The 115,343-nt window shown below is 46.2% G+C and carries 85 protein-coding genes (1 of these 85 running past the window's edge); 53 read left to right on the forward strand and 32 right to left on the reverse strand.

Going from position 1 to position 115,343, the window contains the following annotated elements; all coding sequences use genetic code 11:
* Positions 1-5: 5 nt before the first annotated feature.
* From HPS56_RS06420 to clpB, 4 genes are all read right to left on the reverse strand, one after another.
* Positions 6-989 (reverse strand): ISAon1 family transposase, encoded by a 984-nt coding sequence (locus HPS56_RS06420; protein WP_172275346.1) that lies wholly within the window; start codon positions 987-989, stop codon positions 6-8.
* Complete coding sequence (locus HPS56_RS06425) at positions 955-1,335, reverse strand: ISAon1 family transposase N-terminal region protein (protein WP_172275347.1); 381 nt, start codon at positions 1,333-1,335, stop codon at positions 955-957. Before HPS56_RS06425 ends, HPS56_RS06420 begins: the two co-directional genes overlap by 35 nt.
* Before the next feature lie 213 nt (positions 1,336-1,548).
* A complete protein-coding gene (locus tag HPS56_RS06430) occupies positions 1,549-1,716 on the reverse strand; it encodes a hypothetical protein (protein WP_172275348.1) in 168 nt (55 codons plus the stop codon).
* A gap of 142 nt (positions 1,717-1,858) precedes the next feature.
* Complete coding sequence (gene clpB / locus HPS56_RS06435) at positions 1,859-4,450, reverse strand: ATP-dependent chaperone ClpB (protein WP_172275349.1); 2,592 nt, start codon at positions 4,448-4,450, stop codon at positions 1,859-1,861.
* A 274-nt stretch (positions 4,451-4,724) separates the two neighbouring features.
* On the opposite strand from clpB, the gene HPS56_RS06440 reads away from it, so the two are divergent.
* From HPS56_RS06440 to HPS56_RS06500, 13 genes are all read left to right on the forward strand, one after another.
* On the forward strand, positions 4,725-9,299 hold the full coding sequence (locus HPS56_RS06440) for a rhamnogalacturonan lyase family protein (RefSeq protein WP_172275350.1): 4,575 nt from the start codon (positions 4,725-4,727) through the stop codon (positions 9,297-9,299).
* 152 nt (positions 9,300-9,451) lie between these two features.
* A complete protein-coding gene (locus HPS56_RS06445) occupies positions 9,452-12,928 on the forward strand; it encodes a hypothetical protein (RefSeq protein WP_172275351.1) in 3,477 nt (1,158 codons plus the stop codon).
* 448 nt (positions 12,929-13,376) lie between these two features.
* Positions 13,377-16,283 (forward strand): fasciclin domain-containing protein, encoded by a 2,907-nt coding sequence (locus HPS56_RS06450; protein ID WP_172275352.1) that lies wholly within the window; start codon positions 13,377-13,379, stop codon positions 16,281-16,283.
* A gap of 26 nt (positions 16,284-16,309) precedes the next feature.
* Positions 16,310-19,690, forward strand: coding sequence for a SusC/RagA family TonB-linked outer membrane protein (locus tag HPS56_RS06455; protein WP_172275353.1), 3,381 nt, complete (start codon positions 16,310-16,312; stop codon positions 19,688-19,690).
* 29 nt (positions 19,691-19,719) lie between these two features.
* Positions 19,720-21,516, forward strand: coding sequence for a RagB/SusD family nutrient uptake outer membrane protein (locus HPS56_RS06460; RefSeq protein WP_172275354.1), 1,797 nt, complete (start codon positions 19,720-19,722; stop codon positions 21,514-21,516).
* Positions 21,517-21,529: 13 nt separating this feature from the next.
* Positions 21,530-23,668: a fasciclin domain-containing protein gene (locus tag HPS56_RS06465; protein WP_172275355.1), complete on the forward strand. Its 2,139-nt coding sequence runs from the start codon at positions 21,530-21,532 to the stop codon at positions 23,666-23,668.
* 32 nt (positions 23,669-23,700) lie between these two features.
* On the forward strand, positions 23,701-25,470 hold the full coding sequence (locus tag HPS56_RS06470; RefSeq protein ID WP_172275356.1) for a fasciclin domain-containing protein: 1,770 nt from the start codon (positions 23,701-23,703) through the stop codon (positions 25,468-25,470).
* A gap of 2 nt (positions 25,471-25,472) precedes the next feature.
* Positions 25,473-28,757 (forward strand): SusC/RagA family TonB-linked outer membrane protein, encoded by a 3,285-nt coding sequence (locus tag HPS56_RS06475; protein WP_172275357.1) that lies wholly within the window; start codon positions 25,473-25,475, stop codon positions 28,755-28,757.
* Between the two features lie 15 nt (positions 28,758-28,772).
* Positions 28,773-30,665: a RagB/SusD family nutrient uptake outer membrane protein gene (locus HPS56_RS06480; protein WP_172275358.1), complete on the forward strand. Its 1,893-nt coding sequence runs from the start codon at positions 28,773-28,775 to the stop codon at positions 30,663-30,665.
* 133 nt (positions 30,666-30,798) lie between these two features.
* A complete protein-coding gene (gene axeA1 / locus HPS56_RS06485) occupies positions 30,799-32,208 on the forward strand; it encodes an acetylxylan esterase AxeA1 (protein ID WP_253952406.1) in 1,410 nt (469 codons plus the stop codon).
* A gap of 694 nt (positions 32,209-32,902) precedes the next feature.
* A complete protein-coding gene (locus HPS56_RS06490; protein WP_172275360.1) occupies positions 32,903-37,546 on the forward strand; it encodes a rhamnogalacturonan lyase family protein in 4,644 nt (1,547 codons plus the stop codon).
* Between the two features lie 11 nt (positions 37,547-37,557).
* Complete coding sequence (locus tag HPS56_RS06495; protein ID WP_172275361.1) at positions 37,558-39,558, forward strand: sialate O-acetylesterase; 2,001 nt, start codon at positions 37,558-37,560, stop codon at positions 39,556-39,558.
* Between the two features lie 9 nt (positions 39,559-39,567).
* Complete coding sequence (locus tag HPS56_RS06500; protein ID WP_172275362.1) at positions 39,568-40,467, forward strand: sialate O-acetylesterase; 900 nt, start codon at positions 39,568-39,570, stop codon at positions 40,465-40,467.
* Between the two features lie 499 nt (positions 40,468-40,966).
* Here the strand turns inward: HPS56_RS06500 and kduI are convergent, their stop codons facing one another.
* The 7 genes from kduI to HPS56_RS06535 all read right to left on the reverse strand — a co-directional run bounded on the left by kduI (position 40,967) and on the right by HPS56_RS06535 (position 49,507).
* Positions 40,967-41,923, reverse strand: coding sequence for a 5-dehydro-4-deoxy-D-glucuronate isomerase (gene kduI / locus HPS56_RS06505; protein WP_172275363.1), 957 nt, complete (start codon positions 41,921-41,923; stop codon positions 40,967-40,969).
* Positions 41,924-41,962: 39 nt separating this feature from the next.
* The gene (locus HPS56_RS06510) at positions 41,963-43,348 is read right to left on the reverse strand and encodes a PTS galactitol transporter subunit IIC (protein ID WP_172275364.1); all 1,386 of its coding nucleotides are present in this window, start codon (positions 43,346-43,348) and stop codon (positions 41,963-41,965) included.
* Positions 43,349-43,503: 155 nt separating this feature from the next.
* Positions 43,504-46,347: a hypothetical protein gene (locus tag HPS56_RS06515; RefSeq protein WP_172275365.1), complete on the reverse strand. Its 2,844-nt coding sequence runs from the start codon at positions 46,345-46,347 to the stop codon at positions 43,504-43,506.
* A gap of 574 nt (positions 46,348-46,921) precedes the next feature.
* On the reverse strand, positions 46,922-47,317 hold the full coding sequence (locus HPS56_RS06520) for a DUF5024 domain-containing protein (protein WP_172275366.1): 396 nt from the start codon (positions 47,315-47,317) through the stop codon (positions 46,922-46,924).
* A gap of 19 nt (positions 47,318-47,336) precedes the next feature.
* Entirely contained in the window at positions 47,337-47,873 is a 537-nt protein-coding gene (locus tag HPS56_RS06525; RefSeq protein WP_172275367.1) for a PG0215 family putative anti-sigma factor, read from the reverse strand.
* A complete protein-coding gene (locus tag HPS56_RS06530) occupies positions 47,870-48,349 on the reverse strand; it encodes a GFO_1088 family ECF-type sigma factor (protein ID WP_501981704.1) in 480 nt (159 codons plus the stop codon). Before HPS56_RS06530 ends, HPS56_RS06525 begins: the two co-directional genes overlap by 4 nt.
* Positions 48,350-48,379: 30 nt before the next feature.
* Positions 48,380-49,507 (reverse strand): GIN domain-containing protein, encoded by a 1,128-nt coding sequence (locus HPS56_RS06535; protein ID WP_172275369.1) that lies wholly within the window; start codon positions 49,505-49,507, stop codon positions 48,380-48,382.
* A 243-nt stretch (positions 49,508-49,750) separates the two neighbouring features.
* Here HPS56_RS06535 and HPS56_RS06540 point away from each other — a divergent pair, with 243 nt between their 5' ends.
* Complete coding sequence (locus tag HPS56_RS06540) at positions 49,751-50,257, forward strand: Lrp/AsnC family transcriptional regulator (protein WP_172275370.1); 507 nt, start codon at positions 49,751-49,753, stop codon at positions 50,255-50,257.
* Between the two features lie 221 nt (positions 50,258-50,478).
* On the opposite strand, the gene HPS56_RS06545 is transcribed toward HPS56_RS06540, so the two are convergent.
* The 5 genes from HPS56_RS06545 to ligA are packed head-to-tail and all read right to left on the reverse strand — an operon-like array spanning position 50,479 to position 55,965.
* A complete protein-coding gene (locus HPS56_RS06545) occupies positions 50,479-50,958 on the reverse strand; it encodes a dihydrofolate reductase (RefSeq protein WP_172275371.1) in 480 nt (159 codons plus the stop codon).
* A 38-nt stretch (positions 50,959-50,996) separates the two neighbouring features.
* The gene (locus HPS56_RS06550; protein ID WP_172275372.1) at positions 50,997-51,791 is read right to left on the reverse strand and encodes a thymidylate synthase; all 795 of its coding nucleotides are present in this window, start codon (positions 51,789-51,791) and stop codon (positions 50,997-50,999) included.
* A gap of 24 nt (positions 51,792-51,815) precedes the next feature.
* The gene (locus HPS56_RS06555; protein ID WP_172275373.1) at positions 51,816-53,228 is read right to left on the reverse strand and encodes a methyltransferase RsmF C-terminal domain-like protein; all 1,413 of its coding nucleotides are present in this window, start codon (positions 53,226-53,228) and stop codon (positions 51,816-51,818) included.
* Between the two features lie 28 nt (positions 53,229-53,256).
* Complete coding sequence (locus HPS56_RS06560) at positions 53,257-53,922, reverse strand: B3/B4 domain-containing protein (RefSeq protein WP_172275374.1); 666 nt, start codon at positions 53,920-53,922, stop codon at positions 53,257-53,259.
* A gap of 39 nt (positions 53,923-53,961) precedes the next feature.
* The gene (gene ligA / locus HPS56_RS06565; protein WP_172275375.1) at positions 53,962-55,965 is read right to left on the reverse strand and encodes an NAD-dependent DNA ligase LigA; all 2,004 of its coding nucleotides are present in this window, start codon (positions 55,963-55,965) and stop codon (positions 53,962-53,964) included.
* Positions 55,966-56,095: 130 nt separating this feature from the next.
* Between ligA and HPS56_RS06570 the strand changes: the two genes are divergently transcribed.
* The 3 genes from HPS56_RS06570 to HPS56_RS06580 all read left to right on the forward strand — a co-directional run bounded on the left by HPS56_RS06570 (position 56,096) and on the right by HPS56_RS06580 (position 64,005).
* Positions 56,096-56,326, forward strand: coding sequence for a hypothetical protein (locus tag HPS56_RS06570; RefSeq protein ID WP_172275376.1), 231 nt, complete (start codon positions 56,096-56,098; stop codon positions 56,324-56,326).
* A 345-nt stretch (positions 56,327-56,671) separates the two neighbouring features.
* Complete coding sequence (locus HPS56_RS06575) at positions 56,672-57,658, forward strand: hypothetical protein (protein WP_172275377.1); 987 nt, start codon at positions 56,672-56,674, stop codon at positions 57,656-57,658.
* Positions 57,655-64,005: a chitobiase/beta-hexosaminidase C-terminal domain-containing protein gene (locus HPS56_RS06580; RefSeq protein WP_172275378.1), complete on the forward strand. Its 6,351-nt coding sequence runs from the start codon at positions 57,655-57,657 to the stop codon at positions 64,003-64,005. The genes HPS56_RS06575 and HPS56_RS06580 overlap by 4 nt, the downstream gene beginning before the upstream one ends.
* Before the next feature lie 296 nt (positions 64,006-64,301).
* Here HPS56_RS06580 and HPS56_RS06585 read toward each other — a convergent pair whose 3' ends face one another.
* From HPS56_RS06585 to HPS56_RS06595, 3 genes are all read right to left on the reverse strand, one after another.
* A complete protein-coding gene (locus HPS56_RS06585; protein ID WP_172275379.1) occupies positions 64,302-64,823 on the reverse strand; it encodes an HAD family hydrolase in 522 nt (173 codons plus the stop codon).
* A gap of 175 nt (positions 64,824-64,998) precedes the next feature.
* Positions 64,999-66,060 carry an NADase-type glycan-binding domain-containing protein gene (locus HPS56_RS06590; protein ID WP_172275380.1) on the reverse strand — a complete coding sequence of 354 codons (1,062 nt, stop codon included), beginning with the start codon at positions 66,058-66,060 and terminating at the stop codon, positions 64,999-65,001.
* A 67-nt stretch (positions 66,061-66,127) separates the two neighbouring features.
* Positions 66,128-67,579: a hypothetical protein gene (locus HPS56_RS06595; RefSeq protein WP_172275381.1), complete on the reverse strand. Its 1,452-nt coding sequence runs from the start codon at positions 67,577-67,579 to the stop codon at positions 66,128-66,130.
* 460 nt (positions 67,580-68,039) lie between these two features.
* Between HPS56_RS06595 and HPS56_RS06600 the strand changes: the two genes are divergently transcribed.
* From HPS56_RS06600 to HPS56_RS06750, 31 genes are all read left to right on the forward strand, one after another.
* Positions 68,040-69,173 (forward strand): site-specific integrase, encoded by a 1,134-nt coding sequence (locus HPS56_RS06600; protein WP_172275525.1) that lies wholly within the window; start codon positions 68,040-68,042, stop codon positions 69,171-69,173.
* 288 nt (positions 69,174-69,461) lie between these two features.
* Entirely contained in the window at positions 69,462-69,788 is a 327-nt protein-coding gene (locus HPS56_RS06605; RefSeq protein WP_172275382.1) for an ArsR/SmtB family transcription factor, read from the forward strand.
* 81 nt (positions 69,789-69,869) lie between these two features.
* Positions 69,870-70,304, forward strand: coding sequence for a nitrophenyl compound nitroreductase subunit ArsF family protein (locus tag HPS56_RS06610; RefSeq protein WP_172275383.1), 435 nt, complete (start codon positions 69,870-69,872; stop codon positions 70,302-70,304).
* A gap of 6 nt (positions 70,305-70,310) precedes the next feature.
* The gene (locus HPS56_RS06615) at positions 70,311-71,018 is read left to right on the forward strand and encodes an aromatic aminobenezylarsenical efflux permease ArsG family transporter (protein ID WP_172275384.1); all 708 of its coding nucleotides are present in this window, start codon (positions 70,311-70,313) and stop codon (positions 71,016-71,018) included.
* A gap of 170 nt (positions 71,019-71,188) precedes the next feature.
* On the forward strand, positions 71,189-71,425 hold the full coding sequence (locus HPS56_RS13320; RefSeq protein WP_285822031.1) for a thioredoxin family protein: 237 nt from the start codon (positions 71,189-71,191) through the stop codon (positions 71,423-71,425).
* Between the two features lie 9 nt (positions 71,426-71,434).
* A complete protein-coding gene (locus HPS56_RS06625; protein WP_172275386.1) occupies positions 71,435-72,775 on the forward strand; it encodes a permease in 1,341 nt (446 codons plus the stop codon).
* 11 nt (positions 72,776-72,786) lie between these two features.
* On the forward strand, positions 72,787-73,221 hold the full coding sequence (locus HPS56_RS06630; RefSeq protein WP_172275387.1) for an arsenate reductase ArsC: 435 nt from the start codon (positions 72,787-72,789) through the stop codon (positions 73,219-73,221).
* Positions 73,208-73,663 carry a thioredoxin family protein gene (locus tag HPS56_RS06635; protein WP_172275388.1) on the forward strand — a complete coding sequence of 152 codons (456 nt, stop codon included), beginning with the start codon at positions 73,208-73,210 and terminating at the stop codon, positions 73,661-73,663. The genes HPS56_RS06630 and HPS56_RS06635 overlap by 14 nt, the downstream gene beginning before the upstream one ends.
* Before the next feature lie 2 nt (positions 73,664-73,665).
* On the forward strand, positions 73,666-74,568 hold the full coding sequence (locus tag HPS56_RS06640) for a permease (protein ID WP_172275389.1): 903 nt from the start codon (positions 73,666-73,668) through the stop codon (positions 74,566-74,568).
* 44 nt (positions 74,569-74,612) lie between these two features.
* Entirely contained in the window at positions 74,613-75,401 is a 789-nt protein-coding gene (locus HPS56_RS06645; RefSeq protein WP_369800284.1) for a hypothetical protein, read from the forward strand.
* 171 nt (positions 75,402-75,572) lie between these two features.
* Positions 75,573-75,947: a helix-turn-helix domain-containing protein gene (locus HPS56_RS06650; RefSeq protein ID WP_501981705.1), complete on the forward strand. Its 375-nt coding sequence runs from the start codon at positions 75,573-75,575 to the stop codon at positions 75,945-75,947.
* Positions 75,925-77,025, forward strand: a complete 1,101-nt coding sequence (locus tag HPS56_RS06655; protein WP_172275391.1) for an AAA family ATPase — start codon at positions 75,925-75,927, stop codon at positions 77,023-77,025. Before HPS56_RS06650 ends, HPS56_RS06655 begins: the two co-directional genes overlap by 23 nt.
* A gap of 44 nt (positions 77,026-77,069) precedes the next feature.
* Positions 77,070-77,957 (forward strand): DUF8464 domain-containing protein, encoded by an 888-nt coding sequence (locus HPS56_RS06660; protein ID WP_172275392.1) that lies wholly within the window; start codon positions 77,070-77,072, stop codon positions 77,955-77,957.
* Positions 77,958-78,201: 244 nt separating this feature from the next.
* Complete coding sequence (locus HPS56_RS06665; RefSeq protein ID WP_172275393.1) at positions 78,202-78,648, forward strand: hypothetical protein; 447 nt, start codon at positions 78,202-78,204, stop codon at positions 78,646-78,648.
* Position 78,649: 1 nt separating this feature from the next.
* Positions 78,650-78,976, forward strand: a complete 327-nt coding sequence (locus HPS56_RS06670; protein ID WP_172275394.1) for a DUF4134 domain-containing protein — start codon at positions 78,650-78,652, stop codon at positions 78,974-78,976.
* A gap of 57 nt (positions 78,977-79,033) precedes the next feature.
* The gene (locus HPS56_RS06675) at positions 79,034-79,411 is read left to right on the forward strand and encodes a DUF4134 domain-containing protein (RefSeq protein WP_172275395.1); all 378 of its coding nucleotides are present in this window, start codon (positions 79,034-79,036) and stop codon (positions 79,409-79,411) included.
* Positions 79,412-79,422: 11 nt separating this feature from the next.
* Positions 79,423-79,719 carry a DUF4133 domain-containing protein gene (locus tag HPS56_RS06680; RefSeq protein WP_172275396.1) on the forward strand — a complete coding sequence of 99 codons (297 nt, stop codon included), beginning with the start codon at positions 79,423-79,425 and terminating at the stop codon, positions 79,717-79,719.
* A 113-nt stretch (positions 79,720-79,832) separates the two neighbouring features.
* On the forward strand, positions 79,833-82,547 hold the full coding sequence (locus tag HPS56_RS06685; RefSeq protein WP_172275397.1) for a TraG/VirB4 family ATPase: 2,715 nt from the start codon (positions 79,833-79,835) through the stop codon (positions 82,545-82,547).
* A gap of 11 nt (positions 82,548-82,558) precedes the next feature.
* Positions 82,559-85,096, forward strand: coding sequence for a hypothetical protein (locus tag HPS56_RS06690; protein ID WP_172275398.1), 2,538 nt, complete (start codon positions 82,559-82,561; stop codon positions 85,094-85,096).
* Entirely contained in the window at positions 85,093-85,818 is a 726-nt protein-coding gene (locus HPS56_RS06695) for a hypothetical protein (protein ID WP_172275399.1), read from the forward strand. The genes HPS56_RS06690 and HPS56_RS06695 overlap by 4 nt, the downstream gene beginning before the upstream one ends.
* A gap of 19 nt (positions 85,819-85,837) precedes the next feature.
* Positions 85,838-86,614 (forward strand): DUF5045 domain-containing protein, encoded by a 777-nt coding sequence (locus HPS56_RS06700; protein ID WP_172275400.1) that lies wholly within the window; start codon positions 85,838-85,840, stop codon positions 86,612-86,614.
* Between the two features lie 11 nt (positions 86,615-86,625).
* On the forward strand, positions 86,626-87,759 hold the full coding sequence (locus HPS56_RS06705) for a hypothetical protein (protein ID WP_172275401.1): 1,134 nt from the start codon (positions 86,626-86,628) through the stop codon (positions 87,757-87,759).
* A gap of 29 nt (positions 87,760-87,788) precedes the next feature.
* Positions 87,789-88,403 carry a conjugative transposon protein TraK gene (traK, locus tag HPS56_RS06710; RefSeq protein WP_172275402.1) on the forward strand — a complete coding sequence of 205 codons (615 nt, stop codon included), beginning with the start codon at positions 87,789-87,791 and terminating at the stop codon, positions 88,401-88,403.
* A 12-nt stretch (positions 88,404-88,415) separates the two neighbouring features.
* Positions 88,416-88,784, forward strand: a complete 369-nt coding sequence (locus tag HPS56_RS06715) for a hypothetical protein (protein ID WP_172275403.1) — start codon at positions 88,416-88,418, stop codon at positions 88,782-88,784.
* A 10-nt stretch (positions 88,785-88,794) separates the two neighbouring features.
* On the forward strand, positions 88,795-89,277 hold the full coding sequence (locus tag HPS56_RS06720) for a DNA N-6-adenine-methyltransferase (protein ID WP_172275528.1): 483 nt from the start codon (positions 88,795-88,797) through the stop codon (positions 89,275-89,277).
* A gap of 6 nt (positions 89,278-89,283) precedes the next feature.
* The gene (traM, locus tag HPS56_RS06725) at positions 89,284-90,435 is read left to right on the forward strand and encodes a conjugative transposon protein TraM (RefSeq protein ID WP_253952407.1); all 1,152 of its coding nucleotides are present in this window, start codon (positions 89,284-89,286) and stop codon (positions 90,433-90,435) included.
* A 12-nt stretch (positions 90,436-90,447) separates the two neighbouring features.
* Positions 90,448-91,260 carry a DNA-methyltransferase gene (locus tag HPS56_RS06730; protein ID WP_172275404.1) on the forward strand — a complete coding sequence of 271 codons (813 nt, stop codon included), beginning with the start codon at positions 90,448-90,450 and terminating at the stop codon, positions 91,258-91,260.
* A gap of 25 nt (positions 91,261-91,285) precedes the next feature.
* Positions 91,286-92,143 (forward strand): conjugative transposon protein TraN, encoded by an 858-nt coding sequence (gene traN, locus HPS56_RS06735; RefSeq protein WP_172275529.1) that lies wholly within the window; start codon positions 91,286-91,288, stop codon positions 92,141-92,143.
* Entirely contained in the window at positions 92,140-92,652 is a 513-nt protein-coding gene (locus HPS56_RS06740; RefSeq protein ID WP_172275405.1) for a hypothetical protein, read from the forward strand. The genes traN and HPS56_RS06740 overlap by 4 nt, the downstream gene beginning before the upstream one ends.
* A gap of 20 nt (positions 92,653-92,672) precedes the next feature.
* Positions 92,673-93,332, forward strand: coding sequence for an Lcl C-terminal domain-containing protein (locus HPS56_RS06745; protein ID WP_172275530.1), 660 nt, complete (start codon positions 92,673-92,675; stop codon positions 93,330-93,332).
* A 27-nt stretch (positions 93,333-93,359) separates the two neighbouring features.
* Complete coding sequence (locus HPS56_RS06750; RefSeq protein ID WP_172275406.1) at positions 93,360-95,546, forward strand: type IV secretory system conjugative DNA transfer family protein; 2,187 nt, start codon at positions 93,360-93,362, stop codon at positions 95,544-95,546.
* A gap of 196 nt (positions 95,547-95,742) precedes the next feature.
* On the opposite strand, the gene HPS56_RS06755 is transcribed toward HPS56_RS06750, so the two are convergent.
* The 11 genes from HPS56_RS06755 to HPS56_RS06805 all read right to left on the reverse strand — a co-directional run bounded on the left by HPS56_RS06755 (position 95,743) and on the right by HPS56_RS06805 (position 109,536).
* Positions 95,743-95,952 (reverse strand): hypothetical protein, encoded by a 210-nt coding sequence (locus HPS56_RS06755; RefSeq protein ID WP_253952408.1) that lies wholly within the window; start codon positions 95,950-95,952, stop codon positions 95,743-95,745.
* A 24-nt stretch (positions 95,953-95,976) separates the two neighbouring features.
* On the reverse strand, positions 95,977-97,131 hold the full coding sequence (locus tag HPS56_RS06760; RefSeq protein ID WP_172275407.1) for a PDDEXK nuclease domain-containing protein: 1,155 nt from the start codon (positions 97,129-97,131) through the stop codon (positions 95,977-95,979).
* A 303-nt stretch (positions 97,132-97,434) separates the two neighbouring features.
* A complete protein-coding gene (locus HPS56_RS06765) occupies positions 97,435-97,809 on the reverse strand; it encodes a hypothetical protein (RefSeq protein ID WP_172275408.1) in 375 nt (124 codons plus the stop codon).
* A gap of 34 nt (positions 97,810-97,843) precedes the next feature.
* Positions 97,844-98,116, reverse strand: a complete 273-nt coding sequence (locus HPS56_RS06770) for a hypothetical protein (protein WP_172275409.1) — start codon at positions 98,114-98,116, stop codon at positions 97,844-97,846.
* Positions 98,117-98,122: 6 nt separating this feature from the next.
* Positions 98,123-98,398, reverse strand: coding sequence for a hypothetical protein (locus tag HPS56_RS06775; protein ID WP_172275410.1), 276 nt, complete (start codon positions 98,396-98,398; stop codon positions 98,123-98,125).
* A gap of 432 nt (positions 98,399-98,830) precedes the next feature.
* Complete coding sequence (locus tag HPS56_RS06780; protein ID WP_172275411.1) at positions 98,831-100,570, reverse strand: ParB/RepB/Spo0J family partition protein; 1,740 nt, start codon at positions 100,568-100,570, stop codon at positions 98,831-98,833.
* 552 nt (positions 100,571-101,122) lie between these two features.
* The gene (locus HPS56_RS06785) at positions 101,123-101,374 is read right to left on the reverse strand and encodes an RH3 domain-containing protein (protein ID WP_172275412.1); all 252 of its coding nucleotides are present in this window, start codon (positions 101,372-101,374) and stop codon (positions 101,123-101,125) included.
* Between the two features lie 6 nt (positions 101,375-101,380).
* Positions 101,381-102,136, reverse strand: coding sequence for a ParA family protein (locus HPS56_RS06790; RefSeq protein ID WP_117703407.1), 756 nt, complete (start codon positions 102,134-102,136; stop codon positions 101,381-101,383).
* A gap of 248 nt (positions 102,137-102,384) precedes the next feature.
* Positions 102,385-102,804, reverse strand: coding sequence for a single-stranded DNA-binding protein (locus tag HPS56_RS06795; RefSeq protein WP_172275413.1), 420 nt, complete (start codon positions 102,802-102,804; stop codon positions 102,385-102,387).
* 493 nt (positions 102,805-103,297) lie between these two features.
* Complete coding sequence (locus tag HPS56_RS06800; RefSeq protein WP_172275414.1) at positions 103,298-108,289, reverse strand: helicase-like domain-containing protein; 4,992 nt, start codon at positions 108,287-108,289, stop codon at positions 103,298-103,300.
* Positions 108,290-108,909: 620 nt separating this feature from the next.
* Entirely contained in the window at positions 108,910-109,536 is a 627-nt protein-coding gene (locus tag HPS56_RS06805; protein WP_172275415.1) for a hypothetical protein, read from the reverse strand.
* Positions 109,537-109,748: 212 nt separating this feature from the next.
* Between HPS56_RS06805 and HPS56_RS06810 the strand changes: the two genes are divergently transcribed.
* Positions 109,749-110,714, forward strand: coding sequence for a transposase (locus tag HPS56_RS06810; protein ID WP_172275416.1), 966 nt, complete (start codon positions 109,749-109,751; stop codon positions 110,712-110,714).
* Positions 110,715-110,873: 159 nt separating this feature from the next.
* Here HPS56_RS06810 and HPS56_RS06815 read toward each other — a convergent pair whose 3' ends face one another.
* Positions 110,874-111,098, reverse strand: coding sequence for a DUF7688 family protein (locus tag HPS56_RS06815; RefSeq protein WP_172275417.1), 225 nt, complete (start codon positions 111,096-111,098; stop codon positions 110,874-110,876).
* Positions 111,099-111,510: 412 nt separating this feature from the next.
* Here HPS56_RS06815 and HPS56_RS06820 point away from each other — a divergent pair, with 412 nt between their 5' ends.
* On the forward strand, positions 111,511-112,767 hold the full coding sequence (locus HPS56_RS06820; RefSeq protein ID WP_172275418.1) for an ATP-binding protein: 1,257 nt from the start codon (positions 111,511-111,513) through the stop codon (positions 112,765-112,767).
* 90 nt (positions 112,768-112,857) lie between these two features.
* On the opposite strand, the gene HPS56_RS06825 is transcribed toward HPS56_RS06820, so the two are convergent.
* A complete protein-coding gene (locus tag HPS56_RS06825; protein WP_172275419.1) occupies positions 112,858-113,526 on the reverse strand; it encodes a M23 family metallopeptidase in 669 nt (222 codons plus the stop codon).
* A gap of 220 nt (positions 113,527-113,746) precedes the next feature.
* Between HPS56_RS06825 and HPS56_RS06830 the strand changes: the two genes are divergently transcribed.
* The 3 genes in view from HPS56_RS06830 to HPS56_RS06840 are tightly spaced (at most 30 nt apart) and all read left to right on the forward strand, a layout consistent with a single transcriptional unit that may run on beyond the window.
* On the forward strand, positions 113,747-114,505 hold the full coding sequence (locus HPS56_RS06830) for a DUF4099 domain-containing protein (RefSeq protein ID WP_172275420.1): 759 nt from the start codon (positions 113,747-113,749) through the stop codon (positions 114,503-114,505).
* Between the two features lie 19 nt (positions 114,506-114,524).
* A complete protein-coding gene (locus HPS56_RS06835) occupies positions 114,525-114,749 on the forward strand; it encodes a hypothetical protein (protein ID WP_172275421.1) in 225 nt (74 codons plus the stop codon).
* Between the two features lie 30 nt (positions 114,750-114,779).
* A protein-coding gene (locus tag HPS56_RS06840; protein ID WP_172275422.1) for a hypothetical protein crosses the window boundary here: on the forward strand, positions 114,780-115,343 show its 5' portion. 1,008 nt of this gene lie beyond the right edge of the window; only the first 564 of its 1,572 coding nucleotides appear in the window; it begins with the start codon at positions 114,780-114,782; the stop codon falls past the right edge of the window.

Genomic DNA, 115,343 nt, shown 5'->3' on the forward strand with positions numbered 1-115,343 from the left:
GGGGATTAAGCATATAGCCTTGTAAGTCTGAAAAGAAAGAACTTAATGTCTGTCACCCCTCTTAAAGCAGCCCTGAAAGCCTTGATTTTTGCATTGAATGATTCCGCAAATGCGTTGGTAGCCCTGTTGATAAAGAAGTTCAGAACCTCATCATAATGCTCGAAAAGTGTTGCTGCAATGACATTGAAGCTTTTGAATCCGGAATCGTCCACCTTGTTGTACCAACGCGCAAGCGACAGTCTTGCCGCGTCTTTGATGGTGTTCCTGGAGAAAATCATCCTCAGTGAGTGTGTGAGTGAATAAGCCTCTTTTATGTCCGGGTATGTCTCAAAGAGTATCCCGGCTCTTAGTCTCTGACTTTCCGTCCATTTGTCGGCTGACTTGAAAAGCAGGTATCTGCTGCGTGCAAGCAACTGCTTGTGCGTATCTCCGTTTGCAAGTACGGTTGGAGTGTATGTCTCTCCCGTGCATCGGGCTTCCTCCCTTGCATCGTTGTCTGCCTGAATGGCGTCCCATCTGTGTGCGATACGCATCTCCTGCAAGGCATCACAGGCGAGCTTTTGAATGTGAAAGCGGTCTATCGTCCGTATGGCATTGGGAAAACAGCGTCTGGCTATGAGTCGCATGGAATTGGACATATCCATCGTTATTTCCCTGACCGTAAGCCTCTTGTTTTCGTCAATGCGCATAAGACACTCCGTGACGGCATCGGCGGCTACGCCCTTAACAATGGCTATGATTGTCCCTTTCCCGCCACGTGAGGCACGGTTGGTCACTACCGTGTACAGCTCACCGTTGCTCGGGGCACTCTCGTCAATGCAGATGCTTTCCCCGACGTTATCGGGGAAAACGAGCCAATCCTCCGCATGAGACAGCTCGCTCCATTCGCGATAGCCGCTGAGTATATCTTTATATTGCTTCTCGAACGTATCTCCGTTTATGTGGTAATAGCGGTCAAGCGAACGGGAGGTCGTAGGAATCGTCTCCATACACTCCTTTTAAAAAAGCCGCAAACTCCTTCGAGTAGCGGGTCCCATCGGCCTTGAGGGCATAGGTGTCGGAGAAATACCGGTTGGCCGGTATGTCATGCCATCTGCGCCTTCTGACAATCAGGTCCACGCCCTTGTCACGAATCGGGAAATCACGGATGGTCACGGCGTCAGTGAAACCCTTGGATTCAATAGCGGGATTAGCCTTGTATTCAGCCTTGACAGCCTCGTCAAGGTAAATACGAATAAGGGATGATTCCTCTTCCACACGTACAACTTCAAAATTCGAAAGTATTTCAGATGGCAGAATTAATTGTGCCAATGCCAATAGTCCTTGAGTGTTCATGATGCAAAGGTAGCACTTTTCGGATAAATAAAAGAAACTCCCCCCGGTTTGTCGGGTGAGCCGTGCCCTTCGGCAGTGCCGTTTTTTTTGCTCAGTAGCAAATCAGTGGGGATATGATATAGTGGCGGGTATCGTGTGGGAATATCCGTATTGTCGGATGGATACATCCCCATGTAGGAACATCGCTTCGCGATGTGTCCGGTGTGATGTATGTTACAAATATAGCTTGCTCATTAAAGGATATTGCCGTCTGACACGTGCCAAAGGCACGTCCCTACTTGTTGTCTCATGTGGGGATTCCTCCGCCCCTTCAATGAATGATGACACATATTCTACAAACCATGGTACATTTATACCCATTGCAGATTCGGAATGTTCCACATACCCATCCTTTCTCTCCCCGAAAGGGAGTCGGAGGGGCGTCCTTTGTAATAGGAATTATTACAAATAAAAGAGTGAATAATAAACAGCATGTCTACTGTCTATTATTCACTCTTTATTTTGTTCCTAACCCCTAAAAACGCTATGCGTTTCTGAATGTCAGTTCTGTATCGTCATAATCAATTGTTATTGGTTTGTCGTTATCGACCTCTTCTGCAAGTATCTGCCTGGAGAGATTATTCAATATAAGCCGTTGTATTGCGCGTTTTACCGGCCGTGCTCCGAATTCCGGATCAAAGCCCTCGTCTGCAAGATAGCTTACAGCATCGTCTGTTACAATGAGATGTATGCCTTGATGTTCAAGCATTTTTTTCACTGCATTTATTTGCAGGCTTACGACATCCTTTATTTCATCCTTGCTGAGAGGAGTAAACATTATTGTCTCGTCAATGCGGTTGAGGAATTCCGGGCGTATGGTCTTTTTCAGAAGTTCCATTACCTTTTCCTTTGTCTCGCTGATTACCGCATCATGGTTTTGTGGCGTGAGCCTCTCAAACTGTTGTTGTATGAATTGGCTTCCGAGGTTTGATGTCATTATTATTATTGTATTCTTAAAGTTGACGGTGCGTCCTTTGTTGTCTGTCAGCCGTCCGTCGTCAAGGACTTGAAGGAGGATGTTGAAAACATCCGGATGTGCCTTTTCTATTTCATCGAACAATACAACGGAATAGGGTTTGCGCCTTACCGCTTCCGTTAGTTGTCCGCCCTCGTCGTATCCTACATATCCCGGAGGCGCACCAATGAGTCGTGACACGCTGAATTTCTCCTGATATTCACTCATATCTATACGTGTCATCATGCTGTCGTCATTGAACAGATATTCGGCCAGGGCCTTTGCCAGTTCAGTCTTTCCCACACCCGTTGTTCCAAGAAAGATAAATGATGCTATAGGTCGTTTGGGATCCTGAAGTCCGGCACGGCTACGTCTTACGGCATCGCTTACAGCGTTTATTGCCTCGTTTTGGCCTATGACCCTTAGATGGAGCTCACCTTCAAGATTAAGCAGCTTCTCGCGTTCGCTTTGCATCATTTTCGTAACAGGAATACCAGTCCATCTGCTCACCACCTCGGCAATGTCGTCGGCTGTAACTTCTTCGCGTACCATCGCCTCGCTGCCCTGAGTGTTTTTCAGTTGCAGTCGGATGTTTTTTATGTCGTGCTCGAGTTCTTTCAACTTGCCATAGCGTATTTCCGCCACACGCTCATAATTTCCCTCGCGTTCGGCACGTTCTGCCTCAATCTTGAGATTCTCCATCTGTTGCTTGTCATCCTGGATTTTGTTGACAAGACTTTTCTCGCCTTCCCATTTGGCCCTGAATTGTTTCTCCTGGTCGCGAAGTTCCGCTATTTCTTTTTCCAGCTGTTCTATTTTGGGTTTGTTGTCTTCGCGTTTTATTGCTTCGCGCTCAATCTCGAGCTGTTTCAGCCTGCGTGTTATCTCATCCAGTTCTTCAGGCACAGAGTCGCGTTCCATCCTCAGTTTTGCCGCTGCCTCATCCATAAGGTCGATGGCTTTGTCAGGCAAGAAACGGTCGCTTATATATCTTTCAGACAATGTAACGGCTGCAATACATGCGTCGTCCTGTATCCTTACTTTATGGTGGTTCTCATATCTTTCTTTCAGTCCGCGCAGAATGCTGATCGCACTCAGTTCATCCGGTTCGTCCACCATTACGGTCTGGAATCTGCGCTCAAGGGCCTTGTCCTTCTCGAAATACTTCTGATATTCATTTAATGTTGTGGCACCTATGGAACGGAGTTCTCCACGTGCAAGCGCAGGTTTCAGAATGTTGGCTGCATCCATGGCTCCCTCACCGCCTCCTGCTCCCACAAGGGTATGTATCTCATCTATGAACAGAAGTATCTTTCCCTCGCTTTTTGTCACTTCATTGATCACGCTTTTCAGTCGTTCCTCAAACTCACCTTTATACTTTGCTCCGGCTACGAGCGCTCCCATGTCGAGAGAATAAAGCATTTTGTCTTTCAGGTTCTCCGGCACATCTCCGCGTACGATACGTTCGGCCAGCCCCTCAACGATGGCTGTCTTTCCTGTTCCCGGCTCACCGATCAGTATGGGATTGTTTTTTGTGCGTCTTGAAAGAATCTGCAATACTCTGCGTATCTCCTCATCGCGGCCTATCACAGGGTCGAGTTTTCCGGCTCTTGCCTCTTCCACCAGATTCTTTGCATACTTATCCAAACTCTGGAAATTCTCGTCTCCGGATTGCGACTGCACCTTTTGTCCCCGACGCAGTTCGTTGATGGCCGCCTGCATATCCTTTACTGTGCATCCTGCGTCCTTCATTATCCGGCTTGCTGTAGAGTCTACAGTAAGCAAGGCAAGCAATACAGGCTCTATGCTGATGAACTCATCACCCATTTTCTGTGAGAAGTCAATGGATTGCTGCAATACTTTGTTTGTGTTATTGCTCAAATAAGGCTCGCCTCCCTGTACTTTGGGCAAATGTTGTATTTCCCTGGTGGTCAGTGTTTCTATATTTGTAATGCTTACACCGAGTTTTTGGAAAATAAAGTTTGCTATATCCTTTGCCTTTATTGTTATACTGTACAACAAGTGAACAGGCTCTATGCTCTGTTGCCCGTTGCGTCGGGCAGTGTTAACTGCCTCTTGCACAACTTCTTGTGCCTTAATGGTAAATTTGTCGAATGTCATTTTTTGTCTCCTTTCTTTTTATCGTATTTTCTGAGATTATTAAGTCAAATTACATGCCTGTGCCCTATTGCTGTCATATTGGCGCGACAATGCAGGTAACAATGTTAAAAAAACGACGTTATGTCAGATTTTAATGTTTTTGATGTTAAATTTATGATAGTTTCTCGTTGATTCTCCGTATATTTGCACATTATTATAATTAGTTTATATACTCAGTGAAAAAATTAGATAGAGTATAATATAGATAAGAATAAAACTAACAAACTTACAATAAATGAAAAGAAAACTTTTACTACTATCATTGGCCGGACTGATGTCTTTAGGCTCGTTTTCCCAAAGACGTACAGACGTAATAGACCGTGGATTAGTGGCAGTGAAAACATCCTCTGGTGTTTATTGCTCATGGCGTATTTTCGGAGAGGAGTATTACGACACCAAGTATAATATCTACCGTGATGGAACAAAGCTTAACAGCAAGCCGCTTGATGTTTCAAACTTTACAGACAAAGGCGGCTCGACAGGAAGCACCTATACTGTAGAAGCTGTTGTACGCGGTGTGGCGCAGGCTAAGAGCAAGGCTGTTACTCCCTGGCAAAAGAATTACAAGGAAATAAAGATGAATCATGGCAACCTTACCAGTGTTTATATTCCGAACGATGCCTGTGCGGCAGATGTCGATGGTGACGGTGAGGTTGAGATTCTGCTGAAGTTTGACAACCTTAGCGAGATTGAAAGCGGATACAAGCCAAACGGATATAATGGCGAGTATGCTATTGTAGAGGTATATAAGCTTGACGGCACAAAACTGTGGTGGCTTGATTTCGGTCCGAACATGTCAGACTTTCAAAATAATGAGAATAACATTGTCGCCTATGACTGGGACGGTGACGGCAAGGCCGAGGCTGTGATGCGTGCGGCTGACGGTACGGTTATCCATACGGCTGATGGAAAAGAAATTGTCATTGGTGACAAGTCGAAGAACTACCGTAATCCTAATGGAGGAGGCGGTGCAAACTACTTTATGCACGATGGTGACGAGTTCCTGCTTTACCTTAACGGTGCCACGGGCGATGTCTATCATCAGATGAAGTATCCGCTTAAGCGCCTTGAAGATGGAGAGACGAATCTTGATGCGGCATGGGGTGACGGTTACGGCCACCGCTCAACAAAGCATTTCTTCGGAGCACCGTATCTTGACGGCAAGAAACCCAGCATATTCCTTGCCCGAGGTATTTATACCCGCCATAAGATGGTGGCATTCGATGTGGATCCCTCTACCCATAAGCTTATCGAACGGTGGCGCTGGGTGAACAATGAAAAAGGCTCGCCATGGTATGGACAGGGATATCACAATTATGGCATTGCTGATGTCGACTGGGACGGACGCGATGAGATTGTTTTCGGTTCGATGGTCATTGATGATAACGGAAAAGGACTGTCTACGACAGGGCTTGGTCACGGAGATGCGCAACACTGCAGCGATTTCGACCCGTATAAGCACGGTCAGGAGATATTTGCATGTAATGAAGACCGCCCAGGAAACAATTTCCGTGATGCCACAACATCAAAGATATACTACCGTTATGTTGCAGGAAGCGATGACGGCCGCGCTATAATGGGCAATTTCATAAATGAATTCCCTGGTGCGCAGGGTGTTTCGTCAAGAGATCCGAATCTTGTGAGTTCTGTAACCGCAGCAGCCATCCCGTCTCCGGGAACAAGGCATATAGCACAGAATTTCCGTATATATTGGGACGGTGACCTTTGTGAGGAAACTTTCAATTACGATAACGGGAAGAATACCGAGGGCGCCATATTGAAAGCGCGTCAGGGAAGAATAGCATTGCTTGAAGGAAGCATGACCAACAATGACACAAAGGGAACGCCATGTCTGCAAGGCGATATACTCGGTGACTGGCGCGAGGAGGTGATAATGCGTACGGCAGACAACAATATCCGTATCTATACAACGGATATGGAGACACCATGGCGCAACTACACATTGTGGCATGACCATCAGTACCGTAATGCGATGGTATGGCAGATGTGCGGATATAACCAACCTCCCCATACAAGTTATTTCCTTGGTGAATTGGAAGGCATAACGATAGCTCCGCCTCCTTTGACAACTACCGGACGTACTGAGATATCAAATGGTGCGACAATCGGTTCGTCGACAGATGGCAAGCATATAATGATGAGTGACAACGGCGATATGACCGTAGCGGTGGCTGATGGTGCGAAGCCATATATATTTACCGATAATGCCCCGACATGGGTTCAGGGAAATGACGACAACGACAATATCGTCACAGAGGTATATACGCATACACTGACAGGCGGGGCTTTTACGGGTGACATGCGTCTTGTTAAACAGGGCGACGGAATACTTCAGCTTCCAAATGTAATAGAGACCTACACCGGTCCGACAGACGTTTGGGCAGGAACTTTGAAGTTTGACGGTACGATGCAGAACAGCCGTGTATGGCTCAACCGTCATTCTGTTCTTTCTTCTGCCGGAGGCAAGTTTATGAAAGGTATACAGGCTGACTATAATGCCACTGTCGAGATTGGTACTGAGGGCGCTGCCTCAGTGGTCGAGACAGACTCGCTGATAATGAATTTCGGTTCGGTGCTTGCCCTTGACCTGTACGGTAAGAACCTTACTGCCGATATGGTTAAAGCAAACGTATTGAAGATTGAGAAGAAAGGCTGGCAGAACGGTCCTAAATATTCCACTCCCGTTATCCGTGTAGTGTCAAATGTAGCTGATGGTGAGAATACGCTTGCTGCAGGAAAATATCTTGTGGGTGAGTTTGCAAAGGTTGACGGCAATGTCGGTGACATTGTTGTTGAAGGGCTTTCCGGTGTGAAATCCGAACTTTTGTATGAAGCCGGAAAACTTTATATAAATGTGATCGGGCTTCGTGAAGCAACAGAAACAACATGGACAGGTGAGAACGGTTCGTTATGGGATGTCGGTATGACAGAGAACTTTAAGATTGACGGTGTTGCAGCTGCGGATATCTTTGTAGACGGTGATGTGGTCGTATTTAATGACAACGCGGCTGTTACAGACGTAAATATAGTAAATACAGTTTCACCGAAGTCTGTAGTCTTTGAGAATAATGAGAAGAAATATAGCCTCAATGGCGGAAGTATTGCAGGTTCAGGGAATCTTGTTAAGAATGGAACCGGTACCACGGTAATCAATAATTCCAACAGTTACTCGGGAGGTACTATAATCAACGGCGGAACACTTACCGTCAGCTCACTTGCCAATAATGAAGGTGTGGATTTCGGTTCCATAGGTGGTGTCGATGCTCTGATAACAATAAATAATGCAGCGGTTCTCAATGTGACATCAACATCGAAAACCTCTCAGCGGATTACTGTCGGTGAGGGAGGCGGAACAATCAACACAAGTAATAATGCCACACTCACAATCGAGAAACCGATAACGTCTGCGGTTAAAGCCCCTATATATAAGAAAGGTACGGGTACATTAATACTACCAATGAACAATAGGTTCGGTAAGATGTATATAAACAGCGGAACTGTGCAGGTTGAGCCGGATCTCGGCAACGACAAACCGTTTGCGGATTCCGTGATATTCACAGGCAACTCAACGCTGAGACATGTCAATTCATATAACAGCTATAATAACGACAACTCCATATTGCACGTGAACAAGGGTGTTACGGCAAACCTTTATCTTGACGGTCGCTGCAATTACCGCACAAGACTCTCTGGAGAAGGCACTTTGAATATCTATCCTCAGGATAATATCTCACGTGCACATCTCGGAGGCGATTGGAAAAACTTCCGGGGAAAGGTGAGCCTGCAGGTAAACGGCGGATATAATTACCTTGATTTTATGGACGGTGCCGACCTCAGTAACTGCACATTGGAGATAGGCAACGGATTTACCATGTCCAACGAATTCAGGAATAATTCAACTTCATCGGCAACGAAAGTGAATGTAAGAATAGGCTCGATTTCCGGCAACGGAACTCTCACCGGTGGCGGGACATATTACATCGGTGCGGATAATTCAGACATCAACTTCTCTGGAACAATCTCTTCTGCCGTACAGAAAATAGGTAAAGGTATGTGGACAATATCAAAGGCACAGCCTGCGATAGGCAGAATAACGCTAAGTCAGGGTTCCATTAATCTTGGAAACACTTTGAGCATTTCCGATTTGCTTGGCGTTTCTTCGTCTATTACAGTTTTGAACGGTGCCAAACTTCTTGGCCAGGGTGCCGTGCCTACAATAACACTCCGTAGCGGTGCGATACTTCAGCCCGGACGCAATGTAGAGGATTTTACAGGAGAGATAAAGGTAAACAAGAATGCCGTGATTCCTGCGGGAGCTATTGTCAATATGAATATAAGGAATGCGAAAAATACACTTACATCACGTTCTCATCTTAATGTTGTCGGTAATCTTAGCATGAATGGAACGGTTAACGTGACTTTAAGTCCGAGTTACGTTCCGGCTGCTGGTGACGAGATTGTGCTTTGGACGGCAGGCACATTTTCCGGGACTCCGGAGATAAATCTTCCGCAGCTGCCTCCGTCGTTGGCATGGAATACAGATAATCTGTTTACAGCCAACGGTACTCTCCGTGTGGTAGACAGTGGTGACGGTATCTTTGCCGGATCCGCAAACGAGACTGTCCGTTGTCGTGTGTTTACCACAAGCGGTATGCTTTTGGCTGAATATGAATCTGCTTTGGGAGATGCCGTAAAGACTGCTCATGATAAAGGACTGGCATCCGGTACATACGTGTTGCAGCTGCAGACGTCTAAATACAGCAGGGCGGTAAAAGTCGTGATTAAGTAAAAAAAGACACTTTTAAGTCAAAATACGCACGGAAAAAGTACAAAAAGCCAGATTTTCGTACAGAAAAGTCTGGGCTTTTTGGAAATTTGTGCGTATCTTTGTCGCAAGATAATGAAAAATATCTTTTTATTAATATTAAAACAAAACAACAAATGAAAAAGCAATTACTTTCGCTTTCACTTGCTTTGCTTGGCGCAGTAGGGGCTAACGCTGCTTTTACAAGTGGCAGCTATTGCTACACCGAGTTGAACAGGTGGCAAGTTTCCGGTGAGAATCTTATCACAGGAAATCTGAATGACGGATTGGCGGCATTGGGCTTTAAGCACAATGATGTTGCTGATCTTGGTGCAGGTATCATCGATACCTTTGAAGTTGTAACTCCCGGTGACCTCGGAATGGCGGCCATTCAGGTAAACTCCACCGGCGGAGTCGGTACGGGGGGGGAATTATTCCTCAGCAAATATATAACCTCTCCGGGTTATTATTATGTTACTTATAAAGTAAAGAGCGGCAGCGACGGCCGTCTGACAACAGGTGACGCAGCAGCGGCAAACTATCAGAGACTGTTCCTCAACAATGACGGAACGACAGTTTGTGACGCCACGGAAGAAACCGGTAACGACGGTGTAGAGGTTTCTCCTTATACAGGTCTTCGCTATGATGCGGAATGGAAAGAGATGAAATATCTTGTTACAGTCAGTGATCCATGCTATCTCAATTTCCATTTTGCAAGCCTTGTTGCCGGTGACATGCTGGCCGATTTCGGTGTATATCAGGTGCGTGAAGTTGGTGATGACCGCGTGATTGACGAATATATATCAATAATCAATGCCTATAAGGCTGACGAGAAGAACTTCCCCAACGAACGTGAGACTCTTGACCTCTTGCTGGAGTTCTTTGAAAGCACAAAAGCCGAGCTTGACAATCCTCTCGATCCGTCAGTGCTTCAGGAAGCAGACAATATGATCAGTGAATTCCTTGATGCCAACACAGTTGATGTATCCAAGTACTTCAAAAACTGGGATTTCTCAGGCGGTAATAACGGTGAGGCTAAAGGCATAAAGGAATGGAAGACTTCTGACGGTCATACAGGACGTTGGGGAGTCGTTTCCCAACTTGCGCGCAATGTAAACTATGGTGAGGGCAAATATATTGCAACTCAGTCTTATCCTCAGGGAATGGGTGACGGTTCGGAGAAAGCTCATCTTTATCAGACAGTTTCTCTTCCTCCGGGTAACTATATGTTTACATGTAAGGCATCCGGTAACTATGCTTATCGTGTAAGCAGTTCAAACAAGAATGGTGTTCTCCTGCGTGACTCTGTGACAGGCATGGGTATGTTTGTCAATAACGATACTCTGTGGTTTGACAATGTTTCAACCGTAAGTCCTACAAAGGCAAAGAGATATTCGATGGTAGGTACAGTCGCTGAAGGTGAGGATATTACAGTTGGTTACCGTACCCCCGGCTTTAGAGCTAAAGAAGGCGGTTTCTTTGCTTTCTGCCCTGTTGAAATCCGTCTTCTCGGTGGTGCTACACAGGAAGATGTTGATGCTTTCTTCTTTAAGAAGACTGTTGAGACTGCTGCCGCTGCTTTGCAGACAAGCATAGATAATGCCAAGGCTAAGCATGCTGATGCCAAGTATCTCTATGGCAAGGAAGAACTTGCTGCTGCTGCAAGCAAGGGACAGGGAATACATGATGAGTTCGTTACTGTTTATTCAAAGGCGTCTGAGGACACGATAAACAAAGGCAAGAAGATTGTAGACGATGCTGTTAAGGTGTATGATAGAGACAACGAAGTATATGTAAGACTTGGGAGTTCTATTAATACGGCTGAGACTGCATACGCTGACGAGACACGTACAGAGGGCAAGCCTGCATTGCTGACAGCAATCAATGATGCCAAGGGCGTTTACACTACACGTGTTGCCGCTTCTGTTCCTACAGCAGAAGATTCTACAGCAATGTTCACACAGATTGATGCTCTTGCCGCTGCTCTTGATGTTTATTATTCTGCAAATGCAAGTTATAATAATCCTGGTACTGTTACAATTGTTAACCCGGACTTTGCAGAGAAGGGTAATGGTTGGAATGTTACCAATGACAGTGAGGGTAAGCAGGCTTGGAAATATGGTAGCAAGGATGGTTTTGTAAACAATACTTGTATCTTTGCAAACCGTGGTAATACAACAGGACCGAAGAACGCTGTTCTTCAGACTGTAAACCTTAAGAACAATGGTCTGTATGAATTAGAATTCCAGGCTTATTCTTGGGGACAGGGCCGTCATGACGGTATCGTTACAGAACCTAACGGTGTTTGGTTTGTAACAAAGATGGGTGATACGGTTGACTCTTTGATGATTCATACTGCATCAGGAACTCCTGAAACATACAAGGTTCGTTTGAACATTACAAATGCACCGGTGGATGTTACATTCGGTATCGATGCTCTCAATAATGCTGATCCATGGGCTAACGGTGGTGAGGACCGTAGTGTTGTATGTGCTACAGACTATGGTTATAGCAGCAACACTCTTACATTCTACGGTGCATACGACAAGTATCTCCAGGATTCTATCGCTGCTGTAATCAAGCCTACACGCGATTCTCTGCAGGCTGCCGTTAATGAGGCGAAGGCATTGAACAGCGAGGCACGCAATCCTAATGGTGTAGACACTACTCCGTTCGTAAATGCAATCAACGAGGCTCAGGGTGTTGTTGATAATCAGAATGCCACACTTGATGAAATTCTCGCTCAGTTCCCGAAACTGTTCGCTGCTTCAAATGCGTTTAAGGTGAGCGGTGTTTATCCTGCAATAGGCAAATATTTCGACCTGACCACAGTTATCAAGAATCCTAAGTTCAATGAGGGTGATGACAACTTCGAGGGTTGGACATACGGTGAGTTTACTATCGGTGAGACAACAATCGCTTCCGATACTCTCTTCAACAATTCCGGTACCGGTATGCTATTCAGATATTTCGGCGGCGATATCCATGATCTTGCAAATACTAAGGCTCACTCCAAGCTTACACAGGTTCTTGCAGATATGCCGGCTGGTAACTATCACTATTTTGCAAACGCTACTTATCGTAACGTGACAAAGGGATCTTCTTATACTATCGAATCTTCAATCGTTGACGATTACACATCAGAGGTGTTCTGGCTCACAATGAACGATGAGAAGGTTGCTGTCAAGGGTCTGCTTCAGGCTGAAGGCGGTAAGGTAGAAGGTACAGGCGATAACTCCAAGTATGTGCTGCCTGGAGGCGAGTCATTCACAAACTATGACTATACACATACAGTAGATGTTGCTCCTCTGTTTGCAAAGGGCTACTATCGTCCAAGCATGGAATTCTCTCTTGCTGCAAAAGGCAACATGGAGCTTGGCTTCCTTATTGACGGTCTCAGAATGGTAGGCCAGGGCTTCTTCATGAATCCGCAGCTCCGCTACTTTGGTGACCAAAATGTTGTTGACGGTATTAATGATGTGACAACATGTGTTGAGAACGGCAATGTTTCCGGTTCTGTTTATTCAATCAGCGGAACAAAGGTCGGCAACAGCCTCAAAGGTCTTGCCAAGGGTGTATACATCATGAACGGTAAGAAGTATGTTGTGAACTAACAGTTCTTCATATATCATGAAATTAAAAAGGATGCTCCAATGGGGCATCCTTTTTTTTGTGGTAAGTTTTTGGTTGGAAATGATTAGCGGTGATTTGTCTTGTCATAATACGGCTGTTCATTCTCAGGTGTGACATCACCGCATTATTTATGGGGATTAGTATTATGATGATAAAGTTGGTTGTTTACCGTTGATTTTAATTATTCATTCAAATAAGTTTGACTTTTGTCTTAGCTACATCAAAAAATGATAAAAGCCATGATAATGTGTAACATACACTAAATTTATTTTGTTAAAATTATAAATATAGATATCTTTTTATTTGTCATTAAATTATTTTATGTTAACTTTGTAGCTGAAATTGAAATAAACAGAGGGATTATTGGGTCCTTTTGGATGCTACTTACGACAAATAACTAAAAACAAATAATAACTTAATCGGAAATTTATGAAGAAACTCATCTTTTGTTTTTCGCTTGTCTGTGCAGGCCTTATGCCGTCATGTATAGACAAGAATGAACTCGTGGATGAAGATTCCAGGCCGGATTGGCTTGGAGCCAGTATCTACGATGAATTGCAAAGTAAGAGCTCTCGTCTCCTCCAGGGTGATTTTACCACCTATCTCAAGTTGATCGATGACCTCGGTTACACGGAGACAATGAAGCGTACGGGTAGTAAGACTGTCTTTCCTGCCAACGACGAGGCTTTTGCTAAGTTCTTTGAGAGTGAGCCATGGCCCGGTGTGCACAGCTACAACGACTTGTCTATGGCACAGAAAAAAATTCTCCTTTATTCATCAATGCTTGACAACGCGTTGTTGGTGAACATGCTCTCGAATGCAAGTTCAACATCAAGCGTAGAGCCCGGTATGGCGGTAAAGCATCTTTCCGCACTTAATGCCATTGATTCCGTTACGTATTACAACATGCCGGGTATCAATGAATTCAAGGGTAATCCTTATTGGAGCCGTTTTGATAAGACCGGTGTGAATGTGGTATCTGATGCTACAACTCAGATGATTGTACATTTTACCCGTGACTATATGCTTAATAACAGCATTACCACAGCAGGTGATAAAAGTGACTTCTCGCTGCTTACCGGTGGCGAGTATACTGGTTCTGACGCATATATTTTCGACAAGAGAATCATTGTTCCTGACATTACTTGTCAAAACGGTTATATTCATCAGGTAGACAACGTGGTGGTTTCTCCCGGCAATATGGCGCAGATGCTGAAGAAAATGGACCGTTGCAGCATATTCAGCCACATGCTTGACCGCTTTGCTGTTCCTGTATATAATGGTGCGGTGACAAATAAGTTCCATGACTGGTATCATGAGCAGGAAGCTGCCGGTAATAATATGGCCGGTATAATAAATCCCGACTCTATATTTGAGGTACGCTATCTCAGTGCCCTTTCGCAAGGTGCCCTGGCATTCAATTCGGATCCGAACGGCAGGCCGGTTGCCTCAAACACTCTCCTTACTTTCGACCCGGGATGGAACGAGTATTACAGAGCTGCGGCCTCTAACACCACAGTGGAGACTGTCCTCAATGAAATAGGTGCAATGTTTGTTCCTACAGATGAGGCCATGAAAGATTATTTTGTACGTGGCGGAGGCAAGCCTATTCTTGACCGTTACAAGTTTAAGGAAAACACCGATGAGAACGTTATAGAAAATGTGGACTCTATCCCCATGCATGTTACTGCCGCATTGCTGTCTAATCTTATGAAGGTGTCGTTTGCCGATAATGTGCCAAGTAAGTTCCCGAGTATGATTGACGATGCTGCCGACCACATGGATATGGAACTGAGCTATATCAGCAAAAAGGCAGACGGCAAGTATGATATCAATATTGCCAACAATGGTGTTGTATATGTGCTGGATAAGGTTGTCGGTCCGAAGAAATATGTAGCTGTATCTGCTCCGACGATGTTCAGTACCGACCTGAAGGTCGTTGACTGGATTATTTCAAACCAGTCGGTTACTAAAGACAACAAAGATAATCCTTATTCGCTTGACCTCGACTTCTATGCCTATCTTTTGGCTATGTCGGCAAATTATGCCCTCTTTATGCCTAATGACGCTGCTTTCGACTTGTATTATGTGGATCCGGCTTCTTTGGCATACGATGAAGATGAAAATGGTAATAAGACATATTTGAATGTTCCAAAGGTGATGCACTATTATCCTTTGGAGAAAGATCCGTTTATCGGTGCGTCAATGTTCAGATATAATCCTGAGACACATGAAATTGGTGACTCTATAGGAGCGTTGGATCTTACTAAAAACATGGCTGTCGTAAAAGCTCAGCTGTCGGATATCATCAATTACCATACAGTCGTGCTTAACAGCGGAGAGCGTCTTGGCTCAAACACATTCTATAAGACAAAACATGGCGGTGAGATTATGGTTTCCGGCGGAAGCATGGATAATGACCAGCTCGGCGCAAAGGTTATGAGTGGATCTCAGATAGATAACGGTGTCGCACCGGCTGTGGTAAAGACTCCGTATGACATGGAAAACGGACATACATATATTGTAGATCATCTGATTCAGGGTCCCAGAAACAGTGTCTATTCATTCCTGAGGCACACTCCCGAATTTAAGGAATTCTATGAGCTTTGCAACGGATTTGTTCCGGAAATCCTTGAGTGGGCCGGAATTTCTTCAAATCCTGATCCTGAAACACAGATACGTCCTATCGACCGGTTTAAAGTGTTCTACCGTCCGGGTGAATATGAGGATACAGAGTCAAAGAAAGACCGCTGTATAGATAATAATATAAAGATGTTCAACTCATACAACTACACTGTATACGTTCCTAACAATGAGGCTATGGCCGAGGCTTATGGAAAAGGTCTTCCTACTTGGGATGAGATAAACAGGCTTTATGAGATTGACGAGGAAAATACCGGTCAGGGTATGCCTTCTGATGAAAAGGCAAAGGAAAAGGCATACAATATGATTGACGCAATACGCCGTTTCATCCGCTATCATTTCCAGAACAACTCCGTTTATGCTGACAATACCGTTGAAAGAGGAAACTTCTCTACATTCCTTACTGACAGCAAAGACCGCAACATGACAATAAATGTTGACGGTGGCAACGGAAAGCTTCTTGTTACTGACGCTTCCGGTATGACGCATACAATCAATGCCGGTGGCAGCAATGTGAACAAGATGGCCCGTGAGTTTGATTTTGATAAGAATGCATCTGAGGCAACATACATGAAATCGTCTTCTTTTGCAGCCGTACATGAAATCAGCCAGCCTCTTTATTATAATGTAGAAAAGAGCTTCGGTGTTAATGCCACGGCTAATGCCAAGCAGAACAAAGGCTTCCGCAAATAATATAAACTATAAAGAATTAAGATACTATGCCAAAATTTAAAATAATGCTTTCAGCCTTGCTTCTGCTTGCCGTGCAGGCAGTGATGGCGCAAGGGCAGCGCATTTCGGGAACAATTACCGACCAGTTCGGTCCCGTAATGATGGCTAATGTCGTTGAGCTTGACGCTAACAACCGTATCGTCACCGCAGCCGTTACTGATATGAACGGTAACTTCTCAATGGCAGTGAAAAATGCAAAGAACAAACTGAGAGTGTCGTATGTGGGCTATAAGACAGTAACGATGCCTATAGGCAACCGCACAAAGTTCAACGTGCCCATGACTTCGCAGACTACGGTGAAGGAGGTTACCGTCACCTCACGCCGCCGCACAAATTCCGGTGGTCTGTCTATTCCGAAACGTGAGGTTTCCGTTGCCCAACAGACAATGGATATGTCTGAGGTGGAAGGTCTTGCCTTTACCAGTGCCGATGAAGCGCTGCAAGGTAAGATTGCCGGTCTTGATATTGTTGCCGGTTCGGGTAACCTTGGTGCCGGTACACAGATGCGTCTGCGTGGTGTGACATCCATTTCCGGTAACAAAAACCCACTTATCGTTGTCGATGACCAGATTTTTGATGCTCCGGACTTTGATGCGGAGAATGCAACGGAAGAGGATTATGCTTCTCTGCTTTCTGTGAATGTTGACGATATTGCCAACATCAGTGTGCTTAAGGACGCCGCCTCTACGGCTATGTGGGGTTCACGCGGTGCGAACGGTGTTATCGAAATCAAGACAAAGCGTGGTGCACGCGGTAAAACAAAAGTCGCTTTCTCTTATAAATTCTCCGGTTATTTCCAGCCGAAGGGATATAAACTTCTGAACGGTGACGACTATACAATGCTTCTTAAAGAGGAACTTTATAATCCCCGTCAGCAGTCTGGTGCCACAACAAACATTAATGAGATTAATTATAATAAGAGTTGGGCTGACTATGAGAATTGGAACAATAATACCGATTGGGTAGATGCTGTGTCACAGTTCGGACAAGGCCATGACTTTGCTTTCAATATAAGTGGTGGTGGTCAGAAGGCCCGTTTCCGTATTTCAACATCATACCTTCACCAAAAGGGCACCATCATCAAGCAGACTCTTAACCGTTTCACTTCGCGTCTGGCTCTCGACTATGATGTGAGCGACCGTATACGTTTCATAACAACGTTTGCCTTCACTTACACCAATAACAACAAGAACTATTCCGACCTTCTCGGTATTGCCCAGCAGCTTGCGCCTAATATGAGTATCTATCGTCAGGATGCAAACGGAAAAGATACGGATGAGTTTTACATCATGAACCCGTCAGAAGGTGTGCGTAATCCTTCTTCAAAGGAGCTTAATGACGTTTATAAACTTGGCAACCCTGTGGCTATCGCGAACCTGGCATGGAGTAAGGAGAACGTTTATCGCGTAAATCCGGACTTTGCCGTACAGTATGAGCTTCTCGGTATAGAAGAAGGCAAGAGCCGTCTTACATATAAAGGTGATGTTTATTTTGATATCTATGCCAACAGTAAGCCTTCATACAGTCCTGCTGAAATATTGAAAGCTGACTGGAACAACGGAAACTATAACCGTGCATACGGTCTTGAGAGCAACTCTATGGGTTTCACTTTCAAGAATGACCTTACTTTCACTCCTTATTTTAAGAATGAAGACTGGACCTCTACCATGCGTTTCCGTTATGAGATGTATACAGGTACAAGCAGCCAGCAGTATATGACCGATCGCCGCGTTCCTACAGGACTTGATATTCCGACTCTCGGTACAGATATGGATCCGGATGGTAAGTATACATCAAGTTCTACAGGTGAGAGCCGTTCACAGAGTTGGAGTTACACAGGACACTTCTCTTATAAGAGCCGTTATGTTCTCGGTGTGGGTATTCGTGCCGATGGTAACTCAAAGTTCGGTCCGAAGAATAAATGGGCGTATTTCCCCAATTTCTCCGCACGTTGGAATATTATAGACGAACCATTTATGAAACCTCTTACTAAAGTGGTGTCAATGCTTGCTTTCCGTCCCAGCTGGGGTGTAACAGGTAACGCACCAAGTTCAGAGTCTTTGTTCTATGAGGCATATAGGACTGGTGGAAACTATGGTTCAGGTTCCGGTGTTCAGACAGCTTATCTTGAAAGATTGAAACTTGACGACCTTAAGTGGGAAACCACAACCAGCTACAACCTTGGTTTCAACCTCGGTTTGTTTGACGATAAGATTGAGGCTGAGTTCGAGTACTACTATAAGACTACAGAGGATTTGCTCATGCAGAATATTTCCATACCTTCAACATCCGGTTATGCGACACTTGCATATTCGAATGTCGGTAAGATGACTAACCAGGGATGGGAGTTGAATGTAAACTTCAACAATATCGTTAAAATAGGCAAGTTCTCGGCAAGTGCCAACTTCAATGTGTCACAGAACTATAACGAGATAGCAGAGATGGACGAGTCTGTGTTGAACTCTCTTAATAACAGCAGTGACAATATGTGGAAGGCAGACAACGGCTTGTTTATGAGTCGTATACAGGTTGGTAACCCGCTTGCTTCTATATATGGTTACCGATATAAAGGGGTATACCAATATTCTTATGATTATCTGTTGAATGTGCAGAAAGAGCAACAGGCTATTAATCCTGATTTCAATCTTGAGGACTGGATCAATAACTCTTTCTTCGCAGAAAACAAGACAGCTCCTGTCGTACGTGATGCAAATGGCAAGGTTGTAATGAATGCTGATGGAACTCCCAAGCGCATTGTCTTCGATAATGCCGGACGTAATTATCAGTTCCGTGGCGGTGATGCCATCTATGAGGATATCAACAATGACGGTGAGATAAACCAGCTTGATGTCGTATATCTCGGCAACTCTTTGCCAAAGGTTAACGGAGGTTTCGGCTTCACATTCAAATATGACCGTTTTACTTTGCGTACAAGCTTCAACTACCGTTTCGGATGTAAAGTTGTAAATACAGCACGTATGAATCTTGAGAGCATGCACACTACAAAGAATCAGACAGCTTCCGTTAACTATCGTTGGCGTAAGGATGGTGACGTGACTCCAATTCCTCGTGCGCTTTATGGTGGAACGGCTGCATTCAACTGGCTCGGTTCCGACCGCTATGTAGAGAACGGTTCTTTTGTTCGTTTCCAGTATGTAAACCTTACATACGACTTGCCGAATAAGATTGCAAAGAAATTCGGTCTTACAAGTCTTAAGATTAATGCTTCAGGAAATAACCTGTTCTGCTGGACAAAGTATAGCGGTGTGGATCCTGAGGTGTCAACAAAGGGCTGGAGCTTTGCAAATGACAAGTCTAAGACTCCGCGAAGCAAATATTTTACTGTGGGTCTTAACCTGGCATTCTAATATTGTAATATCTAAGAAAGAAACGAAATATGAAAAAATATTTGTTATTCATAATGTCCGGTATGCTCATGACATCTTGTCTTGACACCATCGTACTGCCTAAAGATATCATCATAGATGAGGATTATTGGCAGAACAGAGAGCAGGCACAGGCGATGGTAAATGGAGCATACAAGCAGATGGTTACTGATGCGGTTGTCAAAAGGATGATTGTCTGGGGTGATTACCGTTCCGATGAAATGAATTATGAAACTGTACAGGATCTTTCCGGTAACAGTGTATGGGCTGATCTGCAGAAAATAAGCCTTGGAAATATCGACAGTGACAATCAGTTCTCTGTATGGAGCGATGTATATAGTGTGATAAACAAATGCAACATCGTATTGGAAAAGGCTCCGGGCGTTGTAAGCATCGACCCGGCATATACAATGGAGACGTTCAACACAGACAAGTCTCAGATGCTTGCATTGCGCTCATTGTGTTATTTCTATCTTGTACGCGCTTATCGTGACGTGCCTTTTACCACTGTTGCATATCTTAACAGTTCTCAGGACAGAAATGTTGCACAGTCGGCTCCTGCGGATGTGCTTGACAGATGTATTTCCGATTTGGAGGAGGCGTTGAAGTCTCCTATTTCTTCTTCCGGTTATAATGACTGGCGTCGTGTAGGCATTATCACAGAGGATGGTATCAAGGCTATCCTTGCCGATATACATTTATGGAAGGCGTCTGTAATGCACAGCGAGGATGATTATCGTAAGTGTATTCAGTATTGTGATGATATCATAGCCTCAAAGAAGGCTGCGTCTTTGGCAGGAGACGGTGGCTTCGGTCCGGGGGCTTCTACCACTTCCGAATATCCTTTGATAGGAACAACTTTTGCCCGTCGTGAGTTGTTTGTCATAGGAAACTCTTCCGAAAGTATCTTTGAATTGCAGATGACCGGAACTAACGATGTCAGCACTGCAATAAAGGATATGTATTTTGTTATAGACAAAAAGAATTTCGGTGCAGTCATGGCTACCAAGATTTTCGGAACCATAGGAAGTGAAAGCGGTGATAATGCCACTGTCTATACAACAAATATGGACAACCGTTATCTTGAAAACTGTTATGGAGTGGGAGATGCCGATGCATCGGCATTTGATATAAGAAAAATGGTGGATGCAAATCCTAATGAATTTGCACCTTCAGATACAAAGCGTGATCCTTACAAGCTCAGTGCGCATAATGCTTCTGCGGTCAACAGGCCTACTTTGGACAGATATGGTCAGAACTGGATTGTATACCGTTTGGCAGATATCATGCTGATGAAGGCCGAGGCACTTGTACAGCTTGCCGCCGACGGTGCGCTTACTGCGGATGATGATAACCTGACAGAGGCTTTCAATCTTGTTGATGCGGTGAACAGACGTTCTCTTGCAAAACTGGATGACGCCAATGTATTGAAGATTTCCTCATACACCGATAAGGAGAGCATGGAACAACTTGTTCTTTGTGAGCGTCAGCGTGAGCTGTGTTTTGAAGGAAAACGCTGGTTTGACCTTATGCGTTACAATTACAGGCATATCACTCCCGTTGACTATACCAAGACTATGTTTGATATTTCAGGTGATACGTATAATGAGGATCTTTTCCCGTCAAACTATTCCGGTTTCACAAATCTTGTAAGACGCAAATATCTTGAAAACGGTGTGGCCATTATGGCAAAGATGGGTAGGGAGCCGTTCCTTTACTTCCCTGTGCCTAATTCTGATATGAAAGTTAATCCTCTTCTCCATCAGAATCCCGCATATTCAGAAGGTGACAAGTATGTAAAGAATTAAATATTAAAAGAATATGAACAACAATATATTGAAATCAATATTCAAGGCTGCCGGCATGATTGCGGTACCGGCTTGTCTCACCCTTTCGGCTTGTACGGCTGAACCGGATGATTCGAACCTTTATACGTTTACCGGCCAGACCATTGAGGATTATATCGTTGCCAATGAGGCAGACTACAGCAGCTTCAACTATATTCTGCAGCGTTCAGGATATGACAGACTGTTGCGTACATACGGTACATATACCTGCTTCCTGCCCGATAATAAGGCAGTGCAGAATTATATAGACAGTCTGTACGATGATGAGAAGAATATAAGAATACCTCACAACGGTATGACGGAAAAATCGCTGGAGGGTCTTACCGACAGTTTGTGTGCAGACATCGCAAAGTTCCATCTTGCAGGTTCTGTTTACAAGACTATAGAGCTTGAGACTTCCGGACGCTCTGTTCTTACACTTCTTGGACGTACCATTATAACGGCACTTAGTGAGAAGGGTATTTCGCTTAATGACGGTTCTTTGATTCTAAATGGAAAGGCAAACAGAGACATCGAGGTAGAGAACGGTGTTATACATCTTATAAACAGTGTTATTCCACGTTCCAACAGTCTCGTATCAAGTGAGATAAAAGACAATGAGATGTTTTCCATCTTCAGTCAGGCTCTCGACCTTACAGGTCTTGCCGACTCGCTTGAGGCGGAGAAGAAGGACATAAAACTCCAGATGCCTACCCGTAAGGCCACTTATTATACTCCCACAGAGTGTAAGCTTGGTTTCACTGTGTTTGCAGAGCCGGATTCAATATTGAAAAAGTATGGGATAGAAGATATTAACGGACTGATTGCCAGGGCTAATGACTGGTATGCCAAATGTGCTACTGGCACTTCCGCATCCGCAGATCAGGGATGGTATGATTACTATAGAAACAACAATATTGAGGTAAGTACCGGTGATGACTATACAAGTCCGTATAACGCATTGAACATGTTTGTGCGTTATCACATACTGAAGAGTGCTGTTAACCAGTTCAACCTCACCACCGACTTCAATGTTTACAGGCAAGCAGGTTATAACGGTGATACATACGAGTATTATGAGACGATGCTTCCCAAGACATTGATAAAGATATGGAGAGTGGATAGCGAAAAGGAAACCTATATAAACCGCTATCGTGCGAATAATACCCTTACTGACGGTCTTGAGACGATGGGTTCTGCCAGTATGCATGAGTTAATCCGTAAGGGTGTGAAGATTCAGGTGAATAAAGTAATGCAGCCTCTCAACGGTTTCATTTATCCGATTGACGATATCCTTCTTTATGAGAGTTATGTTCCTCAGGGTGTATTGCACGAGCGTATGCGTTTCGATGCATTGGCTCTTCTGCCTGAAACCATGAACAACGGTCTGAGAGGTCTTTCATACGCTGAGCTTCAGTCTTTGAGCGGCAATAGTGAAGATACGCGTGTACGATTCCCTGTAAACTATTTCGACAATGTGAGAGTTTACAATGGCGACCTTACAAAGATAGACATGAATTTTATTCAGAATAAGGGAACCGGTAACAACTTCCTCTTATACAAAGGAGACTCTTTCCAGGGAATGGGTGCATACGACCTGGCAATAAAGTTGCCGCCCGTGCCGGACGGTGAATATGAGATTCGTCTTGACGTGACAACGTTTGGTATACGTGGAAGTATGCTTCAATATTATCTTGGAACAAGCAGCGAGCTGAGCGATCTTCAGGCTGTTGATATTCCTATCGATATGCGTATGAACAGTACGCAATATGGAACCACAAAAGAGGAACAGGACCCACGTCTTACTGCAATCGGCTATACAAGTTTGAAGGCAGAAGACTCTGAAGAGGATTATGCGGATAAAGGTCTTACTTCAGACCGTGAGATGCGTATTCACGGATATATGCGTGGACCGTTGTCAGTGACAAAGGAAGGACAGGACATGAGCCAGCGTTTCGCATGCTACTCATTACGACGTATTCTCGTGAAGAAAAATCTTACGCAGCGTGATTACTGGATACGCCTGAAGACAGTGCTTCCTGAAGTGACGGAGGGTAAGTATCAGCTTGACTATATCGAGATAGTTCCTCTGGATGTTGTCCAGCATCCGCGTTATCTTGAGGATATGTATTAAGATTTTTCTCATATAATGAAATTTTATAGTATATGAATAATAAGAAATATATATATGGCATGATGGCGGCAGCGACACTGCTTGCCGCATCATGCTCAGACTTTGACGACTACAACAAGGCTTATACGGAAGCTTCTGTAGGAAGCCAGCGCACACTGTGGGAGAACATAAAGGAAAATAAAGACTTGTCACAGTTTGCCGAGCTTGTGGTAAAGGCCGGGTTTGCAAATAATTTGAACAGTTCACGTTCTTATACGGTATGGGCTCCGTTAAATGATTCGTTTGATTACAGTAAATATCTGTCTATGGACAGTGCTGCATTGAGAAAGACGTTTGTTGAGAATCATATAGCAAACTTCAACCATGCCATGACGGGAGAGACTGTTGACAAGCGTGTACACACCTTGAATAACAAATCCTATCAGTTGGTATCGGATGGAGACGGATATCTCTTTGACGGAAAGAATATGACCAGTGGGACAGGTATTCCCAGTGTTAACGGTACATTGCATACAATAAGCGGAGTAGCGGATTTTCTACCAAACATTTATGAGTCTTTGGAGAATTACAAGGAAACAGAAACAGACTCTATCTATAGCTATTTTATGAAGTTCAAGACTTCTGTGCTTGATGTGAATAACAGTATCGAGGGACCTATTGTAAACGGTAAGCAGACCTATATAGATTCCGTGATGATAGAGAGTAACGACCTTTTTGGAAGATATATGCTGGATGCCGATATCTCAAACGAAGACAGTAGTTATACGTTGATATTGCCGACCAACAAGGCATATATAGAAACTTATAAAAAGATAAAGGAGTGTTACAAACTTCCCAAGACAATATTCTGGAAAGAGATTTCCTCCCAATATAATGGTGTGGCTCCTAATGACTCACGTTATGAGGTAGAGACAGAAAACATCACGGCAGAGCAGGTTCAGGATTCCCTGTCAAGACTGCTTCTTGTTACTCCCCTTACTCTGAGCAACAACAATACATATAACCTTTGGGTTACAGACAGGGAAGATGCATGGCAGAGGGACACGTTGAGATCTACAGTTGGAGTGACCATGCCAAACGGTCCGGAGATAATAAACGACCATCTTGTAGGCGAACCTATGGAGATGAGTAATGGTTTTGTAAGAATAGTGGACTCTCTTGCCTACAGACCATGGAATATTTGGAACCCAGCGATAAGTGTTTCTCTGCATAATCCAAGAATGAGACCGTATGTTAACGGTACGGCGGCATCGGTGTCTACAATAACCGTTCATCCGGATAATATTGATATGGATAAAATAGGGAATATTTTCGGTAGCAATGGCATGCAGTCGATTTACACTTCTTATCTTGATTTCCGTCCCGGCTCAAGCGGTGACAGGGCAAAGCCTGAAGCATATTTCTATTTGGATAATATACGCTCTACCACATATAATGTCTATGTGGTGTTCGTGCCGGCGCGTTATGATAAAACCACCAAGAATACACCGGAAAAGAATTACAAAATTTCTCTTCAGTTCTGTTACGGTAACGGACAAAAGACTGTGGTCGACCCCAAGATGACAATCGAGAGTACAGATTCTAACAGTGTGCAGATGGTGAAAGCACCGAAGACTGTCACATTCCCGTATTCATACGCTGTTGCGAAAGACTGTTATCCGTACGTGAAACTGCAGAGCGAACGTAGTACAATCAGCCAAAAGGAATGGGCAAAATATGACAATCATCTGCGTATTGCCGCAATAATTCTGCGTCCGGTGGAATACGATGAATATTTAAACTCTTTAAACTCTAAGGAATAATTATGAAGCGCACAATATTTAATATCCAGAAATCGTTTCTCAGAAACGCTCTTTGCCTGACAATGATTTGGCTTGCCATGCCTGTTGCCGCTCAGGACTACATGGATGACGAGGAGCCCGTTGCCGCTCCGAAGAAGCCTGTGGTATATAAAGAGAAGTATCCTTTGATGACAGTCAAGGGTAAGGTATTCGACGAGGCCTCTAAAAAGCCTTTAGGCGGTGTTCAGTTGAAGACATTGAACAATGCACGTTATACTGCTATGACCGATGAAGACGGTTCGTTCAGTATCAAGGTGCCTGTGTTCACCACTGCACTTTATGTGTATACTCCTGATTATCTGTCTCAGCAGGTTGCCATATCGGGTGATACGACACGTATGGTGAGCATCTATATGATTAACGATAAGTTCAAGAGCATGTATGCCGACGGTACTACAATCACTTCCCAGAGAAGTTTCACGTCTTCAGCCACGAATAATCTCACAGTAGACAATGAGATACAGTCTCAGCTTGGTGCTGACATACGTTCAATCCAACGTTCCGCTGCTCCGGCTATAGGTAACAGTTCGTTCATCCGCGGTATAAGTTCTATAAATTCAAACTCACAGCCTCTTGTAATTGTAGATGGTATTGAGCTTGATCAGCAGCTTTATCGTGAGGCGCTTCATACCGGACAGTTCAATAACATGCTTGGTACGGTTATGCCAGCGGATATCGACAAGGTGACTGTATTGAAGAACGGTACGGCTCTTTACGGTGCGCGTGGTGCCAACGGTGTAATTCTTATTGATACCAAACGCGGTCACTCAATGGCCACACGTATTGAGGCAAACATTTCTGTCGGACTCAGCCTTATACCGAAGCTTCCTACAATGATGGATGCCACACAGTATAGAAACTATGCCACAGAAATGATGGGTACCATTCCGGAGCTTGCCAATTCAAAATTGAACTTCAAGTTCCTAAATGATGATCCCACATACTATTATTACCACATGTATCACAACAACACAGATTGGAGTGACGAGGCTTACCGTACAGGACTGACCCAAAACTATAGCATAAACGTACAGGGTGGTGACGATGTAGGTATGTATAACCTGTCAGTGGGATATGTTGACGGAAAAAGTACAGCCGAGGGTAATGACTACGACCGTATGAACGTCCGTTTCAATACCGATATAGATGTGTTCCGCAAGCTTAAGACAAAGTTTGACCTGTCTATCTCGCGTTCCACAAGTTCTGTCTTTGATGACGGTATACAGTCTGATTTTACAACAGCCACTCCTACTTCACCGACATTCCTTTCACTTATAAAGTCACCGTTGGTTACTCCATATCAGTATAACCACTATCTTGGTGGTTTCTCCGGTTTGTTGAGTGACAGTGATGATTTGTTCACAAGTTTCGACAGCAATTCGTCTCTTGCAAATCCCACGGCTATTCTTAAGATAGGTGAGGGTGAGAACAAGAACTATGCTGAGAACACAAACTTCCAGGTTAAGCTTGAACCGACATATAAGATAACCAATGACTTGTCTGTAACAACATTGATAAACTATTCTCTTAACAGGCATTCACAGCGTTATTTCCGTCCTACACAGGGTGTGCCGGTATTCAAGGTGGCCGAGATGGGTACGGTGATGAGCAAGTTCTCCACATTGTTCTCCAACGAGACCAATATCGTAAGCAACACTCATGTTGACTATACTCATTCATTCGGTGCACACTATCTGAAGGCATACGCAGGTTTTAAATACAGCTATTTCTCATATAAGAGCGATGTGTTGTCTACACAATACAGAAGTGCTCAGAATGACAAGAACCCTACCATAACTGCAAACAAGAATAATTTCAACTATGCTTCAGGCGTTAATGATGTATGGAAGCAGATGCAGTGGTATGGCAATGTAGACTATAACTACATGAACCGCTATTTCCTTACGTTATCACTTCTTGGTGAGGCAAACAGCCGTTTTGGTGAGAATTGCGACGGTCTGGGCCTCTTTGGCGTCCAGTGGGCGATTTTCCCGAGCATACAGGCCGGATGGGTTGTAAGTAATGAGAAATGGTTCCCGAAGAACTCAGGTATTAATTATCTGCGTATTAATGCCGGATATGACATCAGCGGCAATGATGACATTGATATAACTGCAGCACGTTCGATTTTCTCTGTTGTCAAGTTCCTGGATATTGCCAACGGTCTTCAGTTGACAAATATCGGTAACGATAAGATACAGTGGGAGAATACAAAGAAGTTCAATGTCGGTTTTGAGGCTAACATGCTTCACAACAGGCTGTCTGTAGCTTTCGACTACTTTATCAACAAGACGGACAATCTGCTTACCATACAGAGATTCAAGGATCCTATCGCCGGTATCAACCATTATTGGACCAATGGCGGTGAGTTGAAGAACACAGGTTTTGAACTTGCCGTATCCGGCAAGCCTGTTGTATCGAAAGACTGGAATGTAGAGGTCGGAGCAACTGTCGGACATTACAAGAATGAGGTCGTTTCATTGCCTGAAGGTGATTATGTCTCTTCCATTTACGGTACAGACAACATCATCACTTCTGTCGGCAATCCTGTTGCCATGTTCTACGGATACAAGACTGACGGTGTTTTGGCATCAGACGCTGCCGCAAGAACTGCAAATAAAGATGGCGACGACTATCTTTATATGAAAGATGCATCAGGCAACAAGCAGGCGTTCAAGGCTGGTGACATGCGATTTGTTGACATCGACGGTGATGGATTCATCACTGAGAGCGACCGTACTATCATAGGTGATCCGAATCCAGATGCTTACGGTAATATCTTTGCAAACGTAAGCTGGAAGAACTTCACGCTGAGCATGAACTTCAACTATAGCATAGGTAATGATGTATACAACTATCAGCGCATGATTCTCAATTCCGGAAGCAATTTCTACAATCAGCAGGTCGCAATGACAAACCACTGGCGTTATGAAGGTCAGGAGACTTCCATGCCACGTATCAACTATGGCGATCCGATGGCTAACAACCGCTTCAGCGACCGTTGGATAGAGGACGGCAGCTATTTGAGGCTGAAGACTCTGCGTCTGACATACCGTGTGCCTGTCAATTTCTCATGGTTGCAGGGCGTAAGTGTATGGGCAGAGGGCGTAAACCTGTTCACTCTGACAAAATATCTCGGTAGCGACCCTGAGTTCAGCGTAAACAACAGCGCGATGTATCAGGGCATAGACTGCGGTAATCTGGCACAGGGACGTGCATTTACCTTCGGATTAAAGATAAACCTCTAAAACAATTCGACAAATATGAAAAAGATTATATTATTCATCGCAGGCATGATGGCACTTTCTGTGTCATCGTGCAGCGATATGCTTGAAGTTGAGAGCGACAGATATCTGACCAATCCGGATATCAACCAAAAGACAGACTCCTTGTTTTATGCATGGGGTATAATGCAGGCCATGCAGGAAGCTGCCGATATGTATGTTCTTCAGAATGAAATGCGTGGTGAGCTTGTCACTCCGACGGCTGAATATGCAAGCGAGCATCTGAAGGCATTGGCAAATTATTCTGCCACTACTGCGAACAAATATGACAGTGCATACGTCTACTATAGGGTGATAAACAACTGCAACTATTATCTTGCGCATCGTGATACAACCCTTCTTGACGGAAGTTATAATGTGACGCGTCAGGAGTATGCGGCAGTGATGAGTTTCCGTGCATGGGCTTATCTGCAGCTTGCACGCCAGTATGGCAATGTTCCGTTCTTCACCGAACCTTTGAACAACATCAGCCAGATTGAGAACAATGATTTTCCTGTTCTTGATATCAAGGGGGTGGTTGAAAGACTGATTCCCGATTTGGAAGAATATACCGGTGAACTTGTTCCGAGCTATGGACTAATTACCAGTTCTGTATATTCAAAGAATCTTTATATTCCTGTAGATATTATGCTCGGTGAGCTTTATCTGGAGCTTGGCGGAAGCCGTGAAAACTATATTCTTGCCGCACAGCACTATCACAAATATCTGTTTAATAATCCTATTACTACTATTTCAGAGAAGATACTTTCACAATTTAATCCTCATAATTTGATGGATAATACAAAATTCCCCGCGAATTTTTCCGGAGGTCTTATTAATGGAGCGGGAAGTATCAGATTTCATTCGTGGGTCGATTTCTCCAGGACCAGTGGTTTGGGTTTGATAACAGAAATAGCGATGGCCAATAACAAGCAGGAAGGAAAGATTACCACATTGTCCGAATTGTTTGGCTATGACTTGTATTCGATAGACGAAACCGGTATTGATAAGTTTGCAGAGACAGAAATTCAGCTTATTCCTTCTCAGGCGTACAATACATTGGCAGACAGTTCATATTATTATTATGTGAAGGCTCCTACCGACGGATTTGACTTGAGCCGTTATCGCTTTAAGGGTGGTGACCAGCGTCGTTGGGCACGTTTGACCCGTGTTCCAAGGGATGCCTATAACCAGTATTGTCTTAATACTTACATGTCACCGAATATTATTCTTTACAAACGTTCGACAGTATGGTTGCATCTTGCTGAGGCCTTTAACCGTGCCGGTCATCCGGATCTGGCATTTGCCATACTTAAGGATGGTATTTCTTCTGATTTGCTGACAGCATCTTATATTACTTCGGAAAGCTTGGAGTTATTGCAGACAGAGGTTCCGTTCCTCAGTGTTGCAGGTCAGGAAGTGTTCAAGGGAAAAGAAGGCGGTATACATAGCTACGGATGTAGCGATGCGAAAGGAATTGAAGGTTTCTATTCTGCATATCAGATGTATCAGGTTGTAAGCGATAAGATTGCGGAATTGAGAAAGACTTTCAATCTTCCTGTACTTAATCCGGAGTATAAGTCTCTTGACGGTAGTAATGACGGTTATACAGCTGATCTGTTGGCGAATCAGACCTTGTTTGAAGAAACATATAATAAAGAAGAGATTATCAATGCCGTCGAGGATCTGCTTTGTGACGAGTATGCCATGGAATCAGCCTTTGAGGGCAATCGTTTCTCTGACCTTTCACGTCTGGCACGTCGCAAGAATGCTTCCTCGGTAGAAGGATATCCGACAAACTTCGGTGGTTTGTGGTTTGCCGGTAAGCTGGCTACTAACAACCCGGTGAAGGATCTTACGGTAGAGGCTAACTGGTATCTGCCTTTCAAATAAACAGGTATTGTTCTGTCAATTGAATAGTCAGGTATTCAATGAATAAGGATGAAGAAGGTGTACACTGAATATTTGGTGCGCACCTTTTTCTTTATATTTAAAATAAAAAGCAAAATAAGAGATTATGAAATCTATGAAAAGAATTTTTTCGACAATGTCCTTGATGTCTCTTGCCGTATCTCTTTCCGCGCAGACCTCAAGAACGTTTACTGTAAACCTCACTCCCGACGGTGATGCAAATATGCAGGTGTTTCTGCCTGAAACCCCGTCGGGTAAAGCCGTGGTAGACTGTCCCGGTGGCGGATACTCTCATCTTTCCATGCAGAATGAAGGTACCGACTGGGCAAAATATTTCAATGGGCAGGGTATCGCCTTTTGCGTATTGAAGTACAGGATGCCCAAGGGGGACCGCACGATACCTGTCGGTGATGCCCAAAAAGCGATAAAGACGGTGCGCGACAGTGCGGAAGCATGGCACGTAAGTCCGTATGATGTGGGTATCATGGGCTTTTCTGCCGGCGGTCATCTTGCCTCTACTGTTGCCACCCATGCCCCGATAGAGTCGCGTCCGGATTTCCAGATTCTTTTCTATCCGGTTATTTCCATGGATGAGAAAGTTACACACAAAGGCTCGGTTGTCGGTTTTCTTGGCGACCACCGTACAGACGGCAAGCTTGTGAAGGAATTTTCCAACGACAAGCAGGTGCGCCGTCATGTCACCCCTCCTGCAATTCTCCTAATGGCCGGTGACGACCGTGCCGTGCCTATCCTCACCAACGGCTTGCCGTACTATGAGGCATTGCGTCGTGCGGGAGTGCCTGCTTCATTGCATATCTATCCTGCCGGTGGTCATGGTTTCGGATTTCGTAATACATTTGCATATCATACCCAGATGCTTTCCGAACTGTCGCAGTGGCTTAAAACACTTGGCAGTGTGAAGGCAGACGCCAAGCGTGTGGCCTGTATAGGCAACAGCATAACCGACGGTCATGGCATAGACCTTTCCGATGTTAACGGCTATCCGGCCCAACTGCAGAAGATTCTTGGCAACGGATATGCCGTCAGGAACTTCGGTGTCAGCGGACGTACGATGCTGAACAACGGAAACCGTCCTTATATGAAGGAGAAAGCCTGGGCCGAGGCAAAGGCCTTCAATCCGGACATCGTTGTGATAAAGCTTGGCACCAACGACAGCAAGCCATGTAACTGGGACTCATACGGCAAGGAATTCACCAAGGATATGCAGCAGATGATAGACGAGCTGAAGGCTCTGCCTGCAAAGCCGAAGATATATTTGTGCTGTCCTATAGCTTCTTCAAATAAGGGTAAGGCAGATGACAAGAATCTTATACGCGACTCTATCGTTGTGGCGGATGTCATTCCGGCAATAAGGAAAGTGGCAAAGAAAAACAAACTTACCGTCATAGACCTTCACGATGTCGTAAAGCAAGGATCGGATGAAATGTTGCGTGACGCAATACATCCAACAGCCAAAGGTGCGGGGAAAATAGCAAGAAAGGTTGCAGAGACGATAATTCTTTAGATTAACTTCCTTTTCATGAAAGGTGGAATATAATGGTATTTATTTTATTGGGGAAGGGATAAACGGTTCTTTTTTATGGTATCCCGTATGCAGTAAAGTAAGGATTTGTCCGGATTGTCATGAATTCGGAGAATAAACAGTAAATATTAAAAGTGTATTTAGCCTGAATACACTTTTAATATTTGCCGTCCGTCATTTTTTCCTGTATTTCATTTTTCGCCATGGTAATATTCAGGCAAGTTTGACATTGCCATCCGGCTTGTCGAACACGTTCCGTTTGTTGCATTCGTCCACGAGTATGGATGGCGGCCTTCGGTACATTTTATATTTAATACATCCATAATGCATGTATTCATGACACATCGCTTTGCGATGCGGATGGTGTGTATAATGAATCGGGATATTGGGCGTTCACATCCTGTTTGTCGCCTGACACATGCCGAAGGCATGTCCTTACTCGGGGAAGGGCATTCTCATTTATGTGCGATGTATTGTATCAGACAACCTAATCCTCCGAGGATTCTCCGTTGACGCATTTGCCTTTCACTTTTACCCCGACCGGTTATCGGATTTGGACTGGAAAACGTACGATTTTACCGGATAATGTACTTTTCCCCCTTTATATAATATACATATATATCTATATTTGCAGCATAAAAACACTTGAAGGAAATAACTGAAAACTAATGATAAGATGAAAAAATTGACTTTATGCTTTCTCCTTTCGGTCATGACGGCCGGAGGGATGTATGCCCAGCGCATACAGCAGCCTTTAGGCAGAGGTGTCGTTGCTGTCACCGACAATGCACGGCAGGATGTGCTCGTCACCTGGAGGAAACTGGCCCAGGAACCTGACGGATGTACATACAACCTGTACAAGCGCAGCAACGGCGGTGGTTATACAAAGGTAAATACCGAACCTATAACGAAAACCAACTATCAGACAACGCGCTCTGTCATTCCCTACGACACAGAACTTGCCGTCACATACGTAAAAGACGGTGTGGAAAGTAAGATGAGCAATCCTTTTCTTTTCAAGAAGCAAGCCTATAAGGATGTTTTCTTTGATTTCAATTTTGAGACAAAGGTTCTCAATCCCAATGATTATAAGGCAAAGTATGTATGGCCGATGGATCTTGACGGCAACGGTGAGTTTGACGCAGTTCTTGTAGACCGTCTGTATGCCGGGGCTGTTGAGATTGATCCGGATGCAGGCGGTAGCGGCACCGGTGGCGGCATGACAGGCACGTCTCATAAACTGCAGGCATACAAGCTTGACGGCACCTGTCTGTGGACTATCGACATGGGACCGAATGTGGATATCTGTGCGGGACAGAATGACATGGTCGTTGCATACGATATCAACTGCGACGGCAAGTGCGAAGTGATCATAAAAACCTCTGACGGTACCCGTTTCTGGGATGCGGCCAACAACACGTGGGGCAAATATGCCATGGGCAGCAGCGTTGCCGACACCGATGGTGACGGTATCGTTGACTACCGCGGTGACGGTACTGTTGGTCAGACAAAGCGCAATCCTCCATTTTATGTGTCTGTTGTCGATGCCGCAACAGGTGCGGAGATAGAGTGCAGCGAACTGAAATATTCAGAGGTCACTGACGGTGTCGACAGCTATGGCCGTGACAACCGCAAAGACTATATGGATGATAACTACGGAACCGAATATGCTTTCATGTGCGGTCATTTCGGTATATGCTATTTCGACGGTGTTCATCCTTCACTTGTGATGAAATGCCTGAACCGTACCAAATCAGACCGTTCGCATCACGATTATGTGTTTGTGTGGAGTTACGACTGGAATCAGGGACGGCCTGCAAACTGGCATCACAGCTATACGTGGAGCCGCAACGACAAGACACCGTGGCCCGCAGAGTTCCATTCCATGCGTGTGGCCGATGTCGACGGTGACGGTATCGACGATATGATTCAAGGCGGCTATGCCGTCAATCCGGTTAAAGGAATGGTATATTCGGCCGGTATAGGCCATGGCGACCGTTTCCGTGTCAGCGATATAGATCCGGAGCGTCCCGGCATGGAGGTCTTTGCCATACAGCAGAGTAATCTTCTCGGACAGATACTTTATGATGCGGCAACAGGCAAGCCGATAAAGGAATGGTATCTGCCGACGGTCACTGATGTGGCACGCGGTGAGTGTATGGACGTTGACCCCGACCACAAAGGTTATGAGATATTCAGCACCATGCAGAATCTTTACGACTGTCATGGGGATGTTATAAAGAGCGGTGACACTCCTTTCCCGACAGAAGGAATCTGGTGGGACGGCAACTTACAGCGTGAGATGCTCTCTTCTCCGGGCGGTAGCGGCTATGGTACGAACGCTATGGTACAGACATACGGTGGTACGCGTCTGTATGAGTTCTCCAAGGCCAGCGAATGGGCCGTACATACCGGATGGGCCATCCGTCCGGCTTTCTTTGGCGACATCACCGGAGACTGGCGTGAAGAGGTGATACTCATGAAGCAGAATGCCGACACGAGTACAGGTCTTGTGGGATATTCCACGGACATTCCTACAGACTACAGCATATATACACTTCAGGAAGATCCTCACTACCGTCTTGACTGCACTACACGCGGATATTATCAGAGCCCGAACACATCGTTCTATCTCGGTGGTGACATGCCGGCACCTCCCGTTCCTCCGGTAATGGTTGCCGACCTGAGGTGGAGCAACGGTGCGTCATGGACGGCCGGAGGCGGCGGCTTTACATCATACGACCAGACATCCGCACAAGGCTATGCCGATGGAAAATCTGTGATATTCGATATAAGCGGCGAGTGCGGCCGGCCTATAGAAATCACTGGAAATATTGCTCCGAAGGCAGTGTATATAATGAATCCGGCAGGGCACGACTATACTTTCGGAGGACAGGGCGTTCTAACCTGTGACATGGAGCTTGTCAAATCTATGCTCGGTACGGCAACGATAAACAATAATCTTGTAAGTACCGGAAATGTCGTCATCAGTGAAGGCACGCTTGTGCTTAATGGAACAGTGGATGCTCCTATCGGCCTGCGTGCCAAGGGAACGCTTGCCGGAACAGGTACTGTAAACGGAAGCATGACCTTTGAAGGCGCGCTTAACTATCAGGGGTGCCGTATAATGCCGGGAACTGATGCCGACATATACGGAACACTCATTTTCGGACAGAGTCTTGTCATCCCCGGTAATGTATATATAGAGGTGAATGCCGCCGGTGGTAAGGCATCGCATATAAAGGTGAACGGTGATCTGACCTTTGCCGGTGACAACACATTTACCGTGGATTCGCGTGAAGAAAAGCTTATGGCCGGACGTTATCTGCTTGCCGAATGCACGGGAAAGCTTACGGCCGAGCCTGCAGACATCCTTACTATAGGTCTTGAGGGATACGACTTCGACATTACTGTGGAGAATGGAAACAGTCTCGTTCTGACAGTCAATGCCACACGTGCCCCGCAGAAGGATGTGGCGTGGACAGGAAACGAGAGTGGCCTGTGGGACTATAAGGCAAAGAATTTCGTTGCCGGCGGCAACAGTACAGCATTTGTTTCCGGTGACGAGGTGGTGTTTGGTGATGAGGCTTCTGTAAGAGACATCACAGTAGACAATCTTGTGAAGACAAAAGGTGTGACCTTTGATTTCGACAATGGTGTGTATACGCTAAGCGGTGATGGAGGTATCAGCGGTGAAGGCGCGTTGACCAAAAACGGCCGTGGCGAACTGAAGATAAATCTTCGCGGAAGCGACTATACCGGTGCGACGGTAATAAATGAAGGAACAGTAACTGTTTCAGACCTCAGCGATGGCGGTGTTGCCGGTCCGTTGGGCGCAGCCTCTTCAGATGAAGGTTTCTTCCGAATGAATGGCGGTACACTGAAAGTCACGGCAGACAATGTATCAACCAACCATATTGTCACTCTTACCGACACATCGGCCGTTAACGTGACAAACGCCAAAGGTTCCGTGTCGTTCAAGAATATAGTGAAAGGCAGCGGTTATCTTGTGAAGGATGGTCCGGGCCAACTGAATTTCAACTATGCCGGGGAATCTCCGTTTGCCGGTATGATAATAAAGAAGGGTATCGTTGCCCAGGGCGACTGGCGCGCGACTTTCGGACGCAAAGGTTCTCCGATGGTGCTTGCCGGCGGTGAGGTAAACCTTATCGACATGAACAATTCGAGCACACGGCCGATATTCGATTATTCCGTGACGGTAGAGGAGGGTACCTCAAGTGTTATCAAAGGCACGACACGCGGTGCCGTGAACGGGACATTCAAAGGCAAGGGCCGTCTTACCATTGTGTCTACGGGAGTGCGCAGCGATGTAGGCGGAAACTTCTCCGCCTTTGAGGGAACACTTGTTGCCAATGGAGGTAATTTCCGTCTGATGGACAACGTGACCGATATGCGCAAGACAACATTCGAACTCGATCCTGGAGCAGTTGTCGGACATTACGCTTCCAACGGTTCGAGTGCAAAAGGAGTCACGACAAAGATCGGTGCGTTGCAGTCGACGGCAACAGATTGTAAGCTTGGCAACGGCTCCGATACATACGAGGTGGGATATAACAACGAGAACACTACATATTCCGGCCTTCTCACGGCCAAGAACATATATAAATATGGTAAGGGTGTGCTCACACTGAAAGGTAATGGCAGCACATCGCCTGTGACCGTAGCGGAGGGAACGCTCCAGCTCAGCAACAGCGCTCTTGCATCTAATGCGTTCTCTTCAGGCACGGTGGTCGTGAGAGAAGGCGCGGTGTTGACAGGTAACGGTTGTGCGTCACGTGTCAACTGTATGAAGGGTGGTGTTGTTGCAGCGGGTCTGAATGGCGGCTACGGTACATTTAAAGCCACTTCTACCGTGTCGATGCGTGAGGGCAGCACTCTGATTGTTAAGGTCGGAAAGAGCAGTTCCGGCTCTGCCGCTAATGATAAGTTCAAGTTTGACGGTGCGACGACACATTCCGGTGACACTATTCTTATCAGGGTGTCTGCTGACCGTGTGCTTACAGAAGGCGAAACTGTCACAGTATTTACAGGAAGCGGTGCGAACAACGGAACATACGTTCTGAAGACCGAATGCGGGACACATACGGTTGAATGGGATGATTCTCGCCTGCTTTCCGATGGCGTGCTTACGGTAAAAGCCCTTACCGGCATCAAAGGCATTGTCGCAGATGACACGCTTGTCGATGTTTACAGCGTTGACGGTATTAAGATTCGCGGAAATGTACGTAATGACGAGGCTCTTGACGGACTTGGTTCAGGAGTATACATTATTAACGGTGAGAAAGTAATAAAGAAATAATATCGCATTTCATGACAATAAAAAGAATATTATATACAGCTATTGCCCTCATAATCGGGGGCAATGCTGTTTCTGCCCAGAAACCGGCCGATGTGTTCATCTATGCCGGACAGTCAAATGCCGACGGCCGTGTATATAACAGTGAATTGCCTGTATATCTGAAGCAGGGATACGATTGTCTGCATTTTGCAAATGTCACGAGTTCGAGTGACGGTAAGTTTGGTACCAGAACCTTTGAAAACCGCAGCGGACGTTGGGCATTCTGTGATGTGACCAACTATTTTATAGAGCAGGCCCTTAAGGAAGATTTCTATGCGTTGAAGTGTACGTACGGAGGTACGGCCATCGACACAGCCGCCACATACGCCCATTTGCCGGTATGGTGTGCCGATGAGAAATGGATAGCAAAAAACAATGCTTATCGAGGCAATATAGATGAGGGTCGCTCATTAACAAAATCGCTCACCGAAGGTCTTGCCGACTGTGCGGACGTCACGCTGTGCAGACTTGATAAGGGATATGACGTGAAGGCTATAATGTGGCATCAGGGAGAGAGCGACAGAAGCAAGGCCGGAAATTATTACAAGAATTTCAAGGATATGATAAATTATATGCGCAATGCCGTTTATCAGATTACCGGACGTGAGAAGGACAAGACGCTGCCGTTTATCTTCGGAACAGTTTCGCGCAACAGCAAACAGTATAGCAGCGGAGTTGAAGAGGCCCAAAAGCGTGTGGCGGCAGAACTTCCAAACGTATACTATATAGATATGAGCGATGCCGGCCTGCGTTCCGATGCCTTGCATTTTGACTCGGCCTGGACGGAGTACCTTGGCAAGAAGATGTATAATATGCTTGTGGCCCATGAGATTATTGATGGTCAGGAGCTGGAAGTGGAGAAACCTCATATTCCGAGCGCAAGCGATACGCTTAAGGTAGAGGCCGAGCGTTCATGGATGTTCACGGAAGAATGGGAAAGTGAGGCCGTTAGCGCACTTGAGACGGATGCTGACTGGCCAATGTTCCAGAAGCTCGGTCACCGTTATTCAAAGTCGATGTCTGTGGAGCAGGAGTTGGCGGCCTCCGGCAACTATATTTTCCCGAAGACAAAGGGACTGTTTTTCAAATGCTCTTCAGGAAACCGTATCATTATAAATCCCGGCAAGTATCTTTGTTTCTATGGCGACAATCTTTATATGAAAGTGCCTAAGGTCTCTCCCGGTCAGACGGTTACCATAGTGACGGAGTCGGCAAAAGGCGAGCGCGGACTGACCACTGACAGCGGTGAGTATCTTGAGTTAGTGAGCGGAGGGATAAAATCCACTGGCAAAGTAACGAACGTGTGGCGCGTGAAGGAATCATTAAAGGAGCCTGTCGATCTTATATTCCATTCCAATGGTGGCGCCATTTATGTATATAGTATTGAAATAACGTCTCCTTATGTACAGATACTGGTCGGTGCAGATGGCAAGGTCATGTTTAGCAGCGACAAGGCATGTTGCATTAAGCCTTATTCCGATTTGGTGAAGGCATACGTGGCTGTAGGATATGATGAGAAAAACGATGTGCTTGCTCTTGAGCAGACAGACACGATACCGGCCAATACAGGCGTACTCTTGATAGGTGAGGAATGTATGATAGGTGCGCCGGAAATAAAGACAGATACAGTGATCGGGCGCAATTTGTTTGTGGCAGTGCCGGGTGAGAAAGAGATACCGGCTGTCGAGATACGTGATGGGATTGCATATTGCAATTATGTGTTGCGCACGGTAGATGGAGTCTCGGACTTTCATAAACTCAAATCAGTATATACCTTGGAAGGGCAGGCCTATTTGCAGATGCCGGAGACGGACAGGGATGTGATAAAGATAGACGACGGTATTACGGGTATGACCTTTATTGTCGGTGAAAACTTTAAGACCGGTCGCTGGTATGATATCACCGGCAAAGAAGTATCCAGGCCTTCAAAAGGATTGTTTATAAACGGAGGACGTAAGTATTTATTCAAATAAGATATTAAAATGGTAAATTACAGATTTTTTCTTCTTTCGATATTGATGTGCTGCTTGGGAGTGATGGCCCGCAAACCGGCCGATGTGTTCATCTATGCCGGACAGTCAAATTCCGACGGCCGCGCATTTGTAAGCTCGCTTCCCGATTATCTTAAGGGTGATTGTCCGTACAGATATTTGAGATTTGCCAACGTCACGACTTCGTCTGACGGAAAATTCGGCATGCGCAAGTTTGATAATCCCAAAGGACGTTTCGCATTCTGCGATGTAACGAACTATTGGATAGAGAAGGCGTTGAAGAGAGATTTTTATGCTGTGAAGTGTACCTACGGAGGTACGGCCATCGACACTCTTGCCACTCTTCCGAAGCGTCCCGTATGGTGTGCCGACAGTGAGTGGATATCCCGTAATAATGCCCACCGCGGTGACATCACCACCGGCAAGTCGCTGACAAAGTCGCTCACGGAAGGATTTGCCGATTGCGTGAACGTCACTCTGAGCCGTCTTGACGGAGGGTATGACGTGAAGGCAATAATGTGGCACCAGGGGGAGAGCGACAGAAAGAAGGCCGGACATTATTACAAGAACTTTAAGGATATGATTCTTTACATGCGCAACGCCATATATGCCGTCACGGGTGATGAGGCCGACAAGACGCTTCCGTTTATTTTCGGCACAGTGCCGCATAAGAGCAAGCAGTACAGTCGTGAGGTGGAGGAGGCCCAGAAGCGTGTGGCGGCGGAGCTTCCGAATGTATACTGTATCGATCTGAGCTATGTAGGCCTGCTTGACGACCAGTTGCATTTCGACGGTCCATGGACGGAATATGTAGGAAAGCTGATGTATAACAAGCTTGTCGAACTGAAGCTTGTGAAGGGAAAGGCCTTGAAAGTCAGGAGGCCCAATTGAATCAGGTGTATGGAATATCCTGTCAAGTAAATATATAGCCAGGAGAGGGGACTTTTTACTTGACAGGATATTATGTGGTGATTGCGGTCCTGTAAAAAAGTATTGCTCATTCAGCTTGCTTGAAACCTTCGTACTGTTGCCCTCATCCACGGGTAGGGACGTGCCTTTGGCACGTGTCATGCGGTAAGACATCCCATGCTGAATGGATTTCATGACACATCGCACAGCGATGTCCCTACTTGTGGAAGATATTTCACATCGCTTATTCATTTTTCCCAAGCCCTTCGTATTATCATTCTCATCCTATATGTAGGGACGTGCCTTTGGCACGTGTCATAGGTGTTGACATGAAAGTATGACAAAATACTGTACACATTGCTTCGCGATGTGAAGAAACCCGTCCGATTCTCCGAAGGGAATGAAAAAAGGTATATGCAAATAAAAATGCCGGCATGGGTATGCTCCCGTGCCGGCAGATATGAAGATGGAATATTGTTTCTTATTTCATTTCGAGATACTGGACTTTGTCCATGTCTCCGTAGTCGAGGTTTTCTCCGCCCATACCCCAAATGAACATGTAGTTGCTTGTGGCTGATGCGCAGTGTACGCTCCATTCGGGCGACATTATGGCCTGCTCGTTGTGCAGCCATACCACGCGTGTCTCGTCAGGCTCGCCCATGAAGTGTGCCACGGCATTGCCCTCGGGCAGGTTGAAATAATAGTATGCCTCTACGCGTCGTGAGTGAGTGTGTGCTGGCATTGTGTTCCATACAGAGCCGGGAGCAAGTTCAGTAAGTCCCATCTGCAACTGGCAGGGGCCTCCCTTACCGCCGTTCTTCTCTGAGAGAACGTTGTTTACTATGAGCTGGTTGATTACGCGGTCGTTGCTCTCTTCCATCTTTCCTGCACGGAAGCTGTTTGAGTTGAGACATTTGAGTTTCTTTGCACGTGCGGCATCGTTGCACACGATCATCTGCGTGGGATATTCCTTGTGGGCTGTAGTCGAGTTGAGATACAGTTTTGCAGGATTGGCGGCATCCTTGCTTGCGAATGTTATTTCCTTAGAGCCGCGTCCGACATAGAGCGCGTCTTTAAACTCCAGTTCATATTTTTTCCCGTCTACGGTTACGATTGCCGTACCTTTGCTTGTGTTTATCACTCCAAGCTCACGGTTGAAGCAGAAGAAAGGAGCCTTCAGAGGGTCTATGGTCTCGAGTTTCAGGACCTTGCCTACAGGCATCGCACCACCGTATACCACGCGGTCGTACATAGAGTATGTGAAATGGATTTTGTCTGCCTCCATCACTTTCTCCATTGTGAACGCGCTGCGCAGTCTCTGTGTGTCGTAGGTCTTTACGTCCTGCGGGTTGCATGCAGTCTGGATTGTGTAGTCTGTCTGTGCCTGTGCGGCCATTGCTCCGGCAATGATTGCCGCTGATAGAAATAGTTTTTTCATATTTTTGTTTTGCTGTTTTTGATTGCTGTCTCTGTTTTTTTATTCTGTTTCCTCTTCGCGGTTGTTCTTTGTCTCACGCATGATGTTTCTGCGGTTGAGCAGCATCATTCCAATCGTGATGACGGCGAGTATTGCCGGACCGGCATATTTTATTGTCACGCTCAGATGGTATATCACCCAGCAGAACAGGGCAGATGCAAAGTCGAGTGCGCCCGCTCCTTCGAATCCTCCGGGAATTTTCACTGCGGTATCCTGTGTCTTGGCGTAAACATCGGTGGCTGCGGCTGTGAAGGCCGGTGCGAGGTCTGTCACGAAGTATACTCCGATGATGAGTGCCACGAGTCCTATTACGAATGTCTTGAACACGTTGCCTTTTGTGATAGGAAGCACGAGTGGGAAAAGGTAGAACATGCCTGCAAGCGATGCCAGCGGCAGGAATTTGTTGCCGGGCAATACGAATGAAAGAATGATGATTACAGGTATGAGAAGAATTGAAACAACGAGAGTCACGGGATGGCCGATCACCAAAGCGGGGCTCATTCCGATGTTGAATCCTGAAGAGTTCTTCATTTTCCGTGCGATAAGCTCTTTTGTAGCCTCGGATATAGGCTTAAGGCCTTCGATGAACAGTCCTGTGATTCTGGGGATAAGTTCCATTACGGCTCCCATTTTCACACCGAGCATAAGAACCTTCGGGAGCTCGTATTTGGCGAACACACCGATGATTACTCCAACCACCACGCCAAGGAATAGCGGTTCTCCGAAGAGACCGAATTTCTTTTTCATGCCTTCCGCGTCGATGTCAATCTTGTTGATGCCTGGAATCTTGTCCATGGCTTTGTTGAGGATTACCGCAAACGGCACGAAGCTTGCGCAGAAAGGCTGCGGGATTGATATTCCGTCGAGGTCTTTATAGTAGCTTTGGAATTTCTTTGCCGTCATGTCTGCCACCACCAGTGTGATTATATAGCATACGATTGCAGCGCCGAATCCGTAATAGGTGTTGTCTGTGGCAAAGTATACCATTGCTCCTATGAATGCGAAGTGCCAGTAGTTCCATAGGTCGATGTTCACGGTTTTTGTGGTGCGTGTGAAAATCATAAGCAGGTTTACGGCAAGACATACGGGTATGATGAATGCTCCCACAGATGTGTTGTATGCCACACTTGCCGCTGCAGGCCATCCCATGTCGAACACTTGCAGTTCAAGGCCGAAACTTTCCACCACGGCTTTCAGCGCGGGACCCATCGAGTCGGTGAGCAGTGCCGTCACAACGGAGAGCCCGACAAAACCCACACCGACGTAAAGACCTGATTTCAGGGCCTTGCTGAACTTTATTCCAATACATACGCCTAATATCGTGAAGATGATAGGCATCATCACCGGTGCACCAAGCCCGACGATATAGCTAAAAACTTGTTCCATGTCTGTTTTGTATTTATTTTCTGATTAGTTTCGTAAGTATTTGTAATGATTGTGACGCGGGAAGAGGCAGCAGAGGAATGTCTGTTGTCTTTCTGTCTTTGCTAAAACGCGTGCAAATATAGTCAAAATTTCTGTCTTTTCCAATAAAACGCATGCTATTTTGCATAATTAGGGGCAGTGGTTATTATTGTTCCGTCGGGTGAAATTCCTTCCGCACTTACTTTTATGCGTGTTTCCTTGCTGTTGTTGTAGAACGTGGCAGTGAATTTCCCGTTCTCGTCAGGACGTGCGTTGGGATTCCAGTATAGTGTGCGGCGGTAGTCATCGGGAGATTGTGGCACCCGGGTGGAATAATCAGGCTGGTAGAAGCCGGCCGCTTCGTTGAAACCCTTCAGGACATAGTGGCGGTCGCGGAAAGTAGGCTGCACAGCGTTGTCGGCGAATGTTACAAGTTCTACGGTGGCATCGGGGCTGAATTCGTCGGTGACCATTGTAGAGTCTGCGTTTCTCGGCTCGAAATCGGTGAATACTTTGATGTCTTTCAGCCTTTTAAGTTTCAGTATTTCCATCAGTTCCCCGCTGCTTTTGTTGTTCCATGTGTTTTCTGCGTTTTCCATGTCGGGCTTGAAGTTACGGTAGTATGTGTAGTTGTCTATGCGTGCCGCCACGTTATACCGGTTGTACCGGTTCATGTTTCCGAAAAGAAACCGGCAAACCTGTTGCGGAAACTGGCGCATGTCCACTTTGCCGAAGCTCAGACCGTAGTCGGTAATGTCGTTGTAGATGTCGTATGCGTCTGTCATGAATGCGGGCTTTCTGTAGTCGATGGCTCTCTTGCCCCTGCGTTTGCCTTTCACGTTGACGTTCTGGAGCAGGTGCTCGTCGTTTTCCATCGACAGTTCGCTTAGGGTATCGGTGAAGGTAGGGAGAACATATTCGGGAGCATGGTCCTGATAATAGCTGTAAGGATTTGCCGATGTGGGGTATATCATGTCGCGCTTTACGAAATAGTCGGGATATGCGCTTTCATCGAGAATCTTCTTGTCGGCTCTTGATGTCATGTTCTTTTTCACGGAATCCTTTTCGCTGTATGCTTTCATGTTCAGTATGCTTGTTCCGTAGAACGGCGGAATTTCGAAGAGGAATCGTCCGCGGTTGTGTGTAAGTTGGGTGGATGCGGCAAAACCGCCTTCGAGAGCCACTTCTGCCTCGATCAGCACTTCGCGGCGCAGGTTCCCGTGGTTTACTCCGAGCTGGCTGTTGGCATCATTGATGCTTATAAAATCTATCACACCACCGTCTGATGCCTCAGTGCCTGTGGAAATATCGTCTGTGGATATCAGTCCGCGGTCGTCAGCTTCGCTGCCTGTAGCGGATATGTCCTCAGAATCTTTGTCGGTCTTGGTACCTCCGTAGCCTGTTCCGAATTTCCAGTTTGCTATCTCGTCAAGCTCAATCTCGTTTATTGATAGCATTTTATATACGCATCCCTCCACGGTCATTGTTTTCTCAGGAGTGTAGCGTCTGTTAAGATATGCAGTGTCGGCGAGTTCGTTCCAATTGTATTTTCGCCATCCCTGCACCATCATGAGAAGGTCGAGCGCTTCTTTGTGTGCCTCGTCCCCTGATTCGAAATAATAGGCGGGGTTTGCCACGAATCCTTTCAGCTCGCTGCCCAGCAGAAGGTCTGTCATGATGTTTCCGTCGTTGTAGGAAGGCTCGTCGGTGCGCGTGTCTCTGACGGCGACGGAGAATGTCTCCGGCACATCGCTGCATTTCATCGAAATGGAAATTTTCTCGTATGGCGCATACTGTTTCTTCATTTCGCTGTCTATTTCAATAATGTGGCCGTCATAGTCGTTGTTGTTCACGAAAAAAAGTCTGTCGGCCACGATACGTCCGTAGTCGGTAAATAGAGTGATGTCGTTCACTCCCGTCGGCAGGTCCGGCATGTCGATGGTGATGCTTCCAGTATGCGGAACGGCTACCTGCTGGAAATGTTTGAGTGCACCGCGGCATGTGACGGACAGCCCGTAGTTTGTTCCCTGTTCCATTTCAGCGGCATTGACGGTCACTTTTTTCCCATTCATTTTCATTGCCACTCCGCTTTTTTCCGCTTCAGGCAATCGGAATGTGTATTCCTTTCCGCGCCATGTGAATGAAGCGTACAGGCGTTCGTCACCAGGGGTAACGTTAAATGTGCCGCGTCCCATGTGCCGGGGCGTGGCAGAGATTCTTTCCGTGTCCTTGTTTTTCGTGTAAATGAATCCCTTGACATTTACGGCTGCGCCTTCTTGGTCGGTAATCTCGAAAGCCACTCTGTTTTCCACACCTTTCACAAGATGTCCGCCTTCGGGATAGAACGAGACATGCAGTTTCTCTGGCCGTGCCTTGCGTATGCGCTGGTGCGGCCGCTGGTACATGCGTTTGTATGTGAAGTCGCCTGCTTGGTCGGGTTTGCTGTATATAGGTATCACGCGTGAGTAAAGACCGTCCCATGCCCTGAAATAGTCTTTGGCCATTGCCTTGTTGTAAAAAAAGTAGGAGTCGTTTTTCGAGAATCTGCGCTCGTAGGCGTTGAAGTTGAGCATCCATCGTGTGTATGCCCTCAGCTCGTAGTATCCGGAATAGAGTGAGTCTTTAAGAGTGAAGTTTCCGCAACTGAAGCCCTTGTCGCTTACGATGATGTTTTGCCGTTCAACCAGAAAACCGTCGGGGGTGAGCAACTCCACATATAATATTCGGCTCATATCGGTGGGCTTGAAGTTGTCCGCCCTCACCACGTATGCCTTATACCATAGGGTGTCACCTACGAAGTAGCATGTGTTGTCGGTATGTATGTAAACTTTTTCCTGTATTGTCTCTGCAGATGATTTTTCCAGGGTCTGACGTATTGTCTCAAGTCCGTACGGCAGTGTTGGCGTGTCTTCGGCCGATGCCGGTGCGGAAAATCCGCATATAATAACGAATGAAAGGATAAGGTGTGTGGCTATTTTCATTTCTCAATTTTTTTGTTAGTACCGTTATTGGATAAAAACGCAGATAAATGGCTTTTATTATGTTGACATACAGATAAATTCGTTATTATACGGCATATCCTGCCACAAGGCAATATGTATGGTTTTTCCCAAAATCAAATGTCCGGTTTGTTTTTGATGGCCTATTTGTTTGCGGCTGCAATAAGGTCATATAGAGTATGAAGCTCAATCGGAATTAATAAAAAGATGTTGAGAGGAAAAAATTGAAATCTATTTACATATTTGAGTAGGTGTAAAATCCTCTTTCGATGAATGGCATGTTCATGCTCGATGAATGGCATGTTCATCGAAAGAGAATGGCCTGTTCTCGCCCAAAGAACAGGCCATTCATTTTCGGTATACTTTTTGATTGTGGTAAAGTACTGTATTCCAGTGTGTTATGATGTTTGTTTGAGATGATGGAACATGGATGGGTAAGTGCTGTGAATTATTTTTACATGTTGCGTGTTTTAATGCAATCACTTTTGGTATTTATTGCAGCTTGAGGACAAATATGCGGTATGTTTTGCTGCCGATGTCAGACTCGGTCCTGCTCTCAGTTGTATTTGATGATTACGGTTATATTCCCGTCGTGCAGGAATGTTGATCGGTGGTATGTTCTGAAGGTCAGCATATATATGCGGTTGTTGCGTTTGTTTTCCTCTGTAAGCAGCATCACAGTCTTGTCTTCGGAAACCGTTTCCGTGAGATTTCCTGTAGTCACAGTCTTGAAAGCATTGCGGAATTTTGGGATGTCGCGATCGGAAATACTCAGTTTCTTTACCACCTTTATGACTTTTCTTGTTTTCGGGTCGCGTTCCACGGCCGATGTGAATGTAGATGGGCCTGTGATGGAGTATTGTTCCACCATTTCGTCCAGTTTGTTCTGTCCGTATGTATGCAGGACACAGCAAAATGTGAGTACCAGTATGATAACGATCCTGTTGTTCATGTCGTTGTATTGTTTTTAATCAGTTGTTGAGAAGCTGTATTATTCTTTCCCGGTTGTATTTGTCGTGGATATTGTCGAGAATTTCCTGTTCGGCGGTGTTTATCACATTCTGTTCACCTGCCATCCGCTCTATGTGCTCTGCATCGTCAAGCGTTTGTTCTATTATGGGTTGTATATCTTTCAGGTTGTCTATACGTTTGCCGTTCTTTATCACATAGCTTCCACTGTATATGCTTGCGAGTTTTGTCTTGCCGTCGTCTTTTTCCAATCGGGCTATTCCTATGACAGTCAGTATCACCGCCGCTGCGGCTGCCACGGTGCGGAACAACATGCGGATGACGGTCGTGCGTGTTTGTTTGGATGTGTCGTGACAGTCCTCTGCCATGTTTCCGAAGCATACGAATATGTCGCGGTATTGCTCAAGGCCGGTGTCCACATTTCTGCCATTGAAATACCGGTAGAGTTGCCGTTCTTCGGTAAGCGAAGTGTTGCCGTCAAAGAATTTCTCTATAAGTTCTTTTGTTTTTTCGTGTTCGTATCCGCTGTTTTTGTTCATGGTGTGCCTCCTTTCCTGAATTTGTCTCTGACAGACTGTCTTGCCCTGCTGAGGTTTTTTCTCACGTTTGCCTCATTGGTATGCATGATGTCTGCAATCTCGTGTATGTCTATTCCCTGTATGTGTCTCATTCGCAGTATGAGTTGTTGCATTGTCGGCAGACTGTCCACAATATCCATCATCCTTCTTATGTGCTCTTGGGTGTCGGCCTCGGGTGAGGTGTCTGCCGTGTCACCGTCTGCCGTGCCGTATTGCAGCTTTTTACACCTCAGGCTGCTTATGCACATGTTTCGGGTGACGGTCATGGCAAGGTTGTCTGCCGGCACTTTCAGGTCGTTTCGGATGGTCCACAGTTTGAGCATGACATCCTGTACGGTGTCTTCGGCGGCATCGGCATCATTGAGATACCGTTGGGCCTGGGCTATGAGCCTCGGCCTTATTCTAACCATTTCTTTTTTATACTCTTCCGTGGTCATCTGTGTTCAGACGTAGTGTCTTGTGCTGAATTAAAACTTATTGAGTTCCTTTGTGTCTATTTTTGATTGTCCGTTGCCTTCAATTTTTGTCCTGTCGGCCGTACCGGTGATTTTCAGTGATGCGCTTCCGTTGTTGTGTGCGTTCAGAGTCGTACAGTCTGTGTTGACTGTAATGTTTCCGATACCATAGTTTTCAATGTCAGCCTCTTCGCCCTTGAAGTCTATTTTTCCTTTAAGGGTTCCGTTGTTGCCTATTTTCATCTTGGTGGCTTTGATATTGTTTTCGGTTGTCATTATGCCGGAATTGTCTATATCCACGTCATTGGCATTTGTTCGTCCGTTGAATATGCCGGAGCCGTTGTTCTCGTAGGATAATGTGAGGCATGTGATGTTTCCGTCTGTTATCTTGAATATTCCGGAGTTGTCAATCTTCACTGCGTCTGCATTGAGTTTGATGTCTGCAGACATACTCCCGTTGTTTTCCACTCCGATTTTTTTTGCCTCTATGGAAAGATTTGTCTTTTCCTGCCCGTTGTTTTCTATTCTTACGTTGTCTGCCTGTATGCTTGCCGTGAATTTATCTACTCCGCTGTTCTCGTAATCCAAAAGCTTGCAGACTACGGTTGTGGTTTTGATATTGCCCTGTCCGTTGTTATGTATCGAACAGTCGTTCGTTTTAATCTCATCGATGATGAGGTTTATGATGCCGTTGTTCTCTATATTCATCTTACTGTTGTCGAGCTTTCCCGCCTTGATGTCTGCAATACCGTTATTGTGTATCACAGACAGTTCGGGTGTGGAAATCTCGAGGTATGCCTTGTCGGAGTTCCGCCCTTTTTCTGTAGATATGTTAAGTGTGGATATATCGAGTATGCCGGACTTTACCTCCACCATGAGTCTTTTCAGGGTGGTCTCGTCCGCCGTTACTTTCACTGAGTATTCCTTTTCGTGTTTGAATACAATGTCTACGTTGCTGTTGTTACGGATGCCGTGGAAATTTTTCAGGCTGTATTCTATGGTTCGCTTGTTTGTTTTTGTCAAGGCCTTGGATGCTATTGCTTCCTTTATTTCCGGCACTACGTTTTTGTCAGAGCTTGAGGCGCATGAGGTCATGTTGAATGTCATTGCAGACAAGATGACTGTATAAACTGTTTTCATTATCATAATGTATTGTTTTTAGTTTTTGTTTATAATACGCAACAGATTGCTGTTTGTGACATCAATGGCGGTATTTTTTATTTTATTCTTCGGTGTATGATATTGTCTTACGATAGGGGATTTTTCATCCCGGAATGGCCTGTATTGTCAAATCAGAAGTTTTTATAAGGCTTTTCTTACTGTTACTGTTGTATAAGTCGGATAAATGTTTTATCTTTGCAGTAAGAAAAACAAAACAAATAAATGGCATATCAGAAAATAGACAAATTAGACAAGCATATTCTGCGGCTTATAGCCGAAGATGCGCGTATTCCTTTTCTGGAAGTGGCGAGAGCATGTAATGTTAGTGGTGCGGCCATCCATCAGCGTATTCAGAAATTGATAAACTTGGGTATTCTTAAGGGGTCGAAGTTTATTATCGATCCGGAAAAGATAGGCTATGAGACATGTGCCTATATAGGTCTTAATCTTAAGAATCCTGAAGAATTTGATTCGGTTGTGGAACGTCTGAAAGAAATTCCTGAAGTTGTTGAATGTCATTATACGACAGGCAATTTCGATATGTTCATCAAGATTTACGCGATGAACAACCACCATCTGCTCAACATCATTCATGACAGGCTCCAACCTTTAGGCTTGTCAAGCAGTGAGACTATTATTTCTTTCAATTCCGTAATCAACCGTCAGTTACCAGTGAAAAACATTCAGGTTAATGATTCTTCGGAAGAGGAACAAAGCACAGAGGAGTGATTTCCGTCTTGTTCAAATATGTCAGGGAGTTTTGCCTAAGGTGGAACTCCCTGACATGTTTTTTGTTTGAATCATGTCTTGGAACTGGCATCCCCCAAAGCAGGGGACATGGAAGAATAGTCTCCGACTTCCAAAAAAGAAGACGTCCCTCCGACTCCCCCAAAGGGGAGAGAAAGGAAATGTGGAAGCATTAGGCGTATATGCAAATTTCGTTTTGCCGCTTATTTCACATAATCAACAAATGCATATCTGTAGGCATGCTTCTCATCGGTGCCGTGTTCCTCACGATGTTCCTCTTTCCAGTTGCTGTATTCTGGAAAGAATGTATCGGCATTTTCCGGTATATCGTCGATTTCCGTAAGACATAGCCTGTCGGCAATGGCGATTGCCTGTGAATAAACGCTTGCTCCACCTATTATATATATATCCTCGTTGTCATCGCAGTGTCGTATTGCCTTTTCAAGAGAGTCGAAGCATTCGCAACCTGGCAGTTCGGTTGCCGTTTTTGTAAGAACAACGTTGCGTCTGTTCGGCAGAGCTCCATTGGGCAATGATAGAAACGTGTTGCGTCCCATGATTATGGTGTGTCCGGTTGTGAGGGCTTTGAAGCGTTTCAGGTCGTTTGGCAACCAATATATGAGTTTGTTGCCACGGCCGATGGCGCGGTTGCGTGCCACGGCCGCTATTATGTTTATTCTCATTTTGCTTGTTCTTTTTATTGTTTGCTGTTTGTTTCATGTCATACACTGACATCAGCCTTGATGTGTGGGCACGGGTCGTAGTTCTCGAGTTTGAAATCCTCATATTTGAAGTCGAAAATGCTTTTCACGTCAGGGTTGATAACCATTGTGGGTAGCTTTCGTGGAGTACGTGTGAGTTGGAGTCTTGCCTGTTCTATATGATTGAGATATAGGTGGGTGTCGCCTGTAGTGTGGATGAACTCACCTGGCTTCAGGCCTGTCACCTGTGCCATCATCTGTAGAAGCAGCGCGTATGAGGCGATGTTGAACGGCACTCCGAGGAAAGTGTCTGCCGAACGTTGGTAGAGCTGGAGGCTCAAACGTCCTTCGGCCACATAGAATTGGAACAGGGTGTGGCACGGAGGAAGTGCCATATTGTTTACTTCCGCCACATTCCATGCGCTGACAATCATGCGGCGCGAGTCTGGGTTGTGCCTGATCTGGTCGACAACACCGGAAATCTGGTCGACAGAGCCTCCGCTGTAGTCCGGCCATGACCTCCACTGGTGTCCGTATACCGGTCCGAGATCTCCGTTCTCGTCTGCCCATTCGTTCCATATCCTCACACCGTTTTCCTGAAGGTATTTCACGTTGGTGTCACCGTTGAGAAACCATAGCAGTTCATGGATGATTGATTTCAGATGCAGTTTCTTTGTTGTAAGCAGAGGGAAGCCCTCCGACAGGTCATACCTTGTCTGATATCCGAACACGCTTACGGTTCCGGTTCCTGTTCGGTCGCATTTTTTCGTGCCATTCTCAAGTATATGGCTCAGAAGATTTAAATACTGTATCATTTGTTTCAGAATTGTTTTGCTGTTTTATAGTGGTGAGACATCGTTATCTGGGATACGGGCCGACTTTATCTTCCATTCCTGCGGATAGAGATTGTTGGCGCGGTTGCCGATGTTTTTTGAGAAGCCGAGCGGTGTGCCGTGGTATGTCATGACGACAAATCCCTGCGGTGTGTCCTCCGGCAGCGACAGTGCCTCTTTGCGCAGATACCTCAGTGCGTCACTGTAGCTGAGTTCCACGGAGGGGAAAGCGGCAGTGTTGAATTCCGTTGACAGCGCGAGGCCTTGTGCAGGAATGATATCCTTTCCCTTTATGGTTCCAAGCGTGACTCCGGCATGTATCACTTTAAGTTTTTCTGAGGCCGTGGCATAAATGCCGGCCATGGGTTTGGGTATAGCCGTGAGTGTGTTTCCTGATTGTGCGATATTGAAGTTGTCGGGAGCGGTGAGCCACGATGTTGCGAGCTGTGCGCTCTTTATGCCGTTGTTTCTCTCTTTTTTCTCTTTCTTGTTTTTCTTTTTGCCTATACTCGTTGCGGTTTCTTTTTGACCGTTTTTTCTAAGCGCGGCCATGAACAGTCCCTCGCCCTTTGTCACTCCCGGAAGGAACCGGTATACAGGTTTCTGAAAACCCTTGAGCAGCGAACCGGTGATGCCCCATTGCTCTTCGATGGCGACAGGCAGGATTTCAGCTCCAAGCTCCTCGGAAATCCATTTCACATTCTCCTCGTTTTCTTTCGCGTTGAATGTGCATGTAGAGTAGACGAGAAGTCCTCCTTCACTTAAGCATTTCCATGCTTGGGCAACGATTTCGCGCTGTAGATTGCGGCAGTTTTCCACGTTTTGCGTGCTCCATTCTCTCACAGCGTCTTCGTCTTTTCGAAACATGCCTTCTCCGGAGCACGGTACATCGCATAGTATGACATCGAATACCATTCCCGACTTTGCGAAGTCTTTCGGATAGTTGTTGGTGACTATGGTTCCGGGATTTCCCCATTTCTGGATGTTTTCCGCGAGAATCTGTGAGCGTTGCCTCACAGGCTCGTTTGCTATGAGCGTGCTGCCTTCAGGCAATGCGCCCATGGCCGTTGTTGACTTTCCTCCAGGTGCGGCGCACATGTCGAGCATGATCACGGGAGAGCTGATATATGATTTCAGTATATGATGCAGGAACATTGACGAGGCCTCCTGAACGTAATAATGGCCTGCGTGAAACAATGGGTCAAACGTGAACGCGGGGCGTTTGTCGAGGTACATCCCGTATTCACACCATGGTATGGCTTGTCGCGATGTGTCCTCATCGTGTATATGATGCTTCATGCCGTTTATCCTTATGCTTGCCGGCGGCTCCTCATCGGTAAGTCCGTGGAGTAACTTACCGAAAAGTCCGTCGCCTATAAGAGCCTTGGTGTAGCTTGTGAAACTCTCGGGTAGGTTCATTGTATGTTTAAGTTTGGAGAAACATATTCTATTTGTAAGTGAATACGGTTTCGGCATTGCTGCCGGCGTATTTGCGCAGGAGCCTGCAGATGTATTCTGCGTTTGTCCTGACGTTTTCTTCATTGCCGTCGTATCCGTTGACAAGAATAAGAATGTGGGTGGTGCCGATAGTGATTTTAGTACGCTCGTTGTCGCTTGTGGGGGTGCCCACGCCACCGATATTGTCGCGGTATACGGGCAGTCCTGCAATGTTGAGCATGCCGCGTCCGATGCCCTCGTAAGGTTCTCCCTCCCGCCCGATGCCAAGTGTCAGGGTGTTGCCGGAAAACTTGTCTGCGTCAAATCCTCCGATGCTGTATCCGTAGGCCATGCTTGCAAGATTAATAAGGTCCACAAGAGTGTCAATCTGATAAAGATCCTTTCCCTGGAGCATACGTCTTATAAGAGCCTCGGCTGACGGACGGTAGCGGCTGGGATCCTTTCCGCATGCCTTATATACACGCCGTGTGGCATCGATGCCGGATATATGTTTCACTGTTTCGGTGGTGAGCTTATTTCTGAAGTCGTTGCCAAGGGTGTTAATCTCTTTCCACAACTCTGCATTGTAAGGCGTATTGACAACGTTTGCCTCAATGGCTGCGCCTACAAATTCGGGGCATACGGCTTCTATTTCTTTGGATACGATGATGTTCATGATAATACTGATGCAATGGTATGCATGATAAAAGTTTGCTTATTCTGCGGAGATAAGCTCGTTGAATTCCTGTTCGCTGACAATTCTCACTCCGAGCTTTTCTGCTTTCTGTAGTTTTGCAGGTCCCATGTTGTCACCGGCAAGTATGAATGACGTCTTTGAGCTTATAGAACCGACGTTCTTGCCTCCGTGCTGTTCAATAAGGGCCTTGTATTCATCGCGGCTGTGATGCCGGAACACTCCGCTGATTACTATCGACATGCCAGCCAGCCTGTCTGTGGCGGACGCGAGTTGTGCCTCGTCAAGCTGCATCTGCAGACCGTAGCCTTTCAGGCGGTGCAGAAGCTCCTTGTTCTTCTCGTCATTGAAAAACCTTATGACACTTTGAGCTATCACCTCTCCGATGCCATCGACTTCCATAAGGTCTTTTATGCCTGCGTTTGCCAGGGCTTCCATTGTCTTAAACTTCCTTGCGAGAAGTTTTGCCGATGTCTCGCCGACAAACCTTATGCCGAGGGCGAACACCACACGCTCGAACGGCACGGCTTTTGACGCTTCTATGCCCTGCACAATCTTTCTCGCGGATTTGTCTCTGCTTCCGTCACCGTTGATGTCCTGCGGTTTTATATCGTACAGGTCTGCAATGTCTTTTATCAGACCATGGCGGAAATACTCGTCAACGGTTTCCGGTCCGAGGCTGTCGATATTCATTGCCTTGCGCGATATGAAATGTTCTATTTTCCCCTTTATTTGCGGAGGACAACCAGTGTCGTTAGGGCAGTAGTATGCCGCTTCCCCTTCGTATCTGATAAGTCTCGTTCCGCATTCGGGGCAGTGGGTGATGAATCTCACAGGCGATGTGCCGGACTGTCGGCTACCGGTGTCTACACCTACGATTTTCGGTATTATCTCACCGCCTTTTTCCACGTACACGTAATCGTTTTCATGAAGATCGAGACTACGTATGAAATCCTCGTTGTTAAGTGTGGCGCGTCTGACCGTGGTTCCGGCAAGCAGCACAGGCTCCATGTTTGCCACAGGAGTGACCGCTCCGGTGCGTCCCACCTGGAATGTGACCTCGTTGAGTTGTGTGCGTTCTCGTTCGGCCTTGAATTTGTAGGCGATGGCCCACCTCGGGCTCTTTGCCGTATATCCGAGGCTGCGCTGCTGGCGCAGTGAGTTTACTTTCAGTACGATGCCGTCTGTGGCCACGGGAAGATTTCTGCGTTCCGTGTTCCAGTAGGTTATAAAATCGAAAATCTCCTCAAGGCTCTTCGCTTTGCGCATGCCCTGGCTCACCTTGAATCCCCATCGCGAAGCCTCCATGATATTTTCATAATGTCCGTCGGTGAGGATATTTTCTCCGAGAAGATAATACAGATATGCGTCAAGGCGCCTGCTGGCCACAAGAGCCGAACTCTGGCTCTTTAGTGTTCCGCTGGCAGCATTGCGCGGGTTGGCAAACAGAGGCTCTTCGGCTGCCTCACGTTCACGGTTGAGCTGTTCGAAGACGTTCCACGGCATTAGAATTTCACCGCGTATCTCAAACTCGCGCGGCCAGCCTGTTCCCGAGAGTACGAGCGGTATGCTGCGTATGGTCTTCACGTTGTCGGTCACATCGTCGCCTTGTACACCGTCACCGCGGGTAACGGCTTGTGCAAGTCTGCCTTCGGTGTAGGTCAGGCTGATTGACAGTCCGTCGTATTTCATTTCACAGCACACTTCAAAGTTTTCGCCCTCAAGTGCGCGTCTGACGCTCTCATACCATTCACCGACTTCCTGTTCGCTATAGGTGTTTGAAAGGCTGAGCATAGGGTATTTGTGGGCCACTTGTCTGAACTCCCTGCTGATGTCGCTGCCCACACGTTGGGTGGGGGAGTTCGGGTCGGCCATTTCGGGATGTCTGGCTTCAAGTTCCTGCAGCTCGTGCATCATCATGTCGAACTCCATGTCGCTGATGACGGGCATGTTCTGTACATAATATTTGTAGTTATGCTCGTGCAGCTCTTTTCTCAACTGTTCAATCCTGTCTTTCTCGTTCATATCGTGTATTCGGTATTGTCTTTATGGAATGTTGACGTGTTGCCTTTTATTATGATGTATAGGCATCAATTATTTTAACGTTTGTTTTATATGATTCTCATCCGTCTTTTACCTATGAAGGTGATAAGCCATGATGTCAATGTTTTTAGGGTGTAAAGTTACTGTGATTTTTTTAAAAGCCGTTGACTGTGGTTGCGTATTTGTCGTTTTTTTGTTGATTATTAGCAAAAATCAAGACACATATCGCCTTAATGCCATTAAAATATTTGGAATAAAAGATAAAATTCTTACCTTTGTACCGTTTTCTCCAAACAGAAGCCCGCAAGGCGGAAGGGATGGGAACGATAAAATATACGAATAAGGCGTTTACTGAACGCTTTGGTTTTGACAATGTAAGAATCTCGCAAGTTCAAAATGTTCGTCAAAGACAAAGCAACGGGGAACGCCCCTTAGGATGTTTTATAATAATCCTTACTATATCCTATTGTCAAAAAATAATATGGGGCAGTAAGGGTTCATATATACATCGGTGTGGGGCTTTCGCGTTGCTCGTTTCGACGAACAGGGCAATGCGAGAGCCTTTACATTGTGGAACGGGCAACAGATAGGCTCCACGCTTTTTTGTATAGGCATACTTTAAGATTAATCATGGCAGCAAGGAGCCGGCTGGCATAAATATTTTATTTACAGTATTAAAATTACGGCAATGGAAAGAATTTATCGTATTGTTATTGTGACTTTTATTGTCATGATGTCATGTGGCATGTTTGCTCAAAATCGTACTACGGCAATCCTTCAGCGTGGTGAAGCCCCTAAAGTTTTTTATGGTAGCAATGCCTTTGTTGAAGCTTTCGCACAAGCTCAGGCAGGTGATGTAATATCTCTTTCAAATGGCACTTTTAATGTTCCGGAGAAAATAAATATACCTGTAAGGATTCAGGGGGCAGGTACTTTGACCTTGTTTGCTGCTGCACCAGTTATTGAGTTGCCGGATGAAACGTCAGGACTTTGGATGGAAGGTATTAAAATGCCTGGTATGACTATGGATGGTGTTATTAATGGTGCAACAATTCAAAGCTGCTATTTTACAGGAGATTTAAATGTCAATTCTTCCGGAAATAGCTGTTTGTTTAATAAATGTAGAATGGAACAATTCTTGTTTTTACCAGGAAATCTTGATGGCTTGATATTCTCTAACTGTATTATTAATGGTGGAATCTGTGGTGATAGAAATACAGAGCATGCACCTTTTTTCAAAAAATCAGTAATGAATAGATTCGTATATGAAGAATGGAATAAAAGTAGAAATAGATATTTATATTATATATCATCAGGAATGTTAGAAAGTTGCATTGTAAGAGGAGGTATTTCTTCTGAACCTCAATTCTCATTTTTCAATGTTGTTTATTGGGACGGAGTTCCGTCATCTGATGCAATTTATGAAAACCTTATTAAACTTAGTCAATCAGATTTTAATGCCCTTTTCAAACAAGACACTCTTTATGAACTGACCGATGAAGCTGCTGCTAAGTATATAGATACAGACGGCACTCAAATAGGAGCTTATGGCGGACTCTCACCATTTACTCTTGTACCGGCAATTCCGCGTATTTCTTATGGCGGTGTTTCCTCGACAACAAACGCAGAGGGCAAGCTTCCTGTAACTATTAACGTAGAAGTCGTAAACAAATGAGACGTTTTTTATCTTTTTGTTTTCTGTATTTGTTGACGTTGACCGTAGCAGGACAGACAGCACCATCATATCAATATTGGATAGACACTATTGACGACATGCATCAAGGTGTATTGTCCGGTGATGTGTTCAAAAGCGATATCGATTTTTCTTCATATAAAAATGGGGCACACGTTCTTACGTTCCGTGTTGATGACGGAAAGGGAAATTGGTCCGCTCCGCGCTCGTGGATAGTTTATAAGTCACAGGTTGGAGAATCGGCAACGGTCAATAACATAGAGTATTGGATAGATGACATATCCAAACGGACTACAGCTGCGGTTGCGGATGGACTCTTTGCTGCTGAAATAGATGTTGCAGGCATTTCAGACGGTTTCCATACACTTACTTATAGAGTTGTAGACAATGTTGGAAGACGCTCTGCTCCTCAGTCGTCTATAATTATGAAATGTCCACCTTTTTCGGAAAAGTTCATAACAGCTTATCAATATTGGTTCAACGGTTCAGATAGAATAAATACTGTAAAGTTGGATAATCCAAAAAATCCGTATGAACTTACAACCGTTATACCATTTATAGGAGTAGAGCAACCGGCAAAAGATGAGGTGTATATAGGCACCACTCAGGAAGGCGCATCAAGATTGCTATATCTTAATCGTCTGTATACGCGTTTCTGTGATACCAGTGGCTCGTGGAGTACAGTGCGGATTGATACCTTTGGCATTGACATAGACAAAGGTGTGGTTAATCTCGCATCACTTATTACTAATCCTGATGCAACTGAAGACCGTATAGGTTGGAATGTTGAAGGAACAGTAGGGAACTTGATTCAGAAAACCGAGCATTACAGTGGAACGGACATTCCGTATTTCAGTCTTGGAAACATTACCCGTAACTGGTGGAACGCTTCAATGAGTCAGACTATAGAAGGTCTTCCTGCCGGTTCGTATATTGTGTCAGTGTCTGCTCGTGGTGCATCTGGTGTGGATATGAAACTCTATGCAAATGATGAATATGTAGAGTTGCCGGCTATAGGTGCGGAGGGAGGCGAAATATGGCAGGATGCACCGCAGGATAGTCCGGAAAAGCTGTGTAATGACAGTAAAGGCAGAGGATGGAGCCGTCGTTCGGTTCTTGTGTCGACAGATGGCGGTCCACTTACGATAAAGGCTGTAGCCGTGGCGGAACGTGACGGTATGTGGGCTGATTTTGTCGATTTCGGACTGAAGACAAACGGGGCTGCTTCTCTAAAGGTTGCGTATTCCGATAGTGTTAATCCAGACTCATATAAGAATATGAAATTGGTGTTGAAGTCAGAACACAGCCGTATGCAACTTATAACGACTTCCGCGCGTGAGTATAGTTTCGCTGGACTCTCCGCTACCGAAACTTATAGCCTTGTTCTTGAAAATGCTTATGGACAGCAATTGTGGTGCTGTAAGAACTTTACTCCCGAATCTTGCGATTATAGCCTTACAATGGATAATGTCAGCATGTTGCGTGATGTCACACTTAATGTTATGACGCCTGATGGTTTGGATGTTTCCGAGTCTGTTGATGTTGTATGGCACAATGCGTTAGGAGAATACATAGGTGAGGGTATTACAATAGGCGGTATGGCAGACGGGAATGAAATAGTTTGTGATGTGGCGCTTGGCGATTCTCTGGGAGTAATCTATTCCGAACCGGAATCTATGTGTATACAGGTGTCGGAAAAGTCTGCCAACACGAAATCAATCCTTTCATATTTGCCGTCTGGCACATTGACCGGTAAGGTGTATGCAGGTAAGTGGCCGGCAGCTAACGCAACTGTTTCCGTATCACAAAATATTAATGGCCGTTATGTGCTTACTTCACGTGTCAAAACGGATGAAGATGGCTGTTTTATGCTTCAGTTGCCGATTGACAGTTGTAGAGTGAGTATTGCAATGTCTGGATATTTTGTTAAGAATTTGATTGTTCCGTCTCCAGGTGAACTTGACAAAATAGAATTAGAACCGATACATGGTGATATTGTGTCGCTTCGTTTAAGGAAATTGTCAAGAACTTTTTCGCAAATTCCTGCTGATACAGTAGAATGGATAGGAGGAACGAGGAATATCGTGTTTTCCTTGCGTAACATTACGCAAGGTATTGATTCTATGGATTTTGTTGTACAGGGTAATTCACTTATTGTGAATGAAGGGCTGACTCCCGGTGACCGTATAGAAATATCTGCGCGTAGTCTGAAAGACGAATTTACATCTGTATCATGTACAACGGTAGTTACAGAGGACGGCAGTGCGGATGCCTTATTGACATTTGTTGAACACGGTGGAATATCACTTACGATAGCCGGAAGTGGCAATCAGGAAACTCGAGCCATACTTTTTGACGCATCAGGTCGTTATGTGGATAATCAGGTACTTTCATTTACCGGTAATGTGGAGTTTGCTCCACTTAAAAGTGGAAATTATTCACTTGTAGTAATGGGGCATAGTGATTTGCTGGGCAATGTATCATCTATATCCACTATTGATGATGCTGCGCTTTCCATAGATGAGGATTATCTTTATGTTGATGTAAGTGTTAAAGACGGGTGTATAGAGCCGGTTTCCCTCGGTGTGGTACCGAAGTTGAATGAGGCACCATTTTATTTTACTTCTGAGAATGCTTCGTTTTCTGTTAACAAGGCTCATACCGTTGCCGGTAGCTTTGTTACCTATACGGCTAAAATAGAGTTTAAAGAAATCCATGTTAATGATGTGTCGGATGTGTCTCTTGTGATAGACATACCTGAAGGATGCAGTTATGTGCCTGGTTCGGCAATTGTTGGTTCGGCATCTGCTGTTACATCAGAGTATGACGGTAAGTTAATCATTCATCTTGATGATAGCAATTATCGTGATCGCATCCGTTTCTGTCTTGTGGCTCTTCAAGGTGGCAGATATCTTACTCACGCTACGTTAAACTTTGATTGTGATGGTAGGAAGAGCCAGCCTCTCGGACGACTTGAGGTTATTGCGGATGATATGGGTATTAATGTTCCTTCTATTACCAATGTTCCGGAAATAACAGTTAGTGGCATGTGTCAGCCAAATGCGTCAGTGTATGTTTATGACGGTAATGTGGAAATTGCATCAGTACGTGCCAAGTATGATGGTTCATGGAGTCATGTGTGTAGAATTAACCACCCGTATAACATGTCGGTTCATAATATACATGCAGAGATAGAGACAGGGTTTGGAGCATTGCTTACTACGGTCACGGAAAAAGTTGAATACAACATCAATGCTAACCGTGTGCAGAGTGTGACAATGATAAATACTGCCCATGGTCCTCTTTCATTGAAACCAAAAGAGTATGTGACGAAGTTTGACTTTATTAGTCCGTCTCAAGAAGAGAAAGTATATTGGTTTTGGCCAAAATACCCGACATTCACATTCATTGTGGATTTTCTTGAGAACAATCCAAACAGGGTTGAAAATGTTTATGTAAAAGTACATACTTCTTCTGGTGATACCAAGGTGCTGAAAGCTGAATATTCCGAAAGAAAGAACAGATGGATAGCTACAGGGGATTTTAATTCTTTCAGTATGCCAAGAAACGTAAGCGTGGCGTATGATAAGAAGAATGAAATAAGTCTTTATGATCAACGAGAAGGTGAGGATATGATATTATCTGCAGATGACTATTTTGCGGGAAAAATAGCCGAAGAAAAAGAATTATCGACAATAATGGTGGATATTGATAAATGGTTTGAAAGTGCAGATAAAGATATTGAGGGCTTAAAATCTATTTTGAGAAAATATAATATCTATGATGAAAGTTCTTCAATGGATGTAGAACTTCCTGATGATATTGCAGTTATGATTGATGATTTTTTTACATCAAAAGCTGACGTGATGAATGGATATACAAAATTAGATAGTATAGTATCCATATATACACCGATTATATCGGAAATGTCGGAGTTATCAGAAAACTATTATCAAATAAAGAAATATGGTGGAATTCTTGATTTGGGCAATGGTGTTTATTATGAAGTTGATAAAAATAGAACTTATTCTTTTGAAGAGTTGAAGAACGACGGATATGAGTCAATCAATACTGTGTCAGGAGAATTGAACTTTATAAAATATGGTAATGGGTATAATACTTTGTATAGCCAAGACGAAGAAACTTTGCATAAAGTTTTTTGGACACCATCTGATTCATATATTGATAATTCAGATTTTGAAGTACAAATGAATTTTGTAAAATCAAAAATTAATGAATTGGAAAATATGTGTGTTATGATACAAAATGAAAATCAAGATGCACTTTGTCAATATCAACAAGAGATAGAATTAAAAGAGAATGTAGAAAAATCGTTGTGGAGACAACTCTTTGATAATTATGAAACTTTCGAAGATAATACAGGTTGGTGGAGAGAAACAACGAAGCAACTGATAAAAGAAAAATGGAATAATGTTTATTATAGAAAGACAATTTATAACATAGAGTTAGGAGAACTTGTCAATAAGAGTTGGTCTATTTATAATGATGTGAATGAGCGTTTTTCTGCATTTTCGGATTATGATAATTATTATAATAAATATAAAGATTGTTTTTCTCCAGAAGAGCAGTTCTTAGTAAAGACAGAAATAATGGGTGCTAAAGCTTTAGAAGTATCTCTTGTCGCATTAAAAACAGCAGGGATCGATAAATTAGAAAGATTTCTTAAGGGAGGAAATGGTGTTGCGCGGTATTTTAGTGCTGCTTTTAAAGAATATGGGATAGGCTATATTACAGCTCTGATAGATAAGGCAAGTAACGGACTTATTCGTAAAACTCATGACGTTGCTTTAGGGCTTCTTCAAGATATTGCACAAGGGTGTGAACCCAAAGAGCCGGAGGAACCTTCAAACGAAGAACATTCCTGTGATAATAATTCGATGGACGTTCAAGATCCTTCGGGATATGTATATGAGGCAGTGACCTCTAACCGCCTTTCGGGTGTTACTGCTACTGTTTTTGAGTTGCAGAAAGAGGCGGATATTTACGGTGATGTTTCAGAAAAGGCTGTAGCATGGGATGCGGAAAGATATTCGCAACGTAATCCGCTGATTACAGACGAGATGGGTATGTATGCTTGGGATGTTCCTCAAGGTCAATGGCAGGTTAGGTTTTCTAAACCAGGCTATGAGCCTGTTGCTACGGAATGGTTGCCGGTGCCTCCGCCTCAGTTGGATATTAATGTCGGTATGCATCAGGCTGTTAACCCGCATGTAGAAAAGGTGGTTGGTTATGAAACCGGAATAACAGTCACATTCGATAAGTATATGAAGCCGGAAACCTTTGTCGATAATTCATTCACCGTAAAGCGTGCGGATGAGGATGTCAAGGGAACTTATGAGTTTGTGAATCTTGAATTGGCTCCAGGTACGGATAAACAGTTGGCTTCAAAGATAAAGTTCGTGCCGGAAAAACCGTTTTCTGTAGGTGAGACAGTCACTGTAAATGTTGCAGCCGGTGCTCTTAGTTATGCAGATATGCCACTTTTGGATAATTTTACAACAACAGTAGTTATTCAATCTGAAATCAGTACAATTCTTACAGACTCTCTCATAACCGTACCTTTAGGTTCAAATGGCAATTTGGATATTACAGTCCTACCTGCTGTTGCCGCTGCCGGACGAATGTTGACTGTTACAAATGGTTCTCCTTCAATAGCAACAATAAGTGATGAACGTATTGTGCTTGACAGCAAAGGCCATGCTTCCATAGGTATAAAAGGTGACTTGCCGGGTACAGCACGACTGATGCTTGCCGTAGATGGTTGTGAAATTCTTACTGAGGTTGCTGCAAGGGTAGAGTGGGTCGTTGATAAAGTAGGCAGGCCTGTTGCCTCTATAATTAGCGGCAGTCATGTAAACATTGGTACTCCATTAGCACTTAAGTGTTCTACGGAAGGAGCATCTATATACTATACGATTGATGGAAGTTCTCCGGCCGATTCAAATAACAAAAGCCGTAAACTCTATACTACGCCTATTATTATTGACCGTGATATGACTCTTAAGGCAATAGCGGAGAAAGATGATGTAGCAAGTAGTGATGTTGTAGAGTTTATTTATTACATTGGTCCAATGGGAATATCCGGTGTGGTAGGCAAGAGCCCTAATGTCATGACTGATAATGGTGATATTCTTGTATTACAGTGTAATGGATGCTCATGTGATGTTTATGATATGTCCGGTATAAAGGTTTGGGCAGGAAAATCCCTTATGGGAGATGTTCGTATTTCTCTTTCCGGGGGACCGTTATTTATAGTCCGTGTTCAAAATCCGGATGGTAGTGTAACTGTAAATACTGTAGGTATTTGATTATTTAATAAAAGGGGATGTGTTAAAACAAAAACACATCCCCTTCTTGTATTATATCATTTCATATAAATATGCGGTCTGTTTTATTCCCATTCTATAATATGGGCTTGTTGATTATCAGTATTATACATTATATTTCTCATTAGCAGGGTACATTTTTAGGGTACGATTACTACAAACTGGTTGAGGCTAACACTCTGGAGATTAGGCTCATTTTTAAAATTTCAAATGAATTAATCTGAAATGACACCTCTGCAAGTTTTGCGCAAAGATACGGCTTTTTACTGGATAATTCACTATAACACTATATCAAATATTTCTTTGGGATGGTTTATAGTGCAAATCTCTGAGATTTGTTTCAGTTCCTCATTTCCCCACAGACAACCAACAAATTCCACCCCATATTCTAGGCAAGCCTTATAATCGTCAACCTCATCACCTATATATATTATATCAGATTTTGAAATGTTGTGAGTCTGCAAAATGTTATCTAATGCAACTTGCATTACCTTTTTCTTTCGTGCTAGATTCTCCATCGGATAACCTTGCCGATACCCATACACATTTTCCAGTGGAATGTTGAGGTTGAAGTACTGGATAACTTTCTTTACGGTTGAGCCAACATTTCCACTTACTATATATATAAGGTGTTGTTTTGAAAGTTGCTCTATAACCTCTTTAATACCATCAAATACTGAAAACTCAGAGATGTGCTTCTGTACCTCCTTATAATTTCTACCGTATTGTTTTGCTATGGATGAATTTACCAGTGTCATATCCATATCAAACAAAATAATTTTCCTGCAGTTTGTTCCCATAGTGCAAAGTTAGTGATAATCCAATTATTAACATTCACTTTTATCTCATTTGATATAAAAATGAAAGTCGCTATAGCCTTATCAAGCAATAACGACCTTCAAAATACGACTTATCTGCTTATTATCAAGTTATTATGCGATTATTGTAATATTCACTTACTTGCAGTTGTGAATATTAAAGATACCGATCAGATACTTTGCGATAATAATAGCCTTTGCCATATTCCAAACGATGGTTATCCATGTCCATTTCTATATAAGTGTCTCCACAATAAATTGTATTTCCACTTATACGATAGACACCTCTAGCTACGGTCGTTCCACAATCTGTTGCAACTAATTGCTGACTTTCTCTATCAATGCAAACTTTTGCATTGACTCTCACTGACCCCAAAGCCGTTGAAACCGTTGTGTTAAGTTCCCATATACCATTAATCCATTTAGGTCCCATCCGTTTTTCTTCTGCCGCTATTTGGTCTAGTTCTTTATTCTTGGCAAATTGTTCATTCGTTTCTAACTTACCAGTTCCAATGCTGTTGCCATAAACCTTAAACTCAGAGATACACAAATCATTCCATTTTTGACCGAAATAATATCCATCACTATTTTGGGTTGAGAATATCAGTCCTATTTTACTTGTTGGTTTGGAATTATCAAAGTTAGGACTTACAATTAAACTTTGAGGTTCAACAGTATCTTTTAATTTTCCTCTGTAAATTATATCGCTCTCATTGGGAAGTTCCTCTACCATATAATCTTCCCTATAAATAGTAATCCATGCAGCACGAGTGTTATTAAAAAAAGAAGCCTCATCCTTTCCATATCCATTAACAATCTCAACTTTACTAACCGTATGGCAATTTACAACAGTAAAAATAGGACCAAACAAAGCATCACAATCATAGATAGGACTATCAAGGTTCACCGCCCAAGCCGTTTTTAGATTGCCATCTATAAGATTATCTGCTGTGTATTTAGCAACTTTACTGGATGGCAAATAATATCCACATTCTGCTTTGGATATACTAATTTCGTGAGCCTTAGTTTGAAGTTCACTTTTTTCATCTTTAAAGCCATTAGACACCTCTGTTTCTGTTGGAGTAGATTTATTCTTTTTTGAAGAATATGTATTGAAATATAAACCAAAACCGAATGCAATAACTACTATAACCAAAACAGTAAATATCCAGAACGCACTTATTACATTCTTTTGCGATTGTTGCTTTTGTTCACTCATAATTTATTGTTCTATAAAATGTGTGATATAAAAATGCTATTTGCCAATGCCATCTCCATTTACGTTGTTAAAACGATGTTGAACGAAGAAAATTACCATTCTTTATCCTATCAATCACATAAGAATACAATTCATAAGGATATTGAGAAGTTGCATTAATCCAATCTCCAGTACGGTCATCTCTATATCCTGATTTTATAAGTTTGCCAAAATCATCAAATGACATAACAATAAAATGGCTACCATCTTCTATGTGCCAATCACCAATTGGTTTTCCTTCCGCATTGTATTTCCCATCGCATTTCACGATACGATTATCTTTATAAGATAAGGAAACCAGTTTCCCATTTTCAAATGTTCCACTTAAATAGCTGCGTTTGGGCTTATTTCTAGGACCTATGTATATATCGAATGCTATGGGTATGCCATTTTCGTTAAAGTTAATTTCGCTATGACTCACATCGTCATTATTATGATTATAAGAATCCCAAGTCCATCTTCCAACTTGTTTGTCATTCTTAAAATACCCCTTAGCGTAATCGTGACCATGATTTTGAAATGAAAAACTTCCCTCAAAAATTCTGCTACCATCGGGAGCATCTTTATACTGATAATTTGCAATTCCACTTATTGCTCCTCCGTTAAAGCCAAAGCCTTTTAAGTCAAAATCTCCGTTATATGTTTTTAGATTATCTGAAAAAGTAATAGATCCTAAAAACAGTTCCTCTTTAGTGTTATATTTTACTACAATATTGGGGTCATACGCAAAATAGAAAAGTAAATAAGAACTAAGACTTTTAATTTCGTAATTTCCCTTTTGATCCTGACGTGTTTTTTCCATCAGCTCAAGCCAAGTCATTGTCGGATGCGTAAAGAAATGATCATTTGCTTTCTTCTCAAATTCATACCATTCATTATCACCACCTATCACTTTATCTTTATCATTTTCTATTTGTTTATCATTAAATCCCGATTCAGCTAACATATATAATGTATCAACAGAAATTTTCAGTTTTTGTGATATTATATTTGCACTTTCGCTTAAATTTTCAGACAAATAATACCAGTAGTAATTACCATTTGATTTTACTGTATAAAGTCCAGCTTGCTTGAATCGCTTTCTAAGAGAATTAATTTGTTCTTGTGTAAAATGCTCTTTTTTAGGAATATTATAACTATCTTGAGCAAACAATGAAGATGGCATTAGCAAAAATACTAATACAGAAATTACACTACAAAATTCCCTAATTTTATCAAGATAGGTATGCTGTTTGTCATATTTAGGCTTACTCTCTTTATGAGTAAATACTGCTTCAACATCATCATTACTGAGCATGATGTTTTTTGTTAAAACTTCAGCTCCACCTTTAGGAAGTGTAGCTGTTCTTTCTTCAAGAATACGACCATCTTTCTTTTGTATTAATTGAAATGTTCCAATAGGAGCATTACAATTAGGACAATTAACTAAATCGTTATCGTCCAAAAACACACCGCATTCATCACATTCAAATTGTGCCATAGTAAAATCCCATTGCATCTATGGCTCTATGATGCGGTTTAATTGTAAATAATTGAAGCCACACAAAGAAAGTGGAGCCATATTTCCACATATCTTATTGGAGTGGCCCTAGGAAAGCCAAGAATACAGATAAGTAAGTGAAACGGACTCCACTTTGACTGTATATCAAGGTTGTTGATAATACAAGCCAAAGAGAGCATCATTCACCTTCATTCTGTATTCTATTGGTTGAAATTTCCTAGATTTATAGAATAAGCCTACAAAAAGAAAACAAGAGCCAAACAAGTGAAAATAAACACGCTGTTTTATAGGTATTTAGGTACGTATATTTCTTTTCAGTTGCTTTCATTGTTTTCAGTTGATTGGTTCTTATTCGGTACATTTTTGTTTCTTATTTGTTCCTCAATTCGGATTATTATTCCTACCTTTGCAACAGAAATAACAAGTAAAGGAATTGAATATGCCACGAGTAAAGAAGCCGACGAAAGTCAAAGAACCGATCCGTCTTCGGATGAAGCCGTTGAGCGACGGAAGCAAGAGTTTGTATCTGGATATTTACCGCGACGGAAAGCGGACATACGAGTATCTTAAAATGTATATCATCCCGGAAACGGACAATAATGCCCGGAAACGGAATCAAGTCACGATGGATGCAGCCAATGCAATCAAATCGAAGCGCATCATCGAATTGACTAACGGGGAAGCCGGTATCGAGAACAGGGAAAAGGTATTCTTGCTCGATTGGATGAATACATATAAAGAAAATCAGGCAAAACGAGGTAAAAAGGACGGAAACCAAATTGCAGTTACCATTCGCATCCTGAAAGACTATGCAGGAGAACGGATGACGATGGATCGAATCGACAAAGCATTCTGCCAGGACTACCTCGATTATCTGATGACGGAATATCGTCCTAAAGGAAAGCGTGTGTCGAACTTTACACTCCACACCTACTATCGTATCCTTAACGGGGCTTTGAACGCTGCCGTTCGTGCGGAGATTATCAAGGTCAATCCGTTTACCAAAATCAATAATTCGGATAAGATTCGCCTGCCGGAGAGCAAGCGGTCGTATATGACCATCGAGGAAGTCCGGGCGTTGATTGCCACTCCGATGAATAATGAAGCTGTGAAGTCCGCTTATTTGTTCTCCTGCTTCTGCGGATTGCGCGTGAGCGATATTGTCGGATTGAAGTGGAAAGACGTCTTCGTCGATAGAGGACAATACCGCTTGGCTGTGTCCATGCAAAAGACCAAAGAACCGATTTACCTGCCTCTTTCCCCCGAAGCGTTGAAATGGATGCCGGAACGGGGAGACAAGACGGCAGACGACCATGTGTTCGATTTGCCCAGTCCGTCGATGATGAATATACTTATCAAGCCTTGGGCGAAAGCTGCGGGAATAGACAAGCGGTTTACCTTTCACACCGCGAGGCACACTTTTGCCACGATGATGCTGACACTCGGTGCGGATCTCTATACGACCTCGAAGCTGCTCGGCCATGCTGATGTGAAAATGACGCAGGTGTACGCCAAAATCATCAATCAGAAAAAGGATGATGCCGTCAATTTGGTAAATGGATTGTTCGATTAGTCTAATGTAAATCGTATCTGCATATAGGCGGATTATAAACAGATTTAGGTTTACTTTAATCCGGGTACGTATAGGAAAAAAACAAAGTAAAGTGATTTATTTTGACCACAGAACACAAAATGAAGATGTTGATATTCTGCCCCACCGCTCGCCATATTGCAGACGGATTAGAACAAATGGAAGTGGCATAGATTACAGATACATATTTTATTTTTTGAAAAAATCAAGGATATGTTTTTTTGTTTCAAACATTATTCGTAATTTTGCGAACAACAAACAAAGATAAAAATGGAGAACAAAGAATATACAACAAAACAGGAGCAGCTCGCCCGTTTTGCAAAAGCGATGGGGCATCCGGCAAGGGTGGCTATTCTTGATTTTTTGATAAAGCAGAATAGCTGCTTTTTCGGTGACATCCACGAAGTGTTGCCTATCTCGAAAGCGACTGTTTCCCAACATCTGAAAGAGTTGAAAGACGCAGGCTTGATACAAGGAGAGATAGAAACACCGAAGGTGAAATATTGTATCAACCGGGAGAATTGGGAAATAGCTTCCATGCTCTTTGCCGAGTTTTTCGGTCAATGTGCGTGTAAAAAGGAAAGTTGTTGCGAATAGCGGCAATTTTTTTAGAATCCATGTTCGTAGTTTGACGAATTGCGAATAAGCAAATGAATAAAACCAATTAAAACAAGAAAAATGAAAAAAGTAATGTTAATGATGGCCATGTGCCTCGGAATGTTTGCGTGCGGCAACAGCAACGCAAAAGGGAACAAAGCGGCAGAGGAACAATCACAAAAAGACCGTGTGGAGGTTCTGTATTTTCACGGCAAACAGCGTTGTGCCACCTGTGTGGCGATAGAAAAGAATGCAAAGGAAGCTGTTGAAGCGCAATTTGCAGGCGAGCTGAAAAACGGAACGGTCGTTTTCAGGTCAATCGACATTTCCAAAGCGGAGAATGAAAAGATTGCCGAGAAATATGAGGTTACCTGGTCGTCTCTTTTTGTCTGCAAATGGAAAGACGGGAAAGAAACTTTTGAAAATCTGACGGAGTATGCCTTCGCCAATGCCCGAACTGCTCCCGACACGTTCAAGAGCGGAGTGATTGAGAAAGTCGGAGCCTTAATGAAATAAAGCCGTATGGAGTGGTTACAGACTTTATTGGATAGTAGCACGACCCCAGCATTGACGGCTTTTCTGCTGGGGTTGCTCACGGCTGTATCTCCCTGCCCGTTGGCTACGAATATAGCCGCCATCGGCTTCATCGGCAAGGACATTGAAAACCGCCGCCGGATTTTCCGAAACGGGCTTTTATATACGCTTGGCCGTGTCTTCGCCTATACGGTATTGGGAGTCGTGTTGATTTTGGTATTGAGAGAAGGTTCAAGCCTGTTCGGTATCCAGAAGTTTATCGGTAAGTACGGCGAACTGATTCTCGGTCCGGCTGTGCTGTGTATCGGTTTGTTCATGCTGTTCGGCAACAGGCTCAAACTGCCCTCTTTCGGCTTCAAGGGGAATGGCGAGGGGTTGGCTCGTAAAGGCGGTTGGGGTGCGTTCCTACTCGGAATGCTGTTCGCAATGGCGTTTTGTCCGACCAGCGGCGTGTTTTATTTCGGTATGTTGATTCCAATGTCTGCAACGGCAACCGCAGGTTATCTGTTACCCGTATTGTTTGCCATAGCCACAGCCCTGCCGGTCTTGATTGTTGCTTGGATATTGGCATTCAGCGTACAGCATATCGGCAGTTTTTACGGCAAGATGCAGACGGTTCAAAAATGGCTGAATTGGATTGTCGGTGGCGTGTTTACGGCTATCGGCGTATATTATTGTGTGATTATGTATTTGTAAAAGTAAAGAATATGGAAACGAAGAAAGAAAACAAAAAAGGGTTCTGGGCATCGCTGTTCTCTCCGAAACCTTGCCCCTGTTCGTGTGGCGACAACCTGATTATCGAGGAAGTCGAAAAACCGACAGCCTCCTGTTGTTGCGAAGACAAGGCAGCTACGACAAAAACGGGCATAAAAGAAGTAAAAATACTGGGGCCGGGTTGTGCAAAATGCAAAGCAACTTATCAGGCTATCGAGAAAGTAATCAACGAGAACAATCTCGATGTGAAGCTCACGAAAATCGAGGATATTACGGAAATCATGAGCTATAATGTCATGGGAACCCCTGCGGTCGTAGTGGACGAGGTTGTGAAAATAAAAGGGCATGTCCCGTCAGAGAGTGAGATAAAACAAATATTCGGCATTTAGGATGTGGCTATGGATACAAGGAAAGAATTGAAAATCCTGTTTTGGATGATCGCAATCTTTACGGCGGTCTTCTTCCTGCCGCTGGGAAGCGAACGGTTTATGACCGCCGTAGATGCAACCCTTGACCTTGCAAAGTGGTATGCACGGGAGCATGTCGTGTTGTGTCTGCTTCCCGCATTCTTTATTGCGGGTGTTATTGCCGTGTTTGTCAGTCAGGGTTCTGTGCTGAAATATTTCGGTGCGAACGCCAAAAAATGGCTTTCTTATACGGTGGCTGCTATTTCGGGTGGTATCCTTGCCGTATGTTCGTGCACGATTCTGCCGCTCTTTACGAGTATTTACAAGCGTGGCGCGGGATTGGGTCCGGCAATCGCATTTCTCTATTCCGGTCCGGCAATCAGCATTCTGTCGATTATCCTGACGGCGCGGATTCTGGGGTTTGAAATGGGAGTGGCACGCGTTATCGGTGCTGTGCTTTTCTCCGTCGTGATCGGATTGGCTATGTCGTTCATTTTCCGCAAGGAAGAGAAAGCTAAGAAAGAGGAGCAGATGAATATCGTTCCGCCACCTGAAAAACGTCCGATGTGGCAGACTTCGTTCCATTTCTTCACGCTGGTTCTTATCCTTGTGTTTGCCAATTGGGGCGCACCTGCCGCCTCCGATACGGGGTTGTGGTACAATATATTTACTTACAAGTGGTATATAACCGGAGGTTTGTCGCTTCTGTTGTGCTGGTCGCTTGTCAGGATACTGAATTTGCGTGTGCTTTGGGTTGCACTCGGTGCTGCGGCAACTGTCGCTTCGGTTGTCCTTGCCAACCTGTTTATCGACAATGCCAAATTGGTTCCGCTCGTGCCGATGATTGTCGCGATTACCGCTCTTTCCGTTATTCTCTTGTTTGACAAGCGGGACGAGGAAAATCGGGAATGGGCATTTGCTTCATGGGGATTTGCCAAACAGATTCTTCCGTTATTGGCTATCGGTGTGGTAACAGCAGGTTTCTTGCTTGGTTCAACGCATGACAATACCTCTATCGCAGGTATCATTCCGAACAGTTGGATCGAGTGGGCAGTCGGCGGCAATTCGTTGCTGTCCAACTTCTTTGCCAGCTTTACGGGGGCATTCATGTATTTCGCCACTCTGACCGAAGTTCCGATTATTCAAGGTTTGTTGGCTTCGGGTATGGGCAAAGGTCCCGCTTTGGCTTTGCTATTGGCGGGTCCCTCGTTGTCCCTTCCGAATATGTTGGTTATTCGTGGCGTATTGGGAACGAAGAAAACAGTCGTGTATGTGGCACTCGTTATCGTCATGGCGACAATTTCGGGCTTTGTATTCGGAAATCTGTTTTAGAAGGAGGGGCTATGAGGATATTGGTGCTTTGTACAGGCAACAGTTGCCGCAGCCAGATGGCTCACGGCTTTCTGCAATCCTTCGATAATACGCTTGAGGTTTGTTCGGCAGGTACGCATCCTGCCGGACAAGTCAATCCCCAAGCGGTAGCGACCATGCAGGAGATTGGTATTGATATTTCCAGACATACCCCAAAGGATGTCAAACAATACCTTAATCAGGAGTGGGATTATGTGATAACCGTATGCGGCAATGCCAAGGAGACCTGTCCGAACTTTGTCGGTAAGGTAAAGCACCGCGTACATATAGGGCTTGACGATCCGTCGGAAGTTGCCGGAACATCGGATTTTGTAACGAATGAATTTCGCAGAGTAAGAAACCAGATTCAAGAGCGGTTCCATGACTTTTATCTCAACATAAGATCTGATAAACATGAAGAAATATAGAGCCTATATACCTGTTGTTCTTATCATTCTGCTATTTGTATTATTAGTCGTATTCAGGGATAAGATGGTAAATTATATCTCCACGAGTATGACGGAACAAATGACGACAGATGATATGGAGAAAGTCCGCAACTTTGTTGAAGAACAATATGATTATGGCAAGAACGGCAAGGGGTATCGTTATACTTTCCTTGAATTTGGATCGACGGGTTGTAATGCTTGTCGGCAGATGGAGGGTGTAATGGAGGAAATCAAATCAAAATTTCCGGACACAGTGCATGTTGTTTTTATCAATGTCATGGGAAAAGAGAATAAAGCGATTGTTGATTACTATGGTATAGCAACTATACCCACACAAATATTGCTTGACAGACAAGGCGAGGAGTTTTATCGCCACAGCGGGTATTTGTCCGCCGATGATATTTCTATCAAATTCAAGTGAAAATGAATACATTAGTTCAAACATTACAATATTTCGTATTTATCACGATTGAGCTGATTGCACTGTTTCTATTGATAAGTGCAGTTGTCGAAATTATCCTGATGTATATTCCGGAAGAAAAAATCCGGAGAAAGTTATCCGGAGCCGGTATATGGGGAAATGTTATCGCAACAGGGTTTGGGGCTTTGACCCCATTTTGCGCTTGCTCCACTATTCCGATGACAGTCGGATTCCTCAATGCGGGAGTGCCTTTCGGTACAACAATGTCTTTTTTGATAGCGTCTCCGCTGTTGAATCCTATTATTATCGGGATGTTGGGTGCTATGGTCGGGATGAAGGCTATGGTTATCTATTTTGTACTTGCGTTTATCTGTTCCGTTATTTTCGGATTTATCCTTGAAAAAATAGGAGCACAAAAATATGTGAAGAATGTCCGATTGAAACCATCTTCGTGTTGTTGTGGCGCACAAATAGATAAACGGAATTTGCCTTTCGGACAAAAAATAAAAATGGCATTTTCAGGTGCATGGAACAGCCTTCGTCCTATCATGGTATATTTACTTATCGGTGTTGCTCTGGGAGCTGGTATCTATGGGTATATGCCGCAGGATTTTGTGATGAAAGTCGCGGGACCGGATAATCCTTTTGCTGTGCCTGCTGCTGCCGTTTTAGGTATTCCTCTTTATATCCGTGCAGAGACCGCCATTCCAATCGGAGTTGCATTGATGGGTAAGGGAATGAGTTTGGGAGCCGTCATTGCATTGGTTATCGGAGGTGCGGGAATGGCAATTCCGGAGATGTCTATGTTGGCAAGTATATTCAAGAAAAAGTTAGTCGCCATGATAGTTGTCGTCATATTCCTTACGGCGGTAGTATCTGGTTATTTGTTTAATGTTTTGTTGTGATTCAATATGGAAGAAAAAATTGACATGAAAGAACAACGTAAAAAATCTTCTCTTTTTTTGAAGGGAAGCAACACCTGACCCACTTTGTTACTGAACAGAATGTAGCAGAAGAACTATTCAAGTTACTCTCCGAAGCGAGAGAACTCTATCTCCAAAATGTGATTGCGGATGGCAAGCGGTACAGTCGCTATGTGGATGACTTCATCAACAGTCACCGGTACATAAACTGCGATAATGCGGTTTGCCGGAACTGCCACGAAATGAACATCCACATCGTTAAGGGACTGCTGACAGAATGCCCCCACCTTATCCAACCTCTTTTTACCGCATCAGATTTCTCTTTTGAGGAGTGTATGGAATTGCGAAGGCAGTATGACAGGTCGGAGCCGTTGCCAATACCAGTTGTGCATCATACCGATAAGGTGACAGATGCCCCGCCGCTTTCTTTCGGCTGCAACTTCACTCAAGAACAGATGACAGGTATTGTGTCTTGTGCCAATACTTATCATCTGTTTTGCGTTTCTATGCTCCGCGTCGAGGATATGGAAGCTCTCTTTTCCTGCAAAGAGGGCTTTCATATCCGGGTGAATAATCTCCGCCATGTGGTTATCCTATTCGATGCGCTTCTTGAAAACTCGCTCATCCAATCCCGCTGGCAGTCCGTTCTCGACAAAGGACGGTTCTTGCAATCGAAGGACAGCACACGGTTTATTACCGCTTCCAATCTTTCGTCTGCGTTGTCTGCAGTCAGAAACAACAAGACAGCGGTCGCCTACAGCATCCGGCGAGCCATCGGACTGCTGAAAGCAAGTGCGAATAAATCTACCATGTGAAAGATAAAAGAATGAGAGTTAGCGCGATACTTGCATAGTATCATGCTGATAATTTCCACTCCTTTATCGGCATATCATACCTTTGTCCTCCGTTATCGACGTACTGATAACGGAGGTACAATTCTATTGTCAAATTTTAATCAAAAACATATGTCGAACAGACTAACTTTCATGGAGCGGATGAACGAACGGATTACCGCCCTTGAATCGGTTCTCAAAAAGCTGGAACCGGTTGAAAACATATTGGAACGGATGGATTTGTTGGAGAAAAGCATTTACTCGACAAAGCAGGTCTTTACGTTTCAGGATGCCTGCATGTATATCGGTGTTTCCGACAGTATGCTGTACAAGCTCACGGCGAACAAAGAGATTCCGCATTACAAACCGCGCGGCAAGATGATCTACTTCGCCAAGGAAGAACTGGACGAATGGCTCCTGCAGAACCATGAACTGGCAGCGGATGATGCCATGCGTATGGCTACCGAAGCCGCAGTAACACAACCATTCTTAAAGCAAAGACGCTATGGAAAACGAAAGAAGGACTGATTACAGCATCGGTGCAGGGCTTGAGGAGCATAAACTGCTGGATATTCTTGCCGCTTCCCAAATCAGGGCTACCGACACCTACGAAACGCCCCCACAGATCATTTGGATAGATAATTCGACGATAGCCACCCTCGGCAATTTCAGTGCATCGACCGGTAAAGCCAAGTCGAAAAAGACATTCAATGTCTCGGCACTTGTTGCCGCGTCGCTTGCCGGACGGCAGGTACTGAACTACCGGGCGCATCTGCCGGAGGGAAAGCGCAGAATCTTGTATGTCGATACGGAACAGAGCCGCTTCCACTGTCACACGGTTTTGGAACGCATTTTACGACTTGCCGGCTTGCCTACGAAGACAGACAACGAGAATCTCGACTTTATCTGCCTAAGAGAATACACGCCGGCAGTGCGCATCGAGGTCATAGACTATGCCTTGCGTCAGAACAAAGGCTACGGGCTGGTCATTATCGACGGCATCCGCGACCTGATGCTCGACATCAACAGCACCGGTGAATCGGTGGAAGTCATCAACAAGATGATGGAGTGGTCTTCCCGATACGACCTGCATATCCACTGCGTGCTCCATTTGAACAAAGGGGATAATAATGTCCGGGGACATATAGGCACGGAGATGAGCAACAAGGCGGAAACCGTACTGGTCATCAGCAAAAGCAATGACAATCCGAGTGTCAGCGAAGTCCACGCGCTGCATATCCGTGAAAAAGAGTTCAAACCCTTTGCTTTTACCGTTGATGACAACGGGCTGCCTGTCATCGCGGAACACCATTCGTTCAATGGCGACATCAAACAGAAATCCCGGATGAGTTTTATGGATTTGTCCATAGAGCAGCACCGGGAAGCCCTTTCCGTCGCTTTTGGAGACAAACCCATCAAAGGTTTCGAGAATATGTTGCAGGCTCTTATGGATTCCTATGCGGCCATCGGATTCAAACGGGGACGCAGTGTCATGGTGAAGCTGTTGCAATACCTGACCGATAATCTCAAACTCATCATCAAACGGGACAAGCTGTTTTATAATGACATGACACCTACCGAGGTCATGCTTTTCGATGAAGAATGAGACCGTATGCAAATACATACCGGATATAATGCAAGGAAAAAGACATGACCATAGCAGAAGCAAAACAAATACGCATCGTGGATTTCTTGGCACAACTCGGCCACCGTGCGCTATATGTAAAATCAGGACAGCACTGGTATCTCTCGCCATTGCGGGAGGAACGTACTCCGTCATTCAAAGTGAACGACCGGATAAATGAATGGTATGATTTCGGCGAGGCTACCGGCGGCGACCTGGTGGAACTTGGAAAGCACCTGTATCAAACGAACAACGTGAGCGAGGTGCTGGCATTCATCGAGAGGCACGCAAAGGCCGCACCGCTACCGTTTATCCGTGTGCCGACCGCTCCGCCCCGACCGGTGGAGGCGGAAATGAAAGATGTAATCGTGGTTCCGCTGCGCCACCACGCATTGTTTTCTTACCTCCAGTCCCGGCTGATCGATGCGGACATCGGTCGGATGTTCTGCCGTGAAGTGCATTACGAACTGCGCCAAAGGCACTATTTCGCTCTCGCGTTCGGCAATATCTCCGGCGGCTACGAGGTGCGTAACGCATATTACAAGGGATGCCTGAACAACAAGGATATTTCTTTGATAAGACACCGGAACGAAGAAACGCAGGAAAGGGTCTGTGTCTTCGAGGGGTTTATGGATTTCCTCTCCTATCTGACGCTGAAGCAGACAGGGGACAATACGGTGTGTATTGATATGCCATGCGACTACCTCGTGATGAACTCGGTAAACAACCTGAGAAAGGCACTGACACACTTGCAGGAATATTCATACATTCACTGTTACCTTGACAATGACCTTGCCGGGCAGAAAACCGCCGAGACCATTGTCGGCATGTATGGCGGACGTGTCAATGACGAATCCGGCCGTTATGCGGAATACAAAGACCTGAACGATTATCTGCGCGGAAAGAAACGTTGATGCCTTGTCGCCATTTTCCGTTCAAAGCCCTCCATCGTGAGGGCTTTTTTTATGCCCTCCCATTCCTCCTTTTTTCTCTGCTGGAATAGGCATATAGTACGATTTAATAGTTCGATTTTGAGAATTTACACAAATCTTACTAACGGAATATTTGTTTATTGTTCAATTATTTTATAGTTCGATATTTCGTGTATTCCTTTGTAAAATCATACTAATATAAATTTCAATATCCATACTAAAAGATATGAACTCATATTTCATTTTTGCCCTTGTCCTGACGGTCGCTTACGTCATCTACTACGCCGCTGTCATCACGCATGACCTTTATGGGAAAAAGGGAACGGATAAAAAGGACGAAGAGGTTTTCGACATCGGCGCACCGGAGGACGAGGAAGAAAGCATCGCTGTCACGGAGAGTGAAACGGGCTTCAGTATCGGCAGCGAGAGCTACGACACTGAAAGTGCAGCTACCGTTCCGGAAGTGCCGCAGGAAGAAAGCGCAAACAACCCGACTGCGACGCAGGAAAAATTGGAGCGGTTGAAAGCCGAGGCGGAGGAACGGATGGAAGACACCGTGCCTTACCTGTCGGACGCACGCACTTCGGAAGAGATGTACAAGGCGATGATTGCCAAAGGACGGGTGGACAACCGGCCTGAAATAATGTGGAACCCAATTCAAGACCGGTTGTGAAATGTCGAAAGCTAAGAAGATACTATGTGCGGTGTGCCTCACGCTCCCCTACACGGTTTCCGCCAAGAGCGGCAGCGTGAACTACAGTTGGGGCGCGGACGCGCTGGCTACGATGCACGACTACGTGGTGACGATGATGTTGTACGTCCAGTACATCTGTTGCGCCATAGCCGGAGTTTATGTCATCGTATCCTGTTTTCAGATTTATGTCAAGATGAACACGGGCGAGGACGGCATCACCAAGTCGATACTGACACTCGTGGGTGCGTGCCTGTTCCTTATCGGTGCGTTCGTCGTCTTCCCGGCCTTCTTCGGCTACCGCATATAACACCGACCGCATGACGGTCACAGATAAATAAAAGTATTCACCAAAAACAGTAAACGTATGTTTCAAAGAACCAAACGAATGTGCCGAAAGGCAATGGGATTCATCAACGGAATCTCCACCAAGGTAAAGATGCTCGCTATCATGCTGCTGTCCGGCACGACTGCAATGGCACAGAACTCCGCCGGCGACTACTCCGCCGGTACAAGTGCGTTGTCCACCGTCGCGGAGGAGATTGCCAAGTACGTGCCTATCATGGTCAAACTCTGTTACGCCATTGCCGGCGTCGTGGCCATCGTGGGCGCAATAAGCGTGTATATCGCCATGAACAACGAGGAGCAGGATGTCAAGAAGAAGATCATGATGGTCGTGGGAGCCTGTATCTTCTTGATCGCGGCGGCCAAGGCGTTGCCCCTGTTCTTCGGTATTGTCGCTTAAACTGACAGAGGATGAAAGGCAAGGACGAACGTTATCCGGATTATCCGCTGTTCAAGGGGTTGCAACGGCCTCTTGAGTTTCTGGGCATTCAGGGACGATACATCTATTGGGCTGCAGCGACAACATGCGGAGCCATTGTCGGCTTCGTCGCCGCCTACTGCCTGATAGGTTTCGTTGCCGGCCTTGTCGTGCTGGCAGCCGTCGTATCGGCAGGCATCGTGCTCATCATCCTCAAACAGCGGAAGGGACTGCACAGCAAGAAGATCGCACCGGGTGTGTACGTCTATGCCCACTCGCGCAAGATCTGACGAAAGAGAAACCATCACGGCAATGTGCATGGCTATATTGATTGTTGAACGCGGGCGGGTTTGTCTTGAGGCAAGGCGAACCTGCCCCTATTTTTAATTACACGTATATCGAAATGACCCTATACATTATCACAGCCTTTATCGCACTGTGCATCGGCATGGCCGTATCGGTCTATGCGTTCGGCACGGGCGGCAAGCGCAAGCGAATCTTCCAGGACATCTACTTTTCGGCGGAAGAGACGGACGGTGTGGGCGTGCTGTACACCAAGACCGGCGAATATTCCGCTGTACTGAAAATAGAGAATCCGGTGCAGAAGTATTCGGCGGATATCGACTGCTACTACGAGTTCACGCACCTGTTCACCGCCCTTGCGCAGACATTGGGCGAAGGGTACGCCATCCACAAGCAGGATATTTTCGTCAGGAAACGCTTTGAGAATGGAACGGACGGCAGACGGGAATTTCTCTCGGCGTCATACTTCCGTTATTTCGGTGGCCGCCCATACACAGACAGCCTTTGCTACCTGACCATCACGCAGGAGGCTAAGAAAAGCCGCCTTTTCTCGTTCGACAACAAGAAATGGCGCGACTTCCTCGTGAAAATCCGCAAAGTACACGACCAATTGCGTGACAGCGGTGTGCAGGCCAGATTCCTGAACAAAGCCGAAGCAAGCGAGTATGTGGATCGCTACTTCGCCATGAATTTCAACGACCGCACCGTCTCGATGACAAACTTCAAGGCAGACGATGAGACCGTCTCTATGGGCGACAAGCGTTGCAAAGTGTACAGCCTCGTGGATGTGGATTGTGCCGCACTGCCGTCGTTGATCCGTCCCTACACGAATATCGAGGTAAACAATACCGAAATGCCGGTGGATTTGGTGTCGGTGGTAGATAGCATACCGAATGCCGAGACTGTGGTCTATAACCAAATCATCTTCCTGCCCAACCAAAAGCGGGAGCTGTCGCTGCTCGACAAGAAAAAGAACCGTCACGCGAGCATTCCCAACCCGAACAACCAGATGGCCGTCGAGGACATCAAGCGGGTTCAGGAGGTCATTGCCCGTGAGAGCAAGCAGCTTGTGTACAGTCATTTCAGCATGGTGGTGGCAGTACCGGCCGATGCCGACCTGCAAAAGTGTACGAACCACCTTGAAAACGCATTCGGGCGCATGGGTATCCATATCAGCAAACGAGCCTACAATCAATTAGAGCTGTTCGTGGGTGGATTTCCCGGCAACTGTTACTCCCTTAGTGAGGAGTATGACCGCTTCCTAACGCTTGGCGATGCGGCAACATGCCTGATGTACAAGGAACGCATCCAGCACAGCGAAGAGACACCGCTGAAAGTGTACTATACCGATCGTCAAGGCGTGCCGGTAGCGATTGACATCACGGGAAAAGAGGGAAAGAACAAACTGACGGACAACTCCAATTTTTTCTGTCTGGGGCCTTCGGGCAGCGGCAAGAGCTTTCATATGAACTCGGTCGTGCGCCAGCTTCATGAACAGAACACCGATGTCGTTATGGTAGATACCGGTAACTCTTATGAAGGTCTATGCGAGTATCTGGGTGGTAAGTATATATCATATACAGAGGAAAAGCCTATCACGATGAATCCGTTCCGCATCAACCGGGAAGAGATGAACGTGGAGAAAACGGGCTTTCTGAAAAATCTTGTGCTGCTCATCTGGAAAGGGACGCAGGGAACGATTACCAAGACGGAAGACCGCCTGATAGAGCACGTCATCACGGAATATTACGATGCCTACTTCAACGGGTTCGAGGGTTTCACGCCCCAGCAACGGGAGGACTTGCGCAAAAGCCTTGTCATCGACGACCGCAATCGCGGCGAACAAAAGGGCGAAAGCGAGCAGGAACGTGCCGCACGCATCGAGGACATCATAAACAAGATAGAAAGCAGACGCATGAAACTGAAAGTAAAAGAGCTTTCGTTCAATTCCTTCTATGAATACTCCGTGCAACGCATACCCGACATCTGCGATGAAAACCGCATTACGGGCATCGACATATCGACCTATCGCTATATGATGAAAGATTTTTACCGGGGTGGTAATCACGACAAGACACTGAACGAGAACATGGACAGTTCGCTGTTCGATGAGACCTTTATCGTCTTTGAAATCGACAGTATAAAAGATGACCCTCTTCTTTTCCCTCTTGTTACGCTGATTATCATGGATGTATTCCTACAGAAAATGCGTATCAAGAAGGGTCGAAAGGTCTTGGTCATCGAAGAGGCGTGGAAAGCCATCGCCAGTCCGCTCATGGCGGAGTACATCAAGTTCATGTACAAGACAGCGCGTAAGTTCTGGGCAAGTGTCGGTGTGGTGACGCAGGAGATACAGGACATTATCGGCAGCGAAATCGTGAAAGAGGCCATCATCAACAACTCGGATGTGGTGATGCTGCTCGACCAGAGTAAGTTCCGTGAAAGGTTCGACACCATCAAGGCGATCCTTGGCTTGACCGATGTGGACTGCAAGAAAATTTTTACCATCAACCGCCTTGAGAACAAGGATGGACGCAGTTTTTTCCGGGAAGTCTTCATCCGTCGCGGCACGACCAGCGGAGTGTACGGTGTGGAAGAACCGCACGAGTGCTATATGACCTACACGACGGAACGGGCAGAGAAAGAGGCTCTGAAACTTTACAAGAAAGAGCTTCGGTGCAGCCATCAGGAAGCTATCGAGGCGTATTGCCGCGATTGGGAAGCCAGTGGCATCGGCAAGTCGCTGCCGTTCGCCCAAAAAGTAAACGAGGCCGGACATGTACTCAATCTCCGTTCCGTGCGTGAATCCCAATAAATACGGTTGATATGAAACGACTACTCCTGATTCTGACAATCGTCTCGGTCTCACTCTGCCAGAGTGTACATGCACAGTATTACAGTGTGAACTACGACACACGCACCGTTGCGGCAATGGTAGCCGCTTTCGGTACGGAAGCCATTGCTGAAGGATACTATCGGGAGCAGGTCGATGACATCCTGAAGCACTACACGGCGGCAGAGGTTGCCGCAGCCGGAATATTCGCCTCCAAATTCTTGGAGCATAAAGCCCTGACCGACCTCGGTATATGGAACAGCCGCACGGAAAACTATTATTACCGGCGCATCTACCGGATGGTCGCGGAGAAAATCATGCCCAAGATATGGGTCGTAGCGAAACAGATGCTTCACTCGCCGCAGACGGCTATCTATTGGGGCAGCTACCTGATGAAGATCTGCGACGATACCAAAAGCCTGTGTATGCAGTTCGAGAGTGTGGTGACCAACAGCACGCTGACCTTCTCGGACATCGCGTTCCTCGAAATCAATCCGGATATTGCCCCCTTGCTGAAACTGTCGGAAGCCGGTAACATCGACTGGCAGCGTATAATGGACGACCTTGCCCGTGTACCGAACCGCTTTACGCGCGAGAACCTGCAAAACGACCTTGACAACCTTTACAACATGGGGGTCGGTCTTGCGACTGCCGGCATCGCCAACATCGGCGACGCGCTATTGCCCCAAAGTGCCTTCCACGAACTGATGAACGGCAAACTCGGAGCTATCGTCACCCTGTATGACCACTACGGTGGTTTGCTTGAGCAGGCGGAGAACGGCATCGGAGCAATGTTGCTCGATAAAATCGGAGGCACGGATAATGTTGCCGGACTGTTCGGCTTCGGGAACTATGACCTTGCCGGATGGATGAGCGACTACCTGAGCGAGGCCACAGGAAGCTATTACACACAGCGGTGGTATATCGCCCGGCGCGACCAAGGAAGCGTATCGCTGTGCGACTACTATCCTCCGACGGATGATAACAGCATCCTGAACGGAAGCGCATGGGTACGTTTCAACACCAGCGACCCGAATTTCTATCCCAATGCCTCGCAACGGGAACAGGTGCTCGCCAACTCGGAAAACCATGCCGGTTGGTCGAGAAACCGCGTGCAGCAGTTGAACAACCGGAACGACGGGTTCAGCTACAGCATCAACTACTGGATGAGTGCCTATATCATCAGCAAGAAAAACAAGCAGACCAAGAAAGCATACGCATACGAAATCCATGTGAGCAAGAGCTGGAACAAGGAAGAGGTAGTCTATGAGGATGTCTTCGATTCCTACTCTATGGACTTGAACACGTTTCGGGCGCAACTGAACGTGCGGCTTGCGGAGTTCAACGAGAATGAGGACGGCTATACTTATTATATATCCTCCGGTGCGCGGAACTATTATCAGGCAACGGACGCTGCCAAACTGAAAGGATGCGAGAGCGTGACCATCAGCGTGACCTGTTCCGACGGAGTGACGCTCGGACAAGGCTCCACGCAGTACAAGTGCCGCAAGTGCGGCAGCTCACTGAACGCCCACACCAAGGAGTGCGCCATGCAGACTTCGGTCACGGAAAATAACCTTGACCTCTCGGAGCTGGATGCGATGTTGAGCGAGGCGAATACCAAAGTCTCCGCACTTGAAGCACAAATCAGGGCTTTGGAAGACGAGAACGCCATACTGCTGAAAAAAATCAGTACGGCAAGCATCGAGGATGCGGCGGTCTATCGCCAGCAATACAATGCGAACAAGACACGGATAGACGGCTTGAAAGGTGAACTGGCGGAATGGAAGAAAAAACAATCCGATTATACTCAGGCAAAATCGGAAGCCGCAGACGACAACAGCGTGGCGACGGATGATTATTACCGCATCCCGGCCATCATGCAGGACTGCAAGGCGGCATACAGCCTTACGTGGCAGGACGGCGGAGCATGGAACGGTTACTCGTATGTACGCAAGGCGACGATGCCGAATATCAACGGCATCATCACGTTCAGGGCAACGGTCTCGATAGCCCGTAAACCGAAATATTTTCTGGGAATCAAGATACACCGCGCCATTATACAGATACGGTGGGAGCTGACTTCGGAATATTCCGACACGCACGTCGCTGACGTACTGACCTTAGACCCGAATCTGTCCGATGCGGAGAAAAGCAAAATAGTGAACGACCGCATCGCGGAAATTGCCCGTGAACACCCCTCGTGCAAGATAACGACAGAATATGCCCGTACCACACCTGCGGAGGAAACACCGACCGGGGATGTATATCATCTGCTGTGGTCGAGTGACCGTCTCGAAATAGCAAGGGAGGTGGATTCTCGTATCACGAAGATATACGCTGACCTTGTGTCCTTGGAGAAAATGATGCACTACAAACGGAGCATCCTCGATGTGATGAAGGATGTGCTGCCCGGCCTGGATATGGATGCCGGACGCCGGCTGACGCTTGTGGAAGAGTGCCATGACCGCTGGGTGGAGAACGCACGGACACTCCGGAACAGGGTTGAAAGAAAGGAGGAACGGCAATGAGACGGAATCTGATTATAATCCTCATGCTGGTTGTCCTGCTGCCCGGTATCGCCAAAGCGCAGTGGACTTTCGATGTGGTTTCCGTCGAAGCCTACATCAATGACCATAAGAAGCAACGCAGCCTGCTGCTTGCACGCAGCACTTTGGAATACAGCAATAAACTGTTGCACGAGTACAGCCGGAAGGAAGTCGGGAATTATAAGGAACTGAACGTAGATCTCGACCGGTACACCCGTGCGTTCGACGTCATCGACGTGATGTACCAGTCGTTACGCACGGTGCTGAATGTAAAGAACACTTATACGGCAGTCAGCGACCGCATTGGTGACTACAAGGATTTGCTGGATGACTTCAATAAGAAAATCCTGAAACGAGGGCACATCGAATCCGCCGACACGCTGATTCTTGCCATCAACGCAAGGGGGCTGCGAGCGATTGCCGCCGAGGGCGAACAGCTATACAAGTCGGTGAGTGACCTCGTGCTGTACGCCACAGGTGCGGCAGCCTGTTCGACCAGTGACCTGTTGATGGTGCTGGAGGCGATCAACCGGTCGTTGGACAACATCGAGCGGCATCTGAACCGGGCGTATATCGAGACATGGCGGTACATACAGGTTCGTATAGGCTACTGGAAAGCAAAAGTATATCGCTCACGCACCAAGCAGGAGATTCTTGACGATGCCTTCGGGCGGTGGCGCGGAGCCGGAAGATTGGAACATTAACGATAAAAGGGAAAAGAATATGAACAGAAGATTTTTACTCATGGCGGTTGCTGTTGTTGCGACGTCGGCCGCACACGCGCAGTATGTAACGTACAACCACGATTCGTCAAAGCAGAATCAGGTCACGGTCATGGAAACGGGCACGGGGGCACTGTCGCCCGACCTCTATTATTCCGTGCTTCACAACAAATACAAAAAGTCGGCGGCGGCCAAGAACAAACTCTCGTTCCGCACGCTCGCAGGTATCAATCTATACAATCAGACGGATGAAGCGGAAGCCATCGACTCCGCTCTGGTCAAGCGTGCGAAAATCGAGGCGTTGAATGTCGCCGACCGGCAAGTGGACATTGCATGGCTCGCCGAGGGCAGTAAAGTCAATGGAGAGATGGAACGGTTCAAACGCAACATCGACCGCATCCTCCTGTCCGGCGGTACTCCGTCAGACAAAGAGCGGTGGACGGAATACTACCGTGTATATCAGTGTGCCATCGACGCTACGAAAGATGCCTATATGCCCAATGCACAACGCAAGAAGGAGTATCTGCGCATCTATGGGGATGTGGCGAGACAGAATGAAACGCTCGTGTTGTTCCTTGCCAAACGGCAGAATGCCGGTGTGACAAGTGCGCTGCTGAACGTAACGGACAACCGCACCCTGCATAAGGGCGGCATTGTCCGCAATGCCATGAGCCGGTGGCAGGAATCGCGACTTGCGGTGCGAGGTGCGCAGTCGGGCGGCAACGGGAACAACGGAGGTGACAGCGACGGGGATGAGACGGTAAACAGAGGAAAATAAAAATACGGGCTATGGCAAACGGAGATATACTTTCGGATTTCGGCATCAACCTATTGGAAGAGGAAATAGATGATGTCATTTTTCAGACCAATGAGTTCCTGACGGATGCGACCTTTACCGGCGCACAGGGACCTTTCTGGTGGATTTTGCAGATGTGCATGGCTCTGGCGGCCCTCTTCTCTATTGTCATGGCGGCAGGTATCGCCTACAAGATGATGGTGAAGCACGAGCCGCTGGACGTGATGAAGTTGCTCAGACCGTTGGCCGTGTCGATTATCATCTGCTGGTGGTATCCACCTGCGGACACGGGAATGGCAGGTAGTAGAAGCAACTGGTGCTTCCTCGATTTCCTGTCCTATATCCCGAACTGCATCGGATCGTACACGCACGATTTGTACGAGGCCGAAGCCTCACAGATTTCGGACAGGTTCGAGGAGGTGCAGCAACTCATCCATGTACGGGACACGATGTACACGAACCTGCAGGCGCAGGCCGATGTCGCCCACACGGGAACTTCTGACCCAAACCTGATAGAGGCGACAATGGAACAGACCGGCGTGGACGAGGTAACAAACATGGAGAAGGACGCATCGAAACTTTGGTTCACATCACTGACAGCAGGCGTCATCGTGGGGATAGACAAAATCATCATGCTGATTGCCCTTGTCGTGTTCCGTATCGGATGGTGGGCAACCATCTACTGTCAGCAGATCCTACTCGGTATGCTGACGATATTCGGCCCGATACAATGGGCGTTCAGCATCTTGCCGAAATGGGAAGGTGCTTGGGCGAAGTGGCTGACACGCTACCTGACGGTGCATTTCTACGGGGCTATGCTCTACTTCGTCGGGTTTTATGTCTTGCTGCTCTTTGACATTGTGTTGTGCATCCAAATCGAGAACCTGACCGCAATCACAGCCAGTGAGCAGACGATGGCTGCTTACCTGCAAAACTCGTTCTTCTCGGCCGGCTACTTGATGGCGGCAAGCATCGTGGCTTTGAAATGTCTGAACCTCGTGCCGGACTTGGCAGCATGGATGATACCTGAAGGCGACACGGCATTCTCTACCCGAAACTTCGGCGAAGGTGTGGCGCAGCAGGCCAAAATGACAGCTACCGGAGCGATGGGTGGAATAATGAGGTAAATGATTGAATTTATAAATATTTGACAACTATGGTTATAAAGAACTTGGAAAACAAAATCAAGCTGGTGGGCATTATCTGCACCGCGTTCCTTGCGGGGTGCATCATCATCAGCGTATCAAGCATCTGGACGGCTCGCACGATGGTCACGGATGCGCAGAAAAAGGTATATGTTCTGGACGGCAACGTGCCAATCCTCGTGAACCGCACGACAATGGACGAAACGCTCGACGTGGAAGCCAAGAGCCATGTGGAGATGTTCCACCATTTCTTTTTTACGCTGCCTCCGGACGACAAATATATCCGCTACACGATGGAGAAAGCGATGTACCTGGTGGATGAGACAGGACTGGCACAGTACAACACGCTCAAAGAAAAGGGATTTTACTCCAATATATTGGGGACGAGTTCGGTATTCTCCATCTACTGTGACAGCATAGCTTTCAATAAGGAAAAGATGGAGTTCACCTACTACGGGCGTCAGCGTATCGAGCGGCGGAGCAATATCCTCATGCGTGAACTGGTCACGGCGGGACAGCTCAAGCGCGTGCCCCGGACAGAGAACAATCCGCACGGGCTGCTCATCGTGAACTGGCGCACGCTGTTGAACAAAGACATCGAACAGAAGACGAAAGCCAATTATTAAACAGCAGTAGTTATGAATATCAAGGGATTCAGACGGATGTTGTTCGGTGAGAAAATGCCGGACAAGAATGATCCGCAATACAAAGACCGCTACGAACGGGAAGTGACAGCCGGGCGCAAGTTCGCCCAAGCGACACGCATCGACAAGGCGGCCGCCAAAGTCCAAGGATTTGCCAACGCGCACCGGACGCTGTTCTTAGTCATCATCTTCGGATTCGCAATCGGAGGTTTCGTGTGGAATATCTACCGTCTCACGGTGGCGTACCATTACAGCCACACGACGCGCACGGCAACGGAGATGCAGGATTCGGTGCTGCGGGAGCGACACAAAAGGCTGCAAAGAATTGAAATGAGGGAAAACAAAGCGGATGAACCGCAATAAAACAGTGCCTATGAATACACGGTTTGAAAAATCAGCCCATTCGTCCGACGAATGGTACACGCCTAAAGAGGTATTGGAAGCATTGGGGAAGTTCGACCTTGACCCTTGTGCCCCCATTCGTCCGCTGTGGCCGACGGCCGAGGTCATGTATGACCGGAACATGGACGGACTGTCGCGGAAATGGGAAGGGCGTGTATGGCTCAATCCTCCATATTCGCGCCCTCTTATCGAACTGTTTGTCCGAAAACTGGCGGAGCATGGCAACGGTATCGCGTTATTGTTCAACCGCTGCGACTCAAAGATGTTTCAAGATGTCATCTTCGATAAAGCGGACGGAATGAAATTCCTGCGCCACCGTATCCGGTTTTACCGTCCGGATGGGACGCGAGGTGATTCTCCCGGCTGCGGAAGCATCCTGATCGCTTTCGGAAAGGAGAATGCAGAGGTGCTGAAAAACTGCGCCATTGAAGGCAAGTATGTACAAATCAATTAAATACGCATGATGAAAATAACAGATAGAATCAATTTCAAGGAGCCGAAGTATATGCTTCCGGCCATCCTGTACATTCCGCTATTGGTCGCATCGTATTTCATCTTCGACCTGTTCCATACCGAGACGGCGAAGATTCCGGACAAGACACTCCAGACGACGGAGTTCCTGAACCCCGACCTGCCGGACGCCCAAATCAAGGGCGGCGACGGCATAGGGAGCAAATACGAGAACATGGCGAAATCGTGGGGTAAGATACAAGACTACTCCGCAGTGGATAATATAGAACGTGACGAACCCGATGACAACAAAGAAGAATATGAATCTCAATACACGCAGGACGATATCGCCCTGCTCGATGAACAACAACAGGAGAAAGCAATGGCAGCGCAAGTTGCCGATGCCAAGACACGCGAGCAAGAAGCCCTCGCGGAACTGGAAAAAGCCCTCGCCCAAGCGAGGCTGAGAGGACAGAACGAAGTAATGCCACCTGCTGAAACGGACAGTGCGGCATCGGCACAGATGCCTGCGGCGACCATAGGGGCCAAGGGCAAAATAGAGGAAGAGAGCCGGTCGGTAAAAGCTCCGTCCGATAACGAACCTCCCAGCGAGGTCGTGCGGAAGGTAAAGACAGCATCAGACTACTTCAATACGCTGGCAAAAGACGCCCACGAACCGAAGCTCATCAAGGCCATTATCGACGAGGATATCAAAGCGGTGGACGGCTCGCGCGTGCGATTGCGCCTGCTCGACGATGTGGAGATTAATGAGTGCGTGGTCAAGCGTGGCTCATATCTGTATGCCACCATGAGCGGTTTCTCGTCAGGGCGTGTGAAAGGGAACATTACCAGCATTCTCATCCACGACGAACTGGTAAAGGTCAGTCTGTCGCTTTATGACACGGACGGCATGGAGGGACTGTATGTGCCCAACAGCCAGTTCCGGGAAACGAGCAAGGATGTGGCGAGCGGTGCAGTGTCAGGCAATATGAACATGAATACCGGAAGCTACGGCAACAGCCTTACCCAATGGGGAATGCAGGCCGCCACAAACGCTTACCAGAAAACGAGCAACGCCATCGGCAAGGCTATCAAAAAGAACAAGGTAAAGCTGAAATACGGCACGTTCGTCTATTTGGTGAACGGACGTGAGAAACAGTAAAATACGAAAGCCATGATAGAGACGGACAACCTATATAATATGGACTGCATAGAGGGTATGAAGCTCATGGCGGACGGCAGTGTCGATGCCGTGATAGCGGATTTGCCCTACGGTGTGCTGAACCGCAAGAACGGCTCGACCGGATGGGACAGGCAAATTCCTCTTGAACCGTTGTGGGAGCAGTATCGGCGCATTACGAAGCCCGGAAGCCCGATTATCCTGTTTGCGCAAGGCATTTTCTCCGCACGGCTCATGTTGTCGCAACCCCGGATGTGGCGGTATAATCTTATATGGCGGAAAGACCGTGTGACGGGTCATCTGAACGCCAAGCGTATGCCGTTACGCCAGCACGAGGACATCATCGTGTTCTACGATCGGCAGCCGGTGTACCATCCGCAGATGACACCCTGCCCTCCGGAGCGGAGAAATCACGGACGGCGCAAAACGGGCAATGACTTTACGAACCGCTGTTATGGCGAGATGAAATTAGTGCCGGTGCGTGTGGCGGATGACAAATATCCGACTTCGGTCATATCCATACCCAAAGAGCATCGGACGAGGGCATTCTACCACCCGACACAGAAGCCGGTAGCACTGGTGGAGTACCTGATACGCACCTACACCAACGAGGGGGATGTGGTATTGGATAATTGTATCGGTTCGGGGACGACTGCCGTTGCCGCCATCCGCACGGGAAGGCATTACATCGGATTCGAGATCGAGCCGGCGTATTGCGAGATTGCCGGACAGCGGATTCAGGAAGAATTGAAACGCAGAAACGGAACGAAAGAAGGGAATCGAGAAATAAATAACGGAAACCAATAAAATCAACAATATCAATGATATGAATATGAAAGTAAACAAGAAAGGAGTCGTGGCTGCATTTTTTATAGCGACAGGGATGCTTGTCGCATACGACGCACAAGCGCAGCGCACTTACGAGGAAATGGAGCGTCTGACGGTCAATGAACAGGTAACGACCGTTATTACGGCATCGGAGCCTATCCGCATGGTGGATATTTCCACCGATAAGGTAGCAGGCGACCAGCCGATAGAGAACATCATCCGGCTGAAACCCAAGGAGACTGGACACGAGGACGGCGAAGTGCTGGCTGTCGTGACCATCGTGACGGAGCGATACCGCACGCAGTACGCGCTCATCTACACCACACGGATGAAAGAGGCGGTGACGGATAAGGAAATCCTGTTGCATGAACGGGATGCCTATAACAACCCGGCGGTCTCGATGTCCACTGCAGAGATGGTTCGTTTCGCAAGGCGTGTATGGAGTTCACCTGCGAAATTCCGCAACGTCGCCACCAAAGCGCACCGTATGGTGATGCGCCTGAATAATATCTATGCTGTCGGTGACTACTTCTTCATTGACTTCTCCATAGAGAACAAGACGAACATCCGGTTCGACATCGACGAGATACGAGTAAAGTTGGCGGACAAGAAGCTCGCCAAAGCAACCAACGCACAGACCATCGAACTGACGCCTGCCCTGGTATTGGAACATGGCAAGATGTTCCGGCATGGCTACCGCAATGTGATTGTGGTTAAGAAGATGACATTCCCGAACGACAAGCTGCTGACTATAGAAATGACGGAGCGGCAAATCAGCGGTCGCAATATCAGCCTGAACATAGACTATGAGGATGTGCTGTCCGCCGATTCGTTCAACACAACTTTATTGGAGGAGGAATGACGATGAAAAAGATGATGATACTGGTGCTTGCCTGCGTGTGTTTCGTTGTAAATGCGAATGCCCAGCGCAACAGCGGTCGCCTCTCGCTTGGTGTGGGGCTGCTGTATGAGAACGGCATGGATGTGACGCTCGCCTACGAGCACGAAATGAACTACCGCCATGCGTGGGAGTTTTTTGCCAACGGCTATGTAAAATGGGCGGAATGCGGTTCTTGCGGCCATGTCTGCCCGGAATCCTTCTGGCGGAACTACCGTACCTACGGCTTCGGTGTGGCTTACAAGCCCTGTGTGGTGCGTGGGCGCAACCATTACGGCAATCTGCGTATTGGGGCTTCGGCAGGGAGCGACACGAAAAAATTTCTGGCCGGTATTCATGTGGGCTATGAACACAACTATGTGCTGCGGTCGGGATGGACGCTGTACTGGCAGGTAAAGAGCGACATGATGATAAAGGGCGCGGATCTGCTGCGCACGGGTATCGTGTTAGGAGTGAAACTACCGATAAAATAAGAAAAACGAAATAAAGTATGATGATACGGAAGATACATACGATGATACTGGCAGTGACAGCGGTGCTGTGCGCTGCCTGCGACGCCCATATCGACGTGCCCGACACTGCTGTACGTCCGGGGCATGTCCTCTGTGAGGACGGTACGACGATGCCTTACACGCAATATGAGCAATCGGGGAAACGGGCTATAGCGGTTGTCTTCGATACCGAACAGCGTGACGGTGCGGAAGGGAACGGCTATGCGGTTTACCTGTGGGAAATTGCTCCGGCGGCGTTTGCCGACAGTCTCGGCATCGAGCAGGGTACGTCGGCCGATATCAGGGCATACGATGGGAATACGAATACCTTTGCATTATACGACACACGCGAGACGGCTTCGCCTATGGCAGAAGCGGTCTTCGATTTGTGGCGATACGGACAAAGTGCATACGTCCCCTCGGTGGCACAGATGCGGTTGCTGTATGCCATCCGGGAAACGGTCAATCCAATCGTGACGAAGTGCGGCGGTGATCCGCTGCCACAGGTTACTGACGAGGACTGCTGGTACTGGACATCGACGGAGGTCAAGGGGCAACAGACCGCCAAAGCGTGGCTCTACTCATTGGGCAGCGGCGCAATGCAGGAGACACCGAAGACACAGGCGCACCGGGTGCGGCCGATTATCACACTGAACAAGTAGGAACGAAAAGCGGGAAAGGACAAAACAATGGAAGAAAGCAAAGAGTTACAAGGGTTCTACAAGATATTTCGTGCGGTCATCTATATCTCCGTGTTATTGGAGTTCTTCGAGTATGCCATCGACCCGGCTATGCTTGATCACTGGGGCGGAATACTGACTGATATTCACGGGCGCATTAAACGGTGGATGATATACAACGACGGCAATCTTGTGTACAGCAAGGTCGCCACGTTCCTGCTCATCTGTATTACCTGCATCGGAACACGCAACAAGAAGCATTTGGAATTTGATGCACGCAGGCAGGTGTTATACCCGTTGGTAAGCGGACTTTTCCTGATCGTGCTGTCCGTATGGCTGTTCCATCATCCGATGGAAGCGAGGTTCTATACCTTGCCGCTCAATATCATTTTCTACATGGCTACCACGCTGGTCGGCGTGATATTGGTGCATATCGCACTGGATAATATCTCGAAGTTCATCAAGGAAGGGCTGGGCAAAGACCGCTTCAATTTCGAGAACGAGAGCTTTGAACAATGCGAGGAGAAAATAGAGAACGAATACAGCGTGAATATACCGATGCGGTACTATTACAAAGGTAAATTCCGCAAGGGATGGATTTCGATAAGCAACTGTTTCAGGGGTACATGGGTGGTCGGAACTCCGGGTAGCGGCAAGACGTTCAGCATCATAGAACCGTTCATCCGACAGCATAGTGCCAAGGGTTTTGCGATGGTAGTCTATGATTACAAATTTCCGACACTGGCCACCAAATTATACTATCATTATAAGAAGAACCAGAAGCTCGGCAAAGTGCCCAAAGGGTGCAAGTTCAACATCATCAACTTCGTGGATGTAGAGTACAGCCGACGGGTGAACCCGATTCAGGCGAAGTATATCAATAACCTCGCTGCTGCGAGTGAAACGGCGGAAACGTTGTTGGAATCCCTGCAAAAGGGCAAGAAAGAAGGTGGCGGCGGCAGCGACCAGTTTTTCCAGACTTCAGCGGTAAACTTCCTTGCTGCGTGCATCTATTTCTTCGTGAATTACGAACGTGAACCTTACGATGCCAACGGCAAGAAACTGTATGCGGAAAAACGGCAAGATCCGCAGACGAAATTCTGGAAGCCGACCGGCGTGGTGCGTGACCGTGAGGGTGGCAATATCGTGGAACCGGCCTACTGGCTGGGGAAATACTCGGATATGCCGCATATCCTGTCGTTCCTCAATGAGAGTTACCAGACCATCTTTGAGGTGTTGGAAACGGATAATGAGGTTGCTCCTTTGCTCGGCCCGTTTCAAACCGCTTTGAAGAACAAGGCGATGGAGCAGCTCGAAGGTATGATAGGTACACTGCGTGTCTATACTTCACGTTTGGCTACTAAGGAAAGCTATTGGGTGTTCCATCGTGACGGTGATGATTTCGACCTGAAAGTAAGCGACCCGAAGAATCCCAGCTATCTGCTGATAGCCAACGATCCGGAAATGGAGAGTATCATCGGTGCGCTGAACGCTTTGATTTTGAATCGACTTGTTACCCGTGTGAATACCGGTCAGGGAAAGAACATACCGGTAAGCATCATCGTGGATGAGCTGCCGACCTTGTATTTCCACAAGATAGACCGATTGATTGGTACGGCACGAAGCAACAAGGTCAGTGTAACACTCGGCTTTCAGGAATTGCCGCAACTTGAAGCGGACTACGGGAAGGTCGGAATGCAAAAAATCATCACGACGGTGGGCAACGTGGTAAGCGGTTCGGCTCGTGCGAAAGAAACGTTGGAATGGCTGTCGAATGACATCTTCGGTAAAGTGGTTCAGGTCAAAAAAGGTGTGACCATCGACCGGGATAAAACAAGCATCAACCTTAATGAGAATATGGACTCCCTTGTTCCGGCCTCGAAAATTTCTGATATGGCGACGGGATGGATCTGCGGTCAGACAGCGCGAGACTTCACAAAGACGAAAACCGGCACGGGAGGCTCGATGAACATTCAGGAATCGGAAGAGTTCAAAACAACGAAGTTCTTTTGCAAGACCGACTTCGACATGAGGGAAATAAAGAAAGAAGAAGCCGGCTATGTACCCTTGCCGAAGTTCTATACATTCAAGTCGAGGGATGAACGGGAGCGCATCTTGTACAAGAATTTTGTGCAAGTCGGGCTGGATGTCAAAGAAATGATAAAGGATGTGCTGAACAAGCGCGGGGCTAAATAGCGGTCGGATGCCGATACGAGTCGAATAAAAATGTGAAACACCTGCAATATCATCGTGAGTATTGCAGGTGTTTTTATAACTTCAATCCATTCTAAAAAGGCTTTCGGACAAAAAAATGGTTCTTGCGGCCTTTTGAAAAGTATTTGATAAACAATAATTTATAATCTTGCGGCCAAAAAAACAATTCTTGCGGCCCCTAAACAAACGATGGGAAATCAGCTGTTTTTGTATAGCGAGTATATTTTCCTGCACCTTCTTTCTGTATAATCCCTACATCTTCCATTTTTGAGATAAGTATCCTGATCTGTTTTTCGGATAATATATCTGCAAATACCTCTTTGAGCATAGAACGGCTGATAAAACCGTGTTTACGGAAGCTGTCAGATACCATTTTAAGGTGGTTCATATTCAATCCTTTTCTGAATAAATCTTATTTGCCTTCCTTCTGTTTCTGGATGTTCAACTGGGTTTCCAACTGTTTGATTTTTTGCTGTAGCTGTTCTACACTCGGCAGTTCACGTTCTATATTTGCAATCTGCACATTATTATATGTAGCTACGCCAATGGGGGTTGATAATCCTTTGAAACTATATCGCACTTCGGTCTGTTTCATGTCGCTACAAATAAGAATGCCTATCGTAGGATTATCATGTTCTCCGCACAAAATATCATTTACTGCATTGACATAGAAATTCAGTTTTCCGGCAAATTCGGGTTCAAACCTTACTGCTTTCAACTCTACGACAACATAGCAGTGTAAGCGTACATGATAGAATAACATATCAATTCTTCGACTTACCCCATCTATGATGATTTCTTTCTGTCGTCCAATGAATGCGAATCCACTGCCGAGCTCCAACAGAAAACGAGAAATATGCTGTTCCAAAGCCATTTCAAGATTTAGTTCCGTATAGTCCGGCGGTAATTCTACAAAACCAAAGTCGTAATTCTCTTTTGTTATTTCTTGTGCAAGTTCAGCCTGCGCCATAGGTAATTGCTCCTCAAAGTTGCTGATTGCACCACCTTGCTTATCATACAAGCCTGCTTTCAAATAACGCTGAAGTACGACACGTTTCCAACCGTCTTGAATAGTCTTTTTGATATAGAACACGGCTTCCGGTAATGTGTTCGTAAGTCTGACAATATCCAAATGATGCCCCCAAGGTATCAATCCGAACAGTTCAGGAAAAGGTAATGTCGATGCTGTATTTGGGTGAAAATCAAAATTATACATTTCTTGTACGCTGCGTACAAGTTTTTCATCCTGACATTTCTCTGCATAAAAAGAATACCACCGTTTCATAGCCCATAGATTGTCCGCACTTAATCCCTTACTGTCAGGGAATTCTGCCTGCAAGTCAAGGCTAACTTGTTCAACGACACCGCTTCCCCAACGCTCTTCGGCTTTGCGCGTCACAAGCTCGCCTCCCATATTCCAATACCATTTCAACTTTTCAATATTGGTTTTTAATACAGCATTGGTCTGTGCAATACGGTATGACTGCTTTAAGTCTTCTACCCAAACTGCATATTCGGCATCACAACTTATATCGTGGCTACTTATTATTATCGGCTTTTCTTCCATTTACTTATTTTTGAATGCAAAGGTACTAAAAAAAGCATGAAACAGATCTGTACTTCGCTACGGAATTGATGCCGTATTATTAAGTTTCTTCGGATCGTATTGATGTGTGCTCTATTTTTATAAATGCTGATATGATGTTGGTTTCAGAATAACCGTATTTCAAAATAGAACGAAGCATTTGTAGTAGATTGGTGCTGAACCATAGTGATATAAAAGGATATTGCAGCTTGGACATATCCATGCGTACATGAAAACACTGTCCACATGAAGATGCGGGCAGTGTTCATTTGTTCATCTGTTTGCTTAGGCTCGTTTGCCACTTACCAATACGGCAAGCTGTTGATGACAGAAATTGTCGTATTCTTCTTTATCCGTACCGCTTTCGATGGCACGGTCGATAACATCGCCCAACTCGTCGAAGCAGACTTCCTCATTGACACACTCCGAGCTTGCGCCTTTCAGTAGATACACTTCGTAATAATCGGAACCGTTGAGTGCGATAATGACATATCCGGTATGAAGCCGTCCGTTCACTTCAAGCCGCAATGCCGGCAGGTCTTTGAATACGGTGGCAACAAACTCCGTAACACCCCACGACATGAAAACGGGCATAGGTGTCATTGAAACTAACTGCATTTTGATGGTCTGTGCGATTTGCATTACATACTCTTTGTCCATAACTTTTAATTTTAGATGATTATTATTGATTTATTTAGTCGAACCATTCGGGATTGTCTTGCTTCAGTTCGGCAATCAGTTCCTCGTCCGGCAAATTGAGGGTGTTTTTGTCCGTGAAGAAAAAAATCTCATCGTAAAGCTGTTCGGCTTCCTTGCTGGCAAAACCTTCGTTTTCGTCCTCGAAGCTACCCGGATGAAGGGCATCGAGCAGGACGGTCGAACCGATAAGCAATTTTTCGCCCTCGTTGGATTCCACCACACGGCAGGTATATGTGATGCCGTTAAATTGTACTTTCTGTGTTTTCATACGCTGTTATCTTAAAGGGATATTCCGTCCGTTCTCATTGAGGTATTCCATGATGTGTTTCGCTTCCTCGTGCGATGCACGGTTACGGTCGTCATATCGCCGTGTCTCGTCTGCCATGACCACGATACACTCCTTGATAAGCCGGTAAAGGCTCTGCTGCAGTGTGGGGTGCATATCGGGGATAGCGGCAGCAAACCGTTTGGGGTTGAAGCTGAAACTGTTTACCGCCAGTTCCCACTCTTTGGCGAGTTTGTACTCCTTGCTTCCTTTGATGTTGTCCATTGTCTTGAATTTTAATGATTTGTTTTTCTTCCCTTTGTTCGGCATCCCTTTGTCGGAGCCGTTCGGGTTTTACGATGCGTTCAAGAGACTGACGAAGAAGCCCTTTCCGACGCTTTTTCCGGAAAATTACGCTTACGCAGAAAGGAAGAATTTTTCGAGAAATGCACTTCAAAGCGTCGGAATCAGGCGCGGCAGTCCACCTTTGCATCCTAAAAACAGACCGGAGACGACACGGGCTGTCTGAATCCTGGGAAACGCTATAAAGGGGATAGTAACAGAGATAGAAAAGGGTGTCGGCTCGTTATGCACGAGCCGGAATAAATAAGAACTTGATAGGTATAAAAGGATGTGGGCTGCCACTCACAAATGCCTTGCTTTGCACAAAAAAAGAGGGCGGATTTCTCCGTCCTCAATTCATTAGCCGAGAGGCTGTCAAGCTGCAATTTCCTCGGTTTGCTGCTCGATCTGCACTTCCGTTTCGGGTTGTCCGTCTTTGGTGGCGTTTGCTTCCTGCTTTGCCTTTTCCTGTACCGAAAGAACGGCAATCTTTTCTTCGATACGTAGGTGTCGCTTCTCGTAAACCTCATTGTGTCCGTTTTGGATGTCTGCCAACTGGTCGGGCATGTGTTTCTTGGCAAAATCGAGCAAGAGGGATGCAGTGGCATTGCTGCCCGATGCGTTCTTGAAGTTGGAAATCAAGAAATCCCTGCGGATAATAGCTTTCTGCTTGGCGGTAAGATTGGCGATGATGTTCATCTTGTCCTCGTCATTAAGGTAGTAATAGGTATCTTTTGCCTCTATACCCATAGCCTCGAAATGTTCCCTGCGAAGAAATGGAAGCATGAAGAAATAAATCATCCTGTCCTCGTCTGCGCCAAACTTGGTTTCCGTCATATCGACCTCCAAAATCTGCTTTTTGGTGTCTTCTACGGTCTTTTCTTGCGCAATCTCCTTGTTGCGCTTGTCCCGTTTCTCCAATTTTTCAATCGGGGAAACGACTGCATCTTTGGCTTCCCCTGCCACTGCCTGTATTTCGGCATTTTCCACATAACATAATGATATGTCATTGTGCCCAATCTTCACATATAGCGTGATTTCTCCGGCTTCGCTCCTGCGGTTCACGTCCTCGCATTCCTCCTTGTACTCCGACAGCTCTGTTTCGTACTCCTTGTATGCTTCCGCATATTCCTCGGCGTTCTCGTAATCCTCCATGTCGGGAGCTTCGGGTTCTTCGGGATAATCGGCAGGACGCACCGAAAGTTTCTCGACCTCAAAGCCCGATGCCACGAGTTGTTCGACCACTTTTTCATTGCAACCGTAAAAATCCCGACAAAGTAAAGCAAGGGGTCGCTGTTCCATGAGCTGTACGGCTTTTTCCGCAAGGTACGATGCGTTCATTTCCTCAAGGCATTTTCGGTTGGCGCAATTTCCGCAACTGCCCTCTTCACAGAACAACATCATGTTATTGGTGTTGTGAGGACACGAAAGGCATACCGTCTTGTCGAAAAAATACCGCTTGAGGTCGGTTGTGTAGCTTCGTTCGATGTTTTTTGCCACCTCGGAGGCTTTCATCCCTCGCCAACTGTTATACAGCAAACCCTCTTTCAGATGCTTCTCGTAGATGTCGTGCTGTATATCTTCCCCATAACGGCAGATTTCGGTTGCTACGCTGATAGTCAGTTCGTCCTGCTCCAACAGTCGGGCAATTTCGGGTATCAGAGAAACGAATTTGAGCCGTGTGCGGATATAGCTCTCGTTCTTGCCGAACTGCACCGCCAAGGACTGCACATCATGGCGACCGCTCTCGATGAGCTTTTGGTATACGTTGGCTTCCTCAATGGGTGTCACATCTTTGCGTTGCAGATTTTCGGTCACTGCCATTTCCTCGGCTGTCTCGTCCGAAATATCCAAGATGACAGCAGGTATTTCTTCCAAACCTGCGATTTGCGAAGCCCTGTATCTCCGCTCCCCGAAAACAATCTCGAAGCGGTTTTCCGCAATGGGACGTACCCCGATAGCCTGTAGCACTCCCTGCTGACGAATGCTGTCTGCCAATTCCGCAAGGCTCTTTTCGTCAAAGTTCTTGCGAGGGTTGTAGTTGCTCGGCTGAATGTCTGCCAATGCTACCGATACGATGTTCTTCACTGCTGTTTGATTGATTGCTGTTTCCATAATGCGTTTAATTTTAATTGTTTATATTTATTGATTTTGTTTTTATTTTCCCTTTTTTCGGTTCTTTTTCCTGCCTGAACCGTTTGGGATTTACAGATGCGGTACAGGGCTGCCGGACAAGCTGTTTCCGACGCTTTTTCCGGAAAATTACTCTTTCGCGGAAAGGAAGAATTTTACAGGAAATGCACTTCAAAGTGACGGAATCAAGCGCGGCAGCCTACCTTTGCGTCTGATAAAACCAACCGGCGATGGCAGGGAACGAAGCCGGATAAGCGATAAGAAAGATGAATAGAAGAGGAATACAGCCTGCGGTTACAAGTGGCGTGGTAAAAAAGAAAAATCATCTACCGGTTTGGCAGATGATCTATAAATGAAGTTCCGTCCGGAATATTACACCGGACGGACAGAATACAGGTGTGTTCTATGGATGTAGAAAAGAGGAAGCCTCCGGATTTGAGATTAAGAGCGGTGGGAAGCTATGCAAATATATAAAAGGTTTCGGCATAGAATTGCCGCATCCAACCGAACAGGGGACGCAGCAATCGCACCGGGTCATTTCCCATGCTTCTCCAGATACTCTTTCATTGCTTCGTTCACAATATCTCTGAGAGACATGTTTTTGTCTATGGCAAGGTATTTCATTCGGGTATGAATACTCTTGTCTATGACAAAATTGCAATGCACTGCCGGTTCTTTTTTGGTAGCGGGTGCTTCCTGCCGTTTCTCACCGGCAGTTTTCTTGGTGGGTGACAACAGACCGTCCAGCCCGCTTTTCATATCTCCTGTCAAATCTTTTTTAGCCATATCCGTTTACTTTAATTTCAGTACCTCTTGCGCCAGTGACATATAGTCTTTGGCTCCGTTACTGTTCTTGTTATATTCAAAGATGTTCTTTCCCTTTATCGGGGCTTCGGCCAGTGCCACGTTGTCCCTTATGACAGTCTTGAACACTTTGTCGCAGAATGAATCGTTGATGATTTCCGACACGTTTTTGTTCAGCGTCTTGCGTTTGTCAAATTGGGTGATGACGATGCCGCCGATATTCAGATTCGGATTCAGCCGTTCCCTGACAATCTCGATCACGTTCGTAATCTTTGCCATGCCTCGCATGGCGAGAAACTGTGCCTGAACGGGAATAATCAGATAATCGGCTGCGGTAAGGGCGTTCAGCGTAAGCAGTCCCAAAGAGGGAGGACAGTCGATAAGGATATAGTCGAATTTCTGCGTGTCGAGCAGCCGGGCAATCAGTCCTTTCAGAATCAGTTCCCGTCCGGGTTCATTGATAAGTTCGGATTCCGCCGCCGAGAGGTCGAGGCAGGCCGGAACAATAGAAATGCCGTTTTCCGCTTTGACCAGCGGCAGAGGATATTCGCCTTTCATCGCCCCGTAAACGGTCTTTTCCTCCTCGATAGAGAGGCCGAAAGATTCCGTGAGGTTTGCCTGACCGTCCATGTCGATAGCCAGCACGCGCTTTTTCTTCTGCTGCAAGGCGGCAGCCAGGTTGATGGTGGTGGTCGTCTTCCCGACACCGCCCTTATGGTTAAGGATTGCAATTATTTTTGTCATTGTCTCACTCTTTAATTTATGGTACAAAGATAATACTATTATTCGTAAATACTACGATTAGTATATACTATTTTACTATGGATAGTATTTTAGTAATGTAGTATGCAAGTATTTGCTACAATACTAAAATGATACGTGGCTAAATGCAGCATATACTATGATGAGTAAACGATAGGTTTCCTAATTTACTACATATAGTATATACTACACTTAGTATCTCCTTATTATCTGTAATATACGGGACAATATCAGAACGGCAAATCGTCCGTATCATCCTGCGGCATATCGGCAGGCGGCATAGGAACATCCTCCGCGTCACTTACCGGATTATCCGCATCGGGGTTATTGCTTTGGCTGTCCCGTTTACCGGTATTGATGAACTCCAACGCATCCGCCGCAATGGAGAACTGGATTTGGTAGTCCTCGTTCCTGTCCTTCCACAAGGAAGCCGACAGCGTTCCCTCAATGAGTACCAGCCGTCCTTTGGTAAGATATTCCGACAGTCGGATATGGTTCTCTTTTTTGCTTCTTACCCTTACCCATGTAGTGACGTTATTCCCGTGTGAATAATCATCAACGGCAATATCAAAAGCGATGAACGTGCCGTGTGTTCCAGTGATAACTTGGCAATCTTTGCCGATGCGACCGATAGTATGAACGTATAACATAATAGAAATTTGTTTGTGGCAGGTGGTTAGTCCTACCGTTACCTTGAATATCTGTTTTTATTTTCCCTTTGCTCGATTCCTTTCTGGCGGAACCGCTTTGGGATTTTATGGATGCGGTACACGGCAGTCGGTACAGCTTCATCCGTCAGGCTTTTCCTGCCAATTACGCTTTCATCGAAAGGAAGAATTTGCAGGAAATACACTTCAAGCCGCCGGATCAAGCGCGACAGCCGACCTTTGCATCTGATAAAACCAAACCGGTACGACAGGGAGCGAAGTCGGGAAAGCGGTCATGGAGAAGCTATAAGGGGATGAACCGGAAAATTGTATAAAAGGGAAAAAAGAATACTATAAGGGCATAGTCGCACCGCGTACACCAGACGATATGAATGTCCAGCTTATAAATGGATATGGCCGTCGGCAGACCGGAACGAAAAATCCCCCTGTCCGGCAATCACTACCGAACAGAGGGAAAGGTTAAATATGAAATGAATTAGGCAGCTTTGGGTTCGTACCCGGCAGACGTTGTTTCAGGTAGAGAGTGCGAGCGTTCCGCTTCTTTGAGGCTTTCGTCAATCTTACGCTGCAACTCCTTACACTCCAGTTTGAGCTTTGCCAGTTCATCGGCCTTGCTCCACTTGCGACAAACGATATCCTGTAATACGGGGATTTCGTTTTCAGCCCGTTCCACCGCTTTCTGCTGCTTCTCGATAAGTGAGGGCAATTTGCTTAGTGCGCCTTGCGGATAACATGACGCATCCACGAAGCCGAGGGGCAATGCACCGCTTAGTCCGCATGGGTATTTCAGTCCGCTTAATCCTGCGACAAAGAACATGTTACGCTCGAATACCCCCGTGATGCTGTACTCGCTGCGCACCAACAAGTCAAGTCCTGCATACGTGCCGATAGTGGCGTATGCTCCGCTGCGGTAGGTCTTGGATATGCGGTGCAGTTCGCGTCCGATTTCCTCTGCAGTCGCTTGTGGCAGGTTCAGAAGCATCGTTGCCTTTGTGCCCTCGTAAGAGGTGATGTATTCCAAATCCTTTATGAAACAATCCTTTGTGCGCTTCGCTTTTTCAATATCTTCACGAGAGGCTGCAATCTTTCGCTCGGCACGGATGCGTTCTTTCTTGAAAATGGCCTGTTCCTTTTCAAGCTGCATAATCTTGTTATCAAGCCTTGCCTTGTTCAGCAGGTCGGTATTGCCGGAAAGAATAGCCACGAACTCGGCGAAGTTCATGCCGTTGTCCTCGTCCATGCCGCCCTCGTCGATGCGGCGCACAGCGATTGTGCCGTTGTTGATTTGGGATATGAACATCTGTTTGTTTCTAAGCAGATTGAATTTGTAAGCGTCAAGCGTCTTTTCCGTGCCGTATATGACAATATCGACCACGTTACCGCCCCACAGCTTCACGGTGTTGCCCTTGCGTACCGCCCTGCCGTTGCGTTGCTCCATGTCGGCCGGACGCCAGGGTATCTCCAAATGATGTACCGCTACGGCTCGCTGTTGTGCGTTCACGCCTGTACCCAACATGGTCGTGCTGCCGAAAAGCACACGTACCTTGCCGTTGTTCATATCCTCGAACAGCCGTTTTCTTGCCCGTTCGGTCGTGGCGCATTGGATAAACTGTATTTCGTCCGCCGGAATACCCAACCGTACCAGTTTCTCCTTGATGTCGCTGTAGATGTTCCACTCGTTCGGCTTGTACGTGCCAAGGTCGCTGAAAACGAACTGCGTACCCCGGTTGGCGTTCGAGCGCATATAATAATCATAGATTGTCCTTGCGCAGATAGAAGCCTTGTTGCCGGCATCGTCACTGAACTTGTCGCCCAACAAACGCATGTCGTGAGCCATTTTTCGGGCTACATTGGTTGCAATCAGCATCTTTGCCTTGTCGAGGTTGTCAGGTTCGGGTATGTCAAGTCCCAAATCCTCCCATTCGCCACTTTGGGCGAACGACACCAACCGCCCGATCATTTCCTCCTGCTGGATAGTCGGCGCATGAGAGAGGAAACGCACATTTTTCTCCGGTACATCGAGGTTTATCATGTCGGCAGTGCGATAATCGGTAATTTCACGCAGGAACATTGCCAGTTCCGGCACTTTGATGTAGGTACGGAAACGCTCTTTGCGCTTGATTGCACCTGTCACGTTCAGCTCATAGTCAGCGGTCTTTTGCGTGAATATCGCCGCCCACGCATCAAAGCACGAAATCTGCTGACGCTGCAGTTCGTGTGGGCGTAAATATTTGAACATCACATAAAGTTCGGTCAAAGCATTTACTACCACCGTACCCGAAAGGAACGTTGCGCCAAGGTCACGCCCTGTCCGGTGCTGAATGTCACGAATGGCAAACAAGAGGTTCATCGCCCTTTGCGAGCCTCGTGTGTTGCCGATACCTGCAACCCTTGTGTGTCGCGTCTGAAATATTAAGTTCTTGAAAATGTGGCACTCATCGACAAATATGTGGTCTATGCCCATCGAGTGAAAATCCACCGTTTCATCTTTCCTTTCATTGATTTTCATCCGAAGCTCCTGAAGTTTGGCCGAAAGGTTCTGTTTGCGCTTTTCCAGCCCCTCTTGCATCCTGCCGCTACGGTAGCGCATGGTGGACTGCTCCAGCACTTCCAGATTGCGCTCTACGTCGTTCAGTTCTTCCGTGAATATCTCTATCATCGTTTCCTCCGACTGCGGTATCTTGGCAAACTGGTCGTGTGTCAGGATAATACAATCCCAATTATTATTTTTGATCTTGGAAAACACCTCTTTGCGGTTGGCAGGGGTGAAATCCTCCTTGCCGGGATAGAGTATCTTTGCCGAGGGATAAGCCTTGCGGAACGTGTCGGCAATCTCGTGAACGTTGGCTTTCAAGCCTATAATCATGGGCTTCTGCGCCAATCCGAGACGTTTCATTTCGTAGGCTGCGACACACATAATCATCGTCTTGCCCGTGCCTACCTCGTGCCAGCAGATGCCGCCGCCGAGCTGCTTAATCATCCAAATCGCATCCTTTTGCGAGGGATAGAGGCTGTCGTATGGGAACTGCTCGAAAGAAAGTCCGGGGAAAGTCTGTGCCGAACCGTCATAAGACGGACGCACATAGCAATTGAAGCGTTCGTTATACACCCTTGCAAGCTCGTTGCGCACTTCTGCCGACTGGTTGTCGAGCCATTCATTGAAACGGGTTCTTATCTCCTGTATCTTGGCCGCTGCTTCCTGTATGGCTTCCTCGTCCGGCACACGCACCTTTTCACCGTTGCGCTCTATCTCTTTCGTTATTTCGGGTACGGTATCTTGCAATGCGTGTACGAACAACTCCTCGCCGTTGTAGTTTCGCACGGAATAGGTGTTGTAGGCTACAGGGGAATACCCTTGCAGACGCACCAGATAGGTGTCGTTCACATCGAAATACATCACACTGGTTTCCGTTCCGAAAAGTTCTGCTGCAAACTCGGCATATAAAGCCGTGTCGATCCAGCGTTCGCCCATATTGATATCGAGTTCTTCAAACGGTATCGGTTCGGGTACGGCGGACTCCAACGCTTTTATGGCGGCTTCCGTCCACTCCTTTCTTTTGTCCGAGAGGTCGGGCAGACAGGAAACAACCTCTTTGCACTTGTCGATGACATTGCCTGCAAGGAAACAGCCTTTTTGTTCCCATGCGTCACGGACGGGATTATAGAAAATCTCGTCTTTGAGGTCGCCGATAATCTCTTCCTCGTCCTTTCCGGTGGTCTGCATCAGATAATCCATATCCACACATCCGTAAAAGTTCAGGCAGCTTGCCAACGCTTCTGTCGGGGTCAGTTTCTTGTCGGTGTCTATCTTCTTGAACGCAACAGGTTCACGCATGATGTCGGCTTTGAATATATCTTTGCCTACCTGCATTTCAATCGTGAACACCTCCACGCCGAGGCTGTCAAGCATGATAAACTCCTTGTTGTCGTTCACATGGAAACAGCCCCACTTGGCTACGAAAGCGTCATAAAGCGTGTTCAACCGTTCACGCAAATACGGCTGCTCCTTTTGTTCCTCCCGTTCTTTGGCTGACAGTTCAAAGTATGCCTTACGGATAGGGAAATAGTCGTTTGCCCTGTCCGTATTCACCTTGCCCTCGTCCACCGGCACGAAATCGACTGCCATTTCTTCATAATGACTTGATTTACGAAAACGGATAATTCCTACTTGTCCCTCGAATAGCACCATTGCGCCCTCTTTCATCCATGCTTCCTGCTCGTCCGTGTAGGCACGTCTGCCTCTGTTCGCTGTTTCAATGGCTGTACTGCCGAAAAGCGACATCTGCGCCGGAGCTTCGCCGCATCCGTCACCCATGAAAAGCCCTTTGCGGAAATAGCGGTCAAAATCGTGCTTGAGCAATGCGGAAAGGTATTGCGACATGGCATTTTCATCGCCGAGCCACTGGTATTTGCGTGCATACTTGCCGTACTGGTTCATCACAATGCGGCTTCCGGTTGCCAATGCGGTTTTGGGCATGGTAAAAATCCTGTTGGTGTTCTCCGTCATTGTTCCTGCGGCTTCAACCTTTTCTTTGTGGGTCTGCAGAAACGACCGCTCACGGAGCGACAATGCCGCTTTGTGCGTATGCTTTTGGAATACAAGTAAGTCGCTGCCTACCTCGATGCCGCTTGTCTGCATGAAAAGTGTGTCGGGCAGACGGATTGCGCTAATCAGGTCGGCATTGTTCACAAGATACTCGCGCACGAACTTGTTGCCTGCCGTGTCCGCTATGCCCCTTGATGTGATAAAAGCCAGCAGACCGCCCTCGTTGAGCAATTCCATAGCCTTGACGAAAAAGTAGTTGTGTATGGTTTTGGTGGCCTGTTCGTATGCGCCGCCTTTTTTCCATAGCTCTGCATCGAATACACGGAAATTCCCGAACGGGATATTGGAGGCAATGACATCGAATTTCGTATGCTCGAAACCCATTTCTCCGATTGTCTCAAATCCGCCCGTACTTGTTACCGTATCATCTTGCAATAACGAAAGTATCAGCCCCGAAATATGGTCTTTCTCAATGGCATAGTCATACGTGTCCGGCATGGCTACGGGCAGGAAACCGCCAATTCCTGCGGACGGTTCGAGAAACGAGCGCATTTGCAGACCGTTTTGTCGGAACGTGGCGTGTATCTGCCTTGCCACCGCATCGACAATGATTTTCGGTGTGTAAAAAGCGGTCAGGACAGACGCCTTGATACTCTCGGTAACGGCTTGCCGCATCGGTTCCGTGAAATAGGGATATGCGTCTATAAGTTCCTGCAACCTGCGTACGGGTTCGTCCATGTTGCCGCCTATGGGTCGGTCTGTGCCGATGTTCAACACTTCCTTAATGCCACCGAAACCCGAATATCGGGATAATACGGCTTTCTCCTCTTGTGTAGCCGTTCTGCCCTGTACCTTGATTTTCATTGCGGTTTCTATGGCTTCCACGTTGGCTACCAGTGATTTCAATTTGTCGTAACTCATATTTAACCTTGTTTTTTATTTCCCTTTGTTCGGCCTGTTTGCGACCGTCGGGATGATTTTTTCTGCATTCAGAAGGTGGCAGGAACAATCGGACAAGGCTGATCCGTGAAAATACGCTCGACAGCGGAGAGGAAGATTTTTACGGTTCACTCGCGGCGGAACGCCGGCATTGGCAAGATTGGGACGGGCAGATTACCTTCGCGGAAAAATTCAATCCCCGGCAGGTTGCACGGCAGCGGAAAGCGGTAAATGGAAATGGTTAGAAAAGGATTGAGAACAAGTAAAACAGTGAAACGGACAGCCGGGACGGACTTCCCGGCGGACTGTCTTGGAACTGCGGAGGGCAATATTCATATCGTCCTCCGCAACTTCAAGTCTGTCCGCGTCCGTCCTTTTGCAAAAGTGGCTTTCCGCACTTTATGTAACGTGTTACACAAAATGCGGAAAGTCTCTTGAGGCAAACTGGCCGCCCGATGCCGGACGGCAGACTATAAGAGGGAAAAAGACTTTATCAATAAAAGGGAGAAAGTAACACGTAGAAAAGGAAACTGTCGGCAGACCGCAGCGACAATCCGTATCAAGCCTTTGCCTGACACGGATTGCTTTCGATGCTATGATTGTCAGTCGATGTCGTAACCGATCATATATTCGTCATTGATAAGCAGGTAGTAATAACCGTTGCCGCAATTCCTATATTCCTTGCTGAAGCCTGCTGCCATGTCGCCATTATCTCGTGGCTCGCACCACAGCGTACCGTCATAGCCACAGAAGTCAAAGCGGCATGTGGAAAAACTTTTTTTGTTCTTCATTGCCTGTCTGAAGAGGTACATTTCTGCCGTTCCACAATATTTTTCGATTGTGGCAAGCCCGATACACTTGCCGTCGATGCGTGTACCGGTAGTGATGTGGTTCTCGTAAAGGGACTTTTCCAAATCCGCATCGGCGATTGTGCGAAGCCAGTCGTTTGTATGCGTGGCAAGCCGTGCAAGTTTCTGGTACTTCAGAATCAGTTTCCTATCCATATTTGCTTCCTGGTCATGGGACGGATAATATATTTTCTCAATGCTTGCCCAATCGGTGAAAATATGACCTCTTTTTCGTTTTCTCGGTGCAATAATGCCAATGAGATTTTCGTCTCGGTTGATAAACAAACGCCTACGTTGTCCACCAATCCGTACATACAAGGAGGTGGGATTTTGTTCGTTGCGGAGATAGGCTTCCGCCGGATGAATAGTAACTGTTTCCATTGTATATTATTTAATCGTTATATTTTTGCATAAAGTTTCAACATCAGAGTGTGGAATAAGACCGATGTTTCCATGGTCATAAAGACCGTGAGATATGTTTAGCCCCCACACTTTATACATCAGAAACCGGATAGTTCAATGGGCTTTTAGACCCCGCATTCACAATGATGGCTCACGATGTACAGATGTTGTTTTAATAAATCATTCAGACCATGACTTACGTTGGAATCGATGTCAGCAAGGCGACTTTCGTTGTCGCTTATTCGTCAGCCAAGACAAGCAGGACGAGAACATTCAAGAACACCGTAAAGGGAGTTCACGAGTTTATCCAGACCATTTCTCCGGCAACACATCATTGCGTGCTGGAAGCAACGGGCAATTACAGCGCATTGCTTGTTTATCTGCTTTCAGAGGCAGGCATTACCGTCAGCCTTGAAAATCCGCTGAAGATAAAGAACTTCGCCCGTGTCATGCTCACCGTCATAAAAACGGATGAGATTGATGCGCGCCTGATAGCCCTTTATGGGGAAAAGATGCAGCCTGCGCCTTACAAACTTCGAAGCGAACCAATTCTCATTCTCAAGCAGAAACGGACGGTGCTGCGCCAGCTTAAGAAACAACTTGTAGCCACACGCAACCTCAAAGGCTCGATGGAAGTCCTTCCGTTCTTTGACCCCAAATGCAAGAAAACCATCGAAAAGACGATTGTATTTCTTGAAAAGCAGATCAAAGGGATGGAAGAGGAACTCGCTTCATTGGCACAAGGTGAATACAAGAAACAGATGGACTTGCTCACCTCTATCAAAGGCATCGGCATTACGCTGGCAGCAGCACTTATCGTAGCCACCGGCGGATTCACTTACTTTGATAATGCCAAACAACTCACCCGATACTTGGGCTTGTCACCTACTTACCAACAATCCGGTACGTCAGTCAATGTCAAAGGTCACATCAACCGAAACGGAGATTCAGCCTTGAGAAGCCAGCTTTATGTGGCGGCGTTCTCGTCTCTCAGGTGCAATACCGAGTGCAAGGCATGTTTTGACCGTCTCAGGTCCAACGGCAAGCCCGGCAAGGTGGCGGTCATTGCGGTCGCCAACAAACTTGTAAGGCAAGCCTTTGCTGTCGTCACGCAAGGGAAACCCTATGTCGATGGATTCAAATCCGAAAAACCATAATAGCTCCTGCGGAGGGAACGCCATGCGGCAAGGGGCTGAGCAGGCAGCCCCGACGAGCCTTCCATGCACGATAACTTGCATGATTATGCTAATTATCGTTAACCGTATTCAGTTTTTATATTATAGTTCATATCTACAAATTATTAAGTCTGTGTATGTTCAAAGTTTCGGAATTATGCCGGTTCCGACTTGTTTGCCGTCACGGTACAATGATACTTCTCCGGGCTTGAAGCCCATTTCTCCAAGAGCGATGTTTCGGATATAGTCACGGTACTTCTCGCCTGAGAAGTTTTTGCCGCACAAGTTGTTGAAAAACATAGGCATTGAAAAGCCGTCCGTGCTTGACAACACCGTTCTGCCATTCTGTTTAATTTCTTCTTTCATCTTCTTTACTTATCATTAAACTTTGTTTTTCTTTCCCTGCTTTCGAGTTGCAGGGCTGTACTCTCTATTTTTGAGGCAACAAGAGGAAGAAGCTACGGCATCATAAGCCAAACCCGGATAGAAAACCGACCGTGCAACAGTCTGTTTTCGTTATCCGAATGGCAATACGGCTTGGCGATTATGCGCTTCGTCCTACATTCGCCGATGAAAATGGAGGGCAGATCCGGCGAGGTGAAGGGAGAAATAATGATAAAACAGGGACAGTCAGTCGTAAAATCTTAACAAACCGGAATAATCGAAAACTATGTCACCTAATGACACTTTTTTCGATTAACCTTTGGTTGCCTAAGGAAAAACAACTACCTTTGTAATCGAAAACTACGTCACCCGGTGACACAAAATTCGATTAGTGATGAAAAGTATTGAACGAAAAAAATATCTGGACGAACTCATCTCCCTGCGAAATAACGGGATGATCAAGATTATAACGGGAATGCGCAGATGCGGCAAGTCCTATCTGCTTTTTGAGATATTCGCTTCGTATCTCGAAACAGGCGGCACAGCTCCGGATCATATCATAAAAGTAGATTTGGAAGACTATAAGAACCGGAGCATGAGGAATCCCGATAACCTTTATGCTTTTGTGGAGAGCCGTATCATTGATGATGGAATGTATTATATCCTGTTGGACGAGGTTCAGATGCTCGACAACTTTGAAGATGTCCTGAACGGTTTTTTGAAGATGCGGAATGTGGATGTCTATGTAACCGGCAGTAATGCGAAGTTTCTGTCCAAAGACATTATTACAGAGTTTCGCGGACGCGGTTTTGAGGTAAAAATGTACCCGTTAAATTTTAAGGAGTATATGTCCGCTTATTCCGGAACAGTGCAGGCCGGATTCAATGAATATATGTTGTATGGCGGACTTCCGCAGATATTGTCGTATGAAACCGAAGAGCAAAAAGTACGTTTCCTGAAATCACTGTTTGACGAAACCTACATTAAGGACATCAAGGATCGCTATGACATACGTAAGGACGATGACCTGGAAGAACTCATCAATATCATGGCCTCCGGCATCGGTGCTTTGACCAATCCGAACAAATTGGCCAATACGTTCCGAAGCGAAAAGAAGTCAGTCATATCCTACGATACGGTCAAGGATTATATCGACTATCTCTGCGATTCGTTCCTGATTGAAAAATCCACCCGTTACGACATCAAAGGAAAGCGGTATGTCAATTCCCCCTACAAATATTATTTCATGGATTTGGGATTGCGCAACGCACGTATCAATTTCCGCCAGTCGGAAAAAAGTCATCTGATGGAGAATATGATTTACAATGAATTGAGAGCACGTGGGTTCAATGTGGACGTGGGAGTCGTTCCGGTCGTGACAAAAGATGAAAACGGAAAACAGCAGCGTTCCAGTCTTGAAGTCGATTTCATCTGTAATTTGGGTAGCAAGCGTTACTACATACAGTCGGCATACCGTATGGAATCTGACGAGAAAATAAAGCAGGAACGGGCTTCTTTGTTAAAAGTGGATGATTCATTCAAGAAAATTATCGTTATCGGAGAAGAAAGTCCGGTGACAAGGGATGAGTCCGGTATTACGACCATAAGCATTTATGATTTCCTGCTGAAGGACAATTCTTTGGAACTGTAAACCTTAAAATATCCTGTTGCAAAAAACAGGTGTAAGTACATGGATATTTGGAGCAGGTTCTATGCGGACATCATCAACCGAAAACCAAAGTCATAGCCTTGCCAATGCCGACACGCACTCCTGCTGCGTGGCCTTGATAAAGTCTAACAGGAGCATGGGATTGATGCTTTTGCCATTGAGTTTGCAAGTGATATGCAGATGTTCGCCCGTACTGCGGCCTGTCGAACCGGTGATTCCGACCACATCACGGGGACGAACCACCGCACCTTTGACAGCAAGCACCCGTGAGAGGTGGCAATAACTAATGAGGTAATTTCCGTGCTGCAAGGTCACGTATTTGCCGGAAGTTTTATCCTGTCCGACTTTCACGACCACACCGTCCATCATAACCAATACCTTTTCGCTTCGGGCATGGAGGTCGATGCCTCCGTGAAACTTCCTCTTTCCGGTAAACGGGTCTTTACGATAGCCATAAGGGGAAGTGATTCGGATGCGACGCAGCGGATAAGACACGCTGAGATAGCGGTCGATCCATGTCTTCTTGCGGACATCGGCAGTTTCAGCCGCCCCTAAAACTTCCGATGCCATTTCTTGTACGGGAACCGTGCTTCCGGGCATTGGCTCCGGCTTTTTCATATCCTCATGCAGGGCTTCCACTTTGTACCGTTCGGGGGTCGTGGCAATCGTGCAGAATTGCGCGTGAACGGGTATCGTACAGAACGAAACACCCGATATTATCATCAGTAAAATCTTTCTCATACGGCAAAATTACCACGTCCACTTTATAGCGGACATAAATTGCCTCACTTTCTCTTGCCGGTTTGTGTTTTTTACGCGAATTAGTACGATTATATTATCAAAATCGTACTAATGTCATAAAAATACTATATTCTAATCATTTATATACTTGTGCTTTTTGCTTATCCAGATAAGGTGACACTATCTTTGTAAAAGTATAATTTTATAATATGAATATAGTATGAAAAAAGTACAATTTGAGTTTGAGGAATTACCCTTCCCGGCACTGGAGCGATTCGGCCTTATCCGTGAGATGATCGAGGATTTGCCGATGCACGTATTGGACGACATCTGCAACGGACGGCATTCCCCCGTGCTTCCCGTGCGTGTTACCGATGAGAACGGCGAGCGAATCGAGAGCCGGAGCCGCTTCGCCATTATCCGCATGGACAACGGTCAGGCGGATGTGGTCTTCTATCCGGCACTGAAATCCTCGCCGTTGGAACGTTACGACGAAGCGCAGCAGAAACAATTGCTTGCCGGCAAAGCGATTGTCGCCGATGTGGAGATGGCGGACGGACGAAGCAGCAAGGCTTTCGTACAGATCGACACCGGGACGAAACAGGTAATGTATGTCCCCACACCCATCATCGCCCGCAACCTGAAGGTGCTGGCCGAGGTCATGCGCCTCGGTTCGGTGGAGATAAACGGAATGCAGCATGGCGAACCGCTGACGGTTGTTGTGGACGGCGAACCCGCCACTGTGGGAATCGACCTGCACGCCAAGACCGGCATCCGTTTCTGTTCGGGCGATGCACAGCAATGGCGTAACCAGCCCAAGCGAGAGTGGGACAAGTACACCTTCGGTTGTTACGGCTGCTGGATCATGGACGATGACGGAAATCTGGACTATGTTTCGGAAGAGGACTACACCGAAGAAATGTGGAACGAGCAGAAAAAAAGCGGTGAGCGCAACCGTGCGGCAGCACTCCACAAGTAGAACCATCAATTCATAAGCTATGTCACAAAACGAATTTTATCCCGAAGAGGTACTCATCGAGAAGATGCAGAGCGGCGAATACGGCTGGCTCGATTACGTCAATCATTTTTCCGCCGAATGGCAGGAAGAATATGTCAGCTACTGCCGGCAAAACAATCTGACTGTCGGCAACGATTCCGCCGCAACATTCGTCCGCCACAAGGATGAACAATTGGAGACGGCAATGGAAAACGGCGACGCATAATTATAGTAATAACAATCATCCTATCAGACTATGGCGATACGAACGAATACCAATCCCCGGCAGATGGACTTGCAGCCCGAAATGCGCACTATGCTGATGCGCAACGGGCTGCAAGCCCATATTGCGTTCGACGGAGGGGGCTACCGGTTAATCGTGCAGGGGCATGATTCGCCGTTGCTGGTCTATCCGATTACCGAACGTCAGATGTTGGCTCTGACAGATTGGGGAACGAACACGGCCAACAAGAAAGCCTACAACGTGCTTACGAGTATCGTTGCCAAGGACTTTTACCTGCCCAAGAATTTCGTACATGCCCGCAATGCCAACGGGCGCGTGGCGATGGGGCTGCACGGCTACCGCATCGGCATCGGCGAATACGGGCACATGGGACGGCTGGGTATGCCGCCGCCGTTCCTCGGCTGGACACCTCGCAACCAGTGGGGCTTCCACCTGCGCAGGGTCGGCGGCCAGCTTTTCTTTCCGGGGCCGTCCTTCGTTCCCGAACGACCGGACGGTCGCATGAAGCCCGGCGAACTGCAATCGGGCGGTTACGGATTCTACTACAAGGGAGGACAGCCGGCGCAGCCCTTGCAA

The sequence above is a fragment of the Xylanibacter muris genome (assembly GCF_013166605.1).
GTDB classification, from domain to species: Bacteria; Bacteroidota; Bacteroidia; order Bacteroidales; family Bacteroidaceae; genus Prevotella; species Prevotella muris.

What these genes read in the sequence shown, in the direction of transcription:
- HPS56_RS06420 (WP_172275346.1), bottom strand. Translation starts at nt 989, where the DNA reads ATGGAGACGATTCCTACGACCTCCCGTTCGCTTGACCGCTATTACCAC.
- HPS56_RS06425 (WP_172275347.1), bottom strand. Translation starts at nt 1,335, where the DNA reads ATGAACACTCAAGGACTATTGGCATTGGCACAATTAATTCTGCCATCT.
- clpB (WP_172275349.1), bottom strand. Translation starts at nt 4,450, where the DNA reads ATGACATTCGACAAATTTACCATTAAGGCACAAGAAGTTGTGCAAGAG.
- HPS56_RS06440 (WP_172275350.1), top strand. Translation starts at nt 4,725, where the DNA reads ATGAAAAGAAAACTTTTACTACTATCATTGGCCGGACTGATGTCTTTA.
- HPS56_RS06445 (WP_172275351.1), top strand. Translation starts at nt 9,452, where the DNA reads ATGAAAAAGCAATTACTTTCGCTTTCACTTGCTTTGCTTGGCGCAGTA.
- HPS56_RS06450 (WP_172275352.1), top strand. Translation starts at nt 13,377, where the DNA reads ATGAAGAAACTCATCTTTTGTTTTTCGCTTGTCTGTGCAGGCCTTATG.
- HPS56_RS06455 (WP_172275353.1), top strand. Translation starts at nt 16,310, where the DNA reads ATGCCAAAATTTAAAATAATGCTTTCAGCCTTGCTTCTGCTTGCCGTG.
- HPS56_RS06460 (WP_172275354.1), top strand. Translation starts at nt 19,720, where the DNA reads ATGAAAAAATATTTGTTATTCATAATGTCCGGTATGCTCATGACATCT.
- HPS56_RS06465 (WP_172275355.1), top strand. Translation starts at nt 21,530, where the DNA reads ATGAACAACAATATATTGAAATCAATATTCAAGGCTGCCGGCATGATT.
- HPS56_RS06470 (WP_172275356.1), top strand. Translation starts at nt 23,701, where the DNA reads ATGAATAATAAGAAATATATATATGGCATGATGGCGGCAGCGACACTG.
- HPS56_RS06475 (WP_172275357.1), top strand. Translation starts at nt 25,473, where the DNA reads ATGAAGCGCACAATATTTAATATCCAGAAATCGTTTCTCAGAAACGCT.
- HPS56_RS06480 (WP_172275358.1), top strand. Translation starts at nt 28,773, where the DNA reads ATGAAAAAGATTATATTATTCATCGCAGGCATGATGGCACTTTCTGTG.
- axeA1 (WP_253952406.1), top strand. Translation starts at nt 30,799, where the DNA reads ATGAAAAGAATTTTTTCGACAATGTCCTTGATGTCTCTTGCCGTATCT.
- HPS56_RS06490 (WP_172275360.1), top strand. Translation starts at nt 32,903, where the DNA reads ATGAAAAAATTGACTTTATGCTTTCTCCTTTCGGTCATGACGGCCGGA.
- HPS56_RS06495 (WP_172275361.1), top strand. Translation starts at nt 37,558, where the DNA reads ATGACAATAAAAAGAATATTATATACAGCTATTGCCCTCATAATCGGG.
- HPS56_RS06500 (WP_172275362.1), top strand. Translation starts at nt 39,568, where the DNA reads ATGGTAAATTACAGATTTTTTCTTCTTTCGATATTGATGTGCTGCTTG.
- kduI (WP_172275363.1), bottom strand. Translation starts at nt 41,923, where the DNA reads ATGAAAAAACTATTTCTATCAGCGGCAATCATTGCCGGAGCAATGGCC.
- HPS56_RS06510 (WP_172275364.1), bottom strand. Translation starts at nt 43,348, where the DNA reads ATGGAACAAGTTTTTAGCTATATCGTCGGGCTTGGTGCACCGGTGATG.
- HPS56_RS06515 (WP_172275365.1), bottom strand. Translation starts at nt 46,347, where the DNA reads ATGAAAATAGCCACACACCTTATCCTTTCATTCGTTATTATATGCGGA.
- HPS56_RS06520 (WP_172275366.1), bottom strand. Translation starts at nt 47,317, where the DNA reads ATGAACAACAGGATCGTTATCATACTGGTACTCACATTTTGCTGTGTC.
- HPS56_RS06525 (WP_172275367.1), bottom strand. Translation starts at nt 47,873, where the DNA reads ATGAACAAAAACAGCGGATACGAACACGAAAAAACAAAAGAACTTATA.
- HPS56_RS06530 (WP_501981704.1), bottom strand. Translation starts at nt 48,349, where the DNA reads ATGACCACGGAAGAGTATAAAAAAGAAATGGTTAGAATAAGGCCGAGG.
- HPS56_RS06535 (WP_172275369.1), bottom strand. Translation starts at nt 49,507, where the DNA reads ATGAAAACAGTTTATACAGTCATCTTGTCTGCAATGACATTCAACATG.
- HPS56_RS06540 (WP_172275370.1), top strand. Translation starts at nt 49,751, where the DNA reads ATGGCATATCAGAAAATAGACAAATTAGACAAGCATATTCTGCGGCTT.
- HPS56_RS06545 (WP_172275371.1), bottom strand. Translation starts at nt 50,958, where the DNA reads ATGAGAATAAACATAATAGCGGCCGTGGCACGCAACCGCGCCATCGGC.
- HPS56_RS06550 (WP_172275372.1), bottom strand. Translation starts at nt 51,791, where the DNA reads ATGATACAGTATTTAAATCTTCTGAGCCATATACTTGAGAATGGCACG.
- HPS56_RS06555 (WP_172275373.1), bottom strand. Translation starts at nt 53,228, where the DNA reads ATGAACCTACCCGAGAGTTTCACAAGCTACACCAAGGCTCTTATAGGC.
- HPS56_RS06560 (WP_172275374.1), bottom strand. Translation starts at nt 53,922, where the DNA reads ATGAACATCATCGTATCCAAAGAAATAGAAGCCGTATGCCCCGAATTT.
- ligA (WP_172275375.1), bottom strand. Translation starts at nt 55,965, where the DNA reads ATGAACGAGAAAGACAGGATTGAACAGTTGAGAAAAGAGCTGCACGAG.
- HPS56_RS06570 (WP_172275376.1), top strand. Translation starts at nt 56,096, where the DNA reads ATGATGTCAATGTTTTTAGGGTGTAAAGTTACTGTGATTTTTTTAAAA.
- HPS56_RS06575 (WP_172275377.1), top strand. Translation starts at nt 56,672, where the DNA reads ATGGAAAGAATTTATCGTATTGTTATTGTGACTTTTATTGTCATGATG.
- HPS56_RS06580 (WP_172275378.1), top strand. Translation starts at nt 57,655, where the DNA reads ATGAGACGTTTTTTATCTTTTTGTTTTCTGTATTTGTTGACGTTGACC.
- HPS56_RS06585 (WP_172275379.1), bottom strand. Translation starts at nt 64,823, where the DNA reads ATGGGAACAAACTGCAGGAAAATTATTTTGTTTGATATGGATATGACA.
- HPS56_RS06590 (WP_172275380.1), bottom strand. Translation starts at nt 66,060, where the DNA reads ATGAGTGAACAAAAGCAACAATCGCAAAAGAATGTAATAAGTGCGTTC.
- HPS56_RS06595 (WP_172275381.1), bottom strand. Translation starts at nt 67,579, where the DNA reads ATGGCACAATTTGAATGTGATGAATGCGGTGTGTTTTTGGACGATAAC.
- HPS56_RS06600 (WP_172275525.1), top strand. Translation starts at nt 68,040, where the DNA reads ATGCCACGAGTAAAGAAGCCGACGAAAGTCAAAGAACCGATCCGTCTT.
- HPS56_RS06605 (WP_172275382.1), top strand. Translation starts at nt 69,462, where the DNA reads ATGGAGAACAAAGAATATACAACAAAACAGGAGCAGCTCGCCCGTTTT.
- HPS56_RS06610 (WP_172275383.1), top strand. Translation starts at nt 69,870, where the DNA reads ATGAAAAAAGTAATGTTAATGATGGCCATGTGCCTCGGAATGTTTGCG.
- HPS56_RS06615 (WP_172275384.1), top strand. Translation starts at nt 70,311, where the DNA reads ATGGAGTGGTTACAGACTTTATTGGATAGTAGCACGACCCCAGCATTG.
- HPS56_RS06625 (WP_172275386.1), top strand. Translation starts at nt 71,435, where the DNA reads ATGGATACAAGGAAAGAATTGAAAATCCTGTTTTGGATGATCGCAATC.
- HPS56_RS06630 (WP_172275387.1), top strand. Translation starts at nt 72,787, where the DNA reads ATGAGGATATTGGTGCTTTGTACAGGCAACAGTTGCCGCAGCCAGATG.
- HPS56_RS06635 (WP_172275388.1), top strand. Translation starts at nt 73,208, where the DNA reads ATGAAGAAATATAGAGCCTATATACCTGTTGTTCTTATCATTCTGCTA.
- HPS56_RS06640 (WP_172275389.1), top strand. Translation starts at nt 73,666, where the DNA reads ATGAATACATTAGTTCAAACATTACAATATTTCGTATTTATCACGATT.
- HPS56_RS06650 (WP_501981705.1), top strand. Translation starts at nt 75,573, where the DNA reads ATGGAGCGGATGAACGAACGGATTACCGCCCTTGAATCGGTTCTCAAA.
- HPS56_RS06655 (WP_172275391.1), top strand. Translation starts at nt 75,925, where the DNA reads ATGGAAAACGAAAGAAGGACTGATTACAGCATCGGTGCAGGGCTTGAG.
- HPS56_RS06660 (WP_172275392.1), top strand. Translation starts at nt 77,070, where the DNA reads ATGACCATAGCAGAAGCAAAACAAATACGCATCGTGGATTTCTTGGCA.
- HPS56_RS06665 (WP_172275393.1), top strand. Translation starts at nt 78,202, where the DNA reads ATGAACTCATATTTCATTTTTGCCCTTGTCCTGACGGTCGCTTACGTC.
- HPS56_RS06670 (WP_172275394.1), top strand. Translation starts at nt 78,650, where the DNA reads ATGTCGAAAGCTAAGAAGATACTATGTGCGGTGTGCCTCACGCTCCCC.
- HPS56_RS06675 (WP_172275395.1), top strand. Translation starts at nt 79,034, where the DNA reads ATGTTTCAAAGAACCAAACGAATGTGCCGAAAGGCAATGGGATTCATC.
- HPS56_RS06680 (WP_172275396.1), top strand. Translation starts at nt 79,423, where the DNA reads ATGAAAGGCAAGGACGAACGTTATCCGGATTATCCGCTGTTCAAGGGG.
- HPS56_RS06685 (WP_172275397.1), top strand. Translation starts at nt 79,833, where the DNA reads ATGACCCTATACATTATCACAGCCTTTATCGCACTGTGCATCGGCATG.
- HPS56_RS06690 (WP_172275398.1), top strand. Translation starts at nt 82,559, where the DNA reads ATGAAACGACTACTCCTGATTCTGACAATCGTCTCGGTCTCACTCTGC.
- HPS56_RS06695 (WP_172275399.1), top strand. Translation starts at nt 85,093, where the DNA reads ATGAGACGGAATCTGATTATAATCCTCATGCTGGTTGTCCTGCTGCCC.
- HPS56_RS06700 (WP_172275400.1), top strand. Translation starts at nt 85,838, where the DNA reads ATGAACAGAAGATTTTTACTCATGGCGGTTGCTGTTGTTGCGACGTCG.
- HPS56_RS06705 (WP_172275401.1), top strand. Translation starts at nt 86,626, where the DNA reads ATGGCAAACGGAGATATACTTTCGGATTTCGGCATCAACCTATTGGAA.
- traK (WP_172275402.1), top strand. Translation starts at nt 87,789, where the DNA reads ATGGTTATAAAGAACTTGGAAAACAAAATCAAGCTGGTGGGCATTATC.
- HPS56_RS06715 (WP_172275403.1), top strand. Translation starts at nt 88,416, where the DNA reads ATGAATATCAAGGGATTCAGACGGATGTTGTTCGGTGAGAAAATGCCG.
- HPS56_RS06720 (WP_172275528.1), top strand. Translation starts at nt 88,795, where the DNA reads ATGAATACACGGTTTGAAAAATCAGCCCATTCGTCCGACGAATGGTAC.
- traM (WP_253952407.1), top strand. Translation starts at nt 89,284, where the DNA reads ATGATGAAAATAACAGATAGAATCAATTTCAAGGAGCCGAAGTATATG.
- HPS56_RS06730 (WP_172275404.1), top strand. Translation starts at nt 90,448, where the DNA reads ATGATAGAGACGGACAACCTATATAATATGGACTGCATAGAGGGTATG.
- traN (WP_172275529.1), top strand. Translation starts at nt 91,286, where the DNA reads ATGAAAGTAAACAAGAAAGGAGTCGTGGCTGCATTTTTTATAGCGACA.
- HPS56_RS06740 (WP_172275405.1), top strand. Translation starts at nt 92,140, where the DNA reads ATGACGATGAAAAAGATGATGATACTGGTGCTTGCCTGCGTGTGTTTC.
- HPS56_RS06745 (WP_172275530.1), top strand. Translation starts at nt 92,673, where the DNA reads ATGATACGGAAGATACATACGATGATACTGGCAGTGACAGCGGTGCTG.
- HPS56_RS06750 (WP_172275406.1), top strand. Translation starts at nt 93,360, where the DNA reads ATGGAAGAAAGCAAAGAGTTACAAGGGTTCTACAAGATATTTCGTGCG.
- HPS56_RS06755 (WP_253952408.1), bottom strand. Translation starts at nt 95,952, where the DNA reads ATGAACCACCTTAAAATGGTATCTGACAGCTTCCGTAAACACGGTTTT.
- HPS56_RS06760 (WP_172275407.1), bottom strand. Translation starts at nt 97,131, where the DNA reads ATGGAAGAAAAGCCGATAATAATAAGTAGCCACGATATAAGTTGTGAT.
- HPS56_RS06765 (WP_172275408.1), bottom strand. Translation starts at nt 97,809, where the DNA reads ATGGACAAAGAGTATGTAATGCAAATCGCACAGACCATCAAAATGCAG.
- HPS56_RS06770 (WP_172275409.1), bottom strand. Translation starts at nt 98,116, where the DNA reads ATGAAAACACAGAAAGTACAATTTAACGGCATCACATATACCTGCCGT.
- HPS56_RS06775 (WP_172275410.1), bottom strand. Translation starts at nt 98,398, where the DNA reads ATGGACAACATCAAAGGAAGCAAGGAGTACAAACTCGCCAAAGAGTGG.
- HPS56_RS06780 (WP_172275411.1), bottom strand. Translation starts at nt 100,570, where the DNA reads ATGGAAACAGCAATCAATCAAACAGCAGTGAAGAACATCGTATCGGTA.
- HPS56_RS06785 (WP_172275412.1), bottom strand. Translation starts at nt 101,374, where the DNA reads ATGGCTAAAAAAGATTTGACAGGAGATATGAAAAGCGGGCTGGACGGT.
- HPS56_RS06790 (WP_117703407.1), bottom strand. Translation starts at nt 102,136, where the DNA reads ATGACAAAAATAATTGCAATCCTTAACCATAAGGGCGGTGTCGGGAAG.
- HPS56_RS06795 (WP_172275413.1), bottom strand. Translation starts at nt 102,804, where the DNA reads ATGTTATACGTTCATACTATCGGTCGCATCGGCAAAGATTGCCAAGTT.
- HPS56_RS06800 (WP_172275414.1), bottom strand. Translation starts at nt 108,289, where the DNA reads ATGAGTTACGACAAATTGAAATCACTGGTAGCCAACGTGGAAGCCATA.
- HPS56_RS06805 (WP_172275415.1), bottom strand. Translation starts at nt 109,536, where the DNA reads ATGGAAACAGTTACTATTCATCCGGCGGAAGCCTATCTCCGCAACGAA.
- HPS56_RS06810 (WP_172275416.1), top strand. Translation starts at nt 109,749, where the DNA reads ATGACTTACGTTGGAATCGATGTCAGCAAGGCGACTTTCGTTGTCGCT.
- HPS56_RS06815 (WP_172275417.1), bottom strand. Translation starts at nt 111,098, where the DNA reads ATGAAAGAAGAAATTAAACAGAATGGCAGAACGGTGTTGTCAAGCACG.
- HPS56_RS06820 (WP_172275418.1), top strand. Translation starts at nt 111,511, where the DNA reads ATGAAAAGTATTGAACGAAAAAAATATCTGGACGAACTCATCTCCCTG.
- HPS56_RS06825 (WP_172275419.1), bottom strand. Translation starts at nt 113,526, where the DNA reads ATGAGAAAGATTTTACTGATGATAATATCGGGTGTTTCGTTCTGTACG.
- HPS56_RS06830 (WP_172275420.1), top strand. Translation starts at nt 113,747, where the DNA reads ATGAAAAAAGTACAATTTGAGTTTGAGGAATTACCCTTCCCGGCACTG.
- HPS56_RS06835 (WP_172275421.1), top strand. Translation starts at nt 114,525, where the DNA reads ATGTCACAAAACGAATTTTATCCCGAAGAGGTACTCATCGAGAAGATG.